Below are 115,343 nucleotides of genomic sequence, written 5' to 3' on the forward strand. Positions count from 1 at the left end.
CGGCACCCCGGGGTGCCGAGCCACTTTTTTACGCCAATTTTGTGCCGCTAGGCGACCGAACCTCCGGCACTATTGGTGATGTGCGGGTCAAAGCCCTCGGCTCGCAGGTTGTCCAATACCTGCTCGGAGTGCTTATGCCCCTTAGTTTCCAGATCGATGGTGATTGCCACGTCCCCCATGGATAGTGAGCCGCCGATCCGCGTGTGGTCTAGACGCGTCACGTTGGCATCTGACTCGGCGATCACCCGGGAGATGGTGGCCAGCGCGCCGGGGCGATCTGGCAGCATGATGCGCACAGTGAGGAAACGCCCAGCGGCGTTCAAACCACGCTGGATCACCTTGAGCATCAGCAGTGGATCGATATTACCGCCGGAGAGAATCACTGCGGTGGTGGCCGGGTCGATTCCATGCTCTTGCAAGCGGCCCTCTAAAAGAGCTGCAACTCCCACGGCTCCAGCGGGCTCCACGACGAGCTTGTTGCGCTCCAGCAGGACTACCAGCGCTTGTGCAAGCGCGTCCTCAGAGACCGTCACGACCTCGTCAACAAGTTCTTTGATGATCGCGAAGGGCAGCTGGCCTGGCTTACCGACAGCGATACCGTCGGCAATGGTGTGCACGGTATCCAATGGAACCAGCGCATCGGCGGCCAAGGAGGGCGGGTAGGCTGCGGCGTTTTCGGCCTGCACCCCCACCACCTTGATTTCGCGGCCAAGTTGGCGGGCCTTTTCCTTGATTGCAATGGCAACACCTGCGAGTAAACCGCCGCCCCCGACACCCATCAGCACGGTTTCCACCTGCGGAAGCTGTTCTAGGATCTCTAAACCAATGGTGCCCTGTCCGGCAATGATGTCCGGGTGGTCAAAGGGATGCACAAACACGGCGCCAGTTTCATCGGCGAATTTTTGCGCCTCGGCCAAGGCCTCATCGACGGTGTCACCATGCAATACCACCTGTGCCCCGTGGTCTTCGGTGGCCGCCAGTTTAGGCAGCGCGACACCTCGGGGCATGTAAATGCGTGCCTTGATTCCTAGATGTGATGCCGCCTGAGCCACACCTTGGGCATGGTTACCTGCCGAGGCGGCCACCACGCCACGGGCGCGCTCTTCGGCGCTGAGTTTGGCCATGCGTACGTACGCGCCACGAATTTTGAAGGATCCCGCACGCTGCAGATTCTCGCACTTCAAGAACACTTCGGCTCCGGCGTGCAGGGAGAGCACTCGGGAGTGTTCAATGGGGGTACGGGCGATAACCGGCTCGAGCACCTTCGCGGCTTGTTCGATATCGGCCAATGTCACAGGTAGTTCGGGCTTGTTGCTCATCTATCTAGTCCTCAGTTGCAATGTGCTCTGGGCGCTCACGCGCCGGCGAAAGTTCGTGGGATTTTTCGGTGGATGGCTCCGGAGGGGCGTGGGGGTCTTCACCAACTCCATATTGATCGCGGACGAACGGGTCATCGTCCCATCCGCGTCGAGCCAGATATTTCACCACCGCATTTAAGACGGCCATAATTGGCACCGCGAAAAGTGCGCCGGGAATGCCAGCGACCATGGTGCCTCCGGCCACAGCCAATACAACCGCTAGCGGGTGCAGGCTCACTGCTTTACCCATAATCAGCGGTTGCAGGATATTTGATTCAGCTTGCTGTACCAGCAAAACTACGCCGAGCATGATCAGTGCATTGACCCAGCCGTTAGCTACCAACGCCAGCAGGACAGCCAGGGCGCCGGTGACCAGTGCACCAATAATTGGAATGAAGGAACCGACAAAAACGATGATTCCCAACGGCATGGCCAGAGGTACCCCCAGGAAGAAGGCGCCAAAGCCAATGCCGACCGCGTCAATAAATGCCACCAGGAGCTGCACTCTGACGTAACTGACCAATGCGGACCAGCCACGGGTCATCGCGCCGTCCATGGCCGGTCGCGCACGGCGTGGCAACAGATTGATCAGGAAAAGTCCAATCTTCCGGCCGTCGAGAAGCAGGAAGATCAAGGTGAAGAGTGCCAGCAAGACGCCGGTAAGGATCTGCCCTAAGGCCGAGCCCCAGCTAATGGCTTCGCTCAGAATATTTGTCGCGTTGGAACGAAGTTCACGCAGGGCATCGTCAAAAACGTTTTGCAGGTCTGCGTTGGTAAGTTGCAAGGGGCCTGTGAAGAGCCACGTTTGTATCTGTTCCACACCGACAATGGCTTGATTCCATAGGGCAGCAAATCCGGCTGTCAGGCGTTGTCCTGCCATCGACAATCCGCTAATCACCAGCGCCAAGAATGCAATGACGGTGATCGCTACAGAAAGTACCCTTGGCAGCGCCAGTTTGCGATTCAGCACGTTGACGACAGGTGAAAGTAAGCCACTGATCAGCGCAGCAATCATCACCGGGATAAGCAGCAAGGAAAGTTTTGAGAGCAGCCAGACGAGCACACCCACGGCGGCAACCACCACCAGGAAACGCCACGACCACCAGGCTGCCAAACGCATCCCATAGGGCGTATCTTCGGCCTCGTGGAAATCCAGGTTCGCCGACACGGGGGCCGGGTCGCCAGCTGTTTTGGCTGGTAGCACCACGCGAAACCGTCGCAATCGCGACAGTCGATTACTCTTCATCCCTCTAAGTTACCGTGACTTCGACACCCAATTGGGATCCATGTCGGAATTGTGACATAAAAAATAGAACCAGTGCCCGTATTGGGCACTGGTTCTATAAATTTATTTCAATATGCTTATTCGTCGCCGCGCAGAATAGCCAGAATGCGCAGAATCTCCAAGTAGAGCCAGACCAAGGTCATGGTCAGGCCGAAAGCACCGCGCCAAGCCATAATTGCCGGGGCTCCCTGGCGGGACAGCTGCTCAATCATGGTGAAGTCGGAGACCAATGCGTAAGTTGCCAGCAGTACCGCCACAACTCCAATGACCAGACCTAAGACACCGCTGCGCATGCCGAACATGCCGTCGACGGTGCCGGTCATCATCATGACCATGTTCACCAGCGAGAAGACAACCATGCCGATCATTGCGATCATGAACATCTTGTTCAGTTTTGGCGTCATCCGGTACTTACCCGAGCGGTACAGCGCCAGGGTCACGCCGGCGACACAGAAGGTCGCGACGACTGCCTGGATTGCTACGCCGGGGTAACGGGCATCTAAGAACTGCGATAGCCCACCGAGGAACAAGCCTTCGGCTGCCGCGTAAAGAAGAATCAAAGCCGGTGACGGCTTCTTCTTGAAGACGTTTACCAGACCAAGGACAAAACCGATGAGTGCGCCTGGCAACATCAGTGCTGGTACGGCCCAACCTACGGCGGCACCTACAACAACCAGTGCCAAACACAGGATGGTTTTGTTGATGGTGTCGCCAATGGTCATGCGACCGGTGTCTTGGCTGTTGGCCGATGGCTGCTGGTACATTCCCTGCAACTGATCGGCGCTGAGGTTGCCGGATTCGTGGAATCCGACCGGGCTGCCTGCATTGGAGCCAGTGCCCCAGCTTGCAGACTGGTTCTTGGAACCGAAGATCGGGTTACCGCTCAACCTAAATTCCCCCATAAGTCGTGAGTTCAAGTGCAGAGAGTTCTTCTGCTTTGTATAAGTGATCTTATTGGGGTTTGCTGTGAATCGACTCAGCCATAGGGATGATATCGGCATATTCCAAGCGAATTATGCCTAGAGCGTGCCGGGGAATAACACTCAAAAGGAATCCTGCACGCTTAGGCTGATCAGGAGTCAATGCTTGACAAAACAAAAAACCGCTACACCCCCGATAATTCAGGGTTGTAGCGGTCTCTTCACAAGTGCCCCCAGTGGGACTCGAACCCACAAGCCTTTCGGCAGCTGATTTTAAGTCAGCCGTGTATGCCAATTCCACCATGAGGGCAAGACTCTAAAATCTTACGCGATAACTTCGCATTTTCGGAAATTACCGCACCGCTTGGTGCCACAGGAGCCAGAATTCCTTCCGGCTCCTGTGGCCAGCGATCGTCGATCAGCGAAACTTACTTAGCGGCCGGAGCCTTTTTTGGCTTAGCCGACTCTTCGAAAACCGCACGCGGGGTCTCAAGGTTGTTCAGCTGCAGTGCGTCGCGCGAGAAGAACCACGCAACCATCCAGTCGCCAACAACGCGGAATTTACGTTCGAAGGTTGGCATGGCCATACCGTGGTAACCGCGGTGAGCCATCCATGCTGGCCAGCCCTTGAGCTTCAGGCCAACAACCTTCGCCACGCCCTTGTTGCGGCCAAAGCCTGCAACTGCGCCGAGGTTCTTGTGCTTGTATTCCTTGATGGTGCCCACACCGTAACGCGCAGCGTAGAGGTTTTTCGCCAGCAACTTCGCCTGGCGTACCGCGTGCTGTGCGTTTGGAACGCAGGTACCGTCCGGCAGGCCGCCGGTGACGTCCTTGACGGCCGAGATGTCGCCGGCAGCCCATGCGCCTTCCAGCGGGTTGCCGTTCTCGTCCTTGATACGCAGGTCGGTACGGGTCTCGATGCGGCCGCGCTGCTCGATTGGGAAGTCGGTGGAGCGAACCATTGGGTTCGCCATCACACCGGCACACCAGATCAAGGTGTCGGAACCAAAGGTTCCTGCTGGGGACTTGTCTGCCATGTTGATCAGCTGCAGGACACCGTCGGTGGCATCTGCCAGCGAGGTGTTCAGCAGAACCTCGATACCGCGGCTGCGCAAGTGGTCAACAACCCACAGGGCCTGCTCTTCGGTAACTTCTGGCATGATGCGGCCCATCGCTTCAACGAGAACGAAGCGGGCTTCCTTCTGATCGATGCGGTCGTTGAGCTTGATCAGGTCGCGAGCCATGTCTTCGAGCTCGGCGATGGTCTCGATGCCGGCGAAGCCGCCGCCAACCACCACGAAGGTCAGCGCACGCTTGCGCGCTACCGGATCAGTCATGTTCGAGGCGGACTCGATGCGCTCGGCAACCTGGTTGCGCAGCGCTACGGCTTCTTCGATGGTCTTCAGGCCGATACCGGCGTCGCCTAGTCCCGGAATCGGGAAGGTACGAGTGATCGCGCCTGCAGACATCACAATATCGGTGTACTCCAGCTCGAATTCTTCGCCGCTCACCGGAGCGACGACTGCCTTCTTTGCTGCGTGGTCAATGCTCAACACGCGACCGTTAACCAGTTCGGCGTGCTTCAGGTGCGCACGGTGGGAAACCACCACGTGGCGCGGTTCAATCTGGCCACCTGCAACTTCTGGCAGGAATGGCTGGTAAGTCATATATGGGTTCGGGTCTACGACGGTGACAATGCCACCGTGATCCTTGACCTTCTTCTGCAACTTCATCGCGACGTAAAGGCCAACATAGCCACCGCCAACGACAAGAATGCGCGGACGCTTCTGGGAGCTTTCGATGATCGACATATTCCTTATTCTACGCGGGTTTTCGGAGTTAGTGAAAACATTCACTAACTTTTTGTGTTGGCTTCGTCTCCAGCCAAGTACGCGGTCTGCACCCGGTCCGGCCCAACCTACTTTTAACTCCTCAACCACACGAGATTTTCTGCTGATTTCGGCTCCCCGCACCACCGTTTCCTCGGCAGTTAAAGCACCATGGCGGCAGATAAACAAGGAATATTCCTTCGTTTACCTGCCGCCACAACGTTGCGTCAACTATTTTTCGTCTTCGGGAATCTCGTCGAAGAAGTCACGCCCATCGTTTGGTTCATCCACCGGGAGTTTACTCACCGCAGCAAGTTCAACCTCACGAATTTTTTTCTGCCGGCGCGCACTAACCCCTATTTGAGTTCCGCCGAGCAGCAGCGCGAGCAGCAGCAATACACCGCCGCCCACAACGATTACCGGCTGCAGGACCGGGGTCGAGTCGTCAGGAAGGATAGGTTTTGGTGCGGCCACTGGGTTGAGTGTGGACTTCTCCATGGAGACACCCGGATCTGGTGCCTCGGTGGTGCTGTCGACATTGCGACGGTGGATTCGAATCCATTCAGTAATGGTATTCAACGGGTTTTCTTTGGCCACTGGCACATTCGCAGTCACCGCTGCGTGAGCATCGATAATTCCGTAGCCATACAGGTTATCCACGCCCGGCGCGCCGGTGTCCTTTGCGGTCTGCAGGATTCGGTTGATCACCTGCGGGGCTTTCATCTGTGGATGCTCCGCACGAATCAAGGCGGCCACTCCGGCGACCAGCGGAGCGGCACCGGACGTTCCTGACCAGCGGGCATAACCACCGCCGGGCAAACCACCTACAAGTTGTTCAGCCGGAGCGGCGACGCCGATGGAGATACCCTCGGTGGAGGAATCTTTCGATGCCTTCCCTGACTCATCGACACCAGCCACGGTCAACACACCGGGGATTGTCGCCGGGGCGCCAACCTGGCTCATTCCACCGGAACGGTTACCGGCGGCGGCCACGATCACCACGTCCTTATCTTCGGCGTATTTGAACGCGTCATCCCAGCTCTCGGGCCATGCCGGGGAGGTTGATCCCAGCGACATATTGATCACCTTGGCACCGGAATCAACCGCCCACCGCACTGCCTTAGGAATCTGTTCTTCCACCGGGATGCCCGAGGGGTTTTCCCCGCCCATCCACAAAGACACCGAAAGCAGTTCCGCCTCCGGAGCCACTCCAAGCACCCCATCGCTGCCTGCGCGCAGAGCAGGGATCTTTTCGTATTCGGGTTCCTTGGGGACCTGAACTTTTTCTTCGTCGTCTTTTTTGTCTTTATTTTCGTCTTCGGCGTGTTTCTTCGCCTTTTCCCAAGCGGTCTTTAACCGTTCGTTCTCGGATTTAACCCGTTCGATTTCTTGCTTGTTATTTCCACGGCCGCCCAGCAGCGTAGCCACCAGCGTGCCGTGTTCGCTCATCACGCCGATCGGTTTGTCACCTTGTGGTCCGCCGGAACCGGACATATCGGCACCACCGGTGACTGCACCCTTCAGATCGGGGTGGCTGGTATCGATGCCAGTGTCAATGATGGCGACTTTAACGCCTTTGCCCTTGGTCACCTTGTGCGCTTCGCTAATACCGCGTGCTTTGAGCCAGTATTCACTACTGCGAATGTCGTCTGCATGAGCCGGAACGGCACCAACAAAGGTCGCGCTGATCAGCAACGCCGCAAGGACTGCGGCCATCCAGGTCCGCGCCGCAACGGGTTTACCGGTTCTCATGTTACCCACAATCATCTCCTCGCAAGGGGGCTCCGGGACACCTAGCCGGTAGGGCAAAGTGCTGCAGTTGACTAGTTGCTCGCGGCCGAAGCCGCAATTCCATCGAGAATATCGTGTTCTGAAGCAATCAACGTCATTGGGCGCTGCGCGCTAGCTCGTTCAAGGTAATCCAATATACGTTCCACGATTAGCGCTCCAGCCTGAATCACGTCAACGCGTCCAGGATGCATGAACCCTAGGGCTTCGCGCTCTTCGCGGTTATAGGAGAGCATTTGCTTGGTTGCCCGGCGCATGTCGCTAAAGCTAAGTTCGGCTCCGTGAATGGCAACCGAGTCATAGGCGGTCAGTCCCAGCGCCTGTGCAGTCAACGTGGTAAATGTCCCCGCCACCACAATCACCGCGTCAACTTCTGACACATCAACACGATTTTCCAGGGTGGACAGCTTGTGATCGATAAACTCGACCGCCTCACGAAGCTGAGCAAAGCGTTCGGTCACCCGCACGCAACCCATATCCAAGGAGGTCGCCGCCAGTATGCCAGATCCGTCGCCGAGCACAAATTCGGTCGAACCGCCGCCGAGGTCAATGACCAGTACTTTGCCGTCTTTTGCTTCGCGTACCGAGGCAGCACCGGTAAATGACAGGCTTGCTTCCTCATCTCCGGTGATCACCTCAGGGGTGACGCCCAGCAGGTCGGTGATGGTGGAGAGGAAAACACCACGGTTTGACGCGTCACGGGCGGCACTTGTCGCAGCAAAACGAATCTGCTGGACCTGATGCTCATCACACAATGCCTTGTATTCACGGACCGCTGCAAAGGTACGTCCCAGAGCCTCGGGGGCAAAGCCGCCGGTCGCATCAACGTCCTGGCCCAGACGTACTATTCGCATGGTACGAAGCACATCGCTCAGCTGCACCCCACTGTCGGTTTCGACAGCGTCGGCGATCAGCAGCCGGATGGAGTTGGTGCCGCAATCAATTCCCGCGACGCGCATTAGGCCTGATCCGCTTCATTGGCTTCACGCTCTGCACGCTTACGTGCACGTTCGGCCCGTTTGACCGACGGGTCAACTTTTTCCTGAGTCTTCACATGGCGTGAACGATCCTGGCTCGGCGCCTGGCCGGTAGTCTCCCACGCACCTTCACAGAAGCATTTGTCTTTAGTCCACCACTCGGCGATCTGCGCGATCGCTTCGTCCCCTAGGGGGTTAACACCTTCGCCAGCGGCCAGAGAGTGGCCTACCAGTACATGCAAACATTTAACGCGGCTGGGCATACCACCGGCAGAGACGCCGGTAATCTCCGGGACCTCACCGGTGCCCGAGCGTGCGCCGATAGCATCACGGTTCGCCAGGTAAGCCTCATGAGCCAACACGTAGTCGGCAGCCAGCTGGGCATCATCACCGAGGCGTTCGTTCATCGTGCCCATCAGTCCAGCGGCTTCCAGCCGAGACACCGCGGCGGTAATCACCGGGTGTGTCAGGTAGTAAGTGGTGGGGAACGGAATACCACTGGAAAGTCGTGGTGCCGTGGTCGCCACTAAGGGGTTGCCGCAAACGCAGCGTGCACCAATCTCCACCACATCACGCACCGGACGGTTGAGTTGGCGGCTGAGCGTGTCTAGATCTTGTTCGCTCGGAACTCGTCCGGCGGCGTCGAGGGCTTCGCGGATGGGCTTATCAGTCAAGTTTTTGTCTTTTCGCGTCGTGTGGTTCGGCTTGAGTATGTTTGCTTATCAGTCTGTCGCTGAGCGATGTACCGAATCGAGCAGCGCATCTACCCAAGGAAGATCTGCGCGCACCTCATAGGTGCTGCCAATAGGCGTTGCGGTAGCCTCCTCGGTAGGAAGTTCACCGACAACCTTGTAAAGCTTTTCTCCCGGCATGACCAAGTTTATCCGCTCGCGAGCCTGTTGCTTGATGTACAACGGATCATCCCAGCGTGCGATTTCTGCCTTCAGCTCGTCGCGCTGGGCCTCTTTTTCACTGATCGAGGCCCGCAGTTCACTAATCTCAGTCATTTGTGTCCGGTAAAAATTCACCGTAGGTACCAACATCACGGCAAAAAACGCGAGTACCACTAGCAGCGCAGCCACGCGTCCGGAAAAACGGTGGGCCGCTACCGGGGCTCCGGCCGGAGTCTCCTGTGTGGCCTGTGCCTTCTCCCCCGGTTTGCGGCGGACCGCTGCGGAGAACTTCACTCGGTCATCACGGCGGCGCTCGTTTTGTTTCTCTTTAGCGCGCTCCCGCAAAGGAGTTTTCGACTTATTTTCCTGAGCGCCTTGGCTTTTGGCCGTGCCGTTGCGCGAACCGGCTTTGGGCGCGCCAAAAGAAGGTGTTCGCGATGTTTTGCGCTCTTCGGAGGGCGATTGCCGAACTCGGCGTGCGCTAGGGGTACTCGGCGGCGGCGTTGGCACAATGTGCAACGCGTCGGTGCTTGGATCGGCTTCGTGCGCCCCGTGTGGGGCCCGCGGCGTATGATCCGCCGATTCGTGGCCCTGTGGATCCGCGTGCGTCGCAGCCACCTCAGGTGGCTGATCACCTGTAGGGGTATTTCGTCGCGGCATACGCGGTGGTCGCTGCGCCATACTCCCCCATTCAAACTCGTATTTCCAACTGTGCCTTCATTAAATAACGAAAAGCTCGTCGGTATCCACTACCGACGAGCTTATGCGTTTTACCTGAATATTAGCTGTTGAAACGCGGGAACGCGCTGGTTCCTGCGTAAACTGCTGCCTCGCCCAGGTCCTCTTCGATACGCAGCAGCTGGTTGTACTTTGCTACGCGCTCGCTTCGGGCCGGAGCACCGGTCTTGATCTGACCTGCGTTGGTTGCCACGCAGATCTCTGCAATCGTGACATCCTCGGTCTCGCCCGAACGGTGCGAGGTGATCGTGGTGTAACCGGCACGCTGGGCCATCGAGATGGCGTCCAAGGTTTCGGTCAGGGTGCCGATCTGGTTAACCTTCACAAGCAGCGAGTTAGCGGTGTCGGACTTGATGCCCTGCGCCAAACGCACTGGGTTGGTGACGAACAAGTCATCACCGACCAGCTGAACCTTGTCACCAATGTTTTCGGTGAGGGTCTTCCAACCTTCCCAGTCGTTCTCATCGAGTGGATCTTCGATGGACACCAGTGGGAAGTCTGCAACGAGCTGTGCATAGTAGTCGCTCATCTGCTGGGCGCTGCGAGCTTCGCCCTCGAACTGGTAGGCACCGTTCTCGTAGAACTCCGAGGAAGCAACGTCCAGCGCCAGGGCAATATCCTTGCCCGGGGTGTAGCCGGCGCGCTTAATGGCTTCGGTGATCAGTTCCAGTGCCGCACGGTTGCTTGGCAGGTTCGGCGCAAAACCGCCCTCATCGCCTAGACCGGTGGACAGGCTCTTTTCCTGCAGTACGGCCTTGAGGTTGTGGTAAACCTCGACACCCCAGCGCAGACCCTCGGAGAACGTTTGTGCACCCAGTGGGGCGATCATGAATTCCTGGATGTCCACATCTGAGTCGGCGTGGGAGCCGCCGTTGAGGATGTTCATCAGCGGTACCGGCAGTACGTGTGCGTTCGGGCCGCCCAGGTACTTGAACAGTGGCAGGTTGGCGCTGGCGGCTGCAGCGTTGGCCACGGCCAGGGAAACACCCAAGATGGCGTTGGCGCCGAGCTTTGACTTATTCTCGGTACCGTCCAACTCGATCATTGCCTGGTCGATGGAGCGCTGGTCGGTGGCGTCAAGGCCTTCCAACTCGTCGGCGATCTCTTCGATGACCGAGGCAACAGCGCCTAACACGCCCTTGCCTAGGTAACGCTTCTTGTCCCCGTCGCGGCGTTCCGCGGCTTCGAACTGGCCGGTGGATGCACCGGATGGAACCGCGGCGCGGCCGTGGGCACCATCGGTGAGTAGGACCTCGACCTCAACGGTCGGATTTCCGCGGGAATCTAGAATTTCGCGCGCGTGAATGGCGTCAATCAATGCCATGAGTAAGGACTCCTTGTATAAAGGGGTTGTCTAAGGGCTGGTCGATCCAGCGGTCCGATCGACCGTTGGCACCATTGCCTGCTCCTAGCCTAGCGCGTCACACCTTGTTAGGGCGACGTTGTTTCGTTCTTCATCCCTGCATATTTTTTTGTCAAGGCATCACGCAGCACCGATTCGGCGTCTAATCCCAGCTCTTCGGCGCGGGCAGACAAGGCCAGTAATTCTGCACCAAGACCCTGCTCATCATGCACGCGGACGCGCATTCCCTCGGTGGCCTCGGGAAGATCTGTGGCGCCTGCGCGATGATGCCGATCCAATAACTTTTGTGACAAGGTCAGTGCCGGAAGACCAGCAGGAAGCCCGGCATTCTTTCGTTTCGGCGTCCCGGAACGTTCGGCTTGCTTAGCAGCATCCCAAATGCGAATAATCTCCGCAACATCTTCGGTAATCACCGGCTCAAGGTTTCCCTGAGCATCAAAGACGTGGCGGTTACGCCGCAGAAGTTTGTCGGCCAGGGCTTTAGCCACGTCCTGCAGACCGAAGTTTTCCTGCTCGCTTGCGATTTGTGCATGCAATAAAATCTGGAAGAGCAGGTCGCCAAGTTCCTCGCATAACAGCCGCGGATCCTTCGCTCCGATAGCGTCGAGCACCTCATAGGATTCCTCAACTAAATAGGTACGCAGCGACTCGTGAGTCAGCGCGCCGGTCCAGGCGCATCGCTCCCGCAAGGTCTCAATAATCCCGATGAGCCGGTCAAGTTCGCTCTCACTTCGCATAGAGTCAAGCTAATCACATCGGTGAGTCCAGCCCTGGCAGGCCATCGATGCTCAACGAATTCTTCTGCCCGCGGTATTCTTTCAGACCTGCGTCACCCTTTTTCAGCGCCCAAAGATCCATGGTGTCGCGTTCGCCGGTCAGCTCCATTTGCGGCACACCCCACCCGCACGAGTCACTGATCCGGGTTACTTCCACCTCGATAACCGCGCGTGTACCCAAATTTGCGGGGTGCAAGGCAACAACTTGGTCGAATACTTGATCACCCGGCACGTGCACCGTTCCATGTCCATGCAGCCGAACAATGCGTGGCCTGTGATCGAAGGAATTAAACATCAGGCAGATCCGACCGTTTTCGCGCAGGTGCGCAATCGTTTCTACGCCGCTTCCGGTGTAATCCACCCAGGCGACCCGGTTTGGTCCCAAAATCGAAAAAGAGTCCAAACCCCGTGGCGACATGTTCACATGCCCTTGAGCGGAAAGTGGCGCGGTGGCCACAAACCACATTGGCTGTTGCCCGATCCAAGCCTTCAGGTTCTCGTTGATTTCCTCGTATATTTTACCCACGCTCTGAGCATAGATGACGCAGAAACCTATGTCGCGAGGTCGACCCAGTCAAAAGTGGTGACGGTGTGATTTGCCCAGTCTTGGCGCAGAATGGTGTAGGCGACCGAGGCGAGGTGTCGCCCGTCGCTGGTCGGCCACCCCATTCGATAATGCGCTTCCTTCACAAACCCGGCACGCAGGAACGTCTTTCTCATTGCGATGTTGTCCTCCCGCGTCTGACCTTCGAAACGCAACACCCGAGGCATGGTGTCAAAAACCAGGTCACAAAGCGCGCGAAGGACTTTTAACCCAAGTCCATGGCCTCGCTGGTCTTCAGCCAAGCGCAGGTCAAATACTGGAGAGTCCTCATCTTGCAGGTCTTCCAGGGCAATCATTCCCACTCGGTGGCCGTCGTCATTGATCCAGTAGCCTTGGGTATCTTCGTTCCAGAAGCGTCCCGCAGAAACTTTTGCTCTGACGTCCTGCTCATGTGCAGCGGGCTGAACATGAAAGGGAAATGAATTGGATACCAAGAAGTCGACGACTTCGCCGGTATCAGATTCGTTCAAGGCAGCAAAGGTAATGGGCATGAGTCGACCCTATCTTCTGAAGCTGGAACCGTGCACGAATGATGCTGAAAGTTAGTCCGCCAAGGGCCGTGTTCACTTTCTTACGCATGTTTCAAAGGACAGCGAAGGCACGTGTGAGCAGCCATCCCAGGCGGCATGCGGATCAGTTCAGGTGCCGTCTCCAGATGAAGTTTTCAGGAGCTCAGCACCGATCACTGCTCAGCAGAAAAAGCTCGAGGTACAACACTCCTTCTCGCCGGTGTTATTCGAAGTTAGACGCTGACGACGATAAATCCATGGCGGGGTTCGCAAAAGTATTGTTTCCACCCCTGATGCAGGTCGTTAAAAACCACAAGGGCCACCGTAGAGGTGACCCTTGTGGTCGAAAGTATGCGTCGAGAATTAGATCTCTTCGTATTCCTCGTCATCGTCATCGTCGTCTTCGTCGAGCAAGTCGGCGTAGTAATCGTTGATGTACTCAACCAGCAGTTCACGCATTTCCAGCGGTACGAAGGCTGCCTCGGCTGCGTTCAATGTCAGGTCCAGCAGATCTTCGAGGTCATAGTCGAAGGCTTCGACCAGCAGTTCGAACTCGTCGGACAGGCTGGTGCCACTCATCAGTCGGTTATCCGGGGAGATCGTGACGTTAAAACCGGTCTGCACCAGCAGGTCGATCGGGTGGGATTCAATTCCCTCACCAAAGGCGGCGGTAGCACCGGTCTGCAGGTTTGACGATGGGCAGATTTCCAGTGGGATGCCACGTTCACGAACCCAGTTAGCCACTGGGCCCAAGGCAACCAGCCCGGTGTCCTGGTCCAGGGTTTCCCCGTCGTCGTCAACGCCACCGAATTCAATTTCGATATCTTCGGCAACGCGTACGCCATGGCCCAAACGGGTGGCGCGGCCAACCAAGATCGCGTCTTTGATCGAGTCCAGGCCGGCGCCTTCGCCAGCGTGAACCGTCGTCGGGAAGAGGTTTTCCGCTAGCAGATCGAAGGCTTCCTTCATCCGCGAGGCAGGGAATCCTTCTTCGGGTCCGGCGATGTCGAACCCGACCACACCATGTCCACGGTGGCGCAAGGCCAGCTGTGCGATCTCCAGGCCGCGGTCTGCCTGGCGCATTGCAGAGATTACCTGACCCACCTGAATCGGGTGGCCCTCGTTGTTGAGCGCCTCCACGGCCTGTTCCATGCCTTCTTGCACGGCATCAACGACGTCGTCCAGACTCAGACCTTCGCGTAAGTGTTGTTCTGGTGCGTAGCGCACTTCGCCGTAGATCACGCCGTCGGCGGCGAGGTCCTCTACGAATTCGCGTGCCACACGGATTAACCCGTCACGCGTCTGCATGACCGCAAGGGTGTGTTCGAAGGTCTCTAAGTACCGTGGCAATGAACCGGAATCAGCCGATTCATGGAACCAATCAGCCAAGGCTTCAGCCTCGGTGGCAGGTAGCTTATGGCCGACCTCCGCCGACAACTCGATGATGGTTTGCGGACGCAAGCCACCGTCTAGGTGGTCATGTAGCGAAACTTTGGGCAGATCCCGGAAGTCGAACTCGGGATCATAGGCAAGATGAATCATTTCTTCAGTCACAGGTCGAGCCTAGTCGTATTTTGTCCGCACAGATAGTTCTAATGGGTAAAGATCTGCGAGCCTGTATGTGACCATCGTCAAGCTAGCAGGTTAACCCTGCTTATGCTCTGGCGGAACAAGTTCCAATACCCCGGTCGATTGCACGGTATCGGCCTTTTGCGGACGCTTGCCGTACTTGTTCAACACGCGATTAACCAGTAAATCAATGAGGTAGCCCAGGACCACGGCAATTACTACTGAGGCAATGATTCCGACCAGTTTGTTGTGTGCCAGCCAATTTCCCGCCAGCGCCCCGATACCTACCGAATAGGCACCCCAGGTGATACAGCCGATCATGTCGAAGAGCGTGAAACGGCGGTGGCTGAAACCGGTAGCCCCGGCAGTCAGGTTCACCGCCACCCGGCCAATGGGGATATATCTTGCGGTGAAGATCAAAAGTGCGCCGGAAGTTTCAAGTTTCCGTGCGGAGAACCGCAGCACCCGCTGCGCTCTGGCGCCGCGCATCCAACGGAAACCCTTCGCACCCAGTTTGCGCCCGATGAAGAAGGTGATTTGGTCGCCCAGAATGGCTCCGGCGATACCGAGCAACGCGACGAGGAACAAGTTAGGCGTGCCGGTGCTGATGCCCACGGCAGCCAGCGAGACGAGAAAAGATTCGGACGGCACTATCGGGAAAAAGGCATCAATCATGCAGAATAGGAACAGCAACGGCAAAACCCACCACGCACTTGCAGCCTGCGTGATTGCCTCGTTGATCAGTTCCATTAATCTTTGCTTCTTCCCCGAGCATGCGCGTGTGCGCCGATAATCCATTCTCACTCGAGGATTGGTGCCTTGGCATCCAACCTTCGTCGTATAGTGGAATTTTTTGAGACACACCTCCCGGCGGACTCATCTATTCAACGATTGACTATGGCATTTTGGTTCCCGCGAATTTGCTGGGAGTTGCTGGTGAGCATCGCATTGAGTTTCTTGGATGAAGTTACTCGACCTGGCTAGCGCTTCTCAAGTCGAAGCTCTGGGATAAAGATGCTGACGCGGCAATCCTCGTAAGCTTCCGAATATTTAACGCTATCTCTACTTAGCTGTTTGCTACAGACCAGCGGACAGAAAAACCGGCGGCAGCAGGGAATCAAATTCACTACTGCCGCCGGAAATGAAACTGCTCAAAGAGTCTTCGACCTAATTCAACGAAATTATTTTGCTGCGATCCGACCCAAGATCAGCCGGGTATCTGCACGGTCGGTATCCGAGCCGATCAGGATCGCCTTTTCCACCAGTTCGATAGCACGCGGGAACTTCTCCGGGGTATCGGTGAGCAAGGTGGCGATTGGCTGACCACGGCGCACCAGAGCACCTGGCTTCACGTGCAGTCGCACGCCGGCTCCTGCTTGCACCGAGTCTTCCTTGCGCGCACGCCCAGCACCCAGGCTCCAGGCAGCCAGGCCAATATCCATGGCGTCGAGCTTCAGCAACGCACCTTCAGCCTGCGCGTAAATGGTGTGCGATTCCTTGGCCACCGGCAACTTCGCATCGGGGTCTCCACCCTGAGCGATGATCATCTGACGCCAACGGTCCATGGCCTGTCCATTATTAAGCGCGCCGCGCACGTCCACGTCGGTGATCCCGGCTCCTGCCAGCATCTCGGTGGCCAGGGCGACGGTCAGCTCGATCACGTCTTCGGGTCCCCCGCCGGCGAGCACCTCCACGGATTCATCCACCTCGATCGCGTTACCTGCGGTCAAGCCCAGTGGGGTGTCCATATTTGTCAGCAGCGCCACGGTATTGACCCCGGCGTCCGTACCTAGGTACACCATCGTTTCGGCCAGCTCGCGGGCCATGGCCTCATCCTTCATGAATGCGCCGGAACCGACCTTAACGTCCAAGATCAGCGTCCCGGTGCCTTCGGCGATCTTCTTGCTCATAATCGAGGAGGCGATCAGCGGCAACGAATCTACCGTGGCGGTCACATCACGCAGTGCGTAAAGCTTTTTATCCGCCGGAGCCAGTCCGGTTCCCGCCGCGCAGATGACCGCTCCGGCACCGGAAAGCTGAGCAAACATTTCCTCGTTGGATAGCGCCGCACGCCAGCCCGGGATCGCTTCGAGCTTGTCCAAGGTACCGCCGGTGTGGCCCAGTCCGCGGCCCGAAAGCTGCGGAACCGCAACCCCGAAGCTGGCGACCAGAGGTGCCAGGGGCAAAGTTATCTTGTCCCCTACCCCACCGGTGGAGTGCTTATCGGTGGTGGCCAAAATCTTCCCGGCGGCATCCTTGAGCCCGGAGAAATCCATGCGCTCACCTGAGTTAATCATCGCGTGGGTCCAGCGCGAGATTTCCTTGCGGTTCATACCTTGGAAAAAAATCGCCATATTCAGCGCGGACATCTGCTCTTCGGCGATGGCCCCGCGGGTGTAGGCGTCGATGGTCCAGTCGATCATCTCATCGCTGAGGATTCCGCCATCGCGTTTGGTACGAATGATGTCAACGGTGCTGAATGCTTCGGTAGCCACTTTCGGCTCCTTACTGGTGAAAATCGTCGGTGTTTGAGACCGCTGGGATACTACTGCTTACAGTGAAATGTCGTTAGGTCCAAAGGCATAGGGCAGCAGCTGCTCCATGGTCAGCACCCCGGTATCGGTTTGTACTTCCATACCCGGCGCGCGGTGTTCAAAGAGCAGCTGACGGCAGCGGCCACAAGGGGTGATCAGCTGAACTGCACCATCTTCGAGCTGCCCCAAGCACAAAAAGTACTGAAGTTTACCGCCGCCACCGGCAAATAGTTCACCGACCATGGCACATTCAGCGCACAGGGTCACCCCATATGCGGCGTTTTCAATATTGCAACCGGAGATCAGCCGTCCCTCGGTGGTCAGTGCGGCGGCGCCGACCCGATATTTCGAATAGGGTGCGTACGCCTTGGACAGCGCCGCCGCGGCCGCAGCTTCAAGCTGCGACCACGGCGCGGTGTTGTTTTCCATGAGAATTGTTATTCCTTCACATAGGGTTCGCCGGCGGCAGCAGGTCCGCGCGAGCGGCCCACCAAGCCGGCGACGGCGAAGATCGTCACCAGATACGGCATCATTGCCATGAACTGGCTTGGCACCGGGGTGCCGATGATCGTGAGGATCACCTGGAGGTTGTCCGCGAAGCCGAAGAGCAGCGCTGCGGCGAAGGCGCCGATCGGGTTCCAGCGTCCAAAGATCACCGCGGCCAACGCGATGAAGCCACGTCCGCCGGAGATTTCCTTGGTGAAGGAGTCGATGGCCACCAGCGTGAAGAAGGAGCCGCCAATACCGGCGATGATGCCGCCGAGGGTCACATTCCAGAAGCGGGTGGCGTTTACCTTGATGCCCAGGGTGTCGGCCGCCTTCGGGTGTTCACCGACCGCACGTACCCGCAGGCCCCAACGGGTTTTGAACAACCCGAACCAGACCAGGAAGACCGCAAGATACATCAGGTAGCCGATGACCGACTGCTTGAACAGGATCGGACCCAGCACCGGAATGGCGCTCAGCCCAGGGATCGCGATCACCGGCAGGTGCGCCGGGGAGTTGAACAGTTCGGGATCTTCCTGCATCACCGTGGTAAACAAGAACCCGGTGATACCCGAGACCAGCACGTTGAGCACCACACCGACGATGATCTGGTTGACCAGATACTTGATCGCAAATAACGCGAGCACCAGGGAGACCAGTGCGCCGGCGATGCCTGCGGCGATCAGCCCGGCAAAGGCGTTCTTGGTGATCGACGCGACGATCGCGGCGGTGAACGCGCCACCGAGCAGCTGGCCTTCGATAGCGATGTTGACCACGCCGGCACGCTCACAGAGCACCCCGGACAGCGAACCGAACACCAGCGGAACGGCGAGCACGACCGCACCGGCCAGCAGGCTGGCCAGCGAAATAGTATTAATATTCGCGCCGGAGACCACCCAAATCAGGAAGCCGAGCACAAAAAGCACCGCTGCAAGCACTACCGCGTAGGTGGGCAAGGTGCGTCCCTTGGAACGCAGCCACCAGGAGTATCCGGCCACCGCGAGCAGCAGCACACCGAAGACTATATTGGTCGCCATACCGGGGAACACCAGGTCGGGGATCTTAAATGCATCGGTGCTGGTGCTCAGCGAGAAATTCGCGGCCTGGCTGCTGCCTAGGAAACCGAAGCTGATCAGCGTGATCAAAGCGATCACACTGAGCACTATCGGAGTCTTCTTGCTGGGTAACAGGGAGATCGACGGCTGCAGGGCCGCTGTTGCTGTGGTGGTCACTTGGCACCTGCCTTGATGGTTTCGGTTTTGCGGACGCGCTTTTTCGGATTCATCCCAAAGATCGATTTCACCAGCGGTGGGGCGGCGATGAACAGCACGATCAGTGACTGCACCACCAAGACGATATCGATCGGGGTTCCGGTGGAAATCTGCATGTTGACCGCACCGGCGCGGAAGGCACCGAAGAGCAAACCGGCAAAGAAGGTTCCCCACGGGGTGGATCGGCCAAGCAGCGCGACGGTGATCGCGTCGAAGCCCAGCGAACCGGCCACACCGACGGTGAGTACCTTCTCGGTGCCGGCTACCTGTGCAACACCAGCGGCGCCTGCCAGCGCGCCGGCAAAGGCCATCGCCAAGATGGTGGTGCGCGCGACGTTTACGCCGGCGGTGCGTGCCGCTTCAGGGTTATGCCCCACCGCACGGAACTCGAAGCCCAAGGTGGAGCGTTTAAGCATCCAGGCCACCAGCACCGTCAACAAGATTGCCATCACAAAACCTAAGTGCAAACGCGATCCGGTCAGTGCCGGGAAGGTCGCGTTAGCATCCAGGATCGGGGAGATCGGATTGGTCTCACCGGGACGCCGGAAGGCGGTGGTATTCATCAAGAAGTCCAGCAGGTACAGCGCCACGTAGTTGAACATGATCGTCAAGATCACTTCGTGCGCGCCGGTGCGGGCCTTGAGCAGACCTACCAGCCCGCCCCACAGGGCGCCGCCGAGCAGACCGAAGAGGACCACCAGCAGCAGGTGCAGCACCAGCGGCAGGTGCCAGGCGAATCCGACATAGCCGGCCATGGTGGCGCCGATGATGATCTGGCCTTGGGCACCGATGTTGAACATGCCGGCGCGGAAGGCCAGAGCGACGCCCAAACCTGCACAGATCAGCGGGGTGGAGACCGTCAGCGTCTCCAGGAAGGGAGAGAAACCCTGTGCGGAGTTGTAGATGGAGCCGTTGAACAGCGCCACATAGCTTTCGGTTCCGGCGCGCCACAGCTGCGAGAAGAAATCGCTGGGGCGGGCAAAGATGTAGCTGGAGGTTTCAATGACTTTTTTGTCGGTCACGGCCACCAGCAGTCCGCCGATGACCAGTGCAACAAAAACACCCAGCACCGAGACGAGACCCGGGCCCTGGGTGATCTTGCGCAATAGCTCGTTGTTCGAGTTTTTGGCCTCGGGCGGCGCTGCGGGCTTCTCGCCGGCAGGCGGTTGACCGATGGTTTGCTCACTCACTGCGCATCTCCTTCCGCTGTGGTGCTGTGCTTAGGTTTGTGGGGGCTCGGCGGCGCCTGGGTAACTACCGGTTGCGCTTCGAGTGGTTCGGCATCGGCCTTGACGAAGTCTGCCTGGCTGATCGCGTCCTCTTGGGAGACTCCGGCCATCATCAGGCCGAGCACCTCACGGGAGGTGTTGCCCGGCACGATCCCGTTGATCTTGCCCTTGTAGAGCACGGCGATGCGGTCCGCCAGTTCCATCACTTCGTCCAGCTCGGTGGACACGATCATCACCGGAGTTCCCTTGTCGCGTTCGGCGACGATGCGCCGGTGCAGGAATTCAATGGAACCCACGTCCACCCCGCGGGTAGGCTGCGAGGCGATGAACAGCTTCAAGTCACGGCTCAGCTCGCGGGCCATGACGACCTTTTGCTGGTTGCCACCGGACAGGCTTGAGGCCGGGTTCAGCGGGTTATCGGTACGCACGTCAAAGTCGGCGATCTGCTGGGTCGCGTTCTTTTTCATCGCGTCAAGGTTCATCGAAATGCCCTTGCCGAATGGTTTGCGGTCATACAGGTCCAGAATCAGGTTCTCTTCGATGGAGAACTGGGTGACCAGTCCATGCACCGAGCGGTCCTCGGGGACAAAGCCGACTCCGGCGCGCAGGACCGCCTTGACCGATTTGCCCACAAGTTCTTGCCCAGCAAGTTTTATCGACCCGGCGGTGACCGGCTGAGTACCCAAGATGGCCTCGGTCAGTTCGGTCTGTCCGTTGCCCTGCACACCTGCCACGGCGAGGATTTCGCCCTCATGGATCTCGAAGGAGACGTGGTCCAAGGTGGTGGTGCCGGCGGCGTTAACCACGCTCACATCACGCACCATCAAGCTGGCGGCACCGGGGGTGGCGGCTTCCTTGTTCAGGTTCAGCTGCACTGCACGGCCGACCATCAGGTTAGCCAGGTCGGTGGTGGAAGTTTCGGGGGGCACCGAATCGATCACCAGACCGCGGCGCACCACGGTGATCACGTCGGAGACCGCACGGACCTCGCGCAGTTTGTGCGAGATGAACACGATCGAGGTGCCATTGGCTTTGAGCTGCCGCATGATGTCCAGCAGCTCGTCGGTTTCCTGCGGGGTCAGCACCGCGGTCGGCTCATCAAGGATGAGCACCTTCGCCTCACGGACCAGGGCCTTGATAATTTCCACGCGCTGCTGCACGCCGACCGGCAAATCCTCGACGATCGCGTCGGGGTCAACGTCGAACCCGTAGCGATCGGAGATTTCGCGGATCTTCTTGCGCGTAATCTGAAGGTCCAGGACGCCGCCGGCTTTCGTGGCCTCGGCTCCCAGAGCAATGTTTTCGGCGACGGTGAAGACCGGGATCAGCATAAAGTGCTGGTGCACCATGCCGATGCCCGCTGCCATCGCGTCGCCTGGCCCGGAGAATTGCACGGGCTTGTCGTCGATCAGGATTTGACCCTCGGTCGGCTGATACAGGCCGTAGAGCACGTTCATCAGCGTGGACTTTCCCGCGCCATTTTCACCGAGCAAACAGTGGATTTGGGCATTATCGACCACTAGGTCGATATCCTTATTGGCGTAGAAAGAACCGAAGGCTTTCGAGATTCCTCGTAGTTCGAGTTTCACGATTCCACCATCTTTGTTGTTCGGTTGTTGGGCGGTGGGCAGTCATAGAGCGCGTCACCAGTTCACCGCTCAGGCGGTGAGCGGTGACGCGCTCAGATGACTTACTTTGTGGTGCAGCAAACCCTACTTAGGGCTGGCCTTCGATTCAACCTTCAGGTCGCCCGAAATAATCGATGCCTTCAGTGCGTCCAGTTCGGACTTGGTCTCATCGGAGACCTTGGAATCAAAATCGTGGAATGGGGCCAGAGCCACACCCTCGTTCTCCAGGGTACCCACATATGGGGTGGCGTCGAACTTGCCATCGGCGTCGGAGACGATCACTTCTTCAACTGCCTTGTCCATGGTCTTGACCACGGAAGTCAGCATGACAGCCTTGTAATCAGGTGCGGTCTCGTAACCGTCGGAGTCAACCCAAACCAGTTTGACGTCCTTGCCGCCCTTGTTTGCGTCAACTACGGCAGCGCCTGCGCCCTTACCTACGGGACCGGCAACCGGCATGACCACGTCTGCACCGTTGTCGATGAAGTTCTTGGTCACCTGCTTGCCCTTATCCTGCTTTTCGAAGTCGCCGGTGAAGGTACCGTCCTGCTTCTTCTTGTCCCAGCCAAGGAGCTTGACGTTCTCGCCCTTGTCTTCGTTGAACTTTGCTACGCCGTCGGCGAAGCCGTCCATGAAGATGGTGACGGTTGGGATCTTGATTCCGCCGAAGGTAGCAACGGTGCCGGTTTCGGAGGCTGCAGCTGCTGCGTAGCCTGCCAGGTAGGCTGCCTGAGCCGTGTCATAAATAATCGGCTTAACGTTTTCAATCGGCTTGTCGTACTGGAAGTCGACGATCGCGAAATGCTTTTCAGGGTTCGCCGCGGCGGCCTGCGCAGTCGCATCGCCCAGCAAGAAGCCGACGGTGACGGTCAGATTACAACCGGCATTCATCATGCCGGTGAGGTTGGTGGCGAAGTCCGAGTTGGACTTCGACTCTGCCTCGCGTGGCTTAAAACCAATATCATCGGCAGCGGCCATCAGGCCACGGTGCGATGACTCGTTGAAGGACTGGTCATCAAATCCGCCGGAGTCGGAAACGATGCAGCCAATGTAGTCAGAGTTTCCGGCGGCATTGCCGGAATCTTCTGGGGCTGCGCCACAGGCGCTTAACGCCAAAGCTGAAATGCCGAGCATGGCCGCGGCCACACCGGTCTTGCGCGATAAGAAGCGCATCTAAACCTCCATGAGTGAAGTGCGAGATTACCGGGAGGCGAGGAACCTTTAGATTCGTGAAGTTGACCTTCGCGAGTGGCACAAAAGTACTAGCTTTCCCATCGTTTCCATAGCCTATCGGAGATACGCCGTAGGTAAAGACGTTGAAGATTACAAACCGGTAACTTCCAGAGCATGTAACGGCAAGCGCTTAACGCCAATACCCAAGTCAGATGACAGTTTGTTAAAGCATCAAACAAGTGTTAAAAATTTTCGGGTTTCCCCTAGTTGGCCAGCGCTTCGTCGATGGCTTGAATGGCAGCCGCTGCCATCAGCCGGACGCCGACGGAAATACTGCGCTCGTCTGGGTTGTAGTCCCCGCGATGCAGGTCGAAGGTTTTACCGCCCGGGGTGCGGGTGCCCAAGCGCAGCATCGCCCCAGAAACCTTCTGCGTCATCCAGGCAAAGTCTTCCCCGCCCATGGACTGCGGAGTCAGCTCGATGGAGGCGGCACCGAACTCGCGCCGCGCCGCGTCTTCGATCAACGCGGTCTCGGCCGGAGCGTTAATTACCGGCGGTACCCCGCGGGTATGCTGCATTTTAATTTCAACACCATAGGGCGCGGCGACCTGGCGGACGGTCGCGTCCAGGAGCTCTCCGGCGGCATACCAAACCTCACCGTCGAGGCAGCGCATGGTGCCGGCAAGGTAACCGGTGGCCGGAATCGCGTTCGGCGCGCTGCCGGCATGGATCTGACCCCACACCACCGACACCGCCGAACGAACATCAAGCTTGCGTCCGAGCACCGCGGGAACCTGGGTGGCGATCTGACTCATCGCAAAAACAATATCTTCGGTCAGATGCGGCCGCGAGGTATGTCCGCCCCGGCCATTAACCTCGATGCGGATGGTGTCACTCGCGGAGGTGATCGCCCCGATACGAGTACCGATCTTTCCCACGTCGATGCGCGGATCGCAGTGCAATGCAAGCACGCGCGGCACCTCGTCCAAGAGGCCCTGTTCGATCACGGAGAGCGCACCACCAGGTAGTTTTTCCTCGGCAGGCTGGAAGATCACCCGGATTCTGCCATGCAGTGCCCCTGCATCATCCATGGATTTCAGCGCCAAGGCTACCCCGAGCATTACCGTCGTGTGAATGTCGTGGCCGCACGCGTGGGCTACCCCGTCGGTCATGGAGGCGAATTCCAGCCCGGTTTCTTCGAGCACCGGCAAGGCATCAATGTCGGCGCGCAGACCCAAACGAATCGGGCCCTGCCCCACATCGACGAATGCTCCGGTTTGCTCCATCGGCACCGGGTCAAGTCCTGCCTCACGCAATGCACTGAGGATCCGTGCGGTGCTCTGGAACTCGGCGAAGGAAAGCTCCGGGTTGCGGTGCAACTCGCGGCGGAAGTCCAACAGCGCAGGTACCAACGGCTCCGTCCACTGCTGGACGGATGCTAACTTGCCATTTTCATTCATCGAAGACACCTTAACGAAGATACGCGCCGAGCCATGAGCTTCCTAGCCAGCACGTAACCTTTGGACACCCGGTGACATAGTCCTGCGCTCTGCCGGACCTAGAGGACCGAGGTGTCCCCGCGCTCCTTGAGCTGCTCCACCGTCGCTTTGACCTTCTGCGCGTGCTCCTTGGTGGTCACCAGCAACGCGTCGGCGGTATCCACCACGATCACGTCATCGATGCCGATCAGCGCAACCACCCGTGGTCGATCGCTGTAGACCACGCCGGTGGCATTATCGGCGTACACCCGCACCGCCTCACCGAGGGTGATGACGCCTTCTTCGGCGTCTTCGCTGTTCAATCGTCCGATGGCCGCGAAGTCTCCGACGTCATCCCAGTTGAAAATGCCCGGGATCACCGCGACGTCACCGGCGGCCGCGGCCGGCTCGGCCACCGCATAGTCAATCGCGGTCTTCGGCAGGTCATCCCAGACCTCGGCCATGACCGCGTCACGCTGTTCGGTATCCCATGCCTCGGCGATGCGCATAAGTCCCGCATAGAGCGCCGGCTCATTGGCTTCAAGATGCTTGAGCATCAGCCCGACGGGTGCGACAAACATTCCGGCGTTCCAGAGGAATCCGCCTCCGGCCAGATAGCGCCGGGCGGTGTCTTCGTCTGGTTTCTCCACGAACTCCACCACGCCACGGGCGCTGGGCGCGTTTGCTACGTCCAAGGTTTCGCCGGCCCTGATGTAGCCAAAGGCGGTAGACGCATGAGTGGGGTGAATACCGATGGTGACGATCTTTCCGGTGGCCGCGGTATGGATCGCTTCGACCAGCGCCTGCTGGAAGATTTCGACCGGGCCGATGACCTGGTCCGCGGCGAAGGACCCCATGATGATGTTGGGGTCGCGGCGGTAAAGAATTGCGGCGGCCAAGCCGATAGCAGCGGCCGAATCACGTGGTGCAGGTTCAAGCACCAGGTTTTCATCGGAGATTTCAGGCAGTTGGGCTACGACCGCGCCGCGGTGCGCCTTGCCGGTGACGACCATAATGCGTTCGCCGGCCAGCGGGACCAGACGGTCAAAGGTCGCACGAATCAGCGTCGAGCCCGATCCGGTGAGATCGTGCAGGAATTTGGGAGCCGAGGCTCGGGAGAGGGGCCATAGGCGGGTTCCGACGCCACCGGCCGGAATGACGCCATGGAAGCGCGCTAAAAGGTCTGCATTCACGAGGTCTACACTAATTCATTCGGTGGGCAAACCCAGTCATTGAGACGTTTCGCCCGAATAAATACGCCATGCAACTATGCGTTATTACGCGCTTATTCCCGGCCATTAAGCGCAAAAATGCCACTATTCGGTGAACATACTCACAAGCACAAGACTCAAGATAGAACCAAGGCTCATTTGTGGTTTAGACTCGCACAAGGAACGCTCGCACAAGTGCGTCAAATCTCATTGTGTGCAATATACACATGCGCCGTTGCGAGCCTTGGAGGTTTAGTTCAGTGTCGAAGACTTCGTCAGGCACCCTATACCGCGGCCGTGAAGGCATGTGGTCCTGGGTGGGACACCGGGTCACCGGTGTCGTTATTTTCCTTTTTCTTTTAGTGCACGTGCTTGATACAGCACTTGTACGCGTCGATGCCAGTGCATACGACGCAGTGATTGCCACTTACAAAAACCCCTTGATGGCATTAGGCGAAACCGCTTTGGTCGCTGCCATCCTTTTCCACGCGTTTAATGGTCTGCGTTTGATCTTGGTTGATTTCTGGAAACAGGGCACCAAGTACCAGCGTCAGCTGTTGTGGGGCGTCATCGGCGTTTGGGTAGTTGTATTCGCCGGCTTCGCAATCCGCCACCTCTCGCTTGCATTCGGAGGACACTAAACCATGAGCGCAGAAATTGCTGAACCACGTAGCCAGCGTCTAGATCCGAAGTATGTTCGCGGACCAAAGTCGCGCGGCAACTTCGAGATGCTTGCATGGCTGTTTATGCGCCTCTCAGGCGTAGTGCTGGTCATCCTGATTTTCGGGCACCTCATCGCTAACCTGCTCACCGGCGAGGGCGTCAACGGCCTCTCCTTCGGCTTTGTTGCCGGCAAGTGGGCCGATCCAGTATGGCAGTTCTGGGATTTGGCACTGCTGTGGTTGTCGATGCTGCACGGCACCAACGGTGTGCGTACCATCATCAACGATTACGCCGAGAAGCACGCAACCCGTGCGTGGCTAAAGGGTCTGCTCTACGTAGCAACGATCTTCATCATCGTGCTTGGCTCCCTGGTGATCTTCACCTTCGATCCATGCATCGTGAACAGCCCGTTGCCACAGTGCTAGAACCCGTTTTTTAGTCACAAAGATTTTTTAGAAAAGAGAGCATCAAGAATGCAGGTACACAAGTACGACGTAGTCATCGTCGGTGCCGGTGGTGCAGGTATGCGTGCGGCGATCGAATCCGGTCAGCGCGCACACACCGCAGTGCTAACCAAGCTTTACCCAACCCGTTCGCACACCGGTGCGGCCCAGGGTGGCATGTGTGCAGCACTTGCCAACGTCGAGGAAGACAACTGGGAGTGGCACACCTTCGACACCGTCAAGGGTGGCGACTACCTGGTTGACCAGGACGCAGCGGAGATCATGGCGAAGGAAGCCATCGACGCCGTGCTGGACCTGGAAAAAATGGGTCTGCCATTCAACCGCACCCCAGAGGGCAAGATTGACCAGCGTCGCTTCGGCGGTCACACCCGTGACCACGGCAAGGCAGCGGTACGCCGTGCTTGCTACGCAGCTGACCGCACCGGCCACATGATCTTGCAGACCCTCTACCAAAACTGCGTCAAGCACAACGTTGAGTTCTACAACGAGTACTACGTGCTGGACATGCTGATGGTTGAAGAAGATGCCTACCGCGAAGATGGCACCGCCTACAAGCAGAAGCGCGTTGCTGGCGTCGTATCCTACGATCTGGCTAGCGGCGAGCTGCACATCTTCCAGGCCAAGTCGGTTGTCTTCGCAACCGGCGGCGCCGGCAAGGTCTTCAAGACCACTTCCAACGCCCACACCCTCACCGGTGACGGCATGGGCATCGCCTTCCGTAAGGGCATCCCGCTGGAAGATATGGAATTTGTGCAGTTCCACCCGACCGGCCTGGCCGGTCTGGGCATCCTGCTTTCCGAGGCTGCTCGCGGCGAAGGCGCAATCCTGCGTAACTCCGAAGGTGAGCGCTTCATGGAGCGCTACGCACCAACCATCAAGGACCTCGCACCGCGTGACATCGTCGCGCGCTCGATGGCCAATGAGGTGCGCGAAGGCCGTGGCTGTGGTCCCAACAAGGATTACGTACTGCTTGACCTCACTCACCTGGAACCAGCGCACATCGATGCGAAGCTTCCGGACATCACCGAGTTCGCGCGTACCTACCTGGGTGTAGAGCCATACACCGAGCCGGTACCGGTCTTCCCGACCGCGCACTACGTGATGGGTGGTATCCCTACCAATATCGATGCCGAGGTCCTGCAGGACAACGACACCGTGATCCCAGGACTCTATGCGGCCGGCGAAGTCGCCTGTGTCTCGGTCCACGGATCAAACCGTCTGGGCACCAACTCGCTGTTGGACATCAACGTCTTCGGTAAGCGCGCCGGCATCTCGGCAGCGAAGTACGCGGCTACCGCAGACTTCGTCGCACTTCCAGAGGATCCAGAGAAGTTCACCAGCACCCAGATCGACGCGATGCTGAACTCCACCGGTACCGAGCGTGTTGCGGTATTGCGTAAGGAACTTCAGGACATCATGGACGCTAACGTTCAGGTGTTCCGCGACAAGGATTCGCTGGATCGCGCACTGGTTGTCATCGAAGAACTACGTGAGCGTTACAAGAACGTTTCGGTCCAGGATAAGGGCAAGCGCTTCAACCTTGACCTTCTGGAAGCCATCGAGCTTGGCTTCCTGCTGGACATGGCAGAGGTTATGACCGCTGCCGCCATGCACCGCAAGGAATCGCGCGGCGGACACTACCGCGAGGACTTCCCGAACCGCGACGACGAGAACTTCATGAAGCACTCGATGTCCTACCGCGACGCAACGGCTACCACCGAGGGCATTTCCGGCATTCGCATGGAAACCAAGCCCGTCATCTTTACCCGTTACCAGCCGATGGAGCGTAAGTACTAATGAGCACGGAACTTCCGGAACCAGCATCAAAGATCGAGCTGAAGCCAGGTGTTGGCGGTGGCGGAGAAATCCCTACCTTCAACATCACCCTGCGCGTTCGCCGTTACACCCCGGAGAGCACCGCTGACGCGTACTGGGAAGACTTCAAGCTGACCATGTACGGCACCGACCGCGTGCTGGACGCCCTGCACAAGGTCAAGTGGGAGCATGACGGTTCGCTGTCTTTCCGCCGCTCTTGCGCACACGGCGTCTGCGGTTCGGATGCCATGCGCATCAACGGCCGCAACCGTCTTGCTTGCAAGACCCTGCTCAAGGACCTGGACACCTCCAAGCCGATCACCGTTGAAGCCATCAAGGGCCTGCCCCTTGAAAAGGACCTCATCGTCGACATGGAACCGTTCTTCCAGTCCTACCGCGAGATCATGCCGTTCCTGATCAACGATGGCCACGAGCCATCGGGCGAGCGTTACCAGTCGGCAGCGGACCACGCTAAGTTCGAGGACACCACCAAGTGCATTCTTTGCGCCGCGTGCACCTCGTCTTGCCCGGTCTTCTGGACCGATGGCCAGTACTTCGGCCCGGCAGCAATCGTCAACGCACACCGCTTCATCTTCGACTCGCGCGATGATGCAGGCGATATGCGTTTGGAGATCCTGAACGACAAGGAAGGCGTGTGGCGTTGCCGCACCACCTTCAACTGCACCGAAGCATGCCCGCGTGGCATCCAGGTGACCCAGGCTATTGCCGAGGTCAAGCAGGCAATCTTGTCGCGCACCGTCTAAGGATTAGTCCCTAGTCCTCGCAAAGAGGCTCGAACCACTGGGTTCGAGCCTCTTTGTGCGTTAACCGAGCAATTAACGCCTGGCAACAATGCGGTGAATTCCACATTCCCTATTTGGATCCATTCAAATTTATGGCATGATGGGAACTATGGGCTTCACCGGTTATTTGTACCAGTTTGCACGCTGCGCCTCTGCGCGTGGACAAACTCTGAGCCGTTTGAAACCCAAGAATTTCATAGACCTCTACGGTGCGTTCCGCGCCCGTGGATGAGGCCCTTGCCAGGGCGGAGCACCGCGGCGTATTCCCGCCGCACTCTTCCTGACAAAAATGTAGGATCCATGCAAAGGAGAAACAATGGCTGAGAATCAGAACGTGAACCCTAGCGGTTCGACCACCCAGGCAGGCATCCCAGCGGTCAGTGACCGCAACTCCCTGACCGTAGGCGCAGATGGTCCGATCGTCCTGCACGACCACCACCTGGTCGAAACCCTGCAGCACTTCAACCGCATGAACGTGCCAGAACGCCGCCCGCATGCAAAGGGCGCCGGTGCTTTCGGCGAATTCGAAACCACTGAAGACATTTCGCAGTACACCAAGGCTGCACTGTTCCAGCCAGGTGTGAAAACCGAAACCCTGATGCGCTTCTCCACCGTCGCCGGTGAGCTCGGTTCCCCAGACACCTGGCGCGACGTGCGTGGCTTCTCGATGAAGTTCTACACCACCGAAGGCAACTTCGACCTGGTCGGTAACAATACCCCGGTCTTCTTCCTGCGCGATCCAATGAAGTTCCCGCACTTCATCCGCTCGCAGAAGCGCCTGCCGGATTCCGGTCTGCGCGACGGCACCATGCAGTGGGACTTCTGGACGCAGAACCCCGAATCTGCCCACCAGGTCACCTACATCATGGGCCAGCGCGGCCTGCCTAAGACCTGGCGCGAAATGAACGGCTACGGCTCGCACACCTACATGTGGGTCAACGCTGCCGGTGAGAAGTTCTGGGTCAAGTACCACTTCCTGAACAAGCAGTCCGACAAGTTCGAGACCATGCCTGGCGCCGAGGCCGAGGCACTGGCAGGAGCGGACGCAGAATTCCACCGCCGCGACCTGTTCGACAACATCAAGGCCGGCAACTTCCCCCAGTGGGACCTCTACGTGCAGATCATGCCGTACGACGAGGCAAAGACCTACCGCTACAACCCATTTGACCTGACCAAGGTCTGGTCCAAGAAGGACTACCCGCGTATCAAGGTCGGCACGATGACGCTGAACCGCAACCCGGAGAATTTCTTCGCGCAGATCGAGCAGGCAGCATTCTCGCCAGCCAACATGGTTCCAGGCATGGGCATGAGCCCGGACAAGATGCTCCTTGGCCGTAACTTCGCCTACGCCGACGCTCAGCGTTACCGCATCGGCACCAACTTCCAGCAGCTGCCGGTGAATAAGCCGAAATGCCCGGTCAACTCGTACAACTTCGAAGGCAATATGACCTTCGAGCACACCGGGGACCGCAGCGTCTACGCGCCGAACTCCTTCGGCGATTCCTACAGCGACCAGACCGGACCGGTGGATAACTCCTTCGAGTCCGATGGGGAGCTGGTGCGTGCGGCCTACACGCTGCGCGAGGACGACGGCGACTTCGTCCAGCCAGGCATCCTGGTCCGCGAGGTTATGGACGACGCCCAGCGCGCCGAACTGGTCAACACTGTCACCGGTGCCCTCGACGGGGTTGCCGAGCCAGTGCTGAGCAACGCGTTGGAATACTGGAAGAACATCGACGCAGACACCGGCGCGAAGATCGAAGCCAACGTTCGCGCCAAGTAACCCAAACGCCGCTGCCTTAGGGCGATAGAAATCCCGTGGAACATTTTTATTCCACGGGATTTTTTGGCTATTTGCACCTACGGGTTCAGGTTCAGCGACCCAACGCGATTTGTTCGCAGAAGTTCCAGGCCCCATGGCGGGTGTCGAACAGCTGCACGCTGTGCACGTCGAAGCACAGCTCCACCTCCTGCAACGCGGTGTATGCGGCGGCCAAATCGGCCTCCGGCACATTCTGTGCGATCGTCAGGTGCGGGTGGTAGTCGAACTTTGACTCGTGACGCAGCGGCCCGGCAAGCAGCGCCTCATGCAGCGCCCAGCAACGCTGCGAACCGGCAGCTAACGGCAGATACACCACCTGACTGGAGGGTTGGAAAGAGCGTGCGGAGGCCAGCCGAACACTGAACTGCGAACTGCCAGCGGCCACCCGATGGACCTGCGCCGCGGCTTGCTCCCAGGAGTTGAGGTAGCCGCCGGAGACCAGGGTGATATGCGGGTCGATCGTCTCGGTGTCCGCTCCCCCGAATTTCCGGCGCCATTCACGCAAGACGCTGCGCTGTGGTTCGGGCACGGGAATGACGACCCCCAAGGTGAATTGGGGGTCCTCAACTTCCGTGGCCTGATCACTCACGATTAACTGTGGCTTCCCAGCGGCGGCAGGAAGCCGACCTTCTGGTAGACATCGGCGACGGTGGCCGAGGCGACCTCGCGGGCCTTTGCCGCGCCGGCCAGCAGCAGCCGGTCAAGCTCTGCAGGATCGTCGAGCAGTTCGAGGGTGCGCGTGCGGATCGGAGTAAGGCGTTCAACCACGGCCTCTGCCACCGCCACCTTCAGGTGCCCGTACATCTTGCCTTCAAACTCGGCGACCAGTTCCGGCACATGCTTTCCGGTCATCGCAGCCAGGATGTTCAAAAGGTTGGACACCCCAGGCTTTTCTTCCTTGTCGTAGGCCACGACGCTGCCGGCATCGGTGACCGCTGACTTGATCCGCTTGGCGATCTGCTTCGGCTCGTCGAGCACATTGATCAGACCTGCAGGCGACTCGGCGGACTTGGACATCTTCGAGGTCGGGTTCTGCAGGTCGTAAATGCGTGCGCCCTCCTTGGGGATGAAAGCCTCGGGCACCACAAAAGTCTCACCAAAACGGTGGTTAAAACGCTTGGCCAGATCGCGGGCCAGCTCCACATGCTGACGCTGGTCATCCCCGACCGGGACACCCTGCGGCTGGTAGAGCAAGATGTCAGCTGCCATGAGCACCGGGTAGGTGAACAGGCCAACGCTGGCAGCATCGGCGCCGCCCTTGGAGGATTTGTCCTTAAACTGGGTCATTCGGCTGGCTTCGCCAAAACCGGTGATGCAGTTTAATACCCAGGCCAGCTGGGCATGTTCGGGCACCTGAGACTGGACGAAGAGCGTGGACTTGTCCAGGTCGATGCCGCCGGCGATGAACTGCGCGGCGGTTTTACGGGTACGTGCGCGCAGCTCGGCGGGATCCTGCGAGACGGTGATCGCGTGCATATCCGGAATGAAGAAAAACGCGTCGTGGTCATCCTGGGTTTTGACCCAGTTGACCAGGGCGCCCAGATAGTTACCCAGGTGGAGTGAGTCGCCGGAAGGCTGCATCCCGGATAGGACGCGGGGGCGTAGTGTTTCCATGAATTGTGGTTCCTTTTAGAACTGGTAGTCGACAACCAACGGTGCGTGGTCGGAGAAGCGCAGATCGTAGGCCGAGGCGCGGTCTACGTGGGACTTGACGGCCTTCGCGGCAAGATCCGCGGTAGCCATCTGGTAGTCGATACGCCAACCGGCATCGTTGTCGAAGGCCTGCCCGCGGAAGGACCACCAGGTGTACGGTCCCTGGGCGTCGCCGGCCAGTTCCCGGGCCACATCCTTGTAGCCGATCTCCGGGCCGAAGAACCCGTCGAAGTAGGCGATCTCCTCGTCCATCACACCGGCGCGCTTATTGTGGTTCGGCTTCCAGTTCTTGATGTCCTTTTCGGTGTGCACGACGTTCAAATCGCCCACCACCAGCACATGGTCTTTCTCATTTTTCAGCTCAACCAGCCGCACGTTCATGCGGGTCAGGAAACGGTACTTGTCTTCCTGCTTTTGCGTGTTCAGCTCGCCGGAGTGCACGTAGGCGGAAACCACGCACAGGGTGGATCCGTCGGCCATGGTGAAATCAGCTTCCACCCAGCGGCCTGATTGCGCGAAGTACTCCTCACCGATGTGCTCACGCACGGCGGTCGGTTCGGCGCGGGAAAGCACCGCGACCCCGGCGCGGCCCTTGTCCTTGGCTTCGGCGTGCAGAATGGACCAGCCCTCGCCGATCAGTTCGCGCAGGATCGCATCCGGTGCGCGCACCTCCTGCAGGCAGAGGATGTCCGCGTCACGCGCGTTGATCCAGTCGGGCATATTACGCTTGTAGGCCGCGCGTATGCCGTTGACGTTGACCGAGGCCACGCGCACGGCGCCGGCATTCTTGCTCAAAATTTCCACGCTGGTAGGTATCACAATTCCACCTTACAAAAAGACAGCGCAACGTTCTGCCTGAACGTTGCGCTGCGCGGTAACAAATGTATTTAGTTCACGATTTCGCCGTCGATGGCGTCCCCGGAAGGTTTCATCATGTCGCGGGCGTTCGTCGCGGTCATCCGAATAGTTTCCAAGGCGCGGTCGATCATTTCGGCGGAGCCGGCATCGTTCTTGGCGCGCTGCTCATCGATCACCCGGGTCTGCACCTGAATGATCTTGAAGGAGTGGTCCAGCTTCATATCGCGCTGGCTGGTGCCCTCGTCGACGACGACGGTGGAGGCGCCCTGTGCACGGCCGGTGGCCGCCGCTGTCGCTTCACGCAGCGAGTTGTTGATCTTATCGGCACCGCGCTTGAGGCCGAACATCATAAATGCTGCCAGCAGCAGCCAACCGGCAGAGATCGCGACGATGAACCAGCCGACGACCTGATTGGAGTTAGCGGCGAAGACTACCGCCACCAAAAGGACGACAACCATCACGGCCATGGCCAAAGTTGATGCGTTCAGGGTAACTTTTTTGCCCTGCTTCGCGGTGCTGCCTAGAGGTTCCATACTGACAATTATCTCACCTTGTCTCACCGGTGACCAATTAGATGCGCCCGGTTCGCCCACAGCGTGCCCCGGCCACTATGAGTTCACGACCCGCTCAAACAAGGACGCCAGGTCCGATCCGCTCAGCGTGCTACGGATCAGCAGATAACCGGCGATCCCCACCACCCAGCCCAGCGTTTCCTGCGCATACCGGCCAAGTTTGGTCCCGATCCGTTGCAGCCAGGCATCGAGCCTCTCCCCGGCCAGCGCGCGCACCCCCACCAAGACCAGCGCAGGCGTGATCATCACCAGGCAGTACAGTCCTAGCGCGATGAGCTGGGTCGATTCCGCCCAGCCGGAGTTTTTCAGCACCGGCATCGCCCCCAGGTAGGGAAGCATTGTGGGTAGTTCGAGCAGCCCGGCCACCAACGCCAGCACCAGCACCCCGGTTTTACTATCCAACGCGCGGCCCAGCAGTGCGCGAAGCCTGTGCGGCACCTCCGGCTGGACCGTAGCTCCCGAATCATTCGCGCTGTGCGGCGCCCGGGCCTGCGTGATGGAGGTATCCGCGGTCGTTTGTGCCGCGGTTTTCGCCGCCGTTTTGGCTCGCGCCTTCTCCTTCTGCGCATCGGTTTGATAAGTCAGCGCCCAAATAATCATGCCGGCTCCGAGTGCCAAGCCCAGTAGCCGCAGCACCGGGCGCTGGAAAAACCCGTCGGGAAGCAGGCTGGCGCCTAAATCCCAGCCGGAGCGAAGCAGCAACCCAACGACCGCGTAGAAGATCGCCAAGATCCCCAGATAGGCGATCACCCGGGGGATCGCGCGTCGATAGTCGCGGCGCAGCAGCAACCAGATCGGAATGATCAGCGTGCCGATGGAGGTCGCATCGATCAGCGCCAAGATGAATAGTGTCAGGCCCGGAGCCTGCGTCATGAGATCCATGGTTTCCAGTGTGCTGTCCCCAGCTCGCGCTGCACATCGGGCAACGGTCCACCGGCAGTCCTACTAAAGGAGGACGCGCCGGGCACAAGCCTGAGCGCATAATTATTTGGTGAGAAGAAATTTAGCCACGTTGCTTCGGCGCTTGGGCCGCGGCGATCAGGAACCCCAAACGGCCGGGATGTACGTGGTGCTCACCGTGGTGCTTCACCTTTCGCAGTTGGTCAACCCGCCGTGGCCGATGTTTCAGCCATTGGCCGGCTGGTGGTTCCCGGTGCTCTTACTTGGCGTCGCGGCGATGTTCACCCGGCGCAAAGCCCCGACGCTCAGCGCACTGTGGATGACGTTATTCGCGCTGTTGTTGCTCGGGCAAGGCAGCATCGGCGGCTACTTCCTGCTCTTCGAAGCGGTCTTCAGCATCTACCTGCTTGCCAGCGAGCCGGTGCGACGTTGGACGCTGATCATTTTATGTGTGCTGACCCTGCTCACCGCCGGATATGTTTGGTCACTGACCAGTTCGGCCAGCGAGGCGGTGCTGGTGGTATTTGTTGCCGGATTCATCCTCTTCACCCCGATGTTGTGGGCGCAAAATGTGCGCACCGCCCAGGAACTGGCAGAGAGCGAATCGGCGCGCGCCACCGCGGTGGGTGCCGCCGCGGCGAACCGCGAAGAGCTGTTGGTCGCCGAACATCGTGCGCAGAGCGTCGAGGAGCGCACTGCCCTCGCCCGGGAGATGCACGATGTACTCTCCGCCCGGTTATCGTCCATCGCACTGCTAAGCGCGGCACTGCTGGAACGAGATTCGGTAGCCACGCAGGAAAATTTGCGTATCCCCTTGGACAGTATTCGCAGCGAATCGGTGGCCGGACTGGAAGAAATGACCGCGATGGTGCGGATGTTGCATGCCGGAAAGAGCTCGATACTGCGCGCCGATCTGAGTGGGCTAACCGAGCTGATCCAGTCTTTCCAAGCCGCCGGTCAGCACATTAGCTTGGAATCGGCCATAAACTTTGGCGCAGCGCAGGTTCCCGAAGCAATCCAGACCGCGATTTACCGCACGGTGCGTGAGTTACTCGTCAACCACGCAAAACATGCGCCAGGTACGCCGCTTACGCTGGAACTTTTCCACCGCGCCCAGGTGCTGGTGATCCGCGCACAGAATCCGTTGCTCACCACGGCATTGCCCCACACCAGCATCACCGGGGCCGGCAGTGGATTGCAGAATATTCGGGCACGTACCCAGATGTTCGACGGGTACTTTGCTTGCGGCGGCGACACTGAATTTTGGGTGCGCTGTGAATTTCCGATTAAAGCCAACGCAGTTAAACCACCGACCGAACCGACCGCGCAGGAAGTTGACGGCCACCTATGAGTTTGAAGGTTTTGATCGTGGATGACCACTCGACGGTGCGCATGGGGATCCGCATGATTCTCGAGGCGGACCCGGAGATTGAAGTTCTCGGAGAGGCCGCCGACGGGCGCCAGGCGGTGAGCATGACCCGCGCTCTGCGTCCGGCGGTGGTGTTGATGGATCTGCGCATGCCGATTCTCGACGGGGTGGCTGCCACCGAAGAAATCAGCAGCGCGCAGCTGTCGCGGGTGCTGGTCTTGACCACCTTCGACGATGACGACTACCTCTTCGGAGCCCTGCAGGCCGGGGCGCACGGTTTTCTGCTCAAAAGCTCCACGCCGACGCAGATTCTCGCCGCTGTCAAAACCGCTGCCGGCGGGAATTCGGTGCTCGATCCGGCGGTCACCGCCCGGGTCGTCGCCCAGGCGATGAGCGCGCTGACCGAGGCGGCACCGCCTGCCAGCGCGCTACCTGAGACGCTCACCGATCGGGAAATTCAGGTGCTTCGCCGCCTGGGCCAGGGGCTGAGTAATCCGCAGATCGCCGAAGACTTAGGCATTGGGGAAACCACCGTCAAAACGCATGTCTCCCGGGTGATGTCCAAACTTGGTGTCACTTCACGGTTGCAGGCGGCGAAGATCGCCTTCACCCACTGGGGCTAACTACGGAACCTGTGCTGGTTAGTTACCAACTGACCAGGCAAAAGGGGTGTTGTTGCGGGTCAAGATACACGCGAAAGGTTTCCGAGCCTTCCCCGGTGACCGTAGCCCCGAGCGCGAGTACCTGTTCCTCGGCCAGATCCAGATCGTTAACCTTCACGTCCACATGGGCTTGCGCCGGGGAAATATGCCCGGGCCACTGTGGAGAAACATACGGGGTGACCGCTTGAAAAGCGAGCGCCGGTCGATCCGGTGCATCGCCGATACTCACCCAGTCGGGTTGATCATCGAGCCGAATCATGCCGAGCAGTTGCTCGTAAAATGTTGCCAACGCGCTGGGATCTTCACAGTCGATGACCATCGCCTGCCATATGCCAATCATGTCCTTAGCCCCTTCGGTATGTAGCTCCTACGGCGTGCTTCGGTTCACTTCCCATTATGCCCAGCACGGCTGCTGGGCGATAGTCCCCTTCAGCGCAGCACCCATGGTTCTCCGCGCGAGGTGATCGGGTATCGGCGGAGCAGAGACCTCTAGTGACCCGGAGATTTCTCGCGCCACGAATCGTTCATCGTGGTAATAGCGAAGTCGATCAGCGCCAGCACACGCGCCGAAAGCTGTGCCTTCCCCGGCCAAATGGCCACCACCGCACTGGGGTAATTGGGTTGGCTGAGCCGGCGAATGGCCAGCTTGCGCCCTTCGAGGGAGATTTCGGCGTTATTTGGGCGCGACATCAGCAGGCCATAACCCAACCCGCGTCCGACCATCGCGTTGACCAGGATCATTTGCGGGACCGACGCGGTGATTTTCGGGACCAGCCCTTGGGCGGCGAACAGCTGCATCGTGTACTCGGTGGATGGGACGGATTCGTACATGATCAGCGGTTCGTCGACCAGGTCGGTCAGCTCCACGGGGCGTTGCAGCTGCGCCAGCGGATGCTCCGGGTGCAGCACTACCTGCATTTCGGTTTCGTAGATGACCTGTTTGTTCAGTTCGAGCGGCAGCAGCAGGTCGTAGACGAATGCAATATCAAGTTCCCCGGAGTTCAGCGCCGGAATGAGCTCCTCGTGCGTGCCGACCCGGACGCTGACATCCAGATTCGGGTGTAACTGCGGAAACCCCTCAAGCAGCGCCGGAATGACATGCGGGGAAAGCGAGGCGAAGCAGCCAAAGCGCACCGGACCGCGCAGCTGCCCGTCCTGATGCGGGAAGGTGGCCTGCAGTTCGCCGACCTGGGCAATAATTTTCCGCGCCATCAACGAGAAGTACTCCCCGGAGGCGGTCATCGTGATGCCATGGGCCTTGCGCCGCAGGCACAGCGGTTCCCGGGCGATCTTTTCGATCGCGGTAATCGACTGCGACAAGGCCGATTCTGAAATATTCAGCTCGCTTGCCGCGGACCCCAGGGTTGTATGATCGGGCAATTCGGCCATGATTTCCAGATGCCGCAGCGTAAACTTCGACATACTTTTAAGCTCACCTTCAGTTGTTCTGTAGAACTTTGAAGTTTACCTTAGGTATGTGCGGTGCGACACTGGTGAGTGACTTACCACTCACGCAGTATCGGCCGTGGGGGCCGCGACGGCTCAGCGAGGAGCATCATGGGAAACACCGCAGCAACAGCAGGGCGGAGCGCCAAGTCCAATCAACGACGCGTCGCTTTTGCCACCATCATCGGCACCACCGTTGAATGGTACGACTTCTTCATTTACGCGACCGCCGCGGGCCTGGTTTTCAGCCACCTGTTCTTCGAACCGGCCGGCAAGGACATCGCGCTGCTGATCTCCTTCGCTTCCGTGGGTTTGTCCTTCCTCTTCCGCCCGCTGGGCGCATTCCTCGCAGGTCACTACGGCGATAAGATCGGCCGCCGCGCAATGCTGGTGCTGACCTTGAGCCTGATGGGCGCCGCGACGATGCTCATCGGCGTGCTGCCGACCTACGAGACCGCCGGCATCTGGGCACCAATCCTCTTGCTGCTGCTGCGCATCGTGCAGGGCATTTCCGCAGGTGGCGAATGGGGCGGCGCGGTACTGATGGCCGTGGAACACGCGCCAGATACGCACCGCGGACGTGCCGGTTCCTACCCGCAGATCGGTGTGCCGCTGGGCATGCTGCTCGCTTCGGGAACCATGGCGCTGATGACCGGTGTCATCTCACCGGGTGAAGAATTTGTGCAGTGGGGTTGGCGTGTACCGTTCCTCGCCTCGATCGTGCTGATCGCTATCGGTTACTTTGTGCGCCGTGCAGTTGACGAGTCCCCGGTCTTCGAGGAAATCGCCGAGCAGAAGGCCCAGACCAAGGTCCCGGTTGTGGAACTGTTCCGCAAGCACTGGCGCCTGGTTCTGGTGGCCGCACTGGTCTTCGCTGGCAACAACGCTGCCGGCTACATGACGACCGGTGGATTCTTCCAGTCCTACACCACGAACCCCGACGGTCCGATCGGACTTGAACGTACCGACGTGCTGCTCGCGGTGGTCTTCGGCGCAGCGATCTGGCTCATCTTCACGATGGTCGCCGGCGTGCTGGCCGATATGCTGGGCCGTGTGCGCACCTACCAGGTGGGCTTCGTGATTCTGGGCCTGTCGCTCTTCCCGGTTTTTGCACTGGTCAACTCCGGTTCATTGGGCCTGCTCTACCTGGCCTTCGGAATCTTCGGCATCGGACTGGGCCTGACTTACGGCGCACAGTCCGCGCTCTACTCTGAAATGTTCCCCGCCTCGGTCCGCTTCTCCGGGGTGTCGATCTCCTACGCGATCGGTGCAATCGTCGGCGGCGCCTTCGCCCCAACCATCGCTCAGGCGCTGGTGCAGGCTACCGGCGGCACCAACGCAGTAGCCGTGTACCTGCTGATCGTCGTGGCGATCTCGCTGACCGCGGTCAGCCTGATCCGTGACCGCAAGGGCATCGACCTGTCCTTCCGCAACCAGGCCGAACAGGAAGTAGGTGCGCTCATCTTTGACAAGCGCACCGCGGATCCAGCGAAGAAGCTGGCCAAGCACTAAGCAGCACCTATCGCAGCACCCCGGCAAGAGCTACCTTGCCGGGGTGTTGGCGTCGGTGCACGGCAGTTCTACTCCACCGAAAGCGCCGCTTCCGCAGGCCGTCCGCGGGTCACTCTGAATGCCGGGATGAGCATGGAGCCCAGGATCAGCGCCGTGGTCAGAACCACCAGCGCAAGGTAACTCCAAGGCGAGCCGGCCGGTATCACGGAGCCCAAGCGCTCCATATTGACCGGCACGACAATGATCGCGGCGGCCATGGTGCCGATCGCGATGCCGCTGATCGATACGATGCATCCCTCCAGCCAGACCATCTGCAGCACCTGCTTGCGGGTCGCTCCCGCCAGACGCTGCACGCCGAATTCACGGCGGCGCACGATCATACTCGAGGCCAGTGTATTGATGACCGTGATCGCGGCATAGCCGGCAACCATCAGAACCATCATGTAAAGTGCGAAGTTCGCCGTCTGCTTCTGGGCGTCATATTCGGCCAGCAAGACGTCCTTTCCGGAAATTTCCATGCCTGGGTGCCCTGCGGCCCACTGGTTTAGGCTCTGCATCAGCTGCTCGGTGGAACTGCCTTCGGGAGCCGAAACCAGCACCTGCGTAGCAAACCCGGTGGTGGTGTGCGAGGCCAGTGTTTCAGCAGGAAGCAGCAAGCTGTCATAACCTTCCGGCGCGGTGAACAAGCCAGCAACTTCCAGCTCCACGGAGCTGTTGTCGCCCATTCGAAGCGTGATGTGATCGCCGGGGCTCACCTCCAGGCGCTGCGCGTGCCGCTCCTCAATGGCGATGCGGTTTCCGTGGAAATCCCCCAAGGCCCCGGAACTGATGGTGGCAGCGGTGAGGGTGCCAGCGCCCCGGGCACTGACACCGACCAGGTTCCATCCTTCATGAGGGGGAGACGCGTCCTGTGGATGTTCGATGAACCCGGTGCTTTCAACGTATTCCGATGCGGCTGCAACGCCGGGCAGCGCATTAATCTGTGCCAGTTCGCCCGCATCGAAGCCATCCTCCGAGCCCACCACCGCATCGGCCACCACAGTGCTGGCAAAGGTCTGGCGGTCGGCCGCATCGTTGGCCGACTGCAGATAGAGCAAGCCAGCGGACACCCCGGTCAGCAAGATGACGGGGGCCATGACCGCAGCCATCCGCCCGCTGCTGCCTCGCGCATTAAGCACCGCAAGCTGGCCGGTCACACCGCCCATAGCAAGGGCCGGCCACTGCACGGCGAAGGTGCTCAGCTTGGCCAGAATCGGCGACAGCAGGGCGAATCCCACAGACAGCAGGAGCACTGCCGGTGCCCCGGTGGCCGCCATCAGCGGACCACTCATGGCCAGCACGGTCACCAGGCTCATCGCAATGCCGGCGGCAAGTACGCCTGCGCCCAAGAACAATTGCCCCTTAGATCCACGAATGTTGTGCACCGACGCCTCGGCCAGGGCCTGAGTGGGCTTGATGCTGGCCGCCCGACGACCGGAGCTGAGCGCCCCAGCCACAGCGGAGCCAAGAGCAATCACCATGGCGCTGACGGTCGGAACCCATCCTTGATGAAAGATCAGGCCTTCGGCGGCGATCCCTTCGCTGGACAGCAGGTTGAACATGGCCCTGCCCAGAAGTTGGCCAGGGGCTACGGCCAGCGCGGTGGCAATGATGGACAGCAGCAGCGTCTCCCGGAACACCAAGGAACGGATCTGTTCCGGTGTTCCCCCGATGGCACGCAGCAACGCCAAATCACGTTGACGCTGGGTGATCGACAGTGCCAGCATGGAGCTCACACCGAAGATGGAAACCAGCAACGCAAAGGCCGTGAAGACTCCGGCCAAGGCCATCACCGTGGTGCCGCTGGCCTTGGCTTGGCCATGTTCGGCTTGACCGCGTTCCTCTCCGATCAGGGTGACTGCGGAGTCATCCAATTCAGCGTTAATGCGTTCACGCAGCGCACCCAGATCTGCTCCGGGCTCCACCTCCACGCTCAGCGCATCAATTTTTCCGGCGGGTGCTGAATTTTCGAAGACGTGACTGCGGACTTGTTCCACCCCGGGCAACGCTTGGATAGCGGCCTGCAGCTCCGCGTCGATCCTGACCCGTTCGGGCAAGATCGGCGGTTCATCTGGGTCGCCACCCGAACCGTGATATTCCTGATTTCCGGCCACGACAAGGTCCGCGGATTCCAGTTGCCCGGGTACCACCGCCGTGCGAATGCCCGTCTCAATTAATCCTCCGCACGCCATGAGGATGGCGGCGGCGAAAAACATGGCCAGAAAGGCCGCGGCAAAAGTTCCTGCTCGAAAGCGCAGGGTACGCAAGGCAAGCTGCAGCATCAGTTCTTCCCTCCACCGCTGGAAAGGGAGTGCGCCAGATTCCCGGAAGCGTCGGCATCGCCCAGATGGGTCAGTCTTTCGGCCACGGCTTCGGGGGTCGGGTCCTGCAGTTCTCCGGCCAGTTGCCCATCGGCCAGGAACAAGACACGATCCGCATAGGAAGCCGCAACAGGATCATGGGTCACCATGATGATGGTCCGGCCCATAACCCTGGCCGATTGCTGAAGCAACGCCAGGATTTCCCGTGCGCTACGGGTATCCAAGGCACCTGTGGGTTCGTCGGCGAAGATCACCGCCGGTTCGCTGATCAGCGCCCGGGCAATGGCAACCCGTTGTTGCTGCCCGCCGGAGAGTTCTGCGGGCCGGTGGTTTTTGCGCTGTCCGAGCCCCACCTTGTTAAGCACGTCCAGCAGCTGCTGCCTGCTGGGTTTCCTGCCGGCCAGCCGGAGCGGGAGGGCCGCATTCTGCTGCACGGTGAGTACCGGGAGCAGATTGTAGGACTGGAAGACGAAGCCTATCCGTTCACGGCGCAGCTTAGTCAGATCGGTCTCGGTCAGCTCATTAATTTTTTGCTGTTCAAGGTACACCGTCCCGGAACTGGGCAGATCCAGTCCCGCCGCGCATTGCAAGAAGGTGCTCTTGCCCGAGCCCGAAGGCCCCATCAGCGCGGTGAACGACCCCTTGGCAAATTGTGCTGTGACATTGCGCAGCGCAACAACCTCACGTTCTCCCCTGCCGTAGACCTTGCTGACAGATTCCAGCCGTACGGTGCCGGCATCCTTGTTTAAGCTGTTCACGATGAACTTCCATCCCCTTCTGCGATGCGGCTTCCTGCCGTATCTCTACAGTTATCCAGCATTCCAGCGGGCAGGATTCGGCACATCGTGCGCATCTATCAAGTTGTGCCTAGTGCGTGTTGAGCACCAGCTCAGTTATCTAGTGCATCTGCACTAATTACTGGTCAAGAGGCCACGCAGCGAGGGCATCGCACGAACCGGTGGTGTAGCCTCGCCTCATGCTCCCTCGGAAAAACACCGCTGATTCGCTCCCGGGGAATGTTCCACCCTCGGTCCCGAATCGCCTTGTCCCGGAACAATCCCAGGATTCTTCTTCCAATACCGCTTTGCGGGAAGCAGCCGTTGCCTTGACGACGTTTTTTCTCTGTCTGCTCGGTGGCATCTTCCACGCCGATGATACGGTCGGTGCACCGGGTGCCTTGGCCTATGTGGTGGCCGCACTATCTGCGGCGTTGGTCTTGGCCCGGCACAGGATCCCGGTCATTGCGTTGGCAGCGGCCACCGTGTGTGCGCTGCTCGTGACGCCGCTGGGACTATTGCCGACCCCGCTGATCATTGCGCCGGTCATTGTCATTTCCTACGCGATGACCAGCCGAAGTGAACGAGCTTCCAGCTGGCTGCTGATCTTCACCGCGGTGGTGCTCATCATCGGACCGATGCTGTTCTTCGGGGGCGTTATCTCCTGGGAGGACTCCAGCCGTTTGGGAACGGTCGCGGCCGCCCCGCTGATGGCCGGAGTGCTGGGCCGTTCTACCCGGCATCGCCGCGCCTATCTGGATTCCATCCAGGAAAGAGCCCGCAGGGCCGAGGAAACCCGCGATTCCGAAGCACGCAGGAAAGTCGCCGAGGAGCGGCTGCGCATTGCCCGCGAGCTGCATGACCTGGTGGCGCATCAGGTCACGCTGGCTAATGCCCAGGCCGCCGTGGCCGAACGCTTATTCGACACTCAACCGGACAAGGCGCGCAGCACTCTGCGAGACCTACTACAGACCACGCGAAATGCTTTGGATGAATTGCGTGCCGCGGTCGGACTGCTCCGCCAGCAAGACGACGAAAGCCAGGCACCCGAGCCCGCACCGGGAATCGCGCAGCTGTCCAATTTATTCGGCTCGTTCACCCAGATTGGCTTGGCCGTCGAACTGCGTTCGGAAGGCAGCGACCGGGTCCTGCCGCCGGCGGTGGATCTCACCGCCTACCGCGTCGTGCAAGAGGCCCTGACCAATACCGCAAAGCATTCCACTGCCAAAACCGCTCAGGTGCAGTTGGCGTGGGAAGCGAAGTGGCTGACAATCAAAATCATCGATCCGGGCCCGGCCAGGCGCACAGACCCGCAACGTTCTTCCGGCTACGGATTGCTCGGCATGGGTGAGCGTTCCAGTGCGGTCGGAGGAGAATTTTCCACCCAGCGGCCTGCCTCAGGAGGTTTTGCCGTGACCGTGCGTTTGCCATTGCATATTGCAGATAATCCGGACCGGATTCAACCCACCACACGAAACGGGCAATGATGAAACCAGAGCCTTCGACCCTCGTCAGGGTCCTCATTGCCGATGATCAGGCGCTGCTGCGAGCCGCTTTCAAGACGCTGCTGGAAACGGCTGTTGATGTGCAGGTTGTCGGCGAGGCCGGCACTGGGACGAAGGCCGTGCGCCTGGCCCAGACGCTGCGCCCCGATGTGGTGCTCATGGATATCCGCATGCCCGAGCTGGACGGGTTGCGTGCCACCGCCGAGATCTGCGCAGATCCCGCACTAGCTGCTTGCCGTGTCTTGATCCTGACCACTTATGAAACTGACGAATACGTCGCCGAAGGCCTGCGCAGCGGTGCCAGCGGGTTCATCGGCAAGGGCATCGACGCCGACGGGCTGATCGAGGCGGTACGCACGATTGCCCGGGGCGACACCTTGCTTTCGCCAGCCGCGACCCGTTCTTTGGTGGAACGTTTTCTCGCGGCTCCCCGCACTGATCCAGGGCGGCAACCCGCGCAGCTTGCCGAGCTGACCCCGCGGGAACGGGAGATGGTAGCTTTAGCCGCCACTGGCCTGTCAAACATCGAAATCGCCGATCGGATGTACCTGAGCCCGTTCACCGTACGCGCCCACGTACAACGCGCCATGACGAAGCTGAATGCCAGAGATCGCGCGCAGCTGGTGGTGATCGCTTACCAGTCTGGTTTAGTGGACAATCCTGGCGGAAACGCTCCGGGAAATACCTAGACTCCGGCGCCGGTGCCGCGTAGGCAGTTCAGCGGACGGCTTTAGTGCACAAACCCGTGCAGCCATGGTCCATCGGGACGGGAATGGCGGCACGGGCTCAGTAGCGCTGCTGCGGGCTCAGCTTAGTTCGCCGCGTTGCGCTCGGCTGCCTCGACCACGTTGTTCAGCAGCATTGCGCGCGTCATCGGGCCCACGCCGCCGGGGTTCGGGGAAATCCATGAGGCAACGTCGGCAGCGGCCGGATCCACGTCACCGGTCACCTTGCCGTCCACGCGGGAAACTCCCACATCCAGTACGATGGCGCCGGGCTTGATGGCGTCGGCCTTGATGATATGCGGCACGCCCGCGGCGGCGATGACCACGTCGGCCTGGGCAAGCAGCTGCGGCAAGTTAGTGGTACCGGTGTGCGCCAAGGTGACGGTTGCGTTCACGTCGCGGCGGGTGAGCAGCAGCCCCACCGGGCGTCCGATGGTCACCCCGCGGCCCAGCACGAGCACATGCTTGCCGTTCAGGTCGATACCGTGGCGCGAGACCAGTTCGGCGCAGCCCAGCGGGGTGCACGGCAGCGGCGAGGTCATCGGACGGTTGACATTCGCGACCAGCCGGCCCAGATTCATCGGGTGCAGGCCGTCGGCGTCCTTGGCCGGGTCCATCGCTTCAAGAATGGCATCGGTATCGATGTGCTTTGGCAGGGGCAGCTGCACGATATAGCCGGTGCAGTCCGGGTTTTCGTTCAGCTTGCGCACCTGGGCAAGCAGCTCGTCCTGGGTGGTTTCCTCGGGCAGATCCACGCGGATCGATTCGATCCCGACCTCGGCGCAGTCCTTATGCTTGCCGCCGACGTACCACTTCGAGCCGGGGTCATCGCCCACAAGGATCGTTCCCAATCCGGTGCGGTGGCCCTGCTCCTTGAGCTTAGCGACGCGCTGAGTCAGCTCCGCCTTGATCGTCGCTGCGGTCGCCTTGCCGTCGAGAATGCGTGCGCTCATGCTGTTCCTTCCGTGGTGGCCCGCGCAGAAAATGGCAGGCTCACGATGCTGATCGGTTCCAGACCCAGGCGCGCGGTCCGTATTCAGTGCAGGTTGCTCGCTCCCCGGTGGTTCTCCACCTCACGCCAGTCACGATGCTTCTTTTCACAAGTCTAACCAAGATCACCAGATGCGCACCGGTGAATGAAGCAGGAAAAATGTGATTTCTCCCCGGCCGGTCTGAGCCTTGACCGGCGGCACCAGCCGCGGATGCCAGCCAGTCTGGGCTCGTGCCCACCGCGAACGGAGAAAACAGAACCCGCACCGATTCGGCGTCCGATGCCCGCGCAGGTTAACCTCGAACCATGAGTAACCAGTACATCGTGACCCTTTCCTGTATTGACCGACCGGGCATCGTGCATGCTATTTCCGGCGGGCTGCTGGGTGCTGGTTGCAATATCACCGAATCCCAGCAGTATGAGTCCCCGGATTCGAACACCTTTTTTATGCGCATCGAGGTGGCCACCGAACAGTCGCTGGCCCAGGTGCGTGCCGCCTTGGCTCCCATTCGTGAAGAATTTGTGATGTCACTGCGGGTCGATGATGCCGCTAAACGCACCCGCACCATGATCATGTGCTCCAAGGCCGGGCATGCGCTCAACGACCTGCTCTTTGCCCAGCGTGCCGGGAATCTGCCCATTGAGGTGCCGGTGATCGTGTCCAACCACCTGGATTTGAAGCCGATGGCAGACTTTTACGGGGTCGACTTTGTGCACCTGCCGGTGACCGCGGCCAATAAGTCCCAGGCCGAGGCGGAGCTGCTGGCTCTGGCCGATTCCTACGATATCGAATTGGTGGTGCTGGCGCGCTACATGCAGATCCTTTCCGACGCGTTGTGCGAGCGAATGTCCGGTCGGGTCATCAACATCCACCACTCCTTCCTGCCCTCCTTCAAGGGTGCTAAGCCATACCACCAGGCTCATGCCCGCGGGGTGAAGCTGATCGGCGCGACCGCGCACTATGTGACCGCGGATTTGGACGAAGGCCCGATCATCGATCAGGAAGTCACCTCGGTCACCCACGCGCGCACCCCGCAACAGCTGGTGACCTTGGGACGCAGTGTGGAGGGGCGCACGCTGTCCCGCGCGGTGCAGTGGCATGCCGAGCACCGGGTCATGCTCGACGGGCAGCGCACCATCGTCTTCTCCTAGCTTTCGTTCACGGTGGCGGGGGTTCGATAGGATGGTGCCATGGCTCACATAATCACTCTTGACGGCGCGACCCCTACCGTGGGCGCCGATGTTTTCCTTGCCCCGACCGCGGCGCTCAGCGCCGATGTGAAACTTGGCGACCGAGCGAGCGCCTTCTACGGCGTTTCGGTGCGTGGCGATTCCGCTCCGATTCGAGTCGGATCGGGCACCAACTTGCAAGACAATGTGGTGCTGCACGCCGACAAGGGATTCCCCTGCACCATCGGCAACGGGGTATCGGTAGGACATAGTGCGGTGGTGCACGGCGCCACCGTGGGCGATGGCTGCCTGGTCGGAATGAGCGCCACCATCATGAACGGTGCGGTCATCGGCGAAAAATCGTTGGTTGCCGCCGGTGCGCTAGTACTCGAAGGGACACAGGTTCCGCCGCGCTCGCTGGTGGCCGGAGTGCCGGCGAAGGTGCGCCGCGAACTGAGTGACGAGGAAGTGCGCAGCCTGAACGTCAATGCCGAACACTATCTGGTGCTTGCCGCCAAACATTTGGCCGCCAACGCTTCCTAGCATTGACGCTCATTTCCCCACCGCTAGCCAAAGGATCGTACCCACGTGAACTCCCATATTCCCACGCCTCCCGTCGCCCAGCCGGGAGCTGCACCCTCCAGTACTGCTACCGGGCGGAGCCTGAATTGGGGAGTGGTGTCCACCGGGCGGATCGTCTCCAAGGTTCTGGCAGACCTGCAGGCTTTGGAAGATGCAAATGTCTGCGCGGTATCCTCGCGTGATGCGGTGAAGGCGCGCGTCTTTGCCGATGCGCATGGCATCGATCGGGCCTACGGTTCTTATCAGGATCTGCTGGCAGATAGCGAGGTCGAAGTCGTCTATATTGCGACCCCGCATGGGCAGCATTTTGAAATAGCGATGGCCGCGCTGGCCGCCGGAAAGCATGTGGTGTGCGAGAAGTCGCTGACCATCAACGCCGCCGAAGCTCGCACGCTTGTCAACTTTGCCGGAGAACGCTCACTGTTCCTGATGGAAGCGCTCTGGGCACGGTTCACCCCGGTCTTCGCGCGGGCGCTGGCGATCATCGAATCCGGCGAACTGGGTGAGATCAGCTGGGTGCAAGCGGACCTTGGATTCCGCGCCGACTACGATCCAGCGTCCCGGCTCTTTGACTCGAACGCCGGTGGAGGGGCACTGCTGGATTTAGCGGTTTACCCGCTGACGTGGGCTATCGGTGCGCTGGGATTCCCGGATTCGGTGCAAGCGGTGGCGCAGCTGAACCACGACGGGGTCGATACGCAGACCGCGATCAACCTGGGTTATGCCGCCGGAACCCACGCGCAACTCATGGTAACGCTGAACGGAGCCGCACCGCAGCAGGCACGCGTGGTCGGCTCGGCCGGATGGCTCGCTACCAATGCGCCACTGCATAACGCCAGCAAGCTGTTCATTCACCCGGCGTCCGGGCCAGCCCGGGTTGAAGAGTTCGCTGCGGTGGGTGAAAATTACGGGTACGAATTCCGTGAGGCGACGCGCTGCATTCAGCAGGGTCTCACCGAGTCCCCCACAATGCCCTGGAGCGACTCGGTCAAAACCATGGAGCTCTTCGATACGATCCGTGAGTCCGTGGGAGTCCGTTACCCGAACGACCTGATCACAAAATAACCTTACGCCGAGCTGACTAGCGCCGGCCCCCACGAGTGGGGGCCGGCGCTAGTTGTATGTTCTCAGCTACCTTGCCGGTTGCTGCTCCGCTGCAAGACGCTGCGCCTGCTTGGCGCTGCTGCGGCGCCAATATGCTGCGATGAGCGCGCCGGAGAGGTTGTGCCAGACGGAGAACACCGCACCGGGAAGTGCCGCCTCGGGGGTGAAAAATTGCTTAGCCAGTCCGGAGGCGAGGCCCGAGTTCTGCATACCGACCTCGATGGCCATGGTGCGTCGGCTGGCGATCGGCTGTTTGAACAGTTTTGCGGTGCCATAGCCTAGGGCGATACCGCCGGCGTTATGCAAGATGACCGCGAGCAGAATCAGCAGTCCAGCGCTGAAAATGGCCGCAGAGCTGCCGGCCACCACGATGATGACTACGCCGGTGATCGCGATGACCGATACCCACGGAAGGGCCGGGAGAACCGCGTTGACCAGGCGCGGAATGACCGCGCGCAATACCAACCCGAGCACTACCGGGATGAGCACGATCTGCACGATGGACAGGGCCATGGTGCCAGCGTCCACCGGCAGGTACTGCCCGGCCAGCCAGAGGGTGAGCAGTGGGGTGAAGATTGGCGCCAGCAGCGTGGAGATCGAGGTCATCGTGACCGACAGTGCGACATCCCCCTTGGCCAGATAGGTAACGACGTTCGACGCGGTGCCGCCCGGGGCGCAACCGACCAGAATCACGCCGGCAGCCAGGGCGGGGTCCAGCTGAAGCAGGATCGAAATGGCCAGACCCAGCAGCGGCATGATCACGTATTGCGCGATCACCCCGAGGATCACCGGCAGTGGCTTACGCACCACGAGGGCGAAGTCCGGCCAGGTGAGCGTGAGCCCCATGCCGAACATGATCAGCATCAGCAACGGGTTGATCAACTTCGAGAAACCGGCGAAGGTCTCGGGGGTGAGCAGGGCGATGGCGCCGCCGGCTAGCACCAGGAGCGGGAAGAGGGTGACGGCAACTTTGGCGCTGCGTTCCTCCCCGGCCGATTCGGTTTTTCCGTGTGTTTGGGGTGATTGGGAGGATTCGGGTACTGAGTGAACAGGACGATCAGGAGACATGGGTCAATTTTGACAAACTGATCACCTATACGCCAATTGTGACGGCAAAACGATCAAACTTACCGCGTTCAGCCTGTTAGTATCCGCATGATTTTTTGGACTTCGTCACCGGCAAGGCCCTAAAGACCGGGAGAGCCGCGCGCTTCGGGCCGCTCACCCGTGGCGGTTCAAAATGATCGAAGGTTTAGGGGTCGACTATTTCCACGTCGAGCTTCCCCGCACGCCACAGCCTGGTCATGGAATCGGCCAAGTTGTTAGCCGCCAACGCCTCATCGGGTGTCAGGAAAAATGTGTTCACCCGCAGCCGCTGCTGGGGATCGAGCTCCTTCGAAAGCAACACCATCGGACGGCACCCTGGAATTTTTACCGCGTGGAACAAGCCGCAGTGCCGTTCAATATGATGCACCGGGCAGCCCAGGTCCGCGGAGCAGATGTCGGTATTGCCACCCTTTTCCCACGCATCCAAATGATCCAGCTCGCAGCTTTCGGCAGGCATACTGCACCCCGGATATGAACAGCCCCGGTAGGCGGCACGGATCGCACGCCCCTGCGCCTTGGTGTACAACCTTTGAATCCGGCCCAAATCCAGCGGAAGACTCCTGCCGTTAAGCACCAATGGATACACTCCCGCGTTGCATAACGCCGCGCGCGTCTCACCCGCCGATAAGGCAAAGCCGGAGGAGGTCACCGCGAAGTCTTTGCCGCGTTCGAGCATCTTCTCGTAATCCATGATGATGCTCACCTGCGCGGTGGCAAGCCCGGGTTGCTTCCCCGGCGAACCCCCTGATCCGGTGCGGTCAACCATCAGCAACGCCATGAACCCGATCAGATGTCTACGCTCGGGGCTCAGATTTTCCCATGGCGGATTCAATTGCGCGGGTGGCACGGTGCCGGCCGCCGGTTCTGCGGTGGGTGATGGCAGCTCTGCGTCGCAGGTCTCGTCGGTTTGTGTGTTTTCCTCGGTCTGCATGGTCTCATCCCTTGCCCAGTCAGGCATGCAGTGGACATCATCCCATTGACTGGTTGGCTCTCCGGTCAGCTCCGAATCCAGATCGCGGAGCGCGTCGCGATTTCCGGCGATCGTCTTCGGGTTATTCAGCTGCTGCAGGAATGCCTCGATCACCGAAGCCTGGGAGGGCAGTACGCGGAGCAGGTATTCCACCAGTCCGTTGCGGGTGCCGACCTTAAAGAAGCCGATTTCCGCCAGCAGCGCCTTCATCTGCCGGGTTCCGGACTTGACCTCGGCCACCAGCTCCGACAGATGTTTCCGTGCGGTCTCCGGCTCGTTTTTGATGAAGTGAACCGCGTCGGACTGCAGTTTGGTCTTCGCCGCTTCGCGCACGTGGTCCTGACCCAGGTCATTGCGCACGGCATGGATCTTCTTGGAAGCGGCCACCACCAGCCGGGGGTCTGTGTTCGCGTCGCTAAATTCCCGGGCGAGTGCAGGCAGCCAAGGTCCGGTGATCTGGCCGGCATCGTTGACCCCGGCGACGAGGCAATCGGCCTGTACCAAACGCTCCCGCGCGGTGGACAACGGGATGCGCAACCAGCCATGCAAGAAGTCCGCGGTGTGCTTAAAGTGAGTGCGTCCGCGGGTGGTGCGTCCCGCCGCGGCGGACAGTTCCTGCGCTGAGGGGTCAGACCCCGCGTCGCTGATCGCCTGCAGAGATTCTTGGTCGAGTTTGTGCGCACCGGTGCGGCGTGCGGCCTCGGCGGCATAAATCTGCGCGCGGGTGAGCTGTTGCCCGAGGTGTTCGGTAAGCATCGCGAAGCAGGCGGCGTGCCCGGCCGGTAGATCGGGCGCGGCGAGCGCTGCCGTGGCTGAGGCGACCAGCTTGGCCGCGTCGGCCAGCTGCCTCAAGGCTTCGTTCATGGATGCTGTCATGAAAACAGCATGGTGCCATTGCCCGGTGTCCGGCTGACGCTGCTGACGCTGCTGACGAATGTGGATAACTACGCCGAAGCCATGGCGGAGCGTGGCAGGTTCCCGGTGGCGGACGATGTGGTGGAGGAAGTGGCGCAGCCGGCGGCGGCCAGCCCCGCGGTGAGATCGGCGATGAGATCCGCGGGCTCTTCGATGCCCACGGAGAGGCGGACCAGATCGGCCGGAATCTGCTGGGCCGTGCCAATGGTAGAGGCGTGGGTCATCTCCCGCGGATAGCAAACCAGTGATTCCACCCCGCCCAGGGAGACCGACAGCTGGAAATATTCCATGGATTGGGCCAACGTGCGCGCGGCGTGCTCCCCGCCGGCCAGCTGCAGCGAAATGATGCCGCCAAAACCCGATTGCTGGGTGGCGGCCAACCGGTGGCCGCGGTGGGATCCGAGCCCCGGATAGTAGACGCGGGAGACCTCGGGCCTGGCTTGCAGCCAATGGGCCAGCTCCAGCGCGGTGGCGCAGTGCCGTTCCATGCGCAGCCCCAGTGTTTTCAGTCCGCGGGCGGCCAGGTAACAATCTTGCGGGCCGGCCACCGCACCGCCGGCAAACTGCTGGTAACCCACCGCTTCGGCCAGCGATTGGCCGCGGTGCAGGTAGTCGGCCACAATCACCGCGCCGCCGAGCACGTCGGAGTGCCCGCCGATGTATTTGGTGGTGGAGTGGATGACCGCGTGGGCGCCGAAGTCAAGCGGGCGCTGCAGGTACGGGGTGGCGAAGGTGTTGTCCACCACCAGCAGCGCCCCGTGCTCGCGGGCCAAGCTGGCCAAAGCACTGAGATCGGCGATCTTCAACAACGGATTGGATGGGGTTTCCACCCAAATCAGCGCGGTATCGGGACGCAGGGCCGCGGCGGCCGCGGTCAGGTCGGTCAGCTCCACGGTGGACGCGCTGATTCCCCATTTGCGGTGCAGATTGTTGACCAGCCGGTGGGTGCCGCCGTATCCGTCGGAGCCTAAGATGATGTGGTCTCCCGGGGCGAGCACCGCCCGCAGCAGCGCATCCTCGGCGGCGATTCCGGAGGCGAAAGCGAACCCGGCGGCCCCGCGTTCCAGCGCGTTCAGTTGTTCTTCGAAGCCATTGCGGGTGGGGTTGGATCCGCGCGAGTATTCATGTCCGGCGCGCAGCACGTTGATGCCGTCCTGGATGAAGGTGCTGGTCTGGTAGATCGGTGGGATGACCGCGCCGGTGGCCGGATCTTTATGCTGTCCGGCGTGCACGGCAAGGGTATTAAAGCCGCTCATGAGAAAACTCCTTGGGTCAGTTCCGAAGGCGCGGCGATCGCGCTATCCAGTGCGCGGGTGAGATCGGCGATGAGGTCCGCGGGGTCTTCGAGCCCGACCGACAGGCGCAGCACGGCGGCGTTTAATCCGGCGGCGGCCAGTTGCGCGGCCGAGAGCCGGCAGTGGGTCATGGTGGCGGGGTGGGCAATCATCGAACGTGTGTCGCCGATGTTCGCGGCCAGGGCGATCAGTTCCAGCGCATCGATCACCGCGGAGACCGACGCCTCGTCGGCCAGCTCAATGGCCAGTACACAGCCGGTGCCCCGAGGCGCCAGCCGCCCGGCGAGCGCATAGCTTTGATGGGTGGGCAGTGAGGGGTGGTGGATAGCCTTGACTCCCGGGTGGGCGCTCAAAGCTTTGATGATCACCTGCACGCTCTGGCCGACGTGGGCGGAGCGGACGGCCAGGGTTTCAATACCGCTGAGTATCGCTTGCGCGCTGGCCGGAGCAAGGGCCGGCCCTAGATCGTGCAGGAATTTGGAGCGCACCAGCATCGTGTAGGCGCCCGGGCCCTGACGGTCCAGCAGACAGGCACCGTTCAGCCGGTCCCGCGGTGCGGCGAGCTGCGGCCAGCGGGTGGCGTCGGTGAAGTCAAAGCGGCCGGAGTCCACGATGAGTCCCCCCAGTACCGCACCGTGTCCGGCCAGTGCCTTGGTGGCAGAGTGCACCACGATGTCCGCGCCGAATTCCAGCGGCTTAAAGTTGACCGGGGTGGCCAGCGTATTGTCTACCACCACCGGGATGTTGTGCCGGTGGGCAATGGCCGCGATGGCTGGCAGATCGGCGACGGTGCACAGCGGATTGGAGACCGATTCGAGGAAGAAGGCCCGGGTCTCAGGTTCGATGGCCGCTTCCCAGCCGGCTAAGTCGCCCTGGTCCACGAAGGAGACGCGAATGCCGAAGTCGGCGAAGGTGTCGGTGAGCAGATCCACGGTCCCGCCATAGAGCGAGGCAGAGGCGACAATATGCTTGGCTCCCTGGGTCAGGGCCAGCAGGGACAGGGCCACGGCGGATTGCCCGGTGGCCGTGGCGACCGCGTGCGCGCCACCCTCTAAGGTGGCAACCCGTTGCTCCAGGATGGAGACTGTCGGGTTGCCGGTGCGTGAGTAGGTGAAGCCAGCCTGGCGCAACGCGAACTTCTCGATCGCCTCGGCATGCGAGGCGAACTGGTAGGCCGCGCAATTATGCAGCGGTGGCAGCATCGGCCGGAACTCTCCGCTCGGACTGTACCCTGCGTGAACTGCGTCGGTTCCTTGGTGCTGCGCCATGGCTGGCTCCTTTACTGTGTTGTTGATGCCCGCGGGGTGCGGGTTAGACGCTGGCTGCGACGGATTCGCGCACCGAGATGGCCGCGGAGACAAGGTTTTCCAGCGAGGCCTTGGTTTCGGGGTAGCCGCGGGTTTTCAGGCCGCAGTCTGGGTTCAGCCACAGCTGCTTGGCGGCGACCGAGTCCAGCGCGATGCGGATCAGTTCGGCCACTTCTGCGGTAGTTGGTACACGCGGCGAGTGGATGTCATAGACGCCCGGGCCGATCCCGCGGCGGAAGCCGAAGTCCTCCAGATCTCCGATCACCTCCATCCGCGAGCGGGCCGCCTCGATGGAGGTGACATCGGCGTCCAGTGCGTCGATCGCGTCGATGACCTCCCCGAATTCCGAATAGCACAGGTGCGTGTGGATCTGTGTGGCATCCGCAGCGCCGGCGGTGGCCAGCTTGAAGGAGTTCACCGACCAGCGCAGGTAGTCGGCCTTGGCGCAATCGCGCAGCGGCAGCAGTTCACGCAGGGCCGGTTCATCAACCTGGATAATCGAAATTCCGGCGTGCTGCAGGTCGGTGATCTCATCGCGCAGGGCCAAGGCGACCTGGTTGGCCGAGGTCTCCAGTGAGACATCGTCGCGGATGAAGCTCCAGGCCAAGATGGTGACCGGGCCGGTGAGCATGCCCTTCAGTGGTTTGCTGGTCAGCGAGGCCGCGTAGGAAATCCAGGGCACGGTGAAGGCCGCCGGGCGCGATACATCGCCCCAGAGGATCGACGGCCGGGTGGCCCGTGATCCGTAGGACTGCACCCAGCCGTTCTGCGTGGCGGCGAAGCCGTCGAAGTTCTCCGCGAAGTACTGGACCATGTCGTTGCGTTCGGCCTCGCCGTGCACCAGCACATCCAAGCCGAGTTCTTCTTGAAGGGCCACGACGCGGGCGATTTCTGTCTTGAGAAATTCCTCGTAGGCGGTCTCATCGAGCTGCCCGGTAGCGTGTGCCGATCGGGCTTTGCGCACCTCGGAGGTCTGCGGAAAGGAGCCGATGGTGGTGGTTGGCATCAGCGGCAAGCCCAAGGCTTCACGCTGGGTCTGTTCACGGACCTGCTCGTCACTGCGGGTGAAGTCTGCGTCGGTCAGCGCGGCCAGACGCTCACGTACCGCGGCAACGGTGGTTCCGGTGAACGCGGCGCGGGCCTCGGCGGCACTAGCGGCCGCCTGCAGCGGTGCTGCGATCGCCTCTTCGCCCAGTTCCAGCCCCTTGGCCAAGGTGAGTACCTCGGTGATCTTCTGATCTGCGAAGGCCAGCCATTGGGGCAAGTGCACCGGCAGGTTTTCTTCCCGTGCCACATCGTGTGGCACATGCTGCAAGGAGGTGGCGGTTCCCACCGAGAGCCGTCCATCTGCTGCCTGGACCACCGAACGCAGGGCGCGCAAGGTGATCAGCGAAGCGCCGAGGTTGTTGCGCCAGACATTACGTGAGTCCACGATGCCGGCCAGCAAGGTGGCTCCGGCCAGGTCTCCGAGGTATTCTGCCTGCGGAGCGGCTCCGCGGACCAGATCTACGTGCACCGCTTCGACTCCGGCTCGGGCCAAGACACCGGCGGTTTCTCCTGGGCGGCTCACGTTTCCGGCGGTGCCGTAACCGGTGGTGACCAACAGTTCTGGACGCAGCTTCGCGGCAGCCAGTTTGCTGTAGACCTTTTCGGCGAGGTTTCCGGCTTCCCCATGGACCGAGCCCGCCTCGGTGACTAGTGCAGGCTCATCAAACTGCACCCATTTGACCCCGGCGGCGCCCAGATCGGCGAGCAGTTCCAGATAGGTTTCGAGCAGCTCGTCGATGCGTGACAGTGGGTCGAATCCTGGCTGTTCGGACTTTGCAAGCAAGAGGAAGGTGATCGGGCCGATCAGTGTGGGTCGGGTTTCATACCCTGCGCCGTGGTGCTTGTTATGGGTAGCTACGAGGTTGGAGGAGTTAGCGCTGAATACGGTGTCTGCACCAATTTCCGGAACAAGGTAGTGGTAGTTCGTATCGAACCATTTGGTCATTTCCAGTGGCGCCGTCGTGGCATTGCCGCGGGCCAGGATGAAGGAGTCGGCGGTGGAAATCGGGGCGCTGATCTGTCCGGCAAAGCGGGCGGGTACCGCGCCGAGCGCTACCAGGGTGTCGAGCACCTGATCGTAGTAGGCGACATCTGCGGGGATGGCCGCGTTCTTGGCATCCAGACCAAGATCGGTCAGACGCTGATTATTATGCTTTTGTAGTGCGTCTGCGGATTCGTACAGCTGCGCCTCGGTGGTTTTGAAGGACCAGTGTGCCTCTAGCGCCTTTTTAAGTTCGCGGTTGGCGCCGATGCGTGGGTATCCGAGGATGGTGGCTGCCGGGAAGTTCTTGCTCATGAGAGTCTCCTTGATTTTGTTGCTGATGAATTAGTGGATTGAATGGGTGGCCCAGGTGTTAGCTACTCGGGTGCGGGTTCGTGGCAGCTGGAGTTTGTCGATGACATCCAGTGAGCCGGCGTGGTCGTTGAAGGTGTACAGGTGCAGTCCCGGAGCACCGTCGTCGAAGGCCGCGCGGGCCAGATCGACTGCCCAGCGCACCCCGATCTGGTGGCGTTCGGATTCATCGCTCGCGCTTTCTAGCGCGTGGGCGAGGATCGGGTCTGGGGCCACCCCGGCCATGTGTGAAACGCGTTCCAAACGGCGCAACGAGTTCAGTGGAATCACCCCGGGAATCAACGGGATGCTCACTCCCGCCTTACGGGCCGCGGTGACCAGTTGACGGTAGTCTTCGGGGCGGAAGTACACCTGGGTGATTGCGTAGTTCGCTCCGGCGCGTTCCTTGCCGAGCAGCACCTCAATATCGTGCTCGTAGCTGGGCGACTCGGGGTGCTGGATTGGGTAGGCCGCCACGCCGACGCCCAGCCGTCCCCCGGCGAGCGCCGCACTATGCTGCACCTCAACCTCGCGGATCAGTTCGATAAGGTAGCGGGCGAAGGGAAATTCTCCGCGCCATTCGTGCGGGTCTGCCGGCAGATCACCTCGCAGGGCGAGTACTCCGCGAACTCCCAGGGCCAGGAAGTGCCGGATCAGGATTTCCAGCGAATCTCGGCTCTCCCCCACACACGTGAGGTGGGCCAGTGGGCGCAGTTTGGTGTTCTGCACCAGATGCTCGATGAGTTCTAGGGACTGCCGGCGACGCGTGGTGGATCCCGAATAGGTGACCGACACGTAATCGGGGTTGGTATCGGCCAGCAGGTCGATACTCCGGTACACGCTCTGTTCGGCATCCCTACTGACCGGCGGGAATAGCTCATAAGAGAGCGATGGTGGGGCCACTGAAACGCTCATATACTCCTCCTCGTAGTTGACGAGGCAGGTCCCGATTTGGCATCACGATTAAACCCCTATGTCGGGGTGCCGTGGTGCGCAGTCGGTACTGCTCCATCGTTCCTGGCATTAGCACCTTTCGGTTTCCCGATGGTTGCTGCGACGTCTTCGAGCCAGATCTCTTAGTCGCTCTTGATGGGTTGGTGATTTCATTCTTCGCGGTGATCCAAAACGAACGCAAGTGCATACGGGCACGGCGCTTAACAGGCGGTGATCTGCCGTCACATGACGTTGGACTGTAGACATGACGCGAACACTGCACGTCATATATGACGCGGGGCATGCCAGAAGATCCGCGGATCTTCTGCACATCTTGGTTCTTTCGCCGACAGGCCCCAGTGAAGCTGCTGGTTCGTGACCGATTTATGACGCACGCTTGCCGTTGACCGAGTTAGAGGTACTTGTTAGCCTGAGTTGACCTCTAGATTTGGGAGTTCATCGTGGGTAACGGCCGACGCCTAGTACTTCTCGCACTGATCGCGGCCTTGTGTTGCTTAGGGGTGCCATTACTGTTCGCCGAGGTCAGCCAGAGCCTACGACAAGCCTTGAGCGAGGTTGGCTCCCCTTCATTCATGATTGCGCTGGCCATCGCCTTGCTCGCGGTTTTTGGCATGTTGCTGGCCGTACAGGGAGTCCTTGTTAGGGGTCTGACGTACCGCATACCGGCAGTCGTGATAATACTGGGGGTCGTTGTCGGCTCCGTCTATCTAGCCTGGTTCGTACCTTTTGGCACGTACTTTTACGGAACCCAAGTGGCCCTTGCTGCTAGTGTCTACGCCGGCTTCTCAGCGATGGCATTGCTGATTATGCCCCGGGCAGTCAAAGAAACACAGAGTTCCGGCGCGCAACGCGTTGCATGAGCTGCCAGACTGCCGGAGTATTGGTCTCATGGATGAGCGCGAAATTTTGATACGGCCAGATATTTCCGGTTGGCGCGCTTGGCTCGACGAACATGAGGACACCTCGGATGGGGTTTGGCTGCTGCTGGCGAAGAAGGGCACAACTTCTCCCACCACGCTCAGCTATGCGTCGGCGTTGCAAGAAGCCTTATGTAGCGGCTGGATCGATGGCCGGCGGCGCGGAAACGATGAGCATACCTTCATCCAGCACTTCACACCGCGGCGCAAGACTTCTGTCTGGTCCGAACGGAACACCGGCTACGTGCAAGAGCTGATCGCTCAGGACCGGATGCGTGAGCGTGGACAAGCCGAGATCGACAAGGCGAAAGCCGATGGTCGCTGGGATGCCGCCTATCAGGGCCAGGCGAAGGCGGAGGTCCCAGAAGATTTACAGGCCAGATTGGATCTTTCGCCAGTAGCGGCAGCTAATTTTTCTGCGCTGAAGTCCCAGCCGCGGTATCACATCTTGCATCAACTGATGATTGCAAGGACCGCGAAAACTCGGGCGTCCCGGCTGGATAAGTTCTTGACTGAGCTTGAGTCGACGGAAGGCCATGGCTGAACGAGTCGCACTGATCAACGCACTAGTTGACTAAGTGATTGATTCCCACAGTCTTATTATTCGAAAATCATCTTCAGCTGACCAGGCAATACTCGCGTAAGAGTTCATTCGGAAGTACGTGTCACGGCTGGGCCAAGATGAGGCAGATACGCGAATTATTCATGAACATGCAGTATAAAAAGGCTTACTTGTCTCTGTTCTTATGCTTGTTTCGGTACCGCCCATATGAAGCGCAGGCCGCAATAAAAGCAATCCCAAAAAGAAGTGCTAATAGGTATTCGATTCCCAAGATCGTCTCACCACCGTTCGGCATCTCGCGCTGTCGAAGCACTGTTTAGCACTTATTCTTGCAAATGATTCGAATGGATCAGTTTTTGTTCCTAGTGGGGTACGGACAGCTGACGTTCTGCACGTACCCAAACCTATTTATTGTGGATTGCTTCCGTGATAGCGGAACCTACGCACAGAACTGCGCCGGACAATATCAGTAATGCAGCACTGACATCGCCACCGAGAAATAGTCCCACGATGCCAAACAACATCACGGTGCCGCCAGAAAACATGAAAAATGTTGCGCTGGTGCTCGGTAAAGACTTGCGGGCCTCTTTTGCTGACTCTGGCGAATTCGACATGCCAATATTCTAACCTATTTACAATCCATTCTGCCGCAGGTAATTGAACATATGCCCTAATCATCACATAATCCAAGCTGAACAAATAGTTTTGCATTAGAAAGATAAACTGCAAAAATGGCGATAGGTCCAGCCCCATTTGGTCTGGAGACAAGCGCAAATATTTCAGGAGGCGCCACGTGGCTCTACGTGTACTTGTTCCCAACGGGCGCTTAGTAGCTCACCTAGACGTCCCCGGAATCACGCCAATCTTTTGGCACATCAATGATTCCGCTGACGATGCTCCCGAAGCAGAGGTGCTCATCACCGAGCGTCCGTTACTCTTTGAACGCCGCGACCGCGTAGCCAAGATTCCGGGTTTACAACATGTGCACCTACTATCACTTGGTTTTGAATGGATTGTCGATCATCTGCCCTCAACGGTCAGCCTGAGTAATTCCAAAGGAGCAGTGGAAGATGCGACCGCGGAACATACTCTGGCACTGATCCTCGCGTCATTGCGGGAAATTCCACGCGCAACAAGTCAGCAGCAACAGGAAGATTGGAATCCGCTCTGGGGCGGGACCTTGCACGGTTCGTCAGTGTTGCTTTTGGGGTTCGGCGGTGTTGGCCAGGAAATCTACCAGCGTTTACTACCCTTTAAACCCCGAAAAATCCTAGCGGTAGCTAGCCGTGCACGCACCACCGAGGAAGGTTTAGCAGTGCATGGCATCGACGAGTTACCTCAACTTTTGCCTAGCGCCGAGATTGTCATCGTTGCTTTACCTGATAGCCCCAGCACGCGCGGGATAGTCGGTAAAGAGTTCTTGGCCCAGATGCCCAACGGTAGTCTTTTGGTCAATGTGGGTCGTGGACCTGTGGTGAATACCGAGGCGTTGCTCGTTGAGCTTGAGTCAGAAAGACTATCCGCGGCGCTGGATGTCACAGATCCCGAACCACTGCCGGCTGGCCACCGACTGTGGACGGCGCCAAATTGCTTAGTCACCCCGCATATTGCGGGAAACACGACGATGTTCATTGATCTTGCGATGAATTTAGCCGTTGAACAGGTCAAGCGCCTAGCCGCCGGAGCCGCCCCGCTCCATCTGGTGCGCAGTTAGTCGTTTGAATTAGAAACTCCCAGTCACCGCTTTTACCTGCTCGTTTGGGACGTATGACCTAGGCTAGTTCCTACGATGGATATCAGGCAGAAAACTCATGACACCGGCGGCCGAGAGCGCGCAATCATCGAGCAGAATCGTACCGCCGAGGACGATTTTCGTATCGATATCGAACGCATTCGTTTCTCTCCGTACTTCTCGCGCTTGTCGGCGGTCACCCAAGTCATTCCGCAAGCGGGTTCGGGCACCACGGTGCATAACCGGCTGACCCACTCGCTGAAGGTCTCCGCCGTGGCACGAAGCATTGCCATTGGACTACGCACCGCAGACGAAGAAACTCGCAAGCTGGTGGCGGACTTAGGTGGTTGCGACCCGGTGGTCGTTCAGGCGGCGGCCGCTGCCCACGATTTGGGCCACCCGCCCTTCGGGCATTTGGGTGAGCAAGAGCTGGACCGGGTAGCCCGCAATATCCTGGGGTTGCCCGACGGCTTTGAGGGCAATGCTCAGACATTCCGCATTCTGACCGCACTGGATAGCTGTGATGCCACAGCTCGCGGGATGAACCTGACTCGGGCGGTGCGTGCAGCGGTACTGAAGTATCCGTGGACGCGCAATGAGTGGCGCACCCTGGCCCCGATTTCCGCGGAGTTGCTGCCGCGAGGGGTTGGCACCGATCCGGCTGCGGGGGCCATCAAATACTCGGCCTATGACATTGAGGCCGCCGAAATGCGCGACGTGCTCTCGGTATTCCCGGCGATCACTAAATATCAGCAAACCGTTGAAAGCTCGGTGATGGATATCGCCGATGACATCGCTTACGCGGTCCATGATCTGGATGATTTTTACCGTGCCGGAATCTTGCAATACACCACGGTCTCGGCCGAGTTCCGTAACTGGTTGGAACAGTCCGAACAGCTGGCAGCGTTGCGTCAGGCAGATCTGGATCTGCGCAAGCCGGGCCATGCCTTGGAAATGACCTGGCGTCGAGCTTTTGCTAAAGATCCGTGGATTGCCGACGCTGGTGCTTTCCGTGATTCGGTGCAGCGCGTAGGGCATGACCTCGTCGAGGGACTGCTGGCGGTGCCCTACGACGGTGGCTTGGAAGCTGACCGTGCGGTGACTGCTTTTACGCGCAGGTGGATCGACCGGCTGCAAGAATCGGTGACGGTAGAGCGCACCCCGACGATCCGCAGCGGACATGTGCGGCTGACCAAGGAAGCCTGGCACGATGTGGGAGTGCTGAAGTTTGTGCACTCGCGCTTTGTTCTGGATCGCTCGGATCTGGCCGTGTACCAGCGCGGACAGACCCGCATCATCAAGTCTTTGGCCGAGGGATTTAATTCCTGGCTCAACGATCCCGATGATGCGGCGCGAGCTCCGCGCCGCCTCTTAGATTCGGTGCAGGCTGCTACCGAAGAGTATCGGCAGTTGCGCGCACACTCCCCCGAGCTGTTCTTGCAGGCCGGACCCAATGAGGTGCAGCGCTTAGGTCAGGCCCGCGCGATCGTAGACTATATTGCCTCGTTTACCGATGCGCAGGCGGTCTCGTTGAACGCTCTGCTGGCGGGAACCGCAGATAATTTATGGGAGGCCGGCCGCGGGCTCTAAGCCTGCACGGATCCCTGGGATGTTTGAAGCTCAGGATCAGATGAACGCGACACCGGGTCCGTGCAAGGAACCTAAACGTTCCTCACGTCCGGTAACCAGCATCAACAGTTCAATCAGCGGACCTCGAATTTCCATCCCCGTGCCGAGGGTGAAATCGTCATCCTCGGCGACCAGGGTGACCCGGCGCGCCAACTCCTTTGCGCCACCGAATGCTTGGCTCGTGCGCGTCTGGTAGCCGATGGCTAGTTGCACTGACTGTGGCGGGTAGTTGCGCTTAATTCCCAGCGGACGCCGAATGTCTTCGCCGTGAGCGATTTCTTCTACCAAACGGCTGGCTAGCGGGGCCGGCGGTCCGCTGCGTCGTGCGGCCACTTCGCGCAGGCCCCTGAGAGTTTCTTGGATGGTCGCGCCCTTTTCTGCGGCGACTCCGTTGGCGTTCTGCCGGTCAAAATCAAAGCGGGCTTTAGCCATGGCTACCGCAAGTCGAGGCGTTGTGGTGCGCGCATTATCGATCAGGTGCGCGGCAACATCGTGAACCGTCCAGCCTGCGCATAAGGACGTGGCGGCCCATTGTTCCTCGCTCAGCTCGGCGAGATCCTCGATCAGTGCTTCGCGTTCGGCATGTACTAGTTCCCAGATCTGACTCATGAATTGAGTCTTCCAGTTCGGCAGACCAGAGACAACACCAGGCTCAGCGCACAGTGGCTGCCTGCACGGATAGATTCTCAACAAAATGACATTGAACGGGTAGTTAAAGTGTTTTGCAAAGGTTAACGACGTAGGCCGCGTAACCACTAGGTGGTTACGCGGCCTATGTTGACTAGCTTGGGACTACTTGGTCAGCAGTTCCAGAGCCTTGTTCAGGGTTGCGCTTGGACGCATCACTGCGGAGGTCTTTGCCTCATCCGGACGGTAGTATCCAGCGATGTCTACTGCCTTGCCCTGAACTTCGGCGAGCTCGGAAACGATTGCTTCCTCGTTCTCATCCAGTGCCTTGGCTACGGCGGAGAAGGCCTGTGCAAGCGCAGCGTCCTTGTCCTGCTTGGACAGCTCTTCGGCCCAGAACTTAGCTAGGTAGAAGTGGCTGCCACGGTTGTCCAACTCGCCAACATTACGCTTAGGCGACTTGTCTTCCAGCAGGAAGGTGCCGGTTGCGGCATCCAAGGTATCTGCCAGAACCTGTGCGCGGGCGTTGTCAGTGGTGTTGGCCAGGTGCTCAAAGGAAGCGCCCAACGCCATGAATTCACCCAGTGAATCCCAGCGCAGGTGGTTTTCGTTCACCAGCTGCTGCACGTGCTTTGGAGCCGAACCACCGGCGCCGGTTTCGAACAGTCCGCCACCGGCAAGCAGTGGAACGATCGAAAGCATCTTGGCCGAGGTGCCCAATTCAAGAATTGGGAACAGGTCGGTCAGGTAGTCACGAAGCACGTTACCGGTCACCGAGATGGTGTCCTCGCCCTTGCGGATGCGTTCGATGGTGTACTTGGTAGCCTCGATTGGAGCCAAGATTTCGATGGTCAGGCCATCGGTGTCGTGTTCCTTGAGGTACTCGTCGACCTTGGTGATCAGTACGGCGTCATGTGCGCGCTTCTCGTCCAACCAGAAGACCGCTGGGGTCTGCGAGGCACGGGCACGGTTCACAGCAAGCTTGACCCAGTCACGGATGGCAACATCCTTGGCCTGGCAGGCACGCCAGATGTCACCGGCGAAGACTTGGTGTTCGATGAGTACGGTGTCGTTCTCGTCCAAGATCTGTACGTGGCCGTCGGCAGCCAGTTCGAAGGTCTTGTCGTGGGAACCGTATTCTTCGGCCTTCTGAGCCATCAGCCCCACGTTTGGCACGGTGCCCATGGTGGTTGGATCGTAGGCGCCGTTTGCGCGGCAATCTTCGATAACCGCCTGGTATACGCCCGAGTAGGACGAGTCCGGCAGGACAGCCAAGGTTTCGGCTTCCTTGCCGTCTGGGCCCCACATTTTGCCGCCGAGACGGATCATTGCTGGCATCGAAGCGTCAACGATGACATCCGATGGAACGTGCAGGTTGGTGATGCCCTTGTCGGAATCGACCATGGCAACGGCTGGGCCTTCTTCCAGACCCTTAGCGATCAGCTTCTCCACACCGGCGCGAACGTCATCAGAGAGTTCGTCTAGTCCGCCGAGGATGGCAGCTAGGCCGTTATTTGGATTCAGGCCCGCGGCCTTTAGCTCGTCACCGTAGGTTGCGAACAGCTCGGAGAAGTACGCCTTGACGACGTGGCCGAAGATGATTGGGTCTGAAACCTTCATCATGGTGGCCTTCAGGTGAGCCGAGAAGAGCACACCGTCTTCCTTGGCGCGGGCTACGGCGTTCTTCAGGAACTCGGTCAGTGCAGCGACGTGCATGACGGTACCGTCGATAACTTCGCCTTCAAGTACCTTGAACGGCTTCTTTAGAACTTTTACCGCTCCGTCTTCGCCCACGAAGCGGATGGAGATGGACTTGTCCTTGTCGATGACGATGGACTTCTCATTGGAGGCGAAGTCATCGGCTGTCATGGTGGCAACGTTGGTCTTCGAGTCCGAGGCCCAGGCACCCATGGAGTGCGGGTACTTGCGTGCGTAGTTCTTCACGCTCAATGGTGCGCGGCGATCCGAGTTACCTTCACGTAGCACTGGGTTCACGGCAGAGCCCTTGAGCTTGTCGTAACGTGCGCGAACATCGGTGTCCTCATCCGAGGATGGGTTCTCCGGGTAATCTGGCAACGCGTAGCCAGCTGCCTGAAGTTCGGTGATGGCAGCCTTGAGCTGCGGGATCGATGCCGAGATGTTTGGAAGCTTGATGATGTTTGCTTCTGGGGTCTTGGCTAGGTCGCCAAGCTCGCTTAGTGCATCGGCGATGCGCTGTTCTTCGGTGACATAATCCGGGAAAGTGGCGATGATGCGCCCTGCCAGCGAAATGTCGCGGGTCTCAAGTTCAACACCGGCGGTAGACGCGAAGGCCTCCACAATTGGCAGGAACGAGTGCGTTGCCAGCATCGGGGCTTCGTCGGTGTGGGTGTAAATAATCTTGGCCATAAGTGTGGCGTCTCCCTGAACGTCGTGCGGAAGCGGGCTATCCGCCCTAAACTCAACGTTCTAAACTTACCTGATTTTGTCCTGCACCACACTTTTGGGCGTTTACTTTATACCGAAATTTCACGCTTTTTCCCCGAAATACCGCGATGAATAGTGCCCGAGCACTTTGTCACACTTAAGTTAATGACCAGTAACTCAATGTGCAAACGAGGAGGTTCAGGTCCTCAGGGAATCAATCGAGACTATCTGCGAGAGGCTAATGATTGCCTTCTCGAAAAGTTCAGCTGGTGTTGAGGTCAGCCCAGCAGCTTCTTCATACGCAAAACACTGCCACGCAACGCGCCAAGTAGTTGCCACCAATTCAGCGACCAGCATCGCCTGCATTATGTCCAGCAATTCACGGTTCACCAATGACTGGCTGAGCGAAACGACGAGTTCTTGCTCGCGGCGCGTGGCGATCACCAGCAGCTTGGGGTCTTCGCGCATGAGCCGGGAGATCCGCCGGATTTCATGGTGACGAACTTCGACACTGAAATGCGTTCGGCACACTTCAAGCAGTGCATGAAAAATTTCAGAGGAGGATTTTCCTGCCGCAATTTCGGTCCCGGCGAGTGTGGCGATGAGTTCACCTTGGCCGGGGACGATAGCCGATTCTTTCGAGTCGAAGTAGCGAAAAAATGTACGCTCGGAGATTCCTGCGCGTTCGGCAATTCGCGCTACGGTAGTTGCCTCAAGCCCCAACGATTCAATGAGATCTAGGGTCGCTGCTTGAATAGCCTGTTTGGTGGCGGCTTTATGTTCGTCACGAATGCCCATTAAATTTCCTACGTGTTGTTCTGTATTTAGCCATCATCCTACGACGCTCCAGCACAGAGTTGTTTTCTGTCACACTCTGCCAGTTTCGCTTACGAAATTGTGTCACCTTGTGACAGAATTTGAAAGTTGAACAATTCTAGAAAGAGGAATCCGTGGCTCCTGAGCGCACCGAAATCAAGGCCGAAACCGCGCCTTCACGACCTAAAAACCCGGTACTGCCCACTAAGCAGCTCACCGGAATTATCGGAGCTCTGGCACTGGCCGCGTTCTTGATGATTATGAACGAGACTGTCCTGACGGTGGCCCTCCCAGCCATTATGGCGGATATGGGCATTTCGGCTTCTGCCGGGCAATGGCTCACCACCGGATTCCTCGTGACTATGTCCGTAGTTATCCCGACCACCGGCTTCCTGCTGCAGCGCTTCACTAGTCGTTCATTGTTCGTCTTCGCGCTGTCCAGTTTCTTGGTCGGCACACTGATTGCAATTTTTGCCCCGAGCTTCGCTTTCCTGCTGCTCGCTCGCATCATTCAGGCCGTTGGCACCGCTATCGTCTTGCCATTGTTGATGACTACTACCTTGTCCCTGGTCCCAGTGCACAAGCGCGGCATGGTTATGGGCCTGAACTCCATCGTGATCTCAGTCGGTCCTGCCGTTGGCCCGACCGTCTCCGGTGCCATTGTTCACGCGTGGGGATGGCACTACATCTTCGTGCTGATGGCTCCGCTGGCAGTGATCACCTTAATCTTGGGCGCCATCTTCATCAAACTTCCATCAACCGCGCGTAAACTTCCGGTCGATGTTTTCTCGGTGATTCTTTCCGCACTCGCCTTTGGTTTGCTGGTCTACGGCATCGCCAGCATCGAAAAGGCCAGCGACAATATGGGCTTGACCGTGGCAACCTTTGTTGTGGCTCTAGCCTCCTTGGCACTGTTCATCAAGCGTCAGATTAGATTGACCCGCGAGGGTAAGGAACTGCTGAACCTCACCCCCTTCGCCTCTCGCAATTTCACCTTTGCAATCGTGCTGATCATGATTGCCTTCGGCACATTGCTCGGCACAATCATGATGGTTCCCATCATTCTCGAATCCGGCAAGGGAATTAGCGCTCTAGCCATCGGCATGATGCTGCTGCCAGGTGGTCTCGCGCAGGCCATCGTTTCACCAATCTTCGGCCGCATCTACGACAAGCACGGCCCTCGCCCAGTCTTGATCCCCGGTGCAATCATGCTGGCCTTGGGCCAGTGGATGTACGTCACGGTCACCACCGAAACCGAACTGTGGATGTTCATGATCAGCCACATCGTCTTCTCGATCGGTCTGGCATTGCTGATGACCGGTCTGATGTCCTCGGCCATGTCCTCGGTCAACCCCCGTCTTTATGGACACGGTTCTGCGATCTTCAGCACCGGCCAACAGCTTGGTGGCGCCATCGGTACCACCATCTTCATTACCGTGATGTCGGTACTGTCCAACAACGAACTCGCACAGGGTTCCGACCTGGCGCAGTCGCTCTTCACCGGTGCGCATGCAGCCTTTATCGTGGGCGCTTTGCTGGGCACCATCGGTGTAGTGCTTTCGTTCTTCATCAAGGTCGAAAAGCGCGCCTAATCTCAGCTAGCCACTCCGGTCGAATCGCTAGGCAGGGGCCCGCAGTCACTGACTGCGGGCCCCTGCTGCGTTTAATAATTGTCTGCATCTGGCTACGCGTAAATAATTTCCACAAAGCTAGGTCAGATTGTTGAACAATATGTGTTTTTGGTGCATGCTTAGATAAACGACGCGGAGAGACGGGGATCACAGATGACGTATATCGACCTTAATTCTGATGTAGGCGAGTCCTTCGGCAACTGGGTCATGGGTGATGACGCAGCAATCTTCACCTCGGTCTCTTCAGCCAACGTGGCGTGCGGTTTCCACGCAGGCGATCCAAGCGGTATCGCACAGACCTGTCGCGACGCGGTCAGCGCGGGAGTCGCCATCGGCGCTCACGTCGGCTACCGGGATTTGGCCGGATTCGGCCGACGCTTCCTAGACTGCTCGGCCACCGAGCTGGCGGACGATGTGCTTTACCAGCTTGGTGCGCTCCAAGCCTTGGCACGCGCAGCAGGTTCCAACATCAAATACGTCAAACCCCATGGCGCGTTGTACAACACGATTGTTCATCATGAAGTTCACGCCCAGGCCGTCGTCGATGCGGTTAAATCGTTTGGTGAAGATCTACCCGTGCTCTTACTCCCTGGTTCGGTGGCATTAACCAAGGCAGAACACGCCGGACTGCGCCCAGTAGCCGAAGCTTTTGCGGACCGTAATTACAACCCCGACGGCACCCTGGTCTCTCGCCGCGAAGCCAACGCAGTGCTCCACGACAGTGCCCAGGTGACAGAAAATATGATTCGTCTGGCGAGTGACGGCACGCTCAAAGCCATCGACGGATCGGTTATCCAGATGCCGGCTGAATCCATCTGCGTCCACGGAGATACCGCCGGATCCGTAGCCATGGCCGCAGCGGTGCGCGCCGGGCTAGAATCCGCCGGCGTGCAGATCAAGAGCTTCGTATGAGCATCACCAACGTATTGGCCGCCGGAAGCCACGATGTCCTCGTCGAGTTAGCAGACCTCGAATCGGTCCTAGCTCTCGACGCATACCTGCAAGCTCAGCCGCTACCTGGCCAACGCGATATTTTGGCAGCAGCCCAAACGGTCATGGTGAAGTTTGAAACCACCGAGCAAGCTCGGGCCGCCGCGAGGCACCTGCCCCAGCTGAAGCTGAACACGGCGGCAGTAGCTTCCGGAAAACTTGTCACTATCGAGGTCTGCTACGACGGTGAAGACCTTGATACCGTCGCCCAGCTCACCGGTTTGAGCACGCAGGCCGTGGTCAATGCGCATACCGGCCAGCAGTGGCGGGCAGCTTTTGGTGGCTTCGCTCCTGGCTTCGCTTACCTGCTCGGTGAAAATAATGTATTGGAAGTGCCCCGCCGTGAAACACCACGCACCGCGGTACCTACCGGGTCGGTCGCTCTGGCAGGGGAATACTCCGCCGTATACCCGCGCCGGTCCCCCGGAGGCTGGCAGCTGCTAGGCCACACCGACTCGGCACTGTGGGATTTGGACCGGGAGGACCCGGCCCTGATCCGTCCACAGGATCGGGTGCAGTTTGTCGCCTCGCGCAACGCCTTGAACGTCCACACACAAACACCCACCACCGAAGTCGCCAACACGCCTAGTGGCGACGGACTCGAAGTGCTCGATTCCGGTTTGCAAAGCTTGCTCCAAGACGCCGGCCGCTACGGCTTTGGGGCGCTTGGTGTCCCTGCCAGTGGCGCCGCAGATGCAAGCTCGCTGTATCAGGCAAATAGGCTGGTAGGAAATATCCCTAACCAAGCGTGTATTGAAAATTTGACTGGCCGCATCAGCTTGCGAGCCCATGGAGATCAAGTCCTAGCGGTCAGCGGAGCGGAAGCTAAACTGAGCATCACTCCAGCACCTGAGGATTTCGTCCGCACCGAACGTGAAGCCTCTATGGACGCACCGTTCGCACTGCTGGACGGCGAGCGCTTGGATTTAGAACCTACAGGTAATGGTTTACGCAGCTACATCGCGGTGCGCGGCACCATCCAGCTGCCCAAAATTCTCGGTTCGTTGGCGACCGATACACTCTCCGGCGTTGGTCCTGCGCCATTGACTGCAGGAACTTTCCTCCCTATTGCGCAGCCAGAGAATCTCCAGATAGTTGGAGAGAGCGAACCTAGCACTTTACCGGTTGAAGACATCGAAGGGTGCTTCGTCTTACGCGTCAGCGTGGGGCCAAGAGATGACTGGTTTGGTCCGGCGGGTGTAGAGAAACTGCTCAATCAGCAGTGGCTGGTCACTAGTGAATCGAACCGCATCGGGGTTCGATTAGGCGTGGAAGGCGAAGCAAGCGCCCTGGAACGAGTTCGAACCGGGGAACTTTCCAGCGAGGGTGTAGCTCTAGGCTCGTTACAGGTCCCACCGTCCGGGTTGCCGGTCTTATTCCTCGCCGACCACCCAGTTACCGGCGGTTACCCGGTTATCGCCACCGTCATCGCTGAAGACTTATCTGATGCCGCACAACTGCCGCCGGGCAGCCATATCCGTTTTGAATTTTCCGAATCCGCTCCACGCACCGAAGGAACCCAGGCATGAAAAAGGTCTTGATCGCCAACCGCGGCGAAATCGCTGTTCGTATCGCCCGCGCCGCCTCCGACGCCAACCTGAAATCGGTTGCCATCTACTCTGATCCGGACGCCGACGCATTGCATGTGCGCCGTGCCGATGAAGCGTACTCCCTCGAAGGGTCTTCGAGTGCCGAAACCTACTTGGATATTTCCAAGATCATCGCCATTGCCCAGCGTGCCGGTGCGGACGCAGTTCACCCAGGTTATGGTTTCCTTTCCGAAAACGCGGACTTTGCTCGTGCGGTCATCGACGCAGGAATGACTTGGATTGGCCCGTCGCCGCAAGCCATTGAGCTTTTGGGCAATAAGGTGACCGCGCGTGAAATCGCGGTTCGTGCTGGCGCTCCTCTGGTGCCCGGCACCGATGCCCCGGCAGCTAACGCTGGTGAGGTTCGAGCCTTTGCCGAAAAGTATGGAGTACCCGTTGCCATCAAGGCAGCCTTCGGTGGTGGCGGGCGTGGCCTAAAGGTCGCGCACACCATGGAAGACATTGAAGATTCGTTCGAATCTGCAGTCCGTGAAGCCACCGTGGCGTTCGGTCGCGGTGAATGCTTTGTGGAGCGTTTCCTTGACAAGCCACGTCACGTGGAAGCCCAGGTCCTTGCAGATGCCCATGGCAATGTCATTGTGGTGGGCACCCGCGATTGCTCCTTGCAGCGTCGTCACCAAAAGCTAGTAGAAGAGGCCCCTGCACCGTTTCTCTCCGATGAGCAACGCAGCGAAATCCATGAATCAGCCAAGCGGATCTGCCGTGAAGCCGGGTATGTCGGCGCAGGCACCGTGGAATACCTAGTGGCCCCGGATGGCCTCATCTCATTCCTTGAGGTCAATACCCGGTTGCAAGTTGAGCACCCGGTCAGCGAAGAAACCTCCGGCTTGGACCTGGTCATCGAACAGTTCCGTATTGCCGAGGGTAAGGAACTCTCGGTGCTCGAAGACCCTACCCCAGTGGGTCATGCTTTCGAATTCCGCATCAATGCCGAGGATCCCGCGCGTGGCTTCCTGCCGGGGCCTGGCACCATCACCCGGTTTGAGGCGCCTACCGGCTCCGGCATCCGCGTGGACGCCGGCGTCCGCAGCAACTCGGTGATTCCTGGCCAGTACGACTCGCTCATGGCCAAGCTGATTGTTCATGGTGCTACCCGCGAGCAGGCCTTGCGCCGCGCCCAGGTGGCGTTGGCAGAGTTTTCCATTGAAGGGGTTCCTACGGTTCTACCGTTCCACCGTTCGGTGTCCAAGCATCCGGACTTTGTCGCCGAACAACGTTTTGGCGTCTACACGACGTGGATTGAATCCGAGTTCGCTGATGAGCTGGCTACCAGCGATGAGATAGCCACCACCGAGGCCGGTGCGGAACGCGAGATTCTGACCATTGACCTTGATGGCAAGGCCATGGCTCTTGGCTTGCCCGTTGCCTTGGTCAATGCAATCCGTCACGGCGGATCAACCTCAGCGGATTCAGCAGCCGTTCAGGATGCCGATACCGACGAAGCCGCCCTCGTCTCCCCCATGGCAGGTAACCTGGTCTCATTCTCAGCACAAGATGGCGAGTCGGTGAGCAAGGGACAAACAGTGGCCGTCTTAGAAGCTATGAAGATGGAATCCCCGGTTGCCGCCCACCGAGATGGCGTCTTCACTTCCGCAGATCTCAGTGCCGGACAAAGCGTGCTTCGTGGCGATGCCCTGGGAAGCATCTCTTAGCCAATGCGGGGTTTGCCGGGGCACTGAACTAAATTAGGGGGATGAACGTGAGCGAGATTTACACTTCGATTCCGTTAGGCGACGGGTCCACCCATGCGCATACCAGCACTTGGGTGGCCTCGACCTTGCGCCAAGAAATCGCTGAAGGGCGTTTGCTCCCCGGTTCCAAGCTCTCCGAACAAGCTTTGTCCAGCGCACTGGGGGTCTCGCGTAATACGTTGCGTGAAGGATTCACGCTGTTAGACAGTGACCTGATTATTTCGCGCATTCCGAATCGCGGGGTGTTCGTCGCTTCCCCAGATGCGGCGGATATCAGGGAAATCTACGCGGTTCGCCGAACTATCGAGCCAGCCGCGTTGGCTTGGGGTCCCAAGTTAGATGTAGATGAGCTAGCGCGGATCATTGGGCAGGCCCGTGCCGCCGCTGATGCTGAAAATATTACCCTCATGGCAGACGCCAATCAGCAATTTCACGAAACAATAGTACGTGCTACCGGAAGTGCTCACCTGCTCGAGTTGATGAGCCGGGTACTGGCGAAAATGCGTCTGGTGTTCCATGCGATGAGCGATGCACCGGACTTTCACTCACACTACGTCTCACGAAACGGCGCCTTGGTTGACCTGCTGGGCGCCGGGCAACGGATGGAAGCTGCCGATACTTTGCAGGTTTATTTGAATACTGCTGAGGCCGAACTCTTAGAACACTACGAGTCCTCGCAACCGCGCTAGGAGCACCATGCCTGATCCTTCAATGCCCTTCATCGCTGAAGCCATTGCTCGCCGTGCCCATCGGGGCCAAGTAGACAAGTCCGGAGCAGACTATATTACCCATCCCGCACGCGTGGCAGCGAAGGTTCATGACCAAGGCGGTACCGATGCTGCTGTTGCTACCGCTTGGCTTCATGATGTGATCGAAGACTGCGAGGTTACTGCTTCGGATCTCCTGGCCGCTGGAGTCTCCCAGAACGTCATCATGGCAGTCGATTCAGTGACTAAGCGTCAGGGCGAAAACGTCGAAGACTACTGCGCGCGGGTCCGCGCAAATCCCATAGGATTGCTCGTCAAGCATGCAGATCTTGCCGACAATACATCCCCTGAACGCACCGCACGCTTAGCCGTGGGGACCCGGGAACGGTTGGCGAAAAAGTACAGCTATGTACGATCACTCCTTGCACTTTAGTCAGCTATTCGCTTCACAATGCGCGTAGCATCAGAGCATGGAGTCCTAGAGGACGTGAAGACATATTTGAGAAGTTCACCGAACCGGCACGTTTGGTACTTGTATTGGCTCAGCAAGCGGCCACCGAACACAACGAAGGCCAGCTGGGCACCGAGCATCTCCTGATAGCTTTGCACCGCGAAGGGCACGGAGTAGCTGCCCAAGCCCTACAGGCCCTCGACATTTCTTCCGACAAGATCCTCTCGAAGCTGCAAACGGTGCCAAGGATCAATTCGGTTGAACCGGGCGACGAAGTCCGGCTAACCGCGCGTGCCAAAAAGCTCCTTCGCCTTTCGTTACGCGAAGCCAAGGAGCTTGGTCATGGACTAGTAGATACCGAGCATCTGCTTTTGGCATTGCTCCGCGTGAGTGACGGACTGGCATCACAATGTCTGAAGGATCTCGGCGTAAGTCCACATCAATTACGTCAGCGAATCATTATGATTCTGTCAGGCGTCTAATATAGGCCTCTTCAAGTCCATGGTTTCTTCCTGAAACGGTGAGGAGTACCGCTTCATAATGTAACTGGTCCTGATCAATCACACGGGTATCGTTAAATCAGACTGATGGCGACCTCGATTCGTTTCCCACCTCGAAGCGTGGCCATCTTGTGCCAATAATTCATCGCACCAAAACGCACCAGACCCAGGAATCCAAAACTGTGATTCCTTGGAAGGATCTTTCGTGAAATTGCCCCTTGCTGAATTACACATCCATTTGGAAGGCTCTCTGGAACCGGAGACAATTTTCGCTCTGGCCTCCAAGAATGGCATCGATCTGCCCTATGAGTCCATCGAGGAACTACGCGCACACTACGAATTTAATAACCTGCAGTCGTTCCTCGATCTTTTCTACGCCAATATGGCAGTACTGCGCACCAGCGAAGATTTCAAAGTGATCACGGCCGCGTATCTGAAACGTGCGCACGAGTCCGGGGTGCGGCATGTGGAACTATTTTTTGACCCGCAGGCACACATTGAACGTGGCCTTTCGCTGTTCGAGGCCATTTCAGGGATACGTGCTGGGCTTGAAGAGGCCGAGCAGCAATGGGGTATTACCCATAAACTAATCGCCTGCTTCTGGCGTCATGCTCCGGCTGCTTCAGCCATGGAAATCCTGAAAATGATTGTCGCCGAGAATCATGACATCGACGGGATCGGCTTAGACTCCTCCGAGCTCGGATTCCCGCCAGAGCTCTTCGAAGAGGTCTTCAGCTACGCACGCGAGCACGGACTGCATGTAGTGGCCCATGCCGGCGAAGAAGGCCCAGCCGATTACATCCGCCAAGCGCTAGACCTCTTGAAGGTTGAGCGTGTCGACCACGGTATCCGCTGCATGGACGATCCTGAGTTGGTGGCTCGCTTAGTCACAGAGCAGATGCCACTGACCGTATGCCCATTTTCTAATGTTCGTTTGCGCGCGGTGGACACCTTGGCCGAACACCCGTTGCCACAGATGCTCAAAGCAGGTTTGAAGGTTTCCTTGCACTCCGATGACCCGGCCTACTTTGGTGGCTATTTAGACGCCAATATTTCTGCGGTGACCGAACAGTTCGGGCTGACTGCCGGCGATCTGGCAACGCTGGCCCGAAACTCCTTTGAAGGCTCATTTCTTAATGAGGCCGCTAAGAACTCTCGTATAGCTGAAGTGGACGCCTGGTTGGCCCTGCAGCTAGGTACTGCGCGCGGGGCCTAAGGGATTAAATTAGAAGTGCCGCGATTCCTTGGGGGTGGAATCGCGGCACTGGACTCAATCAGTTGCTAGTACTTGGGGTTACGGCACCTGATATTTCGAGTCCCTGGCGTCGGTGATTAGCATATGCCCGGGGGCATGTCCGATCGCCAGCGTAGGACGGGATTCCATGACAGCGGCCTGTGGGGACACGCCGCATGCCCAAAAAACTGGAATCGTTCCGTCCGGCATAGAGGGGGCATCGCCGAAGTCTGGTTTTCCCAGATCCGTAATGCCGATTTCTTCCGGGTTCCCCACATGAACAGGAGCCCCATGAACCGCTGGATAGCGGGAGGTAATGCGTACCGCGTCGGCCACCTGAGCAGCCGGAATCGGACGCATTGAGACCACCATCGGTCCAGTTAGGCTCCCGGCCGAGGCGCTGCGGATGCTGGTCTTATACATAGGCACGTTAGTACCGTGGTCGATGTGGGCAATGCTGATGCCATTTTCGATAAGTGCCGCTTCGAAGGTGAAGGAGCACCCGACAATGAATGTCACCAGATCATCTCGCCAGTATTCGCTAAGATCGGTTGGCTCGGCGACTTTTTCGCCGTTCTCATAGACGGTGTACCTAGGCAGGTCCGTGCGGATGTCACCGTCGACTAGCAGCTCGCTACTTGTCTGGCCTGCTTCAAGAACTCCCAGAATAGGGCATGATTTGGGATTGCGCTGGGCAAAGAGGAGAACATCAAATGCTAGGTCTTGCGGAACAATGATCAGGTTAGCTTGTGCGTAGCCGGCACTGTAGCCAGCTGTTGGTACGCTCAGACCTGCTCGGAATAGCTCGCGTGCTTCCTTAGGTGTCAGTCCTGCTCGTGTGCTGCGCGCTGGTTGTTCAAGCTTCATGATGTCCTCCTCGAGTTAGTTGGCACTTAGGCCCAGAGCTTGGCTAGGCCAGTCAGTGACATCCACCCAAGGTAGATGGTCAGCACCCAGGTCAATGCACCAACGATCAGTAGCCATGCGGGGTATTTGTAGTTGTCCAGTAGGTCGCGGCGACGCCAGGCAACCCAGAGGAGAACCGCAAACCCAACGGGCAGGATCAGTCCATTGAAGGCGCCGGCGAAGATCAGCAGGGTTTGCGGAGCCTGCCCTAGGAGCAAGTAGATTACGGCGCACACTGCGATGAACGCGACGGTGATCAGGTTGCGAGTGCGTTCGTTAGTCGTTGACTTGGTGACGAAGGATACCGAGGTGTATGCAGCACCGATAACCGATGTCAGCGCAGCAGACCAGAGAATCACGCCGAAGGTGCGGATGCCGATTTCTCCGGCGGCCGCTCCGAATGCTTCTGCTGCTTTGTTATCGCTGGTCAAGGCGACGCCACCGGCGACTACACCGAAGATCGCGAGAAACAACAGCACTCGCATGACACCGGTGATGATGATGCTGACTACCGAGGTACGGCTGACTGCTTTGACGTGCTCGACACCGGAGGTGCCCGAATCGATCATGCGGTGCGCTCCGGCGTAAGTGATGTAACCGCCCACGGTTCCACCGATCAGCGTGGTGATGACCAAGAAGTCAATGTTTTCAGGCATCACGGTGTTCTTCAATGCTTCACCAACAGGTGGTGCGGCAACGATTGCTACGTAAAGCATCAACAAGATCATCAATGCTCCAAGGAGCACTACAATCCGGTCCAGCGCCATTCCGGCTTTTTTAGACAAGAAGACGAGAACAGCGATAAGCGCCGAGATCGCGCCACCGATTTTCGCGTCTACGCCCAACATCGCGTTCAGGCCAAGGCCGGTACCGGCGATGTTTCCGATATTGAAGACCACACCCCCGATAAAGACCAGGGCGGCAAGGAACCATCCAATGCCTGGAAGTACCTTGTTTCCCAGTTCCTGGGCACGCATTCCGGAGACGCCAATAACACGCCAGACGTTGAGCTGGACTGCGATATCTACCAAGATCGATACAACAATCGCGAAGGCGAAAGAAGCACCGAGTTTGACCGTAAATTCCGACGTCTGAGTGATGAAACCCGGCCCAATGGCACTTGTGGCCATGAGGAACATTGCCCCCATAAGGGCGGTCCGCCGAGCCTTCGCGCTCATCTGCGGCTTTATCTCTGAATCTGCCATGGTTCCATCCATAACTATCGGTGGTGATTGCGGTCACCTTCGCGAGTGATGACTAGTACATTACAGGTTGTTGAACAATCCACGCAAGGGGTTGTTGAACAATCCTTTTTGGAATAGCGCGAAGCAAGCATTTGACTTGAACCTACGTATCAAAAACAATCGCACAAGAATCGTTTAAAAACGACACCTCGGAACTCAAAAGCACATTTTCTGGCTTTCGAGAACCGAGGTGTTGCCCTGATAAATTTAGCCCTGGCGAGCCTTCATCCGTGGATTCTTCTTATTTATCACAAATACCCTGCCGCGGCGGCGGACCACTTGAGCGCCGGGCATCTTTTTCAGCGCCCGGATCGAATTCCTAACTTTCATTCATTTTCACCTCGTTTCCATGCATTCTGCTGTTGCTGCTCGGGATCCAATGCAGCCGAAGCGCCATGCAGAGCCAAGAGCTGCCCATCGCTGAGTTCACAAGGTTCCAGCAGTGCCCTCACCTCGGCTTCGCAGTGCTCCGAACCGGTCAATTCAAGGTGGGTGCAGGCAATATCACTTTCCCAGGCGCCGGTTGATTCCAACCAGATGCGGGGTCCGGCCCCAGTGAGAGCCACACGCACACCGGGACAATTGGCCATCCAGAGAGTCCCCCGAATACACATGCATGTAGCTGCAAGATCCGGCAGTACCTCACGGAACCGATCGGCATCTAGCGGCCGTTCCACCTTAACGAGGATTTTTGTATCATCCGCCTCCGGGGCGCCAGAGCCTTGCTGAAAGTGGCCGGGGCGCGATCTGCGAAGCGCTTCGTCACGGTCATAGGCACCCAACGCGACCTCTCCCTGCGAGTACGTGAGCGTGGCGTGCGGCGCCAGTTCGCGTATTAGCTTCATTCCATGCCTGAATTGCCCGCCGGAGGAATTCAAGTTCCCGGCGGATTCACCTAGTAGTTCGACACTCAATCCTTCGACGAACAACAGGCTGTCAGCCAGCGCAATTTCGCGGATCAGGAACTCTCCCGCAGTGCGCTCATCATTGGCCATCGCGGTAAATCCCGATTCCCACAAGTTCCTGCGGTCCCAGAACTGGTCTTCCACGGCGGCGGGATCCAGAGCCAGAACAACATGGTCGATCGCAACCCCGCGCCCTTGGAGCTCGGAGCTCACGATGTCCAAGACTTGACCGCTATGCCAAGTAGCCGGCAACGCCTGAATGATCACCGCATCTTCGTTCTGAGGCAACAGGCGCAATAGGGTCGGAAGGATTTCAAATCGGACCGCGCAGCCGACGCATCCATGTTCGAGCACGGATTCGGCGCGTTCACTGGCGTTGGAGCTTCCTTCCACCCGGCGCAGTACACGATTTCCCTCGAGGAGATCGTGGCTGATCACCAGCGCCTCAGGGTATTCGTTCAGCAGGCGGCGGACCGCGGCATCTCGGCAGTGAACTTCTAAGGAGGAGACAAAAATAAGCTTCATAGCACTAGAGCTTACATGAGAATGATTCTCAATATCAGTAATACGTAGCCTGTGTTAAAAGACGACGGGCCGCTCAAGTCATCAAATAGAGATAACTTGAGCGGCCCGTGGGGCGTCGAATTTCTTAGTGGAAGAAGTGGCGTGCGCCGGTGAAGTACATGGTGATGCCGGCCGCGTTAGCGGCGGCAATTACTTCCTCGTCGCGAACCGATCCACCTGGCTGCACGACTGCCGTAACACCGGCATCCAAGAGGATCTGCAGGCCGTCGGCAAATGGGAAGAACGCATCCGAGGCTGCGACGGCTCCCTGGCTGCGCTGTTCAGACTGAGCACCGTCAACGTTTTCTGCGCCACCGGCTGCATCTGCACCCGATTCAATCTTCACCCCGAGGGTGTTCGCTCGTTCGACCGCAAGCTTGCACGAATCCACGCGGTTAACCTGGCCCATGCCAATACCAACGGCTGCGCCGTCCTTAGCGATCAGAATTGCGTTGGACTTCGCTGCGCGCACCGCACGCCAGGCAAAGGCCAAGTCTGCCAAGGTTTTTTCATCCGCTGCCGCACCGGCTGCAAGAGTCCAGTTGGCCACGTCGTCACCGGCTGCGGTGATCTGATCCCCGGCCTGTACCAGCATGCCGCCGGAAACCTGGCGGAATTCGTTGACATTCCGTGCGTAACCTTCTGGCAGGGCCAGCAGTCGGATATTCTTCTTAGCCGAAAGGATTTCCACGGCTTCCGGCTCGAAGTTAGGCGCGATAACAACCTCGGTGAAGATGCCCTTGACGGTTTCTGCCATTGCCTTGGTGACGGTGCGGTTGGCAGCGATAACGCCGCCAAAGGCCGAAACCGGGTCGGTGGCATGTGCCTTGGCGTGCGCGTCGGCAATTGGATCTACGGCGTCAGGGGAAGCCACCGCGACACCACAGGGGTTCGCGTGCTTGATGACAGCGACCGCTGGCTGCTCAAAATCAAAAGCTGCACGCAATGCCGCATCGGCATCCACGTAGTTGTTGTAGCTCATTGGCTTGCCGTGCAGCTGGTCAGCCTGTGCAATGCCGGCAGGAGCTGCCTCGTCAACATACAGGGCTGCTTGCTGGTGTGGGTTTTCTCCGTAGCGCAGCACCTCGGCGCGCTGTAACGCAACGCCGGAGTAAGCTGGCCAATCGATCACGCCGTCGCCGTCTTCATCCAAGAACTGGCTGGCGGTCCATGATGCCACCGCGGTGTCATAAGCTGCGGTGTGCGCGTAAGCCTTAGCGGCGAGACGCTGGCGGGTCTTCAGATCGAAGCCGCCTTCTGCGGCTGCCTCGACGACCTGCGAGTAGAACGATGGGTCAACCACGATGGAGACCGCTGCGTGATTCTTTGCAGCCGAGCGGACCATGGCTGGACCGCCGATATCGATCTGCTCAACTACTTCGTCCTGGCTGGCACCCGAGGCGACGGTCTGTACGAAGGGGTAGAGGTTCACCACGACCAGATCAATCTGCTCGATGTCCATGGAGGACAGGGTGTCCATGTGCTCGCTCACGCGGCGGTCGGCAAGAATGCCACCATGGATGCGTGGGTGCAAGGTCTTCACCCGGCCATCGAGCATTTCCGGGGAGCCGGTAACCTGCTCTACTTCGGTGACTGGAATTCCTGCTGCCGCGATCTTCTTCGCGGTCGAACCGGTGGAGACTAACTGCACGCCAGCTTTGTGCAACCCAGCGGCCAGTTCCTCCAGGCCAGTCTTGTCATACACGGAAATCAACGCGCGGCGAATGGCTACACGGTCCAAGACGGTCTTACTCACGAAAATGCTCTCCCGGCGGTGAGATGAAAAGGGGCGGGCGGCCATAGACCGCCGCACCTATTCTAGCGCTGGAAGCTAAAGACTGAGCAGTTCATGTCGGCACTATTGAACTGGCTGTTCAAGCTGCGGAAAGTGCTCATCAAGTTGTTGTGGGGTCAGACAGAGTTCCAGGAGTTTTTCTGCATGATCATCATCGGCAACGTAGGCAACCAGATCCACCTTGGTGCGTTCATTCAACTCTTCACGAATCGAATGAGCCACGGCAACGAGGGTGTGATAGTAACGTTTGATCGTAGCCTCCCACCCCTCTTGCGTGGCTTGCTCGGTCATTGCATCAGACCAGATTTGTGCCGCCGGATCTTGGCACAACTCGATGGAAGACCAATGCCAATCGCTTGGCTCCCACTTATCCGAGTAGAAACTGTCGTTGTCTTCGGCTTCGAGATCCGCTTCGATAGCTTCTAAGACCTGATCAAGGTCTTCGGTGTCTTCATCACTATCGTCTGCTGGTTGTTCGGACTCCTCATCCTGATCATTGTCGGAGTCCATGAGTTCTTCTCCGCGCAGGTGTTCCTCGCTTTGCGCATCCGGACGGTCCTCGTAGTCGGCATCTTCATCGAGGTCTTCGCCGCGCTCCACGAGAAGCTCGCGTGACTCGCTTTGCCGGTCCCGTTCGAGTGCTTCCACAGAATTGAGCGCCAGCAGCGGCATAGAGATATTTTCGCTCTCTGTGGTGCTGACCCCGTGAAGGGCGATGGCATAAAAATTCTGCTCCGGGTGCTCAGCAATCACTTCTGCAGCGTGTCGAAGGGCAGCCACCCGTATTGCCTCTTCGAGAGCGGTCCAATCTACTCCCATGACCAGAGAATACTCCCATATGCCTTGTCATAACAGGCCTTGACGAAGCTACTGAATAAGCGTAATGAGGTGCGTGGGGCTCAAGGTTTCGGTATGCTTCGTGGCGAACGTGCCACACTTTGTGAGGCCCCTAGGAAAGGCTACTCAAGGTGCCAACTGCCACGATTCCCTCCGGTACGCAAGTAGTGCAGGAGCTCCCCTTCAAATGGAAAGTCCAGGGAACCATCTTCATCATCGGTGGCTTAGGTTTCATGTTTGATGCGTGGGATGTAACCCTCAACGGCGCGCTGATTCCATTGGTAGCCGCCGAGTGGGGCTTGGATCGACCCACCGCTGCGTTGCTGGGGACCTCCAATCTGGTAGGTATGGCCATTGGTGCTTTCCTCTGGGGAGGAATTGCAGATAAGTATGGAAGAAAGAACGCTTTCTCGCTGACCCTGCTGATGTTTTCGGTGTTTACCGTATTCGGTGCGCTCTCTCCGAACTTTGGATTTTTTGTCGCATTCCGCTTCCTCGCTGGGGTTGGCTTGGGCGGCTGCATTCCGGTGGATTATGCCTTAGTCGGTGAATTCACTCCCTCGAAACTGCGCGGACGTGTACTGACCGCCATGGATGGGTGGTGGCCCATCGGCGCCGCACTGTCATTCTTTGTTTCCGGCTGGGTGATGGCCACTGCGGAGAACTGGCGACTTATCCTTGCCGTGATGATTCTTCCGGCGTTCATGGTGTTCTTGGTGCGTCTCAAAATGCCCGAATCCCCCTTGTTTCTCGCCGCGAAGGGACGCGAGACCGAAGCGCGAGAGGTCATCGATGATTTGGTTCGACGTACCGGAGCGACGCCGAGGGACTACGCCATCGAAGCTGCACCCGCGGGCAGAGGCCCACGCTGGTGGGAGCAAGTAGTTGAATTGTGGCGTTATTCGGCCAAGCTCACTGCTACCAGCTGGCTGCTATTTATCACTGTATTACTGGTCTACTACCTCGCTTTGACCTGGTTGCCTACCATTCTGACCGAGGCAGGCATGGCGCAGTCCGCATCCTTCTTCGCTACTGCGGTGATGGCGCTCATGGGTCTGCTTGGTGTGGTGATCGCAGCGCTGCTGGTAGAGCGAGTGGGACGTAAGTGGTTGCTTGGTATTTCGGCTCCCCTTTCGGGTTTGATACTTGTTGTGGTGGCACGCAGTCTTGATGCACCAGCCACCGCGGTGGCTTGGATTCTTGTCTTTGGTGTCGTCGTGCAAATTGCCATACCGGTGCTCTATGCCTACGTTTCGGAGCTCTACCCCACCGAACTGAGAGCTAGCGGCTTTGGTTGGGCTTCGACGATGTCGCGTTTTGCCGCTGGTTTTGGACCTCTACTCTTTGCGGCCCTGTGGCCAATCGTGGGACTGCCGTGGCTCTTCGCGGGGGCCACCGTGCTGGTCATCGTGGCCATGTTGGTGATGGCGCGATTCGCTCCGGAAACGCGTGGACTTCAACTGGACTAGCTGTGCTGAAAACCGGAGAAATCTTTGGACCGCCTTGGTCTAGGTAAAGCTATGCAGATGCCCAAACTTCTTGAAAGCAGGGTCGGCATACGCGGATTTTGCGCCGGCGTGGCGCTGCAAGGCATGCTGAGCGCTGGGCTGACTTCTTGTCTAGGGACGCCACGCACTTCCACTGCCTGCATGCCGCCAGATTATTCTGTAGCTCCGAACAGTGCCGCACGTGGTGAAACAGTGCGCGTTACTGCTCCCGAAGCTACTTGCAATCCACGTTATGGTCAGGATGCACAGGTAGAAATCACCGTGACCGAAGCGCACGGAAAAGATGTTATTCACCTGATCGTCCCGATGGAAGACACAGGGAAATTCAGTTCCACGTTTGTGGTCCCCTCTGGCACATCAGCCGGTGATGCCTCCGTTGTTGCTGTCCCTTATGGTGTGGATTGGTGTGATGATACGGGGAGAAACAACAGAGTCGCTGGTGCGTTACAGGTCGTTCGCACCTCATGCGTCCTACCGAGCGAGCCTTTAGGCATTGCCGATTAGTCCGGCCAGGAACGCTACACCGTAAACCGGTCTTTGATCCAAGAATCGTAGGTCGTGGAATCCTGCGGAGCTTAGTTCCGCGCGTAGACGCTGCTGATAGATCCCCTGGTGTTCAATCACTCCCCCGCCCAGCACAATTGGTCCGGTAAGTTCTAGCTGTTTGGCGACCTCACCGATGCTTTTCACGACGTAAGTGACGGCGCGTGCAAGAATTTCTTCTGCTGCTGCATCTCCCGCAGTAATGGCGTCAAAAACTACCGAGGCGCATCGTGCCCAGTATTCGCGAGTGGTTTGCCCTTGAAAGAGCGCAATGAGTTCTTCGGGATGCTTGCAACCGCAGTGCTCTAGAAGCGCAGAGGTCAGTACCGAACACTGCTTTCCGCGGTTAAACTCATCCAAAGCGTGGCGCACCGCTTCACGCCCAAACCAGTATCCTGCACCTTCATCACCTAAAAGATATCCCCAACCGCCGTAGCGCGCGGTTTGCTCGTCAGAGTTCACACCCCAAATTGCCGAGCCGGTACCGAGGATCACTGCAATTCCAGTCTTTGCGTAACCAGCGGCAAGGATCAGCCTCGTATCGTGCACGATACGCACCTCAGCTTTCGGAGCAAACTGTTCGATCAGCCCGCTCAGTGCCAGTTCATCGGCGGCCGTATCTATTCCTCCCGAGCCGGCAATGACCAAATCAACCGGTTCATCACCGAGCGCAGTGAATGCTTCGCGCAGCGCTTGTTCGGCTTGATCGACGCTCACATTTTGTACATTTGCGCTGCCGGTTCGAGCTTCGGCCACCACTTGAGCCCCTAGGTAACGCACCGCCTGGGTTTTAGTCCCGCCGATATCCAACGCGACTAAGCGCAGGGCTGCCGAAAGGGCGGTATTCGTTGATTCCATGAAGTCTTCTACCGCCAATTCGTGAATATCCTTGTTTGGTCTTATCTTGGCACACTTGCTTCATTGCCAGAGCAGGAAATATCGATACTTATCGGATACCTGATTTTCTCAAACCGGGCACGTGAGAGTGCGGTGGACACTGTATACAGCAACTTATTAGATAGTCTGAAAGCAAGCTTATTCTTCTCAAGGAACATCGTTTCCGCGAAAGGCATTCATGCATGATGACATCTCTCTGACCACCGGACGCGTCAAGCGCGTGCTCGATGAACGTATCCGTCCTATGGTCTACTCGGATTCAATTCCCTTAGAGGTGTCATGGCATGAGCTTGCCGGCGAACCAATCCCGGCGATAGAAGGCATTGCACTGGATTACACAGAGACTCCGGTCGGTACCCAATGGGGTGCGGCCTGGGGTACTACGTGGTTTAAATTACGCGGCCAGGTTCCCAAACACTGGGCAGGACGCCGTGTAGAAGCCGTCATTGATCTCGGATTTGATATTAATATGAGCGGGTTTCAATGCGAAGGGCTCATCTATCGTCCCGACGGCATCACTATCAAAGCGTTGAACCCACGCAACCAATGGGTGCCGGTAAGCGAGAGCGCCGAGGGTGGGGAGCAACTGGAGCTTTTCCTCGAGGCAGCTTCTAACCCGGTACTTCTTGACTACCATCCTTTCCTTCCCACGGAACAGGGTGACATTCTCACCTCGTCTCCGCGCAAGCTCTACACTATTCGTCGCATGGATCTGGCTGTCTTCGAGCCAGTAGTCCACGACCTGGTGCTTGACCTTGAAGTCCTGTTGGATCTGCAAGCTCAGTTGCCTGAGGGACCACGCCGTATGCAGATTCTGCAGGCACTGGATAACTCGATGGATGTGCTGGATTTGCAGCATATTGTCCTGACCGCTCAGGCCGCGCGCGACCAGCTAGTTCAGGTACTGGCAGCACCGGCAGAACATAGTGCCCATAAAATTTCGGCTATCGGCCATTCGCATATCGATTCGGCTTGGCTCTGGCCACTGCGTGAAACCATTCGAAAGGTCTCTCGGACCTGCTCGTCCATGGTAGAACTGCTAGATTACGATGAGGAATTCATCTATGGCATGTCGAGCGCGCAACAGTACGCTTGGCTCAAGGAACACCGCCCCGAGGTCTGGGAACGGGTGAAGCAGGCAGTAGCCGACGGACGTTTCCTCCCCTTGGGTGGAATGTGGGTGGAATCTGACACCGTGATGCCCTCTGGCGAATCATTGGTACGACAGTTCCTCTACGGCCAGAAATTCTTCCGCGACGAATTCGGCATCACTTCGGCAGGTGTCTGGTTACCGGATTCCTTCGGCTATTCTCCGGCATTGCCACAACTCATGCGCCGGGCTGGATTCGAATGGTTCTTCACGCAGAAAATTTCTTGGAACCAGCAGAACAAGTTCCCCCACCACAGCTTCCTCTGGGAAGGAATTGATGGCTCACGGATATTCAGCCACTTCCCGTCCATGGATACCTATAATTCCCAGCTCTCCGGCGAAGAAGTTGCTAAAGCTTCCCGCCAGTTCCGTGAAGCCCGCGTGACCAACAATTCAATCGCGCCAGTTGGTTGGGGAGATGGCGGAGGTGGGACCACCCGCGAAATGACAGGCAAGGCCCGCCGTCTGGCGAACCTTGAAGGCAGCGCCACGGTGAAGTGGGAGCATCCAAATGACTTCTTCGACCGCGCGCAGCAAGAAATGCCGTCTCCACCGGTGTGGGTCGGTGAGCTTTATCTGGAACTTCACCGCGCGACTCTCACCAGTCAGCATCAAACCAAACAGGGAAACCGCCGCACCGAGCAACTACTCGTTGAAGCGGAACTGTGGGCTGCGACGGCCAGCATTTATGCAGGAACTCAGTACCCTTATGAGCAGATCGATTCGCTGTGGCAAACAGTTCTGCTGCATCAGTTCCATGACATCCTTCCGGGCACCTCGATCGCCTGGGTGCACCGTGAGGTTGTAGCGCGCTATGCGGAAGTTATCGAACAAGCTGAGGCACTGATTGCCGCGTCTCAGCAGGCGCTTGCCGGTACCGGGTCTAAACCGCTGACCTTCAACGCAGCTCCATATGAACGCTCCGGGCTTTCTTTTGGTGCGGCCGGCGAAGTCGAAACCACCACGGGCGATGCAGTTCACGCGGTCGGGCAAAACAACGGATACCTACTCGAAAATTCGCTCGTACGCATTTTTGTGACCTCCGAAGGATTGATCACCTCAGCGGTAGATTTGTCTACCGGACGCGATGCTATCGCGCAGGGACAAGAAGCAAACCTACTGCAGCTGCATCAGGACTTCCCGAATATGTGGGACGCCTGGGATGTAGATAAGTACTACCGCAACCAGGTCACCGATTTGCGTGAGCTTGAGTCGATTCAGCTTTCCCAAGAATCCGACGGAAGCGCAAAGTTGAGCATTGTGCGGAGCTTCTCCAAGTCCAAGGTGGTGCAGGAACTAGTGCTGGCCCCAGGGTCACGCACGCTGCAGATCACGCAGAGCACCGACTGGCATGAGGCGGAGAAATTCCTTAAGGTCGCCTTCCCGTTGGATATTCGTGCAGAGCACACCATCGCAGAGACCCAGTTTGGATATCACCAACGCGTCACACATGTAAACACCAGTTGGGAAGCTGCGAAGTTCGAAACCTCCATGCATCGTTTTGTACTTGCACAGGAGCCAGGCTTCGGTGCAGCTCTGATCAACGATTCAATTTACGGTTTTGATGTCACCCGCGATTCCACCGAAGCCGGGATCTCAACGACGTTGAGGCTATCGCTACTGCGCGCTCCACGATTCCCAGATCCACATACCGACCAAGGTCTTCAGACTCACCGTTATGGGATGGTCATTGGCGCCGATATCGCTTCGGCCACCGAAGCGGGTGCGTTGCTAAATAGCGCAGAGCGTGTCATTAGCGGAGCTCAGAGCGTAGACCCACTGGTGCGCCTCGAAGGTGCAGGTCTCGTGGTGTCCAGCGTGAAGCTGGCTTCGGATCAGTCCGGAGACTTAGTAGTGCGCGTATACGAGTCACTCGGACGCAGAGCGCGCGGAACCCTGAAGATCAATACGCAGTTCACCGCTGTAAACACGGTGACGCTGCTAGAAGACCCGTTGGCAGATGAAACAACTGAGGTAGTAGATAACGCCGTTCAACTGGTCTTAGGCGCCTTCGAGGTACGAACCGTGCGATTTAAACTTTAGGTTCATTCACTAGGACAGGAGGGGTCCAGCCGTCGGCTGGATCCTTCCTGTCTTAGTCAGTTTGGTCGAGTCTTACTCACCACGGGGACGGTTCGTAATCCTTAAGAAAACAGCCGTACAGATCAATACCGCGTTCGCCATCAACTATCGGCTGGTACACACGTGCCGCACCATCGATCAAATCCAACGGCGCATGCCACCCTTCGGCCACCATCCGGACCTTTGAATCGTGGGGACGCTCATCGGTGATCCACCCGGTGTCCACGGCAGACATCAAAATCCGATCAGTCTGCAGCATTTCTTCCGCGCTCGTGCGGGTGAGCATATTGAGCGAAGCTTTGGCCATGTTGGTATGCGGGTGACCAGCGCCCTTATACCGACGGGAAAACTGCCCCTCCATAGCGGAGACATTCACAATATATTTACGGTGCGCATCCGAAGCCGCTAGTGCCGGACGCAGCCGGGAGGCCAGCAAGAAGGGAGCGGTTACATTACACAACTGCACTTCGAGCATCTCCAGGGCATCCACACTTCCAAGGATCTGGGTCCAAGAGTTTTCGGTGACCACATCGGGGACCAAACCACCAGCATCAATGGCAGTTCCAGCGCTAATACGTTCTAGGCTTGCTGACCCAGCGGTCATGGCAGCTTCGGCGAGCGCTTGCGCGTCATAGCGCGAATTCTCCGCTACCGCGAGCAGTGCAGAGTCTTCGAGTCCTAGGGCACTGGCCAGCGCCTTGGGATGCTCGGCCGGTGGGTTGGCTTCGCCCCAAATTTCGGGGCCGCCTTCGGAAAACTCAAGTTCTGCCGGTAATTGCTGAGCTTCTGCTTCGATCAGGTGCTGATAGGAGTTCGAGGTGCGGCGCACCGTTTGAGCGGCGTTGTTGATCAGGATGTCCAGTGCCCCCTCGGCCGCAACTCGGTCAGCCAGCGAAATCACCTGGGCGGGGTCACGTAGATCAATACCAACGATCCGCAGCCGGTGGATCCAGTGGGCAGCGTCTTCCACCGCCGCAAAGCGTCGGGCGGCGTCTCGGGGAAAGCGGGTAGTGATGGTCGTATGCGCGCCATCACGTAAGAGGCGAAGCGCAATGTGCATGCCAATTTTTGCTCGCCCACCGGTTAGTAGCGCACGTTTGCCGCTGAGGTCTGCCCTTGCGTCCCTACGTTCCCGGCCTGCTGCCGCACACTCGGGACACAGATAGTGGTGGAAGGCATCAACTGTGGTGTACCGCTTCTTACAGATATAACATCCGCGCGGTCGTAGGTACTCCCCGGCGGTAAGTTCTTCGGTACCGGAGCTCAGATCAAGGCCGAGTGTTTCGTCATCCAGACGTTGCGGGGAGCCAGTGGCGGTTCGTTCAATGGCTGCCCGGTCTGCCGCGGTGATCTCCGCGCGCTTCTGCGACTTCCGGTAACGTTTAGCTGCCTTGAACATATTGCTCGTGGCGCGGCGCACGGCGATATGCCGCTCGTCTTCGCTGGGAAGTTGATGCACGGTCCCCAGCACTTTCAGCGCCGTCGTCAATTCGGCGTCGGTGAAGAGGGGCTCGTTGCCAGCCGGTTCGGCCAAGTCTGAATGTTCGCTCATATCGCCATCCATTCTACGTTGGCCTACGGTGAGCTATTTGTTCCGAGCCAAGTCTCCCAGGGTGGCAATGAGCAGTCGGCGTTCAACCACTTTGATGCGCTCATGCAAGGTTTCTTCGGTGTCCTCATCGAGAACTGCCACTGGTTCTTGCCGCAGAATCGGGCCGGTGTCCACCCCTGCATCGGCAATGTGCACCGTGCACCCGGTGACTTTAACACCGTAGGCAAGCGCGTCGCGCACACCGTGCGCACCTGGGAACGAGGGAAGCAATGCCGGATGAGTGTTGATATAGGTACCGTCGAATGCGTTGATGAACTCTTCGCCCACAATTCGCATAAAGCCCGAGGAAACCACATAGTCAGGCTGATATGACTGGCATTTTTGAGTTAATGCGTGGTTCCATTCGGCACGGTCTTCGTAGTCTTTGAAATTGACCACAAATGTTTCGATGCCGGCGGCTTCGGAACGTTCTACACCGTAGGTCCCATGCTTGTCAGCACCAACCGCTGCGATCTGGACATCAGCTAATTCATTGCTGGCGACGGCGTCGATAACCGACTGAAGATTCGAACCAGTTCCAGAGACAAGTACAACAATGCGCATGCTAGCCATTCTACGGTTCGCAGTGCGCTCACTTTGCATACCGCCCGGCAGGTGAAGTAACAGTGCTCACACACGCCAATTCACTGCGCCTAGACTGTGCTTAAGAGCAACCAGCATAGGAGCTTGCCATGACCGAGATCATCCCAGATGGGAAGAACTGGACCTTCGTTCTGCAATCTATCTGCACCCAATGCCATCATGATGTGCGTGAGGTTACCCCTGCACGGGTGATTGAGCAGCTACCCCAGTTCGTAGACCGCTTTTTACTTGCTTTACACCGTCCGCAAGCAAGAGTTCGGACAGACCCTGCGCGCTGGAGTGATCAGGAGTATGTAGTTCATGTCGCCGACATGTTAGTGACGATGATCGAACGCCTGAAGCTGATGACTAGCCAAGATGATCCGACCTTCCCTGATTGGGATCAGGATCAAGCCGCCGAAAAAGGTCAGTACAACGATCTGGATACCGATACAGCTGCCACCCGGTTGCGAACTTCTGCGTCGCTTTACATTCAGAATTTGGCAGCAATTGATCCGACTGACTATGGCCGCCAAGGATTGCGCTCAAATGGAGCGACATTTACCGTCGCAACCCTCAACCAATATGCCTGGCACGACGTATTGCACCATATATGGGACTTGCAGGCATAGAGATTTACTAGGTCATATTTATTTCATTCGATATTTTGGTTCGGCGATTCCCGGTGTTTAGACTTCTAGTTAGGCACCCGAGCCATCGCCGATCAAGGAACTGAAAAAATATGAAGATTCGACACAGCACTAAGATCTTTGCGTTATCACTCACCGGCCTCATGATGGTTTCCGGGTGTTCTAGCGAGGATTCTAGAGTCGAAGAATCACAGTCTTCAACTTCCGCGGCCGAGCTCATGCCGCGACTCGTTGATGAAGCGACAGACAAAGATCAGCTTCCCGACGGATTTGAAGCCAGTGGCACCTACGTGGTGGACTCGCTTCGTCACCTTGCCAGTTCGGGATATGGAGAGCATTTTGTGGCGGAGGGTGAAGCCGGTGAGTTGTGCCTGCTAACGGTCGCAGCGCCCAAAGAACAAGGCGATTACCCCGAGATTGCTTCGTCTACCTGCCCGCCTGTTCAGCACGTGTTGGACAACGGCATTCTGTTGGAAGTCACCGGGGGTGAATCAAGCTTTGATGTTGTCAGCTACTTGCTGCCACCAGATATTTCCGAGCAGAGCGCTACCGAAGCTATTAGGGAGCTGGTCCCTGACAATCACAGCGATCTACGCCCTCCGATCGAGATCATCTCCGCGGATTCAGCGGTCTTGCTCGTGATGACTTCGCAAACTTCCCAGCAACTGGGCGAGTTTCAGCTCCCGCGGGCCAACGGTGATTCGTTGACATTACGTCCCATCCGTTAGCGCTTCGCCCCACACGTAAGCGCAGTTAGCCTTCGAGTACTGGATCGGTTTCGAATAGCGGAGCCACTAGATAGCCAATAGCTGTACCCAGTCCGATTTGCAACGCTAAGGCGCCGGCCGTGACCCACATATGTGGCCCTAGCTCGGTCAGCCTTCCTATGGCTAACGAACCAGATGACAGCCACGAACCGGCTAGGCTCACCAGACCTGCAGCGATTCCGGTGAACACTGCGAGGCACAGTGTCGAGACGCCCAGCGAAAGAATGTTGAAGGGGATGCGGCGGGCAAACCAATCCTCAAGGTGATTTTCACCCACGCGGAGGAAGTACCAACCGGCAACGATTCCAGCGATCACCGGCAATAACAGGAATAGCCATTGATTTCCTGCCTCACCCGATGGCAATGCGGCGAATAGTGGCATCGAAGGTAGTGGACCCACGGTCGTTTCGAGTGTTGAAAGGGTACTGCCAGTCCCAATGCTGAATCCGCCGCCGCTGATCCAAGAAAGTACCCAGAAAACCGCGTTCGGGATGAGTCCGAGCTGCAGTAACGTGAGCGCGAAAGATCCGATAGGCCCTGGGCGCAGCTCTTGGTAAATATTTGCGACATCGGCCCAATGCAGGCCAACGGTGATGCTCATGAGAATTCCGGATATGGCTACCGCGGCCATATATCCAATAAACCCTGCCACGATCACGTGCCACACATAGGTTCCGGCCCATCTGCGGTGCGGGGAAATACGTGAAATATGCGCCGCGACGTCCACACCGATCAGCCTGCCCCAAGAGCCTGCTTCACGGCGTGCACCAAAAATCAGTCCAACAAAAGCGATGATCAAAGGGATAAACGTGGCCGATATGAGGTTCGCCTTGGCGTAGGAATTACTAGCCAAAAATGCGACTCCGGTGCCGATAGCTCCGTAGGTGATAAATGCTCCGGCCAAGCCTTGCCAAAGCTGGTCGGTGTAGGACGCTCTAGCAATGCGCCGGCCAGCACGCCAACAAAAGATAAAGGGTAATAGGCTCAAGCCCAAAGGCAGCAACGTTAGCAAACCTGAAACCGCGCTCGGGTCCGCTTCCGGACCGAGGTTTAGCACTTCAAGTGGCACCCCATGAATGAGCAACCAGAGCAACCCACCAAATTGCAGGATCGTCTCAAATGAATTTTCGAGGAATCCGCCGCTGAAATACACCGCCACCAGAGGCACGGTTAACAGTGCCATGCAGAAAACGATGGACTGTACAATTTCGAACACACCCTGCAGGGCAAGAGGCATTGGCCATCCGTTGCGTAGACGCAACATCACGGCTTTCATGGGTTTCTTTTCGCGGCTCATCATCTTCAATGGTGCCACCATTGGCGTCGCCCGTTGAGAATCGACGCGCAACGGTGGCACATCACCTCACCGAGGCAGGTATCAGTAGCTCGCCGGGGCGGAGCCTTGCGACTCACCTTTAAAACTGGCTGCGAGTGCCTCGGTAGCTCGAGCCAACAGTGCAACATCGGCACCGACACCCACGTAGTCGGCACCGGCTTCGATGTACTTGCGTGCACTGGCTTGATCAAAAGCATTAACGCCTGCGTATTTCCCGGCAGACTTTGCGGCTTGAATCGATTTCATTACCCCAGCGACCACGTCTGGGTGACCTTGTTGCCCAATAACCCCCATGGAGGCGGCAAGATCTGACGGGCCGATAAAGATCCCGTCAATCCCTTCAGTGGCCACGATTTCGGCGACATTGCTTACAGCCTCAGCTGATTCGATCTGCACCATCACGGTGATTGTCTCCGACGCGCGGGTGAGGTAGTCCGGTATGCGGTTCCAGCGGGCCGAACGAGCCAACGCTGAACCGACACCGCGGACGCCCAGTGGCGGGTAATTGCAGGCCGCTACCGCCGCTGCGGCTTGCTGTGCGTCATTAACCATCGGGATTATTAGTGATTGCACACCAAGATCTAAGAACTGCTTGATAATCACCGGATCATTTACCGGAGGGCGAACCACAGGAATTGTAGGGTAACCGCGGACCGCTTGGAGCTGCGCCAGGACATTTTGCAGATCGTTTGGCGAGTGTTCAGCATCAATGAAGAGCCAGTCAAAGCCGGCACCCGCACAGATTTCTGCATTCAATGCCGAGGCAGAGCAAACCCAAATGCCAGTTAAAGCATGGTCAGCACCGCTCAAGGCGTCTTTCAGTGATGGGTCTGGCTCTACTCGAAATGACATGTCACTGTTCCCATCGGTCCGTAGTCGGCGAAGACTGTGTCATTTTCATTGACCCACATAGGCCGGGTGAATGAACCGGCCAAGATGATCTCTCCGGCTTTGAGCTTGTCGCCGTGCGGGGCGATCTTGTTAGCCAGCCAGTACACACCGGCTGCCGGATGGTTAAGCACACCTGCGGCTACGCCGGTTTCTTCCACCGTCTGGTTCTTGAACAGGATTCCCGAGACCCAACGCAGGTCGATGGCATCAGGCTTCATAGGATTTCCACCCATGACCATCGCACCCATGGCTGCGTTGTCGCTAATGGTATCGACGATGGTGCGCCCTTCCATTTCCACGCGAGCATCGAGGATTTCTAAGGCTGGAATGACGTATTCTGTGGCTTCAAGTACATCAAAAATATTGGCGTTCGGCCCCTCGATGTCCTTCTTCAGCTTGAAGGCAAGTTCCATCTCGACGCGTGCACCGGTAAAGTCAGACCATTTAAAACTCGCGCCCGAGTCGTAGAGCATGTCATCGAAGATGATCCCGTAATCCGGTTCGGTAATACCTGTAGCCATCTGCATGGCCCGCGAGGTCAACCCGATTTTGCGTCCTACAAGTTTGCGGCCGGCGGCTTCCGAGCGCTGCCGCCAGAGGTTCTGGACACGGTAAGAATCCTCCACCGTCATCTCTGGGTAGCGCGCAGTTAGTCGCTGAACCGGAGTGCGAGTGGCTCCTGCTTCGACAAGTTCATCGGCAATCGCCGTGATAGTTTCCTCGGATAGCATCGACGGCTACACCTTTCGCTTTCGAGTTACATCTACGTGAGCACCCTGGATGATGTAGCTCACAAGGAATAATGCTATCGAGCTTCAAGGCTTCTGGCACATCGTACTAACATTCGCACCCCTGATAATTAGCGCGGTAATGCCAAATCCATGCTTTAGCTGCTGCTTCCTTGCACGCTTGCTAGCAAGGCTTCAAAAGGAAGAGTTGTCAGCGGATCGTTGGGATTAGCTGTATCACTGACCGATGGCGCAATCGAACGCGTATCACCTAAATCGCTATCTGCCTGCAGGGTTCCCGCATCGGCCGACAAAGCTAAAACGACTTCGCGAGCCGCGCGACGAGTTCTCTCGGACAAGGTTCCGGCAAGCCCTTGGCCGCCAAAGTCTTCGGAGGCAGCAAATACGGTGGTCGGCATAACCTGGGTGCGCAAATAGGAGAAAATCGGCCGCATGGCGTAATCAACGGCGAGCTGATGACGCTGCGAACCAGCCGTTGCGGCTAACACCACTGGCTTCGCTTCCAAGGACCGCGGATCCAGGATATCGATAAAGGATTTGAACAGTCCCGACACTGAAGCCGAGAAGACCGGAGTGACGGCCACCAAGACATCCGAGGCGACCACCGCATCGACAATCTTCTGTAACTGCGGAGGCGCGAAGCCGGTGAGCATGTTGTTTACGATGTCATGCGCGTACTCGCGCAGTTCGACGTTAAGCACGTCAGCTTGGACGCCAGCAGAGGCAAGTTCAGAAGCGACGCTTTCGCCAATCTGACGCCCCAGAAGTGAAGTGCTCGAAGGGTTACCCAGACCACCGGAGATGACCACGATTGACTTGCTCATTTTCCATCCTCAATTCAAATTTATATGCGTATGCATGTAATAACGAGGGTATCGCAGAATCTATTCCAAAATCGTTGAAAGTTTGCGAACTCACATTCACAGATTTTCAGTATTGTGACGCTCGCCAAGAAATTGATATGATCTAGTTCATGAGCAACGAACAAGCTAAGCCCGTAAATCAGCGCGACATCGAGTCCGGCGTCCGTACCGATTTCCGAAATGCCATGTCATACGGAAGCTACCTGGATCTGGAACGAATTCTTTCCGCACAGCATCCGGTAAGCGTTCCAGAGCATCACGATGAAATGCTGTTCATCATCCAGCACCAAACCAGCGAGCTCTGGCTCAAGTTGATGCTGCATGAAATGCTCGAAGCACGCCGGCTCATCGAGGCCGATGACCTAAGCAAAGCGCTCAAGTGCCTCGCCCGCGTCAAGCACATTCAGAAAACCTTGACCGAGCAATGGTCCGTGCTGGCCACACTGACGCCGCGCGAATATGCACAGTTCCGCGGGTTCCTTGGCTCATCATCAGGTTTCCAGTCATTCCAGTACCGAGCGGTGGAATTCATCCTCGGCAACAAGCACGAAGGAATGCTCAAAGTGCACGAGGCAGATCCACAGGCCCATGCGACACTCACACAGCTATTGCACGAGCCGACACTGTACGACGCGTTCTTAGCCGCGCTCTCCCGCCAGGGATATAAAATTCCTGCCGAGGTCCTCGAACGCGACGTTACTAAACCCTGGGAATACCAGGAATCCCTCATCCCGGTATTCAAGGAAATCTACGAGTCTGAAGATACCGCGTGGAGCCTCTATCAAGCCTGCGAAGATTTGGTTGATGTCGAAGACAACTTCCAGGCTTGGCGCTTCCGCCATATGCGCGTGGTGCAACGAACCATTGGTTTCAAAACAGGTACTGGAGGCTCCTCCGGCGTGAGTTTCCTCAAGAGAGCCCTGGATCTGACATTCTTCCCAGAACTATTTGCGGTGCGCACCGAAATTGGCGCCAGCTAACTCTCTGGCCGCGTTCGCCCTCGACGATTTTGAGTCGCGCTTTGGTAGCGCAGCGTCGGTGGTGCGAACCATCGCCGGCCTATATCTTCGCCACCAGAGCGTGTCTATCCCCCGGCCTCGAGTTATCGAGCTAGCCTGCGCGGCAGGAATTTCCTCTCCCGCAGCACAAACTGCCACCTCTCGGCTGATCGACCGTGGACTGCTAGAAACGGTGCAATCGGGCGAGCTGACGGTCACCGCTCCCGCCAAGTCGATGTTTGCCCGTGGCAACAGACGGATCTTTACACCACGGCACATGTCAAACGAAGACCGATGGGTGTTAGTTGCCTTCTCGGTGCCTGAGTCGCTGCGTGCACTGCGCCATCAGCTACGCAAACATTTCATTCAGCTCGGTGGCGGACTGGTCTCGGCAGGCCTTTGGGTCTTTCCCGAATATCTTCATGCCGAAGTATTAGAGGTGCTCAATGCGCTCCAGGCTCGAATGTACGCGACGCTTTTTGTTACTCAAACTCCTCAGTACCCTGGGGATGCCCAACAAGCCGCAGCACAGTGGTGGGACTTAGCAAAGATCTCGAAGCTGCATCATGCATTCCTTGCAGCAACCGCAGGACTCGACGCCACCCCAGCTGACGAGCACCTCGCCTACCGAAGCTACGTCATTCTCATCGATGCGTGGCGCGCTATACCTTACCTAGACCCCGGGCTTCCCGAAACGATGCTTCCGGAGCGCTGGCCCGGACAGGAAAGCCGACAGCGTTTCTTGGAAATATCAGGAGCCTGCCAGGGCCAGGCGCAGAGCTACGCTTCCCTACTATTAGGTCGCTAACTGAACGTAGCGAACTTGGCTTATGACCAGGCTGGGGCGTTGGCACCGTACGGCGGCGGCGGTGCCAAATGGTCCATTGCAACTCCCGACGCACGAAATGGTGGCGGTACGTAGTTCAGAGTTCCAAAAGTACTGCCCATGGTCCGCAGAATAGGCTTCTGCAGGCGTTCAAGTGGAGCCTCCGTGACGGGTAGATCAAGCAAGCTTGCGGCGGTGCGGGCCAGCGAAAAGCGCACATGCCCAGTTCGCCCTTGGACACGTCGGGCATCAGCTAAGGCGATGATGGCTGCAGCCAACCCATATCCAACTGAATGGTCCAACGCTTGCACCGGCAAAGCTCCCGGCTCCCCATTGGCATCCTGGTAAATTTCGGCGATCCCGGAGACGGCTTGGACGATACTGTCGAATCCCCGATTAAACGCGTAGGGGCCCCCATACCCCCAGGCACAAAGCTCCCCAATGATAAGGTCGGGATACCTTTCGCGCAGCAAATGTGCGTTTAGCCCAAAGGCATCCAATGCTCCTGGCCGATAGCCGAGCAATACTACATCAGCGTCTGCAAGCAGGCGCTGGATCTCTCGGAGCTGGTGTACCTCGCGCAGGTCTGCCGCAATGCTCTTCTTACCGAACCCCGTCACAATATATTGACCGTTGAGTTCGGGCATGTGCGGCGGGTCTATCCGGAGCACATCGGCGCCCCACAAGGCCAGGGTACGCGACGCTGTCGGGCCGGCGATGACGCGAGTAAAGTCTAGAACGCGCAGCCCTCGAAGCGGTTGAGCTGGGTCAGCAGAGTACGTCCAGGGTCGTCTTTGGGTCACTTCGCTCATTGTGAAGTCCGCCCAGGGGCCGCGCGACGCGCTTTTTCCCATCTCAGTATTGTTCCATTGCTCGCTTGAGCGAACGCTGGTGGCGATTGCGCCATATCCAGTTATATCTGCCGCCGCATCTTCAGCCGACCGGGTTAGAAGGTACTCCGATAAATTCTCGGTTGTTTCAAAATTTAGCGCTCGATGCAATGCGCGCTGATGATGTTCATAGTTAGCATGAGTGCGTATCCACCCATCACGAGTGCGAAAAAATCTGGAGTTCGCCCCGAACGACGGTACTTGCCGACCATCAACTCTCAGATGCTCAGATGAAGCAAAAACTTGAGCGACCCTGTGAGCATTGACCGAGTACATACCCTCGACATTGACCAATTTGTTAATTGCTGCGACGCAAAGTTCGGTAGCAGCCAGTGCTAACCCTTCAACATCCAGCGGGCCTCCCCACCAGCGACGTGGCCCATCCCAGTTAAGAGCGCGCTGCCCATCAACTAAGCCCGCTTGGACAAAGTCCATGTCGAAACGCGGCAATTGCCCTGAACCTTCGGTGAACTGATGCGCTGGAATCCGCTTAGGTGGCATTGCTCTAGAATGCCATCGGCAGCCGGGGCAAGCAAGAAATTCTCGATAGCTCGACAAGTGAAGGCGATTTCACCGATTAAACACTTTGAGCTCATGGCATTGCCCAAACGGGCAATGGCATGAGCTCAATGCGCGGAGCGAAATTAGTTCGCTGGAACGTTCAAGGTCTGTCCGACCATGATCACGTCTGGGTTGGTCAGCTGATCATCGTTCAAGACAAACAGGCCACGCCAATCCTTGACGCCCAAGCTGTCAGCAATCTCTGCCAAGGTATCGCCGGACTTCACGGTGTAGTTCTTGCCCGAGTCGGAAACCTTGATATTGAACACTGGCGCCTGTGGAGCGGCTTCGACATGCTTGCCCGCGTTTGGCTGAGCAACCTTCTTGGAGCTGGTGGTGCGCTCCAGCGACTGCGATGGGGCAGCCTTCTGGGTGCTGTGCTGCTTAGGAGCGGCCTTCTGAGTGCTCTGCTGCTTCGGGGCAGCCTGCTGCTTCGGGGCTGCCTGCTTCGGTGCGGACTGGGTCGAGCTGCCCGAAGGGGAACCGCTGATACCTAGCTTTGCGGTACATGCTGGCCATGCACCCCAACCCTGGGCTTTTTGGACCTTGCTTGCAACACGGATCTGCTCGGCCTTCGAAGCCTGGTGGGCCATACCTGAGCCACCAAATGCCTTCCAAGTCGAAGCTGAGAACTGCAGCCCACCGTAGTAACCGTTACCGGTATTGATGGACCAGTTTCCGCCTGACTCACACTGAGCCAACTTGTCCCAGGTGCTTGCAGCCGAGGCTGGCACGGTCGAAGCGACTACCGCGGTGCTTGCAACTGCCACGGCAGCCAAAGTGGCTCCGCCACGGCGAATGATGTTCTTGGTCTTCTGCTGGATCATGATTCTCCAGTGCTCTTCCACGCTCAGGCCTTCCTAGGCCATCCTCGTGCACCGCTCAGCGTCGCATTTCGACTTTTCTGAAGCACTGCCATGGCGAGCGGTTTGGAAGTCCCCGCAGTGCGTGTTTCCCCATAACACAGCGAGTGTTATCGAAACGTTATAAATGACCATAGCGCATGACCCTGCACCCAATGCAACTCAGGAACCACCCAGAAATGCCGTATTTACAGGTCAAAACCCTCAAAATATTTTTTGAGCGAACCGGATTTTGTATCACTTCCAAGGGTTCTGCCGTCCAAAACGTTACGCTCTTCAGGTGGAAAACGATCATCTATTTGTGATACAAGTTGCATAATTTTCCCAGTATTCACACGGGCCGCTTAGACCTTTAGATAACGCGTTATTCAGGAACAAAAAATGCTGGCCAAGCAACGCGTCGAATATCTCCATGGACTTTTACGACGACCAGAAGGACAGCAATCGGTTTTCGACTTGCGGGCCACCGCACACTATTTAGGTAGTCTGGAACGCAGAAGAATGAAATATGATTCTGCAAGCAGATAGACAAAGGGATCAGATGGTACTGAAGGACCGATTCACAAAGCAACGAATGCGCGAAGCGATGAGTTGTTACCCACGCGCTATGCGAGAGTTCTTCCGTAATGACGGGCTCGACGGCGCAGCATCCCTTTCGTACTACATGGTGCTTGCAATGTTCCCCGGACTCTTGGCCTTGATATCCCTGCTGTCACTAGTGGGAGCCAGTGAAAGCAGCACCCAGTGGATGCTGGATTTGTTGCAACAGAGCCTCGCCGCGAGCGGACAACAAACTAGCGATTCACAGCAGCTTGTGGAAACAGCCGAACAACTTCTCACGGGACTTGCGGCCTCCACCCAGGGTACTTTCTGGGCCATCCTCATTGGTTCTCTTGGTGCGCTGTGGAGTACCTCAGGTTATGTCACCGCGTTTAGCCGACAAATGAACCGGCTCTATGGTGTTCGTGAGGGACGCCCCCAGTGGAAGCGTCGGCCACAGATGTTCGCCATCACAGTGTTCATCATGATAGTTGCAGTTATTTCGCTAGCGTTACTGGTAACTTCTGGTTCCGTTGCACACGGCATTGGAAATATTTTTGGTTTGGGTGACAGCTTTGTACTGATCCTCAACCTTGCTAAACCGCCAGTACTCTTTGTCATGATTTTATTGGTTCTGGCTTTGCTGTATCACTTCACCCCCAACGTTAAACGACTGAAACTTCGTTGGTTCTCCCCCGGGACCTTCACCGCGCTGATCGTACTGGGCCTTTCGGCGGTTGGCTTCGCCGTTTACCTGTCCACCTTTGCAAGTTACTCAGCTACCTACGGAGCCATTGGTGGCGTGATCGTTCTTGTGCTTGCCTGCTGGATCAGTAATATCGCTTTGATTATTGGTGCGTTAGTCGACATTGAGTTCACTCGCCTGCGGCAACTGCGAACTGGAATGGCATCCGCAGAAGAAGTACAGCTTCCACTGCGCGATGACACTATGGTGGCTCGTGAACAACTCGCTGTGTATAAGGACTTGGTTCGTGCTCAAGACATTCGAATTAGTCACGGTGGCGATCCCCTGCAGGACATGGAAATTGACCCATCCGGGCGCACCAAACGGAAGGCCAAATGGCTTCCTATTGGCATCGCCGCATCGGCAGCTTGGCTCATTTCACGCCGTCGTGTAGCCAAAAATCTACAGCAGTCTCACGATACTTTGGAATCCTAGAAATATTCCGATGGCCCCGAAAAGCATAATGACCAGCAACCACAGAGTGGCAAAAGTTCCGGTTGAACGCGCAATTAAGTAGGCATCGGATTGCTCAATATCTTGGCGCCGCCAGGTGTGCACCGAGAGCAGTTTGATGAAATCGCGCAAGCCAGAGCAGAAGAGAAAACCACCCAAGAGCAGAGCCAGATATATGTAAGCACTGGATGGCGCGAAGAAAACCACCCCGAGTGCAATAGCGGCACTTGCACTACACACCACAAATGCTGGCCAATTACGTACGAACACCAGAGCGAGCACGAAGAATAAGGCGTAAATCCCTAGGGCCCTTCCTGCATATCCTGCAGCAGTAGCCCAGAGTAATGCAGCTGAGATCAACAACGGCGCGGGATACCCGAAGATCCCTGAGATGATAATCGAGGCTTTGCCGCGGCCTCTACTCACTACTTCTCCAGAGTGATCCCATCCCAAACGGAGCCCGGTGACAAAGCGTCCGGTAAACAGCGCACTGATGACATGGCCCAGTTCATGAACCAAAGTTGAGTACATTCCGGTGATACGCCAAATCGGTCGCGGAAGAACTAGTCCCAGCACCAGGATTAAAAGTACAACCAATTCTCCGGTAGCCAAGTCGACAACCTGCAGTTGCCACAATCGGTCCCATGCGTCGTTGAAGTTTACGGTCATGTCCATTCTCAAAGTCCTTCACTCGCCAAGTGCCACCATTCTTTCAATCCCCGCAAGATTCGCCCGGTTGCCACTTCGACCATGTGGAAACTTCTGGGGATCGTCACAGGTGACGGTCATAGCCTTGAGCAAGTCAATGTAAGAGTTTTATCTATGGAGGTTTCGATGTCTCGTTTGGCTTCTACCGCTGTCGCAGTCACTGGGTTGACCGGCGGTTACGCCACTGGCCGCATCACCAAGAAGCGCCCGCTGGCTGCAGTGGTCTTGGCAGTCGCTGGTACTGGAGCATTTTTGCTCTGGAAGAAGGATGCTGGAGCCGTGAAAGCAACCGCCCTGGCCACGACCTATCTCGTTGCTTTTGGCGCATCGCATCCGCTGTCCAAGAAAATCGGTGCGTGGCCAGCGGTCAACTCGGTAACTGCAGCCGTAGGCGTGCTTTCGTTGATCTTGGGCGGAGCTAAGAAGGGCCAGTAAGACGGGTCAATGTACCTCAAAGTGTCGGGGCCGAGTGCTACGTTGACTAGGTAAGCTTCCAGTCTGCGAAAGGCACCGGCCCCGTGTTCTTCCTTGGTGATCAGTTCGTCTTTTCCGCTAGTGATCTCACGGTCGCCGTCGAGTGCCAATATCAGTCGCTGTTCCTTCTTGATGTGAGACTCGGACGTCGCGAAAAGCCTGCGAAGGTCACCGATGAAATGCTTCAACGAACTGCCGAGCTCGGCGACGTTCACGAGCACAAGGTGCTCGCTGAGCTGATCGAAGAACATGGCAATTACGACCCACATACCGGCACGGGTGTTAAACAGTTTTTAGACCGGCCCGAAATCAATGAAACAGCACTAAAAGCAGCGCACCGCGAAACTATTCAGACTATGCGCCAAGGTGCTGACGTAATTTTCCAGGCCACCTTTTTTGACGGAAACTTCATCGGGTTTGCTGACTTCCTAGTCCGTCAGCCAGATGGTAGTTGGGCAGTGTGGGACACCAAGCTTGCACGCCATGCCAGGGTCTCCGCGTTATTGCAGGTCGCTGCATACGCCGATCAGCTTCAAGCCGAGAACATCGACGTGCATCCCCAGACCACCCTGGTCCTAGGAGACGGCACCCATTCGGTGCATCGCATCGACGAGATCTTGCCTGTATTCCGTGCCCAGCGGCAGAGATTCACCACTCTGGTCAAGAATCATATCGAGTCCACCCATCAAGCGAAATGGGACTCGGACTCAATTCGTCTATGTGGACGCTGCGATTTCTGTGCCGAGCAGGTGGCTGCGGTACGCGATGTCTTATTAGTAGCCAACATGTCCATGGTGCAGCGTGAAAAATTACGTCGCCAAGGTATCTACACCATTGACCAGCTGGCCGACCTCACTGCGAAGGAAGGCACATCGCTGGCGCGCACCGTAGATCAAGCTCGGATGCAACTGGGCATTGGCGAAATCGACGGAACCGAGCATGGCGTCTCCTACCGGGTGAAAACCACTCAAACGATTACTGCCTTGCCCAACCCGGATCAGGGCGATATCTTCTTCGATTTCGAAGGAGATCCGTTATATCAGGAGCCCGTGGATCAGACCTGGGGCCTGGAATATCTTTTTGGCGTCATTGAACATGACACGGGTTCGCCGGTATTTCGTCCGTTTTGGGCGCACAGCCGAGCCGAGGAACGGCAGGCATTCCTCGACTTCATTGAGTACGTTCAACAACGCCGCCAACAATTCCCGTATATGAAGATCTACCATTACGCGGCCTACGAAAAAAGCGCATTGCGTAAACTCTCCCAGATCCATATTGCTGGCGAAGAAGAAGTTGACCAATGGCTGCGTGAAAATTTACTGATTGATCTCTACGAGACTGTTCGCAACTCGCTGGTGGTTTCTACCCGGTCTTATTCGATCAAGAAGCTCGAACCTCTGTATATGAAGGAGCATCTGCGTTCGGGTGACGTCACCGATGCCGGCGCCTCGGTGGTGGCTTACGCCCAATACATGTCAGCGTTGGGTTCTTCTTCGAATCAGCAGGCCGCCCAGATTCTCGATGCCATTGCCGATTACAACGAATACGATTGCCTCTCAACACTGCGCCTGCGTGATTGGCTGCTTTCACTGGTCAACTTCCAGCCCCAGAAACATCCTGAGGTTGCCCTTTTAGACGAGGTCACCGACGAATACGAACCGACCGAAGAAGAAGTACGCCTCCAAGGCTATTTAGCTCAGCTTCCGCCGAACCAAGTACTAAGCGATGATGACCGAGCTATCGCCATGGTTGCTGCGGCCACCGGATATAACCGACGGGAAAAGAAGCAATTCTGGTGGGAGCATTTCGATCGCTTGTCAGCACCCATGGACGATTGGTCCGATGTACGTGGAGTGTTCATCGTAGACTCGGCAGAAATTCTCGAAGATTGGCACAAAGCCACGGACCGTGCCCGCACCCTGACGCGCGTGAGTAAGATCCATGGAACTCTTGCCGAAGGTTCATTACTTAGCCCGGGGTCCGGAGTCTTTGCGATGTACGCCGGCCCCCTGCCTGAGGGCATGGAAGTAGATGAGGATGCATTACGTGGAGGTGCCTTCAACGCGACGGTCGTAGAGGTCGGTGAAGGATGGATCAGTCTGGCAGAAAAGACTAGTGGGAAGATCCCCGAGTATGGGTCCTTCCCTGTGGCTCTGACCCCGGGACAGCCCATTGCGACCAAAAGTATCGACGAAGCGTTCACCCAAATCGCCCACGAAGTCGGAGCGATGGTTCCGGCGTTGCCCCAACAGCCAGGGATCGATATTCTGCGTCGCATCCCACCACGCCTGAAAACTCTTAGGGCACCAGCCGCCCCATTGCTCGTGGAGGGCAACGCCCAGATATACCCCGCGGTGGTTCAAACCCTGAAGGATCTTGATCATTCATACCTTGCAGTTCAAGGTCCTCCGGGCACCGGAAAGACTTTTGTTGCTTCACATGTGATCCACTCTTTGGTCAATGAAGGATGGAAAATTGGCGTTGTAGCTCAATCCCACGCAGTGGTTGAGAACGTCCTGCGCAAGGCCATCGAGGCTGGTGTGCACCCGGATCAGGTGGCTAAGGAAGTCAAACATAAGGATCCAGTTCCCTGGACCGGCATAAGCCCTGCTTCACTAGACGAGGCTTTGAGTTCTCCAGATGGTGCGTTAGTCGGTGGCACGTCGTGGACCATGACAGGCAAGCGCATACCCGCCGGAAGTTTAGATCTGCTCGTTATCGACGAGGCCGGACAGTTTTCCTTGGCCAATACCCTGGCGGTCTCGCGAGCAGCCCGAAACCTCTTACTGCTCGGTGATCCACAGCAGTTACCTCAGGTAACTCAAGGGACTCACCCGCAGCCGGTAGATGAGTCGGCTTTGGGTTGGCTCTCCGAGGGCCGTGCGGTCCTCCCTGAAAAGTTGGGATATTTCCTCGCAACCTCTTGGCGGATGCATCCAGAACTATGCCAAAGAGTCTCGGCACTGAGCTACGACCACAAGTTGTATTCCGCCCCGGCCGCAGGGCGCCGCGAGCTTAGCGACTCGTTTCCAGGCCTTGAAACTCATTTTGTACACCATCAAGGCAATACGACTAGCAGCATCGAAGAAGCTAATGCCATTGTGCAACTTGTCCGGGGACAGCTGGGCAAGACCTGGAATCCTGGTAGCGGGGAACAAAAACGGGCGCTGGCCCAGCGCGATATTCTTGTCGTCGCAGCCTACAACGCACAAGTAAATTTGGTGCGCGATGTGCTGGCGACCGAAAATCTTGCTGAGGTGAGGGTAGGCACGGTGGATAAATTCCAAGGCCAGGAAGCCCCAGTAGTACTGGTAACTATGGCTTGTTCCAGCGCGCAAGACGCATCCCGAGGCATCGAGTTCTTGCTCAACCGGAATCGTGTCAACGTTGCGATCTCGCGCGGGCAGTGGAAAGCAGTGATTGTACGTAGCGAGCGATTGACGGACTTCCTTCCCGCAAATCCTGCGGCGCTTTCACAGCTGGGCGCATTTATGGCGCTTTAGTCAATACACCACGGATCGACCCCGCTCACTGCCTAACGTGCTGGGTCGATCACTTTTTTAACGTCGAAGAAGCTCTCCAACACCGGACGGTCTCCACGTTGTTCTTTAGCAAACTGCAAGCCATCAATGTTGATTCGCATCTGCCGCTGATAGTTATCTCGTTGTTGCATCCAAGCAGTAGTGGTCCCATCAACTCCGTAGAAATATTTGAACCCTGCATCTTTCAGCAACTCGTATTTAGCCCCGGAATACGATCCGGTACGCGAAATATCTGAACCGAAGGGGTAAATAAACTGGTCTGTCTTACCTAAGATCGGTTCAACTTCGTCTTTCCACAACTTCATATCCCGTTTAAAACGACCGAGGTCAATTGTGCCCGTCGCAATGTGCCCCCACGAATGTGAAGCAAAGACCCAACCTTCTTTTTTCATTGCATCGGCGATTTTAGTTGCAGCTTCGCGATCCTTCGTAAGATTTTTGTTATCAGGGTACTGGCTTGGCGAGGTACGGTAACCGAAAACTCCGTTGTATCCAGTCATAGCGATAATTCCGCGAGCATCTCGATAGGAAAAGTCAGGATGTCCAGCAACGAAGTCATCTAGGATCGTGGTCATGTCGTAAGCACCTACGTGTTTTTCCCCAGACGCATCTACATATTCGTTACGGACTTTGCCCTTCTTGTCCAAGATCAACCGGTCTGCGAATCCATCACCCTGCATATACTCGTAATAGCTCAAATCATCGAGCGATAAGACGATGGGCTTCTTCCCGTCTGGAAGCATGATCTTTCGGTAACTCATGTTCTTCTTCTTATCCAAGCCCGCAAAATCAGCTGGGTTCACCAGAACAAAGTCACGGCGGTAAAGCTCATCAATGATGGCTTCGAACTCTTTTTGCGTCACCATGTAATCTTCATAACCCTGAGCAGTGCTCTCCCCGTCAAAGGCGCGCTTTGGATCAACCACTAATGAGTGGAAGAACAAATGCGGGATTTGATCCGGATGTTCCCATGCCTGAGCGTCCTTCTTTTCGGTTTCTAAGCCGCGCACGAGCTGGTTAAGTCTTTTGCTTGGATCGTCTTTGGCAAGTTTGATCGCCGTGGCATAGTCATAACCATCTGCCAGCTTATTGATCTGAGCCAAAATGCTTTGTTCGCGTTTCGCTTCCACTTCGGCCTTCTCTGAGGCTTCTGCCTCCTGAGACGCACTGTTAGCTGAAACTTCGGGGTCGCTTTGGTCACTACAACCGGCTAAAGCCAAGATGGTTGCAGCTACCACCACGATCTTGATGAGCTTCACTGCGCGCCCCTTCCTTGACGACGATCCCCGTGGATCTACGATTTATCCATGCCATCACCTTGTTTTTGACCTTACACACACTTCTCAAAGCATTGAACCCTGTGACGTGAGTCCTAGCGCAACAACTTGATTACATTTTTTGATGAAGAAATTCTCACATGAACCTTTCACGCTCAATAGCTTAGAATTAGTAGGTTAGGCGTCGAAAGATCAAGGATGTACATGCAGCCCTCGCATCGCGCGAATAGCTTGTGGCTTCAGTCCCAGCAGTTCAAAAGTTCGGCATCATATCGGCTTCTCACCGCGCAGCCTTGGGCCGTGGCCTTTGTCCGCTCGGAATTTACTGCAGACAAGCCACGTGTCGCTATGGAACTTTTCCATGCTTCGCTGGACTCGTTTCTGAAATTAGTTCGTACCAGTGATGAGCAGATCCCACAGACTTACTCTGCGCAAGATTTCGCGGAGTCATGGGTTAAACAAGGAATCTTGACTCGACCCTTGATTGACGGGCGTTTTGTGTATGAGCCAAGTGCCCAGACATTACGAACATTGCGCTTTCTGGCGGACTTTTCTACCGATGATTCACATCTGAACTCCTCGCGGCTGAACACGTTATTGTCGTCGCTAGAATCCTTGGCACACGAGACAGATCCAGATCCGCAAGCACGAATCCGAGCTTTGGAATCGCAGATCGCCCTACGCCAGGCACAAATTGATGAGTTGCGCACCGGGGATGACCCGGCGGTGTTGTCTCGGGCCACCGCACTTTCGGCTACACGGTCTGTTCTTGATTTGGCTTCTAGCCTTCCGGCGGATTTCCGGCGTATGCGCGACGGCGTACAGGAGATGCTGTACTCCTTACGCGAAGATATCTTGGATGCGTCCACCGCTAAGGGCGTAGCCATCGGTCAGGTGCTGGAAGCCGACCGGCAACTTCGCTCAACTTCCGAAGGCGAAACCTTCCGCGGATTCACCGAGTTCCTCAATTCTCCGGATGCTCAGCAACGGTTCCGTGCCGCGCTCTCCGAAGTACTTGAGCGCGATTTTGTTGACGACCTCAACACCCCAGAACGTCAGATTCTCACTAATTTGTTGCGTGAGTTGCGTCGCCAGGCGGCCGAAGTTCATACCTCCTACGGAAAACTCTCCGAATCTTTGCATGCCTTCGTGCAATCAGAGGATTACCAACAGGCACAATTACTACGCCATGCGGTACGCAACGCGGAGACTGCAATCATGAAGTCCGTGACGCTCAAACCGCGAAATGGTTTGGCGCCGCTGGACTTATTCGCTCCGCAATTCATGACCCTAGCGGGACTCGGAATATTTGATCCCTCCGAGCATGTGGCCCCTCCGCCATTGGCGGCGGCACCTGAATACAGCGTCTCCGATATCGTACGCACCCCGTCGACCCCTGAAGCAGATATGTCATTCCTGCGTGAAGCGGTCACCGAACAACTCGATGCCAGCCAGCACGAACAAGTACCACTAGATACGCTGTTCCACGTTCTTCCTCAGACGCATCGCCATTTGAATACTGTGCGGGCCCTAATCGAGATTGGCCGTACAAATGGCGAATCAATGAGTGAAACACAAACGATGACACTCAGTTTCAGACAGGTTGATGGCTCAGAACGCACCGCTATTCTTCCCGCCCTGACCTTCACGAAGGAGCCGCTATGACCAGCACCAGCTCGTACGCAGCACCCATCACCGAACCGCTCTTTGACGGGGATCTCGGGAATTTCTCCTTAGAGTTACGTCAGCTGCTGGTGCGCTTATTGCGTGGCCCGTATCTGGATGGGTCAGTCGATCCCGCTGCCTGGCAGTTGTTGCTGGACCAGCAACAGGTCGTCAGTGCTTACGTTTCGGAAATCTTCCTCTCCGTCACTTTGGATACGGATCGAAAAATCGCGATGCTCACCCCTGCACAAGTCGATCAGGTGCATACCACCCCGATCGCCCCACGTCGCGCGCTCAAACGAGATGAAACACTGCTGGCACTGCGTCTTCGGCTGTTATTGGAACAGCATTCTGGTACCGGCAGTGACGCTGTCCTTTCCCGGAATGCAATGCATGAAATTTTGGCTGAACACCGAAGCGCCTCAGACCGTGATGATAAACGGTTTGCTGAATCCTGCGATGCCGCGATAGCTCGTCTTAGTGCTCTGCGTTTGTTGACCGGCACCGAACTGGTTGACGAATTCCGCATTTCCCCAGCCTTAGCAATGGCACTTCCTATTACACGGATCGAAGATATTCCCCGATACATTGCCGCTATTGATGCCAATGAATCGACTCTAAATCTGTTAGCTGAGGGCTCAGCTGAGCTGTCCTCAGACTCGACCGAACTGGTGCAGGAGTAATCCATGAGTATTGAAATGACGCTCCCGCTCGGTGGAGCGACTAATCCCGGACAGCATCGACTCTCGCGGATTCAAATCGTTAACTGGGGCACTTTTCACGGCCTACACGATTTGGCCATCGACAGAGCCGGAACTCTGGTGACCGGTCATCCAGGCGTGGGCAAATCCACCTTGTTTGACGCCATGGGACACGTATTTTTCGCAACCCCAAAACTCAACGAGTCAGCCAACGACGCGACAGCTCGTGCTGACCGTCGAACCACTTTCTCCTACATGCGTGGACGCAAGTTCAAAACCAGCTCGGGTACCGTTTATCAACGCCCCGGAGCCACCTGGAGCGCGATCTTGTTGGGTTACGAGGACGGGTTAGGCAATACCGTGAGCCTCGGTGCCGTCTTCGATCTCCCTGACGCTGGTCTAGAAAACCAGGTGTCCAAGCATTACCTGCTTTCCGAGTCCTCGCTAGATATTGCGGAACTGGAACACCACGGTCCTCGACGTTTTACTGTCTCCTCGTTATCTAAAGCTCTAGAACCTGCCGAAGCCTTCGACACTCATAAGGCTTTTATCGAGCGTATACGCCGTCGTCTAGGTGTCGAAAGTGATAAGGCTTTTGCCCTACTGCGGACCTTGCAAAATGGTAAGGGCTTGGCCAAAGGCGTTAACCAGTTCTTCCGCCATGAAGTATTAGAAGAGCCCACCACATTAAAAGCGGCGGCAGCCGCGGTCGAAGACTTCGCGCACCTGCGTGGCATCTATCGCCAGTTGGACACGGCACGCGCACAACGCGATGTCCTGGCGCAGGTTCCAGCACAGGACAAGGCTTATCGCACTTTGGCCGAACGTATCGGTGCAACCGAGCAGCTGCTCCACAATGACATTCAAGAACTTGAAACTAAGGTTCGTCACCACCTATTGCGCAACGACATGTCGCGCCATCAGGAAGAATTGGCGCAGCTCAAGGACCAAGAACAAGACCTCGTAGAGCGAAAAAGCCAGACCGAAGACCAGCTGCGGTCACTTGAAGCCGCTCATGACTCCACTGGTTCTGCCTCACTCATGCTTTTGGAACGCGAAGCCGATTCAGCCCGGAAAGCACTGTCAGAGAAAGAGTCTGCATTACGCGCCCTTCAGGAACAGGTGACTGAAGCAGGCCTGAATTTGGACTTCAGCGCCACCGGGCTTGATGACCTACGGGCCAACGCGACCCGGACCATGCAGCAGCTTGCCTCCATCACCAAGGACGCGCAAACCGTCGAATACGAGGCTATGGCATCGCTGATGTCGCTGCGCAAACGAGCAGAGACCCTGGACGAACAGATTCGTTCCTATCAACGTCGTGGCACCAACATCGATGATCGTTCGGTGGCAGCCCGCCGCGCGATCGCTTCGGCCTGCTCGCTGAGCGAAGAACAGCTACCGTTCGCTGGCGAATTGATGGATGTAGCAGCAGATTCCACCATTTGGAGATTAGCTGCGGAAAAGGCCTTGCAGTCTTTGGCCCGGACGATTTTAGTTCCCGGCGAATTCCTGAACCAAGTTACGCACGCCATTGATGAGCTCGATGGGTTGGGTCGGGTGCGTTGGGCTGATATTTCCGTCAAGCCTCGGCAAACCGAAGCTGGGCCAGCCGATCTAGTAGCTAAGCTCGATTTTGCTTCCGGTGAAGCCGGTGGGTGGTTGCGTGCCAAGGTCACCGCCGATTACCCGTTGGTTTGTGTCAAGAATGATGCGGCAATGCACGTCCATCCCAAAGCCATCACCCCTGCAGGAACGATAAAAACCGGCAAAGGTGGCTTTGAACGCGATACCCGCAATCTCCCGGCTTCGGACTACTTGCTCGGTTTCACTAACGAATCCAAAATCTTAGAACTCCAAAATAAAGCTGTCCTCCTTCAGGAGAAAATCCAGAAAGCTCAACGGTCGGCGGATGAACGGACCGCGGCGAAAGATAAGGTGCTCGCCAAGTCCCAGAGTCTGGCAGCTATCGTGGCGGACGAGCGTAATTTCGCCCAGCTCGATGCTTCACCGGCTTTAGAAGCACTTCGCCGCAGCGAGCAGAAGCTCGGTGATGCGCTAGTACTTTCCGGAGATTCTTCAAAGATCCGGCAACAGATTGAAAGCGCCAAGGCGACGTCGGATCAGTTAGTTGGCGATCTCGCTTTGGTCCGTTCCCGGGTGGGCGATTTGGAACTTCAAATAGACCGAGCCAAGCATTTACTCGCCTCAATTGATGTCGCAGAAGCGACCAGTGACTGGGTTCAGTCAGTGCCTAGCCACTTACGCGAACATGCAATCCTTGGCCCGATTCTGCGCCAAGTTGCCGCAGGTGAATGCCCGGCAGCAGATGCCATCGCAGAAGCCTTCGCCGAGGTAAAGATCCAGCTCGGCGGCCAGCTCAATGACCTCAGCTCGCAGCGTCATGAAGTTGCCGGGGCATTGAGCGAAACCTTTAAACGGTTTGCCCGTGAATTCGGAACTTCCCATGCTCAAACACACGGTACGAGTCCGGAAGCGGCGGAACACTATGCCAGCCTGCATGGGCAGATCGTCGCGGACGGGTTACCGCATCACGAGGCACAGTTCCGCGAATACTTTGCGAATCGTTCCTATGAGCGTTTCAGCGATTTATTGCAGTTGCTCGATGAGGAACGTCGGATGATTTCTGAGCGTATCAAGCCGTTGAATCAGATTCTTGCTGACGTCACCTTCGAACACGGTTCTATTCTGCGTCTGGAGGTTGAAAACTCCATACCTGTCGAGGCAGGGACCTTCCGTAAGGAATTGAAGGCAGCTCTTTACGATGCTTACACGACGAAGGAAGAAAGCACGTTAGCGAAGTCCTATCAGGCTCTTGAGTCGTTAGTCGCCGCGTTGAGCGACCCTGGACTCAATGCATGGCGTTCAACAGTCTTGGACGTTCGCCAACATGTGGTGATTAGCTGTAACGAGCACAAACCGAACGGTGAAATCGAAACAGGGTTGGAACCAGGCACTCTTTCCGGTGGCGAGGGGCAACGTTTTACTTCTTTCATTATGGGCGCTGCCCTGGCTTATCAGTTGGGGTTTGCCTCCGCGGGTTTCACGTCCTATGGCACGGTAATGATTGATGAGGCCTTCATTCAGGCGAACTCGGAATATGCTGCGGCCGGCATACGAGCTTTGCAAGAGTTCGGTTTTCATCTGGTGCTTGCGGCGCCAGAGGACAAGATTGATTTGAGCCGTCATTTGGGTTCTATCACCGACATCATCAAGCATCCAGGTTCTAACATCTCTGGTTTTGTCACCACCGGACGGTCCCCCGCTATGGCGACCAGCATTACCTTGCGTAATTAGTCAGCGTCGTAAAGGAAGGCAACGCATTGTTTGCGTTGCCTTCCTTTGTCTTCTCTCACGATGTCTGATGTTCTCGTGGGCGCCGGAAATCAGAGAAACCCGGCAGGCCAGGTCATCAGTTGCATCCAGTCGAACCTGGAAATATTCCACCGTGAGGATAACCGGTTTGCACGTATAGTCTTATCCGTCGGCAGAGGGCCGAACGAATTGCATTGCAGCTCATCCGGCCCCCGTGGGTGGACATTTATTATTCGGTGGCGAGCCCCTCTACTGGAGAAAGTTTCGCCGCGCGACGCCCTGGGGTAATCGAGGCAAGCAACGCCGCAACCAAGCTCACAGCTAGAACTGCTGCCAGCTGAGCCCACGGAATTTCATACTGCATGCTTCCCAAGCTGGACAGCGCTGAGTGTGCACCGAGCAGTCCGTAGATGGCTCCCAAGATCAATCCCAAGAATGCAGCAACTCCACCGATGAGTACTGCCTCAGTAGCCAGCATGGAACGAAGCTGCCTCTTTTTCAGGCCCAGAGCCCGAAGGAGTGCGTTCTCGCGTGTTCGTTCGAGTACCGATAGGCTCAGCGTGTTGGCCACGCCAATCAACGCGATGAGCACGGCTACCGCCAGAAGCCCCGAGACAATCATCAGCAATACATCGATCACCTGAGAGAACATGAACTTTTCCATGACGCCGCCGCTGACCCGAGAGTTTTCGACATTAGCGACGTCGGCGATGGTTTCCACCAGTGTATTAATTTCCGTGTTGGACAGCGATGGATCAACCTTAATCGCCACCCCGGACATTCCGTCTTTGTCTGAAATTCCCAGATTCTTAGCTGTTGCTGCGGTCAAGGTATTTTCGACGTAACTGGCCGAGGTAGTTTTCAGTTTCACCTCGTTGCCGTTCACTTTGGCAAATTTTGCTTCGTTCTGCCACCAGGTGGAGAGCAGTTCGCCATCCTTCGGAACGATCTTCTGATCAAGCACCACCGCTGAGTATGACTGCGGCTCAACGATCATTGCGTATTCTTCGCTCGTCGAACCGTTTAGGAAGTCGATATTGACCATGCGCATTTGGTAAGCAGCGGCGTGTTCAATACCCTCGACGCTGGCGAGCTTAGCTGCCAACTCATCGCTATTTTTTGTGTCTTGCTGTACTTGCAAGTCAATAGGGTATTCACCGCTGATGCTGCCGTTGAGCGTGGCTTTTGCACTCTGTCCGCCGACCATAATCATCGACACCAGAGTGACTCCGATCAACAATGCGGTGGCAGTCGCGGTGGTTCTTCCTGGGTTTCGAACTGCGTTAAGCGAAGCTAGCCTTCCGGCTACCGAACGCCCAGCTAATAGCTTACCCACGCCGTAGACCGTGGCAGGGACAAACAGTGAGGCCAGCATCAGAATGCCTGGGAAGGAAAGCAGTCCACCGGCAAAAGCGATGAGCAGGTCGCCTTGGTAGGCGCCGAAGCCCAATAATGCCGCCCCTGCCAAAGTAAGCAAGGCCCCCAAGATTATTCGAACTAGCCCCGCGCGGTTCTTCACGCTTGCCGCATCGAAAGGCCGCAACGCTGCAAGCGGCGCCAGGCCCATAGCGCGGCGCGCAGGAACCCATGCTGCCAGCACCGTCATGAGGATACCGACTACGAGCGGAACGATAATACCGCGTGCGTCTAAGGCTAATGTGGCGTAGGACATTTCCGGCACGAAGCCGCGCAATAGCTGGATCAACCCAGCCATGAGTGCAATGGCCATCGCCATGCCGATTACCGAAGCAATGATGCCGATCAGCAATGCTTCGATCAGTACTGACTTTCGAATCTGCGAACGTTTGGCGCCGAGAGTACGAAGCAGTGCGAGCTCACGGGTGCGTTGAGCGATAACTACCGAGAATGTATTCATGACGACCAGCCCGGTGACCACCAAGGCCACCAAAGCAAAGACTAGAAGGATGATGGTCAGCTGATCGGTTCCACCGGTCATACTCGCCACATCTTTAAGCACCTGCTCGTCGGCGGTATTGACCACTACGTCAGCCATGCCTTTGTCACTAAAATACTGTGCGATGGTAGCTTTCGTCTGAGCAACATCCCCCTTTGAATCGATCATAAGCAGGTTCATTCCGAAG

98 protein-coding genes, 1 tRNA gene and 2 riboswitches (1 of these 101 running past the window's edge) are annotated in these 115,343 nt (G+C 57.8%); of the genes, 38 read left to right on the forward strand and 61 right to left on the reverse strand.

The features are described 5' to 3' along the window. Nucleotides 1-47: 47 nt before the first annotated feature. The 23 genes from ilvA to VJ369_RS00955 all read right to left on the reverse strand — a co-directional run bounded on the left by ilvA (nucleotide 48) and on the right by VJ369_RS00955 (nucleotide 25,601). On the reverse strand, nucleotides 48-1,319 hold the full coding sequence (gene ilvA / locus VJ369_RS00845) for a threonine ammonia-lyase (RefSeq protein ID WP_324090268.1): 1,272 nt from the start codon (nucleotides 1,317-1,319) through the stop codon (nucleotides 48-50). A 4-nt stretch (nucleotides 1,320-1,323) separates the two neighbouring features. After that, nucleotides 1,324-2,565 carry an AI-2E family transporter gene (locus VJ369_RS00850; protein WP_324090269.1) on the reverse strand — a complete coding sequence of 414 codons (1,242 nt, stop codon included), beginning with the start codon at nucleotides 2,563-2,565 and terminating at the stop codon, nucleotides 1,324-1,326. A gap of 155 nt (nucleotides 2,566-2,720) precedes the next feature. Then, complete coding sequence (locus VJ369_RS00855) at nucleotides 2,721-3,545, reverse strand: Bax inhibitor-1/YccA family protein (RefSeq protein WP_414652603.1); 825 nt, start codon at nucleotides 3,543-3,545, stop codon at nucleotides 2,721-2,723. Nucleotides 3,546-3,791: 246 nt separating this feature from the next. Next, nucleotides 3,792-3,873: transfer RNA gene (locus tag VJ369_RS00860), tRNA-Leu, on the reverse strand. Nucleotides 3,874-3,991: 118 nt separating this feature from the next. Continuing rightward, nucleotides 3,992-5,374, reverse strand: coding sequence for an NAD(P)/FAD-dependent oxidoreductase (locus VJ369_RS00865; protein ID WP_324090271.1), 1,383 nt, complete (start codon nucleotides 5,372-5,374; stop codon nucleotides 3,992-3,994). Between the two features lie 249 nt (nucleotides 5,375-5,623). Further along, nucleotides 5,624-7,144, reverse strand: a complete 1,521-nt coding sequence (locus tag VJ369_RS00870; RefSeq protein WP_324090416.1) for a S8 family serine peptidase — start codon at nucleotides 7,142-7,144, stop codon at nucleotides 5,624-5,626. Between the two features lie 71 nt (nucleotides 7,145-7,215). Beyond that, on the reverse strand, nucleotides 7,216-8,139 hold the full coding sequence (locus tag VJ369_RS00875; RefSeq protein WP_324090272.1) for a Ppx/GppA phosphatase family protein: 924 nt from the start codon (nucleotides 8,137-8,139) through the stop codon (nucleotides 7,216-7,218). Further along, a complete protein-coding gene (locus tag VJ369_RS00880) occupies nucleotides 8,139-8,831 on the reverse strand; it encodes a DUF501 domain-containing protein (protein ID WP_324090273.1) in 693 nt (230 codons plus the stop codon). The genes VJ369_RS00875 and VJ369_RS00880 overlap by 1 nt, the downstream gene beginning before the upstream one ends. Before the next feature lie 48 nt (nucleotides 8,832-8,879). Beyond that, nucleotides 8,880-9,731: a septum formation initiator family protein gene (locus VJ369_RS00885; protein WP_324090274.1), complete on the reverse strand. Its 852-nt coding sequence runs from the start codon at nucleotides 9,729-9,731 to the stop codon at nucleotides 8,880-8,882. Between the two features lie 100 nt (nucleotides 9,732-9,831). Continuing rightward, nucleotides 9,832-11,112, reverse strand: coding sequence for a phosphopyruvate hydratase (gene eno / locus VJ369_RS00890; RefSeq protein ID WP_324090275.1), 1,281 nt, complete (start codon nucleotides 11,110-11,112; stop codon nucleotides 9,832-9,834). A gap of 107 nt (nucleotides 11,113-11,219) precedes the next feature. After that, the gene (locus VJ369_RS00895) at nucleotides 11,220-11,888 is read right to left on the reverse strand and encodes a MazG nucleotide pyrophosphohydrolase domain-containing protein (RefSeq protein WP_324090276.1); all 669 of its coding nucleotides are present in this window, start codon (nucleotides 11,886-11,888) and stop codon (nucleotides 11,220-11,222) included. Nucleotides 11,889-11,901: 13 nt separating this feature from the next. After that, a complete protein-coding gene (locus tag VJ369_RS00900) occupies nucleotides 11,902-12,453 on the reverse strand; it encodes a pyridoxamine 5'-phosphate oxidase family protein (RefSeq protein ID WP_324090277.1) in 552 nt (183 codons plus the stop codon). 26 nt (nucleotides 12,454-12,479) lie between these two features. Continuing rightward, on the reverse strand, nucleotides 12,480-13,022 hold the full coding sequence (locus VJ369_RS00905) for a GNAT family protein (protein ID WP_324090278.1): 543 nt from the start codon (nucleotides 13,020-13,022) through the stop codon (nucleotides 12,480-12,482). A gap of 381 nt (nucleotides 13,023-13,403) precedes the next feature. Further along, nucleotides 13,404-14,582, reverse strand: coding sequence for an adenosine deaminase (locus tag VJ369_RS00910; RefSeq protein WP_414652604.1), 1,179 nt, complete (start codon nucleotides 14,580-14,582; stop codon nucleotides 13,404-13,406). Nucleotides 14,583-14,684: 102 nt separating this feature from the next. Then, entirely contained in the window at nucleotides 14,685-15,359 is a 675-nt protein-coding gene (locus VJ369_RS00915) for a DedA family protein (protein ID WP_324090280.1), read from the reverse strand. A gap of 431 nt (nucleotides 15,360-15,790) precedes the next feature. Next, nucleotides 15,791-17,104, reverse strand: coding sequence for a thymidine phosphorylase (locus tag VJ369_RS00920; RefSeq protein WP_324090281.1), 1,314 nt, complete (start codon nucleotides 17,102-17,104; stop codon nucleotides 15,791-15,793). A 57-nt stretch (nucleotides 17,105-17,161) separates the two neighbouring features. Next, a complete protein-coding gene (locus VJ369_RS00925; protein ID WP_324090282.1) occupies nucleotides 17,162-17,572 on the reverse strand; it encodes a cytidine deaminase in 411 nt (136 codons plus the stop codon). An 8-nt stretch (nucleotides 17,573-17,580) separates the two neighbouring features. After that, entirely contained in the window at nucleotides 17,581-18,861 is a 1,281-nt protein-coding gene (locus tag VJ369_RS00930; RefSeq protein ID WP_324090283.1) for an ABC transporter permease, read from the reverse strand. Then, nucleotides 18,858-20,090 (reverse strand): ABC transporter permease, encoded by a 1,233-nt coding sequence (locus VJ369_RS00935; protein WP_414652600.1) that lies wholly within the window; start codon nucleotides 20,088-20,090, stop codon nucleotides 18,858-18,860. The genes VJ369_RS00930 and VJ369_RS00935 overlap by 4 nt, the downstream gene beginning before the upstream one ends. Next, nucleotides 20,087-21,718, reverse strand: coding sequence for an ABC transporter ATP-binding protein (locus tag VJ369_RS00940; protein ID WP_324090284.1), 1,632 nt, complete (start codon nucleotides 21,716-21,718; stop codon nucleotides 20,087-20,089). Before VJ369_RS00940 ends, VJ369_RS00935 begins: the two co-directional genes overlap by 4 nt. A gap of 123 nt (nucleotides 21,719-21,841) precedes the next feature. Next, on the reverse strand, nucleotides 21,842-22,930 hold the full coding sequence (locus VJ369_RS00945) for a BMP family ABC transporter substrate-binding protein (protein ID WP_324090285.1): 1,089 nt from the start codon (nucleotides 22,928-22,930) through the stop codon (nucleotides 21,842-21,844). A gap of 263 nt (nucleotides 22,931-23,193) precedes the next feature. Next, nucleotides 23,194-24,390, reverse strand: a complete 1,197-nt coding sequence (locus VJ369_RS00950) for an amidohydrolase (RefSeq protein ID WP_324090286.1) — start codon at nucleotides 24,388-24,390, stop codon at nucleotides 23,194-23,196. 98 nt (nucleotides 24,391-24,488) lie between these two features. Then, a complete protein-coding gene (locus VJ369_RS00955) occupies nucleotides 24,489-25,601 on the reverse strand; it encodes a mannose-1-phosphate guanylyltransferase (RefSeq protein WP_324090287.1) in 1,113 nt (370 codons plus the stop codon). A gap of 245 nt (nucleotides 25,602-25,846) precedes the next feature. Between VJ369_RS00955 and sdhC the strand changes: the two genes are divergently transcribed. The 5 genes from sdhC (at nucleotide 25,847) to VJ369_RS00980 (ending at nucleotide 31,147) form a co-directional block, all read left to right on the forward strand. Then, nucleotides 25,847-26,260 (forward strand): succinate dehydrogenase, cytochrome b556 subunit, encoded by a 414-nt coding sequence (gene sdhC, locus VJ369_RS00960; protein WP_170947871.1) that lies wholly within the window; start codon nucleotides 25,847-25,849, stop codon nucleotides 26,258-26,260. Between the two features lie 3 nt (nucleotides 26,261-26,263). Next, nucleotides 26,264-26,707 carry a succinate dehydrogenase hydrophobic membrane anchor subunit gene (locus tag VJ369_RS00965; protein ID WP_105678178.1) on the forward strand — a complete coding sequence of 148 codons (444 nt, stop codon included), beginning with the start codon at nucleotides 26,264-26,266 and terminating at the stop codon, nucleotides 26,705-26,707. A 48-nt stretch (nucleotides 26,708-26,755) separates the two neighbouring features. Beyond that, complete coding sequence (sdhA, locus tag VJ369_RS00970; RefSeq protein ID WP_324090288.1) at nucleotides 26,756-28,543, forward strand: succinate dehydrogenase flavoprotein subunit; 1,788 nt, start codon at nucleotides 26,756-26,758, stop codon at nucleotides 28,541-28,543. Beyond that, nucleotides 28,543-29,325 carry a succinate dehydrogenase iron-sulfur subunit gene (locus VJ369_RS00975; RefSeq protein WP_096256550.1) on the forward strand — a complete coding sequence of 261 codons (783 nt, stop codon included), beginning with the start codon at nucleotides 28,543-28,545 and terminating at the stop codon, nucleotides 29,323-29,325. Before sdhA ends, VJ369_RS00975 begins: the two co-directional genes overlap by 1 nt. 355 nt (nucleotides 29,326-29,680) lie before the next feature. Further along, entirely contained in the window at nucleotides 29,681-31,147 is a 1,467-nt protein-coding gene (locus VJ369_RS00980) for a catalase (protein WP_324090289.1), read from the forward strand. A gap of 91 nt (nucleotides 31,148-31,238) precedes the next feature. Here the strand turns inward: VJ369_RS00980 and VJ369_RS00985 are convergent, their stop codons facing one another. The 5 genes from VJ369_RS00985 to VJ369_RS01005 all read right to left on the reverse strand — a co-directional run bounded on the left by VJ369_RS00985 (nucleotide 31,239) and on the right by VJ369_RS01005 (nucleotide 35,151). Next, a complete protein-coding gene (locus tag VJ369_RS00985; protein WP_324090290.1) occupies nucleotides 31,239-31,775 on the reverse strand; it encodes a 2'-5' RNA ligase family protein in 537 nt (178 codons plus the stop codon). Between the two features lie 2 nt (nucleotides 31,776-31,777). Beyond that, the gene (gene trpS, locus VJ369_RS00990) at nucleotides 31,778-32,800 is read right to left on the reverse strand and encodes a tryptophan--tRNA ligase (protein ID WP_324090291.1); all 1,023 of its coding nucleotides are present in this window, start codon (nucleotides 32,798-32,800) and stop codon (nucleotides 31,778-31,780) included. A gap of 15 nt (nucleotides 32,801-32,815) precedes the next feature. Next, nucleotides 32,816-33,658: an exodeoxyribonuclease III gene (locus VJ369_RS00995; protein WP_324090292.1), complete on the reverse strand. Its 843-nt coding sequence runs from the start codon at nucleotides 33,656-33,658 to the stop codon at nucleotides 32,816-32,818. 68 nt (nucleotides 33,659-33,726) lie between these two features. Further along, nucleotides 33,727-34,230: a hypothetical protein gene (locus VJ369_RS01000; RefSeq protein WP_324090293.1), complete on the reverse strand. Its 504-nt coding sequence runs from the start codon at nucleotides 34,228-34,230 to the stop codon at nucleotides 33,727-33,729. A gap of 75 nt (nucleotides 34,231-34,305) precedes the next feature. After that, nucleotides 34,306-35,151, reverse strand: a complete 846-nt coding sequence (locus VJ369_RS01005) for a GAP family protein (protein WP_324090294.1) — start codon at nucleotides 35,149-35,151, stop codon at nucleotides 34,306-34,308. 109 nt (nucleotides 35,152-35,260) lie between these two features. Between VJ369_RS01005 and VJ369_RS01010 the strand changes: the two genes are divergently transcribed. Beyond that, the gene (locus VJ369_RS01010) at nucleotides 35,261-36,520 is read left to right on the forward strand and encodes a sensor histidine kinase (RefSeq protein ID WP_324090295.1); all 1,260 of its coding nucleotides are present in this window, start codon (nucleotides 35,261-35,263) and stop codon (nucleotides 36,518-36,520) included. Further along, on the forward strand, nucleotides 36,517-37,161 hold the full coding sequence (locus VJ369_RS01015) for a response regulator transcription factor (RefSeq protein ID WP_324090296.1): 645 nt from the start codon (nucleotides 36,517-36,519) through the stop codon (nucleotides 37,159-37,161). The genes VJ369_RS01010 and VJ369_RS01015 overlap by 4 nt, the downstream gene beginning before the upstream one ends. Nucleotides 37,162-37,183: 22 nt before the next feature. Here VJ369_RS01015 and VJ369_RS01020 read toward each other — a convergent pair whose 3' ends face one another. Continuing rightward, nucleotides 37,184-37,540: a VOC family protein gene (locus VJ369_RS01020; protein ID WP_324090297.1), complete on the reverse strand. Its 357-nt coding sequence runs from the start codon at nucleotides 37,538-37,540 to the stop codon at nucleotides 37,184-37,186. A 149-nt stretch (nucleotides 37,541-37,689) separates the two neighbouring features. Beyond that, the gene (locus VJ369_RS01025) at nucleotides 37,690-38,622 is read right to left on the reverse strand and encodes a LysR substrate-binding domain-containing protein (protein ID WP_324090298.1); all 933 of its coding nucleotides are present in this window, start codon (nucleotides 38,620-38,622) and stop codon (nucleotides 37,690-37,692) included. A 135-nt stretch (nucleotides 38,623-38,757) separates the two neighbouring features. Here VJ369_RS01025 and VJ369_RS01030 point away from each other — a divergent pair, with 135 nt between their 5' ends. Next, a complete protein-coding gene (locus VJ369_RS01030; RefSeq protein ID WP_324090299.1) occupies nucleotides 38,758-40,158 on the forward strand; it encodes an MFS transporter in 1,401 nt (466 codons plus the stop codon). Between the two features lie 68 nt (nucleotides 40,159-40,226). Here the strand turns inward: VJ369_RS01030 and VJ369_RS01035 are convergent, their stop codons facing one another. Beyond that, nucleotides 40,227-42,479: an FtsX-like permease family protein gene (locus VJ369_RS01035; RefSeq protein ID WP_324090300.1), complete on the reverse strand. Its 2,253-nt coding sequence runs from the start codon at nucleotides 42,477-42,479 to the stop codon at nucleotides 40,227-40,229. Beyond that, nucleotides 42,479-43,276, reverse strand: a complete 798-nt coding sequence (locus VJ369_RS01040) for an ABC transporter ATP-binding protein (RefSeq protein ID WP_324090301.1) — start codon at nucleotides 43,274-43,276, stop codon at nucleotides 42,479-42,481. Before VJ369_RS01040 ends, VJ369_RS01035 begins: the two co-directional genes overlap by 1 nt. Before the next feature lie 347 nt (nucleotides 43,277-43,623). Here VJ369_RS01040 and VJ369_RS01045 point away from each other — a divergent pair, with 347 nt between their 5' ends. Together VJ369_RS01045 and VJ369_RS01050 are read left to right on the forward strand one after the other, a co-directional pair. After that, nucleotides 43,624-44,781 (forward strand): sensor histidine kinase, encoded by a 1,158-nt coding sequence (locus tag VJ369_RS01045; RefSeq protein ID WP_324090302.1) that lies wholly within the window; start codon nucleotides 43,624-43,626, stop codon nucleotides 44,779-44,781. Next, nucleotides 44,778-45,488 carry a response regulator transcription factor gene (locus tag VJ369_RS01050; protein ID WP_324090303.1) on the forward strand — a complete coding sequence of 237 codons (711 nt, stop codon included), beginning with the start codon at nucleotides 44,778-44,780 and terminating at the stop codon, nucleotides 45,486-45,488. Before VJ369_RS01045 ends, VJ369_RS01050 begins: the two co-directional genes overlap by 4 nt. A 122-nt stretch (nucleotides 45,489-45,610) precedes the next feature. Here the strand turns inward: VJ369_RS01050 and VJ369_RS01055 are convergent, their stop codons facing one another. Continuing rightward, nucleotides 45,611-46,477: a bifunctional methylenetetrahydrofolate dehydrogenase/methenyltetrahydrofolate cyclohydrolase gene (locus tag VJ369_RS01055; RefSeq protein WP_324090304.1), complete on the reverse strand. Its 867-nt coding sequence runs from the start codon at nucleotides 46,475-46,477 to the stop codon at nucleotides 45,611-45,613. A 55-nt stretch (nucleotides 46,478-46,532) separates the two neighbouring features. Next, a riboswitch (ZMP/ZTP riboswitch) is annotated at nucleotides 46,533-46,620 on the reverse strand. A 201-nt stretch (nucleotides 46,621-46,821) separates the two neighbouring features. On the opposite strand from VJ369_RS01055, the gene purU reads away from it, so the two are divergent. Genes purU through VJ369_RS01070 form a run of 3 tightly spaced genes read left to right on the forward strand, consistent with a single transcriptional unit; the run spans nucleotide 46,822 to nucleotide 49,332 of the window. Then, a complete protein-coding gene (gene purU / locus VJ369_RS01060) occupies nucleotides 46,822-47,667 on the forward strand; it encodes a formyltetrahydrofolate deformylase (RefSeq protein WP_324090305.1) in 846 nt (281 codons plus the stop codon). Nucleotides 47,668-47,706: 39 nt separating this feature from the next. After that, nucleotides 47,707-48,228, forward strand: coding sequence for a gamma carbonic anhydrase family protein (locus VJ369_RS01065; protein WP_324090306.1), 522 nt, complete (start codon nucleotides 47,707-47,709; stop codon nucleotides 48,226-48,228). 45 nt (nucleotides 48,229-48,273) lie between these two features. Then, nucleotides 48,274-49,332: a Gfo/Idh/MocA family oxidoreductase gene (locus VJ369_RS01070; RefSeq protein WP_324090307.1), complete on the forward strand. Its 1,059-nt coding sequence runs from the start codon at nucleotides 48,274-48,276 to the stop codon at nucleotides 49,330-49,332. Between the two features lie 66 nt (nucleotides 49,333-49,398). Here the strand turns inward: VJ369_RS01070 and VJ369_RS01075 are convergent, their stop codons facing one another. The 6 genes from VJ369_RS01075 to VJ369_RS01100 all read right to left on the reverse strand — a co-directional run bounded on the left by VJ369_RS01075 (nucleotide 49,399) and on the right by VJ369_RS01100 (nucleotide 58,260). After that, nucleotides 49,399-50,439 (reverse strand): bile acid:sodium symporter family protein, encoded by a 1,041-nt coding sequence (locus VJ369_RS01075; protein WP_324090308.1) that lies wholly within the window; start codon nucleotides 50,437-50,439, stop codon nucleotides 49,399-49,401. A 184-nt stretch (nucleotides 50,440-50,623) separates the two neighbouring features. After that, entirely contained in the window at nucleotides 50,624-52,324 is a 1,701-nt protein-coding gene (locus VJ369_RS01080) for an HNH endonuclease signature motif containing protein (protein WP_324090309.1), read from the reverse strand. Nucleotides 52,325-52,392: 68 nt separating this feature from the next. Then, on the reverse strand, nucleotides 52,393-53,619 hold the full coding sequence (locus VJ369_RS01085) for a cystathionine gamma-synthase (protein ID WP_324090310.1): 1,227 nt from the start codon (nucleotides 53,617-53,619) through the stop codon (nucleotides 52,393-52,395). Next, a complete protein-coding gene (locus VJ369_RS01090; RefSeq protein ID WP_324090311.1) occupies nucleotides 53,616-54,926 on the reverse strand; it encodes an O-acetylhomoserine aminocarboxypropyltransferase/cysteine synthase family protein in 1,311 nt (436 codons plus the stop codon). The genes VJ369_RS01085 and VJ369_RS01090 overlap by 4 nt, the downstream gene beginning before the upstream one ends. A 43-nt stretch (nucleotides 54,927-54,969) precedes the next feature. Next, complete coding sequence (metE, locus tag VJ369_RS01095) at nucleotides 54,970-57,309, reverse strand: 5-methyltetrahydropteroyltriglutamate--homocysteine S-methyltransferase (protein WP_324090312.1); 2,340 nt, start codon at nucleotides 57,307-57,309, stop codon at nucleotides 54,970-54,972. Between the two features lie 30 nt (nucleotides 57,310-57,339). After that, entirely contained in the window at nucleotides 57,340-58,260 is a 921-nt protein-coding gene (locus VJ369_RS01100) for a methylenetetrahydrofolate reductase (protein ID WP_324090313.1), read from the reverse strand. A gap of 90 nt (nucleotides 58,261-58,350) precedes the next feature. Then, nucleotides 58,351-58,441: riboswitch (SAM riboswitch) on the reverse strand. 298 nt (nucleotides 58,442-58,739) lie between these two features. Here VJ369_RS01100 and VJ369_RS01105 point away from each other — a divergent pair. Together VJ369_RS01105 and VJ369_RS01110 are read left to right on the forward strand one after the other, a co-directional pair. Next, entirely contained in the window at nucleotides 58,740-59,159 is a 420-nt protein-coding gene (locus tag VJ369_RS01105) for a hypothetical protein (protein WP_324090314.1), read from the forward strand. A gap of 28 nt (nucleotides 59,160-59,187) precedes the next feature. Then, nucleotides 59,188-59,760, forward strand: coding sequence for a YdeI/OmpD-associated family protein (locus VJ369_RS01110; RefSeq protein WP_324090315.1), 573 nt, complete (start codon nucleotides 59,188-59,190; stop codon nucleotides 59,758-59,760). A 422-nt stretch (nucleotides 59,761-60,182) separates the two neighbouring features. Here the strand turns inward: VJ369_RS01110 and VJ369_RS01115 are convergent, their stop codons facing one another. Beyond that, nucleotides 60,183-60,392: a hypothetical protein gene (locus VJ369_RS01115; protein WP_324090316.1), complete on the reverse strand. Its 210-nt coding sequence runs from the start codon at nucleotides 60,390-60,392 to the stop codon at nucleotides 60,183-60,185. Between the two features lie 179 nt (nucleotides 60,393-60,571). On the opposite strand from VJ369_RS01115, the gene VJ369_RS01120 reads away from it, so the two are divergent. Both VJ369_RS01120 and VJ369_RS01125 read left to right on the forward strand, forming a co-directional pair. Next, nucleotides 60,572-61,492: a 2-hydroxyacid dehydrogenase gene (locus VJ369_RS01120; protein WP_324090317.1), complete on the forward strand. Its 921-nt coding sequence runs from the start codon at nucleotides 60,572-60,574 to the stop codon at nucleotides 61,490-61,492. A 75-nt stretch (nucleotides 61,493-61,567) separates the two neighbouring features. Continuing rightward, nucleotides 61,568-63,100, forward strand: coding sequence for a dGTP triphosphohydrolase (locus VJ369_RS01125; RefSeq protein ID WP_324090318.1), 1,533 nt, complete (start codon nucleotides 61,568-61,570; stop codon nucleotides 63,098-63,100). A gap of 36 nt (nucleotides 63,101-63,136) precedes the next feature. On the opposite strand, the gene VJ369_RS01130 is transcribed toward VJ369_RS01125, so the two are convergent. The 3 genes from VJ369_RS01130 to VJ369_RS01140 form a co-directional block, all read right to left on the reverse strand. Continuing rightward, entirely contained in the window at nucleotides 63,137-63,748 is a 612-nt protein-coding gene (locus VJ369_RS01130) for a maleylpyruvate isomerase family mycothiol-dependent enzyme (protein ID WP_324090319.1), read from the reverse strand. 183 nt (nucleotides 63,749-63,931) lie between these two features. Then, nucleotides 63,932-66,154 carry an NADP-dependent isocitrate dehydrogenase gene (locus VJ369_RS01135; RefSeq protein WP_324090320.1) on the reverse strand — a complete coding sequence of 741 codons (2,223 nt, stop codon included), beginning with the start codon at nucleotides 66,152-66,154 and terminating at the stop codon, nucleotides 63,932-63,934. 216 nt (nucleotides 66,155-66,370) lie between these two features. Next, entirely contained in the window at nucleotides 66,371-66,970 is a 600-nt protein-coding gene (locus VJ369_RS01140; protein WP_324090321.1) for a TetR/AcrR family transcriptional regulator, read from the reverse strand. Nucleotides 66,971-67,122: 152 nt separating this feature from the next. Between VJ369_RS01140 and VJ369_RS01145 the strand changes: the two genes are divergently transcribed. The 8 genes from VJ369_RS01145 to VJ369_RS01180 all read left to right on the forward strand — a co-directional run bounded on the left by VJ369_RS01145 (nucleotide 67,123) and on the right by VJ369_RS01180 (nucleotide 75,784). Next, a complete protein-coding gene (locus VJ369_RS01145; RefSeq protein ID WP_324090322.1) occupies nucleotides 67,123-68,580 on the forward strand; it encodes an MDR family MFS transporter in 1,458 nt (485 codons plus the stop codon). Between the two features lie 192 nt (nucleotides 68,581-68,772). Continuing rightward, nucleotides 68,773-69,531 (forward strand): 5-oxoprolinase subunit PxpA, encoded by a 759-nt coding sequence (locus VJ369_RS01150; protein ID WP_324090323.1) that lies wholly within the window; start codon nucleotides 68,773-68,775, stop codon nucleotides 69,529-69,531. After that, nucleotides 69,528-71,138, forward strand: coding sequence for a carboxyltransferase domain-containing protein (locus tag VJ369_RS01155; protein WP_324090324.1), 1,611 nt, complete (start codon nucleotides 69,528-69,530; stop codon nucleotides 71,136-71,138). Before VJ369_RS01150 ends, VJ369_RS01155 begins: the two co-directional genes overlap by 4 nt. After that, nucleotides 71,135-72,871 (forward strand): acetyl/propionyl/methylcrotonyl-CoA carboxylase subunit alpha, encoded by a 1,737-nt coding sequence (locus tag VJ369_RS01160; RefSeq protein ID WP_324090325.1) that lies wholly within the window; start codon nucleotides 71,135-71,137, stop codon nucleotides 72,869-72,871. The genes VJ369_RS01155 and VJ369_RS01160 overlap by 4 nt, the downstream gene beginning before the upstream one ends. A 41-nt stretch (nucleotides 72,872-72,912) precedes the next feature. After that, a complete protein-coding gene (locus VJ369_RS01165) occupies nucleotides 72,913-73,599 on the forward strand; it encodes a GntR family transcriptional regulator (RefSeq protein ID WP_414652601.1) in 687 nt (228 codons plus the stop codon). A gap of 7 nt (nucleotides 73,600-73,606) precedes the next feature. Then, nucleotides 73,607-74,050: an HD domain-containing protein gene (locus tag VJ369_RS01170; RefSeq protein WP_324090327.1), complete on the forward strand. Its 444-nt coding sequence runs from the start codon at nucleotides 73,607-73,609 to the stop codon at nucleotides 74,048-74,050. A 104-nt stretch (nucleotides 74,051-74,154) separates the two neighbouring features. After that, nucleotides 74,155-74,550, forward strand: coding sequence for a Clp protease N-terminal domain-containing protein (locus VJ369_RS01175; RefSeq protein WP_324090328.1), 396 nt, complete (start codon nucleotides 74,155-74,157; stop codon nucleotides 74,548-74,550). A 223-nt stretch (nucleotides 74,551-74,773) separates the two neighbouring features. Beyond that, complete coding sequence (locus tag VJ369_RS01180; protein ID WP_324090329.1) at nucleotides 74,774-75,784, forward strand: adenosine deaminase; 1,011 nt, start codon at nucleotides 74,774-74,776, stop codon at nucleotides 75,782-75,784. A gap of 78 nt (nucleotides 75,785-75,862) precedes the next feature. On the opposite strand, the gene VJ369_RS01185 is transcribed toward VJ369_RS01180, so the two are convergent. The 6 genes from VJ369_RS01185 to VJ369_RS01210 all read right to left on the reverse strand — a co-directional run bounded on the left by VJ369_RS01185 (nucleotide 75,863) and on the right by VJ369_RS01210 (nucleotide 82,035). Next, the gene (locus VJ369_RS01185; RefSeq protein WP_324090330.1) at nucleotides 75,863-76,669 is read right to left on the reverse strand and encodes a putative hydro-lyase; all 807 of its coding nucleotides are present in this window, start codon (nucleotides 76,667-76,669) and stop codon (nucleotides 75,863-75,865) included. 26 nt (nucleotides 76,670-76,695) lie between these two features. Then, nucleotides 76,696-77,913, reverse strand: coding sequence for an NRAMP family divalent metal transporter (locus VJ369_RS01190; RefSeq protein ID WP_324090331.1), 1,218 nt, complete (start codon nucleotides 77,911-77,913; stop codon nucleotides 76,696-76,698). A gap of 246 nt (nucleotides 77,914-78,159) precedes the next feature. Beyond that, a complete protein-coding gene (gene ykgO / locus VJ369_RS01195) occupies nucleotides 78,160-78,282 on the reverse strand; it encodes a type B 50S ribosomal protein L36 (RefSeq protein WP_324090332.1) in 123 nt (40 codons plus the stop codon). Further along, nucleotides 78,279-79,382, reverse strand: coding sequence for a GTP-binding protein (locus VJ369_RS01200; RefSeq protein ID WP_324090333.1), 1,104 nt, complete (start codon nucleotides 79,380-79,382; stop codon nucleotides 78,279-78,281). Before VJ369_RS01200 ends, ykgO begins: the two co-directional genes overlap by 4 nt. 124 nt (nucleotides 79,383-79,506) lie before the next feature. Further along, the gene (purH, locus tag VJ369_RS01205) at nucleotides 79,507-81,177 is read right to left on the reverse strand and encodes a bifunctional phosphoribosylaminoimidazolecarboxamide formyltransferase/IMP cyclohydrolase (RefSeq protein ID WP_324090334.1); all 1,671 of its coding nucleotides are present in this window, start codon (nucleotides 81,175-81,177) and stop codon (nucleotides 79,507-79,509) included. Between the two features lie 102 nt (nucleotides 81,178-81,279). Next, a complete protein-coding gene (locus VJ369_RS01210) occupies nucleotides 81,280-82,035 on the reverse strand; it encodes a DUF4303 domain-containing protein (RefSeq protein WP_324090335.1) in 756 nt (251 codons plus the stop codon). A 149-nt stretch (nucleotides 82,036-82,184) separates the two neighbouring features. On the opposite strand from VJ369_RS01210, the gene VJ369_RS01215 reads away from it, so the two are divergent. Continuing rightward, entirely contained in the window at nucleotides 82,185-83,522 is a 1,338-nt protein-coding gene (locus VJ369_RS01215; protein WP_324090336.1) for an MFS transporter, read from the forward strand. A gap of 51 nt (nucleotides 83,523-83,573) precedes the next feature. Then, nucleotides 83,574-84,065 carry a hypothetical protein gene (locus VJ369_RS01220; RefSeq protein WP_324090337.1) on the forward strand — a complete coding sequence of 164 codons (492 nt, stop codon included), beginning with the start codon at nucleotides 83,574-83,576 and terminating at the stop codon, nucleotides 84,063-84,065. On the opposite strand, the gene VJ369_RS01225 is transcribed toward VJ369_RS01220, so the two are convergent. Next, nucleotides 84,048-84,962, reverse strand: a complete 915-nt coding sequence (locus VJ369_RS01225; protein WP_324090338.1) for an N-acetylglucosamine kinase — start codon at nucleotides 84,960-84,962, stop codon at nucleotides 84,048-84,050. The genes VJ369_RS01220 and VJ369_RS01225 overlap by 18 nt on opposite strands. Nucleotides 84,963-85,179: 217 nt before the next feature. Here VJ369_RS01225 and VJ369_RS01230 point away from each other — a divergent pair, with 217 nt between their 5' ends. Beyond that, nucleotides 85,180-88,194, forward strand: a complete 3,015-nt coding sequence (locus tag VJ369_RS01230) for an alpha-mannosidase (RefSeq protein WP_324090339.1) — start codon at nucleotides 85,180-85,182, stop codon at nucleotides 88,192-88,194. A gap of 76 nt (nucleotides 88,195-88,270) precedes the next feature. Here VJ369_RS01230 and VJ369_RS01235 read toward each other — a convergent pair whose 3' ends face one another. Next, entirely contained in the window at nucleotides 88,271-89,785 is a 1,515-nt protein-coding gene (locus VJ369_RS01235; RefSeq protein ID WP_324090340.1) for an SDR family NAD(P)-dependent oxidoreductase, read from the reverse strand. Between the two features lie 33 nt (nucleotides 89,786-89,818). Next, nucleotides 89,819-90,388 (reverse strand): phosphoribosylglycinamide formyltransferase, encoded by a 570-nt coding sequence (gene purN, locus VJ369_RS01240; protein WP_324090341.1) that lies wholly within the window; start codon nucleotides 90,386-90,388, stop codon nucleotides 89,819-89,821. Nucleotides 90,389-90,516: 128 nt separating this feature from the next. Here purN and VJ369_RS01245 point away from each other — a divergent pair, with 128 nt between their 5' ends. After that, on the forward strand, nucleotides 90,517-91,038 hold the full coding sequence (locus tag VJ369_RS01245; RefSeq protein WP_324090342.1) for a DinB family protein: 522 nt from the start codon (nucleotides 90,517-90,519) through the stop codon (nucleotides 91,036-91,038). 110 nt (nucleotides 91,039-91,148) lie between these two features. Continuing rightward, a complete protein-coding gene (locus VJ369_RS01250) occupies nucleotides 91,149-91,784 on the forward strand; it encodes a hypothetical protein (RefSeq protein ID WP_324090343.1) in 636 nt (211 codons plus the stop codon). A 25-nt stretch (nucleotides 91,785-91,809) separates the two neighbouring features. Here VJ369_RS01250 and VJ369_RS01255 read toward each other — a convergent pair whose 3' ends face one another. From VJ369_RS01255 to VJ369_RS01270, 4 genes are all read right to left on the reverse strand, one after another. After that, nucleotides 91,810-93,141, reverse strand: coding sequence for a DUF6350 family protein (locus VJ369_RS01255; RefSeq protein WP_324090344.1), 1,332 nt, complete (start codon nucleotides 93,139-93,141; stop codon nucleotides 91,810-91,812). Nucleotides 93,142-93,201: 60 nt separating this feature from the next. After that, nucleotides 93,202-94,011 (reverse strand): HpcH/HpaI aldolase/citrate lyase family protein, encoded by an 810-nt coding sequence (locus VJ369_RS01260; RefSeq protein ID WP_324090345.1) that lies wholly within the window; start codon nucleotides 94,009-94,011, stop codon nucleotides 93,202-93,204. Continuing rightward, nucleotides 93,996-94,781, reverse strand: a complete 786-nt coding sequence (hpaH, locus tag VJ369_RS01265; RefSeq protein WP_324090346.1) for a 2-oxo-hept-4-ene-1,7-dioate hydratase — start codon at nucleotides 94,779-94,781, stop codon at nucleotides 93,996-93,998. Before hpaH ends, VJ369_RS01260 begins: the two co-directional genes overlap by 16 nt. Before the next feature lie 155 nt (nucleotides 94,782-94,936). Next, the gene (locus tag VJ369_RS01270; protein WP_324090347.1) at nucleotides 94,937-95,623 is read right to left on the reverse strand and encodes a CE1759 family FMN reductase; all 687 of its coding nucleotides are present in this window, start codon (nucleotides 95,621-95,623) and stop codon (nucleotides 94,937-94,939) included. Nucleotides 95,624-95,772: 149 nt separating this feature from the next. Here VJ369_RS01270 and kynA point away from each other — a divergent pair, with 149 nt between their 5' ends. Together kynA and VJ369_RS01280 are read left to right on the forward strand one after the other, a co-directional pair. Continuing rightward, nucleotides 95,773-96,642 carry a tryptophan 2,3-dioxygenase gene (gene kynA, locus VJ369_RS01275; protein WP_324090348.1) on the forward strand — a complete coding sequence of 290 codons (870 nt, stop codon included), beginning with the start codon at nucleotides 95,773-95,775 and terminating at the stop codon, nucleotides 96,640-96,642. Beyond that, entirely contained in the window at nucleotides 96,629-97,468 is an 840-nt protein-coding gene (locus tag VJ369_RS01280; RefSeq protein WP_324090349.1) for a PaaX family transcriptional regulator C-terminal domain-containing protein, read from the forward strand. Before kynA ends, VJ369_RS01280 begins: the two co-directional genes overlap by 14 nt. Nucleotides 97,469-97,488: 20 nt before the next feature. On the opposite strand, the gene VJ369_RS01285 is transcribed toward VJ369_RS01280, so the two are convergent. Together VJ369_RS01285 and VJ369_RS01290 are read right to left on the reverse strand one after the other, a co-directional pair. Continuing rightward, nucleotides 97,489-98,289, reverse strand: a complete 801-nt coding sequence (locus VJ369_RS01285; RefSeq protein ID WP_324090350.1) for a CoA transferase — start codon at nucleotides 98,287-98,289, stop codon at nucleotides 97,489-97,491. A gap of 731 nt (nucleotides 98,290-99,020) precedes the next feature. After that, a complete protein-coding gene (locus VJ369_RS01290; RefSeq protein WP_324090351.1) occupies nucleotides 99,021-99,764 on the reverse strand; it encodes a transglycosylase family protein in 744 nt (247 codons plus the stop codon). Nucleotides 99,765-100,386: 622 nt separating this feature from the next. On the opposite strand from VJ369_RS01290, the gene VJ369_RS01295 reads away from it, so the two are divergent. Then, the gene (locus tag VJ369_RS01295) at nucleotides 100,387-101,520 is read left to right on the forward strand and encodes a YihY/virulence factor BrkB family protein (protein WP_324090352.1); all 1,134 of its coding nucleotides are present in this window, start codon (nucleotides 100,387-100,389) and stop codon (nucleotides 101,518-101,520) included. Here VJ369_RS01295 and VJ369_RS01300 read toward each other — a convergent pair. Continuing rightward, entirely contained in the window at nucleotides 101,488-102,213 is a 726-nt protein-coding gene (locus VJ369_RS01300) for a M50 family metallopeptidase (protein WP_324090353.1), read from the reverse strand. The genes VJ369_RS01295 and VJ369_RS01300 overlap by 33 nt on opposite strands. A gap of 159 nt (nucleotides 102,214-102,372) precedes the next feature. Between VJ369_RS01300 and VJ369_RS01305 the strand changes: the two genes are divergently transcribed. Together VJ369_RS01305 and VJ369_RS01310 are read left to right on the forward strand one after the other, a co-directional pair. After that, nucleotides 102,373-102,681 carry a hypothetical protein gene (locus VJ369_RS01305; protein ID WP_324090354.1) on the forward strand — a complete coding sequence of 103 codons (309 nt, stop codon included), beginning with the start codon at nucleotides 102,373-102,375 and terminating at the stop codon, nucleotides 102,679-102,681. Between the two features lie 83 nt (nucleotides 102,682-102,764). After that, a complete protein-coding gene (locus tag VJ369_RS01310) occupies nucleotides 102,765-106,223 on the forward strand; it encodes a TM0106 family RecB-like putative nuclease (RefSeq protein ID WP_324090355.1) in 3,459 nt (1,152 codons plus the stop codon). A gap of 32 nt (nucleotides 106,224-106,255) precedes the next feature. Here the strand turns inward: VJ369_RS01310 and VJ369_RS01315 are convergent, their stop codons facing one another. Next, nucleotides 106,256-107,521, reverse strand: a complete 1,266-nt coding sequence (locus VJ369_RS01315) for a polysaccharide deacetylase (RefSeq protein ID WP_324090356.1) — start codon at nucleotides 107,519-107,521, stop codon at nucleotides 106,256-106,258. Between the two features lie 222 nt (nucleotides 107,522-107,743). Between VJ369_RS01315 and VJ369_RS01320 the strand changes: the two genes are divergently transcribed. From VJ369_RS01320 to VJ369_RS01330, 3 genes are read left to right on the forward strand one after another with little or no spacing between them, the layout of a single operon-like run. After that, nucleotides 107,744-109,204 carry a DUF3375 domain-containing protein gene (locus VJ369_RS01320; RefSeq protein ID WP_324090357.1) on the forward strand — a complete coding sequence of 487 codons (1,461 nt, stop codon included), beginning with the start codon at nucleotides 107,744-107,746 and terminating at the stop codon, nucleotides 109,202-109,204. Further along, the gene (locus VJ369_RS01325) at nucleotides 109,201-109,887 is read left to right on the forward strand and encodes a DUF4194 domain-containing protein (protein WP_324090358.1); all 687 of its coding nucleotides are present in this window, start codon (nucleotides 109,201-109,203) and stop codon (nucleotides 109,885-109,887) included. The genes VJ369_RS01320 and VJ369_RS01325 overlap by 4 nt, the downstream gene beginning before the upstream one ends. Before the next feature lie 3 nt (nucleotides 109,888-109,890). Further along, nucleotides 109,891-113,223, forward strand: coding sequence for an ATP-binding protein (locus VJ369_RS01330; protein WP_324090359.1), 3,333 nt, complete (start codon nucleotides 109,891-109,893; stop codon nucleotides 113,221-113,223). 247 nt (nucleotides 113,224-113,470) lie between these two features. On the opposite strand, the gene VJ369_RS01335 is transcribed toward VJ369_RS01330, so the two are convergent. Further along, a protein-coding gene (locus tag VJ369_RS01335; RefSeq protein WP_324090360.1) for an ABC transporter permease crosses the window boundary here: on the reverse strand, nucleotides 113,471-115,343 show its 3' portion. 614 nt of this gene lie beyond the right edge of the window; the window shows 1,873 of its 2,487 coding nt (coding positions 615-2,487); the start codon falls outside the window, past its right edge; it ends in the stop codon at nucleotides 113,471-113,473.

The sequence above is a fragment of the Glutamicibacter sp. genome (assembly GCF_035257265.1).
In the GTDB taxonomy this organism is placed as follows: Bacteria; Actinomycetota; Actinomycetes; order Actinomycetales; family Micrococcaceae; genus Glutamicibacter.

Coding starts and splice junctions, on each gene's coding strand:
- ilvA (WP_324090268.1), bottom strand. CDS start 1,319: ATGAGCAACAAGCCCGAACTACCTGTGACATTGGCCGATATCGAACAA.
- VJ369_RS00855 (WP_414652603.1), bottom strand. CDS start 3,545: ATGGGGGAATTTAGGTTGAGCGGTAACCCGATCTTCGGTTCCAAGAAC.
- VJ369_RS00865 (WP_324090271.1), bottom strand. CDS start 5,374: ATGTCGATCATCGAAAGCTCCCAGAAGCGTCCGCGCATTCTTGTCGTT.
- VJ369_RS00870 (WP_324090416.1), bottom strand. CDS start 7,144: ATGAGAACCGGTAAACCCGTTGCGGCGCGGACCTGGATGGCCGCAGTC.
- VJ369_RS00875 (WP_324090272.1), bottom strand. CDS start 8,139: ATGCGCGTCGCGGGAATTGATTGCGGCACCAACTCCATCCGGCTGCTG.
- VJ369_RS00885 (WP_324090274.1), bottom strand. CDS start 9,731: ATGGCGCAGCGACCACCGCGTATGCCGCGACGAAATACCCCTACAGGT.
- eno (WP_324090275.1), bottom strand. CDS start 11,112: ATGGCATTGATTGACGCCATTCACGCGCGCGAAATTCTAGATTCCCGC.
- VJ369_RS00895 (WP_324090276.1), bottom strand. CDS start 11,888: ATGCGAAGTGAGAGCGAACTTGACCGGCTCATCGGGATTATTGAGACC.
- VJ369_RS00905 (WP_324090278.1), bottom strand. CDS start 13,022: ATGCCCATTACCTTTGCTGCCTTGAACGAATCTGATACCGGCGAAGTC.
- VJ369_RS00910 (WP_414652604.1), bottom strand. CDS start 14,582: ATGATTCATCTTGCCTATGATCCCGAGTTCGACTTCCGGGATCTGCCC.
- VJ369_RS00915 (WP_324090280.1), bottom strand. CDS start 15,359: ATGGAACTGATCAACGAGGCAATCACGCAGGCTGCAAGTGCGTGGTGG.
- VJ369_RS00925 (WP_324090282.1), bottom strand. CDS start 17,572: ATGGAAAACAACACCGCGCCGTGGTCGCAGCTTGAAGCTGCGGCCGCG.
- VJ369_RS00945 (WP_324090285.1), bottom strand. CDS start 22,930: ATGCGCTTCTTATCGCGCAAGACCGGTGTGGCCGCGGCCATGCTCGGC.
- VJ369_RS00950 (WP_324090286.1), bottom strand. CDS start 24,390: ATGAATGAAAATGGCAAGTTAGCATCCGTCCAGCAGTGGACGGAGCCG.
- sdhC (WP_170947871.1), top strand. CDS start 25,847: ATGCGCCGTTGCGAGCCTTGGAGGTTTAGTTCAGTGTCGAAGACTTCG.
- VJ369_RS00965 (WP_105678178.1), top strand. CDS start 26,264: ATGAGCGCAGAAATTGCTGAACCACGTAGCCAGCGTCTAGATCCGAAG.
- sdhA (WP_324090288.1), top strand. CDS start 26,756: ATGCAGGTACACAAGTACGACGTAGTCATCGTCGGTGCCGGTGGTGCA.
- VJ369_RS00975 (WP_096256550.1), top strand. CDS start 28,543: ATGAGCACGGAACTTCCGGAACCAGCATCAAAGATCGAGCTGAAGCCA.
- VJ369_RS00980 (WP_324090289.1), top strand. CDS start 29,681: ATGGCTGAGAATCAGAACGTGAACCCTAGCGGTTCGACCACCCAGGCA.
- trpS (WP_324090291.1), bottom strand. CDS start 32,800: ATGGAAACACTACGCCCCCGCGTCCTATCCGGGATGCAGCCTTCCGGC.
- VJ369_RS01000 (WP_324090293.1), bottom strand. CDS start 34,230: ATGGAACCTCTAGGCAGCACCGCGAAGCAGGGCAAAAAAGTTACCCTG.
- VJ369_RS01005 (WP_324090294.1), bottom strand. CDS start 35,151: ATGGATCTCATGACGCAGGCTCCGGGCCTGACACTATTCATCTTGGCG.
- VJ369_RS01015 (WP_324090296.1), top strand. CDS start 36,517: ATGAGTTTGAAGGTTTTGATCGTGGATGACCACTCGACGGTGCGCATG.
- VJ369_RS01020 (WP_324090297.1), bottom strand. CDS start 37,540: ATGATTGGCATATGGCAGGCGATGGTCATCGACTGTGAAGATCCCAGC.
- VJ369_RS01025 (WP_324090298.1), bottom strand. CDS start 38,622: ATGTCGAAGTTTACGCTGCGGCATCTGGAAATCATGGCCGAATTGCCC.
- VJ369_RS01030 (WP_324090299.1), top strand. CDS start 38,758: ATGGGAAACACCGCAGCAACAGCAGGGCGGAGCGCCAAGTCCAATCAA.
- VJ369_RS01035 (WP_324090300.1), bottom strand. CDS start 42,479: ATGCTGCAGCTTGCCTTGCGTACCCTGCGCTTTCGAGCAGGAACTTTT.
- VJ369_RS01050 (WP_324090303.1), top strand. CDS start 44,778: ATGATGAAACCAGAGCCTTCGACCCTCGTCAGGGTCCTCATTGCCGAT.
- VJ369_RS01055 (WP_324090304.1), bottom strand. CDS start 46,477: ATGAGCGCACGCATTCTCGACGGCAAGGCGACCGCAGCGACGATCAAG.
- purU (WP_324090305.1), top strand. CDS start 46,822: ATGAGTAACCAGTACATCGTGACCCTTTCCTGTATTGACCGACCGGGC.
- VJ369_RS01065 (WP_324090306.1), top strand. CDS start 47,707: ATGGCTCACATAATCACTCTTGACGGCGCGACCCCTACCGTGGGCGCC.
- VJ369_RS01075 (WP_324090308.1), bottom strand. CDS start 50,439: ATGTCTCCTGATCGTCCTGTTCACTCAGTACCCGAATCCTCCCAATCA.
- VJ369_RS01080 (WP_324090309.1), bottom strand. CDS start 52,324: ATGACAGCATCCATGAACGAAGCCTTGAGGCAGCTGGCCGACGCGGCC.
- VJ369_RS01085 (WP_324090310.1), bottom strand. CDS start 53,619: ATGAGCGGCTTTAATACCCTTGCCGTGCACGCCGGACAGCATAAAGAT.
- VJ369_RS01090 (WP_324090311.1), bottom strand. CDS start 54,926: ATGGCGCAGCACCAAGGAACCGACGCAGTTCACGCAGGGTACAGTCCG.
- metE (WP_324090312.1), bottom strand. CDS start 57,309: ATGAGCAAGAACTTCCCGGCAGCCACCATCCTCGGATACCCACGCATC.
- VJ369_RS01100 (WP_324090313.1), bottom strand. CDS start 58,260: ATGAGCGTTTCAGTGGCCCCACCATCGCTCTCTTATGAGCTATTCCCG.
- VJ369_RS01110 (WP_324090315.1), top strand. CDS start 59,188: ATGGATGAGCGCGAAATTTTGATACGGCCAGATATTTCCGGTTGGCGC.
- VJ369_RS01115 (WP_324090316.1), bottom strand. CDS start 60,392: ATGTCGAATTCGCCAGAGTCAGCAAAAGAGGCCCGCAAGTCTTTACCG.
- VJ369_RS01125 (WP_324090318.1), top strand. CDS start 61,568: ATGGATATCAGGCAGAAAACTCATGACACCGGCGGCCGAGAGCGCGCA.
- VJ369_RS01130 (WP_324090319.1), bottom strand. CDS start 63,748: ATGAGTCAGATCTGGGAACTAGTACATGCCGAACGCGAAGCACTGATC.
- VJ369_RS01135 (WP_324090320.1), bottom strand. CDS start 66,154: ATGGCCAAGATTATTTACACCCACACCGACGAAGCCCCGATGCTGGCA.
- VJ369_RS01140 (WP_324090321.1), bottom strand. CDS start 66,970: ATGGGCATTCGTGACGAACATAAAGCCGCCACCAAACAGGCTATTCAA.
- VJ369_RS01150 (WP_324090323.1), top strand. CDS start 68,773: ATGACGTATATCGACCTTAATTCTGATGTAGGCGAGTCCTTCGGCAAC.
- VJ369_RS01155 (WP_324090324.1), top strand. CDS start 69,528: ATGAGCATCACCAACGTATTGGCCGCCGGAAGCCACGATGTCCTCGTC.
- VJ369_RS01160 (WP_324090325.1), top strand. CDS start 71,135: ATGAAAAAGGTCTTGATCGCCAACCGCGGCGAAATCGCTGTTCGTATC.
- VJ369_RS01165 (WP_414652601.1), top strand. CDS start 72,913: ATGAACGTGAGCGAGATTTACACTTCGATTCCGTTAGGCGACGGGTCC.
- VJ369_RS01170 (WP_324090327.1), top strand. CDS start 73,607: ATGCCTGATCCTTCAATGCCCTTCATCGCTGAAGCCATTGCTCGCCGT.
- VJ369_RS01185 (WP_324090330.1), bottom strand. CDS start 76,669: ATGAAGCTTGAACAACCAGCGCGCAGCACACGAGCAGGACTGACACCT.
- VJ369_RS01190 (WP_324090331.1), bottom strand. CDS start 77,913: ATGGCAGATTCAGAGATAAAGCCGCAGATGAGCGCGAAGGCTCGGCGG.
- ykgO (WP_324090332.1), bottom strand. CDS start 78,282: ATGAAAGTTAGGAATTCGATCCGGGCGCTGAAAAAGATGCCCGGCGCT.
- VJ369_RS01200 (WP_324090333.1), bottom strand. CDS start 79,382: ATGAAGCTTATTTTTGTCTCCTCCTTAGAAGTTCACTGCCGAGATGCC.
- VJ369_RS01210 (WP_324090335.1), bottom strand. CDS start 82,035: ATGGGAGTAGATTGGACCGCTCTCGAAGAGGCAATACGGGTGGCTGCC.
- VJ369_RS01220 (WP_324090337.1), top strand. CDS start 83,574: ATGCAGATGCCCAAACTTCTTGAAAGCAGGGTCGGCATACGCGGATTT.
- VJ369_RS01225 (WP_324090338.1), bottom strand. CDS start 84,962: ATGGAATCAACGAATACCGCCCTTTCGGCAGCCCTGCGCTTAGTCGCG.
- VJ369_RS01230 (WP_324090339.1), top strand. CDS start 85,180: ATGCATGATGACATCTCTCTGACCACCGGACGCGTCAAGCGCGTGCTC.
- VJ369_RS01235 (WP_324090340.1), bottom strand. CDS start 89,785: ATGAGCGAACATTCAGACTTGGCCGAACCGGCTGGCAACGAGCCCCTC.
- purN (WP_324090341.1), bottom strand. CDS start 90,388: ATGCGCATTGTTGTACTTGTCTCTGGAACTGGTTCGAATCTTCAGTCG.
- VJ369_RS01245 (WP_324090342.1), top strand. CDS start 90,517: ATGACCGAGATCATCCCAGATGGGAAGAACTGGACCTTCGTTCTGCAA.
- VJ369_RS01250 (WP_324090343.1), top strand. CDS start 91,149: ATGAAGATTCGACACAGCACTAAGATCTTTGCGTTATCACTCACCGGC.
- VJ369_RS01255 (WP_324090344.1), bottom strand. CDS start 93,141: ATGGTGGCACCATTGAAGATGATGAGCCGCGAAAAGAAACCCATGAAA.
- VJ369_RS01260 (WP_324090345.1), bottom strand. CDS start 94,011: ATGTCATTTCGAGTAGAGCCAGACCCATCACTGAAAGACGCCTTGAGC.
- hpaH (WP_324090346.1), bottom strand. CDS start 94,781: ATGCTATCCGAGGAAACTATCACGGCGATTGCCGATGAACTTGTCGAA.
- VJ369_RS01270 (WP_324090347.1), bottom strand. CDS start 95,623: ATGAGCAAGTCAATCGTGGTCATCTCCGGTGGTCTGGGTAACCCTTCG.
- kynA (WP_324090348.1), top strand. CDS start 95,773: ATGAGCAACGAACAAGCTAAGCCCGTAAATCAGCGCGACATCGAGTCC.
- VJ369_RS01290 (WP_324090351.1), bottom strand. CDS start 99,764: ATGATCCAGCAGAAGACCAAGAACATCATTCGCCGTGGCGGAGCCACT.
- VJ369_RS01295 (WP_324090352.1), top strand. CDS start 100,387: ATGAGTTGTTACCCACGCGCTATGCGAGAGTTCTTCCGTAATGACGGG.
- VJ369_RS01300 (WP_324090353.1), bottom strand. CDS start 102,213: ATGGACATGACCGTAAACTTCAACGACGCATGGGACCGATTGTGGCAA.
- VJ369_RS01305 (WP_324090354.1), top strand. CDS start 102,373: ATGTCTCGTTTGGCTTCTACCGCTGTCGCAGTCACTGGGTTGACCGGC.
- VJ369_RS01320 (WP_324090357.1), top strand. CDS start 107,744: ATGCAGCCCTCGCATCGCGCGAATAGCTTGTGGCTTCAGTCCCAGCAG.
- VJ369_RS01325 (WP_324090358.1), top strand. CDS start 109,201: ATGACCAGCACCAGCTCGTACGCAGCACCCATCACCGAACCGCTCTTT.
- VJ369_RS01330 (WP_324090359.1), top strand. CDS start 109,891: ATGAGTATTGAAATGACGCTCCCGCTCGGTGGAGCGACTAATCCCGGA.